This window comes from Pseudomonas sp. F-14 TE3482 (assembly GCF_053629455.1).
Map to the genome: position 1 here is coordinate 4,547,906 of NZ_JBRJII010000001.1, position 114,485 is coordinate 4,662,390.

The window sequence follows — 114,485 nt, forward strand, 5'->3', positions numbered from 1 at the left end:
TATCGCGGACAAGCCCGCTCCCACAGGTTCTGTGTCTAGCGGTGGGTTAGTTTCGCCAACGCCTCATCCGCCAACCGCCGGGTCAGCTCTGCCGAAGTCATTTCAACCCCCAACGTAAACGCCTGCCCAGCCCAAAGATTGCTGAAGTCCGCTTCCCCTTTGGCCCGCAACGGCATCAGCGCACCGCCCGCCAATGGGAAGGCCGGCGCTTTGTCACACATGGGCCCCAGTTCTCGCATCACCCGATTGAGAATCCCGCGCGCCGGGCGCCCGGTGAAAATGTTGGTCACCGCCGTCTCGCTTTCCTTGGCCGTGCGCAACGCCTTGTGGTGAGACGCGCTGACCTTGGCCTCCGGCGTGAACAAATAAGCCGTACCCACCTGGACCGCCGAAGCGCCCAGCAGAAAAGCCGCCGCCACGCCCCGTGCATCTCCAATCCCGCCCGCCGCAATTACCGGCACGCTTACCGCATCGACGATTTGTGGCACCAGGGCAAAGGTTCCTACCTGGCTGCTCAGGTCATCACTGAGGAACATCCCCCGGTGACCGCCTGCCTCGTAACCCATGGCGATGATCGCGTCGCAACCATGCTGTTCCAGCCAGATGGCCTCTTCGACGGTGGTCGCCGAAGAGAGAATTTTCGCCCCGGTAGCTTTTACCCGATCCAGCAGGGACTTTTCCGGCAGGCCGAAGTGAAAACTCACCACTTCAGGACGAAATTCTTCGATCACTTCGCAGGCCGCATGATCGAACGGTGCGCGATTGGACACTGGCGTCGGCGCGTCGAAGTCGACACCCAATTCCCGGTAATACGGTTCCAGCAGATTCTTCCAGTCCCGGGCGCGTTGCTCATCGGGTGGCGGAGGTTGATGGCAAAAGAAATTGACGTTGAGCGGGCGCCGGGTGTGTTGGCGAATCGTTTTCAGCTCCTCGCGCAATTGCTCGATGCTCAGCATTGCCGCGGGCATCGAGCCCAGGCCGCCAGCGTTGCTCACCGCAATCACCATGGCCGACGTCGTCGCGCCGGCCAAGGGGCCCTGGATGATCGGCAGTTCTATCCCGAGCAGGTCGAGAATGCGGGTGTCTGGCCATTGACTCATGTGCAGTGTTCTCCGACGTCGGTAGAAGCGAATTTGTATCAGTAATGACTGACGCAAGGCCAGTCGAGTTTGAGTATTGGCTTAAAGTCGGCTGCTGCGATGTGTTTTCATGTGTTATTCAACAGCATGACAACTGAGCGATTCCATCGGGAGGCAGTGATGTTCAAAGGCATTTTGATCGACAAGGACGACAACGGTTACCGGGCCACGCTGCAAGAGATCAGTGATGATCAATTGCCTGAAGGCGATGTGACCGTGCGCGTGGCGTACAGCACGCTGAACTTCAAGGATGGCCTGGCGATCACGGGCAGCAGCCCGGTGGTGCGAAAATTCCCGATGGTGCCGGGGATCGATCTGGCGGGCACTGTCGAAGTCAGCGGTCATCCGGACTACAAGGTCGGTGATCAAGTCCTGCTCAATGGCTGGGGGGTGGGTGAAGGGCACTGGGGCGGATTGGCGCAGAAAGCTCGCCTGAATGGCGACTGGCTGATCCCGTTGCCCAAAGCCTTCACCGCTGCACAAGCGATGGCCATCGGCACGGCCGGCTATACGGCGATGCTGAGCATCCTGGCGCTGGAGCATAACGGCGTGAACCCCGAGCAGGGCGAAGTGCTGGTAACGGGCGCCAACGGTGGCGTAGGCAGTTTCGCCATCGCGCTGCTGAGTAAGCTTGGCTATCGCGTGGTGGCATCCACCGGTCGTACCTCCGAGCACGACTATCTCAAGCAATTGGGTGCCAGCGAAATCATCGATCGCACCACATTGTCAGAGCCGGGCAAACCGTTGGCCAAGGAGCGTTGGGCGGCGGTGATCGACTCGGTCGGTAGCCACACGTTGGCCAACGCTTGCGCCAGCACTCGAGCCAACGGCATCGTCGCTGCTTGCGGACTGGCCCAGGGCATGGACTTCCCGGCCTCCGTTGCGCCGTTCATTTTGCGCGGTGTGACCCTGGCCGGCATCAACAGCGTGACCCAACCCAAAGCCAAGCGGATACTGGCCTGGAATCGCCTGGCCAAGGATCTGGATTTCGCCTTGTTGCCGCTGATCAGCCACGAAATCGGCTTGAGTGAAGCCATCGACGCGACCCAGCGCCTGCTTGCCGGCCAGTTGCGCGGTCGGGTGGTGGTCGACGTCAATCGTTGATCGTCTTCGCGCCAATCAAACAGACAAACTGTAGAAACAAGGAAATAGCGACAATGGATGTAAAGCTGCGTGAAGTGCTGCCCTTTAGCGTCTCTGGGTTGCAGGTGCGAACCCTCAATGCCGCAGAACAGCAGCCAGATACCGCGCGTATCGGCCCTATGTGGGAACAGTTTTTCGTTGAGGACGTTTTCGACAAGATCGCCCACAAACAGCCGGACTCGTTTATGTACGGCGTCTATTCCAACTACGAATCCGATGCTTCGGGCTATTTCGATGTAACCGCGGGTGCGGCGGTTACCGCGCCCTCCGAGGACTTTGCGCAGATTCAGGTTGAGGGCGGCGATTACCTGGTGTTCAGCGCCAAAGGGCCGATGCCCGACAGCGTCATCCAGACGTGGGGCCTGGTCTGGGCCTACTTCGAGGATAACCCGCAGGTTCGCCGCAAGTTCGCCACGGACTTTGAGGTCTACACCGGCCCGGAGACCGTGGCGGTCTATATCGGCATTCAGGACTCAGCCGCGTTTTCGCGTTCCAGCAACTGACGCTTGCGCTCCACGCCCCAGCGATAGCCCGACAGGTTGCCGTCGCTGCGCACCACGCGATGGCAAGGGATTGCCACCGCCAGGCTGTTCGCGCCACAGGCCTGGGCCACGGCACGCACGGCTTTCGGTGCGCCGATGCGCTGAGCGATATCGGCATAACTGGCGGTGCTGCCGGCGGGAATCTCCCGCAGGGCTTGCCACACCCGTTCCTGAAACGCTGTGCCGCGTACGTCCAGCGGCAAGTCCAGACCGAGCGCCGGGGCTTCGATAAAACCCACCACTTTGGCGATCAACTGCTCGAACTCATGATCGGCGCCAATCAGGTTGGCGCGCCGAAACTTGTCCTGCAGGTCACAGACCAATTGATGCGGGTCGTCCCCCAACAGAATCGCGCAGACGCCGCGCTCACTTTGCGCCACCAGAATCGCTCCCAGAGAACACTGGCCGACGGCAAAACGAATGTCGTTGTTCTGCCCGGCCGCACGGTAATCGCCGGGCTTCATGCCCAGCACTTGATCTGCAGCCTCATAGAAACGGCTGTTGGAGTTGAATCCGGCGTCATACAGCGCGTCGGTGACCGTGCCGCCGTCCGTCAGGCGCTCGCGAACTTTGCGTGAGCGATGGGCCGTGGCGTAGCCCTTGGGCGTCAGGCCGGTGATGGCCTTGAACACGCGATGGAAGTGGAAACTGCTCAGGCCGGCTGCGTCCGCCAGTTCATTCAGCGCCGGCAACGTCTCGGCGGATTCGATGTGACGGCATGCGGCGGCCACGGTCGTGGCGTGTTGTGCGGCGACATCACTTTGATCTTTCGCAGCCCGTTTGCTGGGACGATAACCTGCCGCCTGAGCTTGCTCGGCGGTGTCGAAGAATTCGACATTCTGCGGCTTTGGCAAGCGCGCCAGGCTGCTGGGGCGGCAGTAGATGCCGGTGGTTTTCACCGCATACACAAACTGCCCGTCGGCGCGGGGATCGCGTGCGACCACGGCAGCCCAGCGAGGATCGTTTTCGGTGGCGATATTTTTCGAATGAGTTGTCATGGCTTCATGTCCGTTGACCCGTTTCATGCAGATTAACCAGCCGGCAGAGACGCCACACTCCGGGTCTTGCGGTCGAATTCAACGGTTTCATCCCGCGGTACGGAAGGTGAAGTTGATCCGTTGTTCGCCCAACTGAGGGTGATAACCCTCCTTGATCGGCAATACGCCGTGATAACGCAAACGGTCGACGCCGCCCCAGACCACAATATCGCCGTGCAACAGCGGCACTCGCTGGCTCTTGGCGCTTCGTTCGAAGCCCCCGAACAGAAACGTCGCCGGCAACCCCAAGGACACCGACACAATGGGCGCCGCGTAGGAACCTTCGTCTTTGTCCTGATGCAACGACATTCTGGCACCGGGAATATAGCGGTTGATCAGGCAGGAATCCGGTACGAAATCCATAAAGCCTGCCTCTCGCGCCGCCGCTTGCGCCAGCTCGAAAAATACCTCAGGCATTTCAGGCCATGGCGCGCCGGTCTGCGGATCGTTACGGGTGTACTTGTAGCCGCTGCGGTCGGTCGTCCAGCCCCAGGTGCCGCAACTGCTCAGCGCCACTGACATGGTAAAGCCGCCGGGCGTGACCATCTGCCGAAAAGGGGCTGCTGCCAGAACCGCCTCCAGTGCCGGCAGCAACCGGTCGAGCCAGGGCAGGGTGAAGCCTCTAAGAACGAAGGATTGTTCGCCAATCTGCTCGCGCCTGGACGGCTGCTCGGGTTCTGTATCGGCAAACAGATCAAAAGTGATCGGGCTCATGGGGTCATAACGCATCGTGAAAGATGATTCCAAGGGTATGCCGTTTTCCACTGTGCAGGCGACTCACGCCGTGACGCATGGTTACTCGGTAATAGCCGCGAACACCTTTTACCGGACGCTGATTCACGGCAAAAATCAACGCGTCGCCTTTCTTCAGACCGATGACTTGCGGGCGCGACTGCATCCTCGGACGTTGTTCAGTCAGCACAAACTCACCGCCGGTAAAGTCTTCTCCCGGTTCTGACAGAAGAATCGCCACTTGCAGCGGAAAGACGTGTTCGCCGTACAGATCCTGATGCAAACAGTTGTAGTCCTGTGGCCCATATTGCAGCAACAAAGGTGTCGGGCGTTCCTGACCCGCAGCATGACAGCGCTGCAAAAATGCTTCGTGGGATTCGGGGAAACGGGTCGGCAGATCCATCGATTCGTACCAGCGATTGGCGATTGGAACCAGTCGAGGGTAGAGCGCGCTACGCAACCGGGCCACCGGATCCGGCAACGGGTACTTGAAGTACTTGTACTCGCCCCGGCCAAAACCGTGGCGAGCCATCACCACTTTGGAGCGAAAGGGCTCGGGCCGGTCGTACAGGGCGCTTATTTCATCGCAGGTCTGATGGCCTAAAAACGACCGGATTAGCGCGCAGCCATCCTGATCGAGTTGCTGCGCAAGCGTGATCCAGTCGAGGGCATCATTATGAATCGGGTCGGTAAACAAGGTTCTGACTCCTTGACCAGAAGGTCGAGGCGGCCAGTTTAGTGAGCGGGGCGGGAGTGGGCACTCCGGCGCTTGCGGTCGAATTCGAAAGGGGAGCAGACGTCCATGTTGTCGCTCCAGATCGCTTTACAGCGCTTTGCTCACGCTGATCTCGCTGATGACATCTTCAGTCTGGCCATGAATGACGTCGAGTGCAGCCTTGGCTTCTTCCTCCGTGCCATTTTCCAGCTGGGCGAATTCGAAGCGGCGCTCGCCGTTGAGTTTGTATTTGATGACGTACTTGGTCGTCTGGGCCACGGTCATACCTGCCTGTTTTGGTGTGGGCTCAGCTCAGTTTCGAGCTGGAGCGGCGGATGATCTTGATCGAGTGCGTCAGGGTCGGTTTGCGGGTCACGCTGATCGGCCGGCGATTGACCGTGTCGATGGTGATGTTCCAGAAACCGGTGCTTGGCGCTGTGATGCGGGCCGGGAAGGTGTCGAATGCGCCGCCGTGGTAAGTATGACGGCCGCCATTCTTGAAACTGCGGAAGTTGGCGTCGTTCATCAAGCGGATGTTGCACATTTGGGAGCACTGGATGACGACGATGTCGTCTTCGTTGAGGTGCTCGCGCTGGTGGATAAATTTCATGAGGCGCCTCCAGAAGGGCTTTTTCTACAAAATCAAAACGATAGCATGGGCGATTGGCGCAGTTTATCAGCCCGAACAGGTTATTATCCGGCTCTCGAGGTGCGCTTTGACAATTAAAAACAGTTATACGGAATTCTATGAGCGATAAACGCAGTGAGCCTCGGAGAAAACCAGCATTTGTGCTGTCGGAAGGTCTTTATCGGAGGTTCTGTATGAAGTGGGGAGTTCTGGTCGGGCCGTTGGCGTTGGCAGTGGGTGGATGTGCGAGTGTCTCGGACATCAATGAGACACTGCCCACCATGAGCGTGATATCAGGCAAGAATCCCCATGAGTACGCCCAATGCCTGGTCGAAAAGCTCGCCGATAGCCGTGGAGCCCTGCAAGTCGAACCGCACAAGGAAGGCGTGCGAGTTATCGTGCCGCAAAAGTTCTCGTCGGGGCCGGCCGCCGTATTTGAAATTGAAGACCGCTCTGGCGGCAGCAGCATCAAGCTGCATGAGCGCATCTCCAATGTGCCATTGCGCCCATGGGATGTACGCAATGCCGCCACCGCATGCATATCCGGCTGATAAACTACCCCCCAGTCAGCATCGATGCCGCCAAAGTCGCGCTTTGACGGCATTGTCATTTCTGGAGTTGAGCATGAAGCGAGAGCAGGTGCGGGAGCGCCATGCAGAGGGTCATATCTCTGCCACCCACGTGATTCAGAACCCGGCGAATCCGGGGGAGTGGATCGTGTTTTTCAAGAAAAGCGCCGGGCGCAGTTTTTTCCTGGTGGATGACAACGATGAAGTCGAATCCTTCAGTCGCCTCGACGATTTGATCGAGACCGTGCGCGGGCTCGGGATCAAATTCGCCGAAATTCATATGTAGGGCATTGGGAGCCCTACTTGCAGACCACCACCACGCTGCGGTTTTTGTAATTGCCGACGTCAACGCCCAAGGTCTTGTCGCTTTCCTGGGGCGAAGGTGTGCCGTCGGTACCGACGATCCGATAACCGGTGCCAGCGCAAGAGGCATCGGCTTTTTCGTAGCAGGTGGCCCAGTCGTTGGCTTCTCCGGAGCAGTCGATGCTCAGGCCTTGTTCGCCATTTTTCAGGTAAGTGGTTTCGGACGTGGCGCAGCCGCTCAGGGCCAGAACTGCAATCAGTGGCAAAAATTTATTCATGTCGTGGTGGTCGTCAGTGATGGTGGCTAAAAGCTGTGACAGCGGCTGCATCGAAAGGTTATAGCGAATGGCCACTTCTCTGCAGATAATCACAAAAAAGCCCTGCGCAAAGGCAGGGCTACGTCGTGTCAGGTTCAGCTCAAGGCTTGTCCTTGCCGCGCCGCTTGGGGCCTGCGGGTTGATCTTGCAACACCGATGCCACTTCAATCGCCAACGCTTCGGTAGGGAACGGCCCGGCAATATTTTCGCCGCCGACGCTGTCTACCCACCACTGGCCGTCTTTTGCCTGATTGATCAGGTACCCATTAACACTTTTTGCTGCCGACATCTATCTGCCTCGTTGGCTGGTTCAATCGCACAATGATAGCGCCAAATGCCCTCAACGGGTGCCTATGGTGTAGGGTAGGGCGGATTGTCTTTCGGATGATGGCCGCGCAGATCTGCCGATCTCTGCTATCTATAAGAGGTTGTGCAATGTATCTGCGGAACTATCCATCAGAATATTTCTCTATGATGGCATCGGTTAGCCAGTGCAGGGCATTGTAAGGTGCCCGCCGCCTGATTAGACTGCGCCGAAACTCGAACACACAGCCCTTTCAAGGACTTATATGATCAAGAAATGCTTGTTCCCAGCAGCCGGTTACGGTACTCGCTTCCTGCCAGCGACTAAAGCCATGCCCAAAGAAATGCTGCCGGTGGTAAACAAGCCACTGATCCAGTACGGCGTCGAAGAAGCACTGGACGCCGGGTTGACCGAAATCTCCATCGTCACCGGTCGCGGCAAGCGTGCTCTGGAAGACCACTTCGACATCAGCTACGAGCTGGAAAACCAGATCAAGGGCACCGACAAAGAGAAGTACCTGGTCGGTATCCGCAAGCTGCTCGACGAGTGCTCGTTCTCCTACACTCGCCAGACCGAAATGAAAGGCTTGGGCCACGCGATTCTGACGGGGCGTCCGCTGATCGGCGACGAACCGTTCGCCGTGGTACTGGCGGATGACTTGTGCGTAAACCTGGAAGGCGACGGCGTACTGACCCAGATGGTCAAGCTGTACAAGCAGTTCCGCTGCTCGATCGTGGCCATTCAGGAAGTCGACCCGCAAGAAACTCACAAGTACGGCGTGATTGCCGGTGAGATGATCCGCGACGACATCTACCGCGTTCACAGCATGGTTGAAAAACCAAAGCCTGAAGATGCACCGTCGAACCTGGCGATCATCGGCCGTTACATCCTGACTCCGGACATCTTCGACCTGATCGAACAAACCGAGCCAGGCAAGGGCGGCGAAATCCAGATCACCGACGCCCTGATGAAGCAGGCACAAAACGGCTGCGTCATGGCCTACAAGTTCAAAGGCAAGCGTTTCGACTGCGGTGGCGCCGAAGGCTACATCGACGCGACCAACTTCTGCTTCGAGAACTTCTACAAGACTGGCAAGGCTTACTGATAGCGCCTGAGCTGCTTGTATTGAAAAGCCACCTTCGGGTGGCTTTTTCATTTTCCGGCCCCACATAGTTTGCAACGCTTGCCCAAAGGCCGCTCGCAGGTATGCTGGTGGCCTGCCGAGGAGATAGAAATGGCCTACGATTTTGACCTGTATGTGATTGGCGCCGGTTCTGGCGGTGTGCGGGCTGCGCGGTTTGCGGCTGGTTTCGGCGCGAAAGTCGCCGTGGCCGAGAGCCGCTATCTGGGCGGTACGTGTGTGAACGTCGGCTGCGTGCCGAAGAAATTGCTGGTCTACGGTGCGCACTTCGCCGAAGACTTCGAGCAGTCGCAAGGTTTTGGCTGGACCCCGGGTGAGGCGAAGTTCGACTGGGCGACGCTGATCGCCAACAAGGATCGCGAGATCAATCGCCTGAACGGCATCTATCGCAATCTGCTGGTCAACAGCGGTGTGATCTTGCATGAAGGCCACGCAAAAATAGTCGATCCGCATACCGTCGAGTTCGATGGCAAACGCTACACCGCCAAAAACATCCTGATCGCTACCGGTGGCTGGCCGCAGATCCCGGAGATTCCGGGGCACGAGCACGCGATCAGTTCTAACCAGGCGTTCTTCCTTAAAGAGCTGCCCAAGCGCGTTCTGGTGGTCGGTGGTGGTTACATCGCGGTGGAGTTTGCCGGGATTTTCCACGGGCTGGGTGCCGAGACCACGCTGCTGTATCGCGGTGATCTGTTCCTGCGTGGCTTCGATGGTGCGGTGCGCAAGCATTTGCAGGAAGAGCTGTCCAAGCGCGGCATGGACCTGCAATTCAATGCCGACATCGAGCGCATCGACAAGCAAGCCGATGGCAGCCTGACAGCCACGCTCAAGGACGGTCGTAAGCTGGAGGCGGATTGCGTGTTCTACGCCACCGGTCGGCGTCCGATGCTCGACAATCTGGGGTTGGAAAACACTGGCGTCAAACTCGACAAGAAAGGTTTTGTCGAGGTCGATGAGCAGTATCAAACCGCAGAGCCATCTATCCTGGCTCTGGGCGATGTGATCGGGCGAGTACAGCTTACGCCGGTCGCGCTCGCGGAAGGCATGGCCGTGGCGCGGCGTTTGTTCAAGCCCGAGCAATATCGCCCGGTGGATTACAAGATGATCCCGACCGCCGTGTTCAGCTTGCCGAACATTGGCACTGTCGGCCTGACCGAAGAAGAGGCGCGGGAGGCCGGGCATGAGGTGGTGATCTTCGAAAGCCGTTTCCGGCCGATGAAGCTGACCCTGACTGAATGCCAGGAACGCACCTTGATGAAGCTGGTGGTGGACGCCAAGACCGACAAGGTCCTGGGCTGCCACATGGTCGGCCCGGAAGCCGGCGAGATCGTTCAGGGGTTGGCAATTGCCTTGAAGGCCGGCGCAACCAAACGTGACTTCGACGAAACCATCGGCGTGCATCCGACTGCCGCCGAAGAGTTCGTCACCATGCGTACGCCGGTCGCGAGTTAATCGTCCTTACGCGGCGCTGATGCGTCTGGCCCTGTCGCAACGACAGCGGCCAGACGCGCGCTTTCATCCAGGCTTGCCTGCAACTTGATCAGTTCAACTTCCAGCGCCTTGTTGATGTGCGACTGCTCGTCGATGTTCTGCTTGAGTGACTGGCTTTCCAGCATGGCAATGCGCAAGCGTTCCTGGAGGAGGGTGCGTTCGCTGTCGATACGGTTGACCTGGTCCAGCAGCTGATCCTGCCGGCTGTTGGTGTGCTTGAGTTGCTCTTGCGACAGGCTCAACTCTCGCAGCGTTCCGCGGTTTTCCGTCAGTAAGCGCTCGTTGTCGCGATGCAGTTGGGTGATTTCATCCTGGCGAACCAGTGCGCTTTGCTGCGCCTGACGCAACTCCATCTGAATCTGCTGAACCTGCCCTTCGTGGCGTCGCTGTTCCTGCTCGCGCTGGTCTTTGACGGCATTGCGGTAGTGTTCCAGCGCCTCACGAGCGTGCAGGTGCTTTTCTTCCAGCGAGCGGATCTGCTCATCCTTGTCTTGCAAGCGTAATTCGAAATCTGCCAGCGCCTGGTTCAATCCGGCGTTGCGGGTTTGTTCGCTTTGCAGCATGGAGCGGGTGTCATGCAGTTCTGCAGACTCCTGGGCCAGTGCCAGGCTTTGAATTTCGTATTGCTGGTGCAGTTCGGTATTGGCCTCGCGGGCCTCATGCAGTTGGGTTTCCAGCTCTTTTCGTTGTTGCTCGAACTGTGCGCGTGCCTGGTCGATGGGCTCTTGCGCCTGTTCTTTCAGGCGTTGCGCCAGGCGCGACACCAAGCTTGTCAGCTCATCGTCGATAGGCTCGGAAGGTGCTTGGGCGGGTTCGGTGCCGTCATCGAGTTCCTTCATATAGCGATGGATTGTGGTTTTTGAACCGGTATTGCCCATCTCGATCCGCACCGCGTCGATGCTTGGGTGTTCGCCCCGGGCCAGGATTGCTGAGCGCGCCGCTTGCACCAGTGCCTTGTTTACGCCGCCACGTGCCATGTGTTCTCCTACGATTTGATACTGTGGTACGTACCACTAATATACGCAATGTACCATGATTCGATTAAAGTTAGAATTTTATGATTTGTCATGCGGGATATACTGGTATTACCCCGTGTGATGAGCTGTAATCCGGGTTTTCGCCCGCCAGAACCGTACGTTTTCGAGAACTGAGCCCATGACTGAACTGGATCGCTACCTGCAAGCCGCCACGCGCGACAACACCCGTCGCAGCTATCGCGCGGCCATCGAGCACTTCGAAGTCAGTTGGGGCGGGTTCCTGCCAGCGACCAGTGACAGCGTGGCGCGCTATCTCGTGGCGCACGCAGGCGTGCTGTCGATCAATACCTTGAAGTTGCGCTTGTCCGCGCTGGCCCAGTGGCACAACAGTCAGGGGTTCGCCGATCCCACCAAGGCACCCGTGGTGCGCAAGGTGTTCAAGGGCATTCGGGCGCTGCACCCTGCGCAGGAGAAACAGGCCGAGCCGTTGCAGCTTCAGCATCTGGAGCAAGTGGTGGCCTGGCTGGAGCAGGAAGCACAAACCGCCAAGGCGCAGGGCGATCAACCGGGATTGCTGCGGGCCAGGCGCGACACGGCGCTGATTCTGCTGGGCTTTTGGCGCGGTTTCCGTAGCGATGAGTTGTGTCGCGTGCAGATTGAGCATGTGCAGGCCAGCGCCGGCTCAGGCATTACCCTCTATTTGCCTCGCAGCAAGAGCGACCGCGAGAACCTCGGCCAGACGTACCAGACGCCAGCCTTGCAGCGTTTGTGTCCGGTGCAGGCCTATATCCAATGGATCACTGACGCCGCGTTGGTCCGCGGGCCGGTATTTCGGGGTATCGACCGTTGGGGTCATTTGAGCGAGGAGGGCTTGCATGCCAATAGCGTGATCCCGTTGTTGCGCCAGGCCCTGGAGCGCGCCGGTATTGCGGCCGAGCACTACACCAGTCACTCCTTGCGTCGTGGGTTTGCCACTTGGGCTCATCAGAGCGGTTGGGATTTGAAGTCGTTGATGAGTTACGTGGGCTGGAAGGATATGAAGTCCGCCATGCGCTATGTTGAATCCAGCCCGTTTATCGGGATGACCCGCATCGCTGAAAAGCCATTGGCGCTGTAGATCACGTTTTCTTCTATTAATACTGTCGGCTAATAGCGAAAACCAATCAGCAACATCAGGTTTGCCAATGAGCCAATCGGCGATCGACTGGGTAGGATTCACCCCATCAACTTCTTAACCCCTGACGGAGAGTCAACGATGCCTATCATCAACAGCCAAGTTAAACCGTTCAAAGCTGACGCCTTTAAAAATGGCGACTTCGTAAAAGTGTCGGACGCTGACCTGAAAGGCAAGTGGTCTGTCGTGTTCTTCTACCCAGCTGACTTCACCTTCGTCTGCCCGACCGAACTGGAAGACCTGGCTGACAACTACGCCGAGTTCCAGAAGCTGGGCGTCGAAATCTACAGCGTTTCCACCGATACCCACTTTGCTCACGCTGCCTGGCACAACACTTCGCCAGCCATCGGCAAAATCCAGTACACCATGATCGGCGACCCGACTCACGTTATCTCCCGCAACTTCGACGTGCTGATCGAAGAAGCTGGTCTGGCTGACCGTGGCACCTTCGTGATCAACCCTGAAGGCCAGGTCAAAATCGTTGAACTGAACGACGGCGGTGTAGGCCGTGATGCTTCCGAGCTGCTGCGCAAAATCAAGGCTGCTCAGTACGTTGCCGCTCACCCTGGCCAGGTTTGCCCAGCCAAGTGGAAAGAAGGCGAGGCCACTCTGGCTCCGTCCCTGGACCTGGTCGGCAAGATCTAAGTCTGTGACGCGCTTCATCAGGGCGGAACTCCGCACCTCCTAAGTAAGCTGCACCGCCCTCAAAAACGCCCGGGCGAGATTCGCTCGGGCGTTTTTTTTCGACACGAATAAAGGAAATCGCCCGTATGTTGGACGCCACTCTTAAAGCCCAGTTGAAATCGTACCTGGAACGGGTCACCCAGCCGATCGAGATCGTTGCCTCCCTCGATGACGGTGCGAAATCCCAGGAAATGCTCGCACTCCTGAAAGACGTTGCCAGTCTTTCTACCCAGATTACGCTGCTCGACAGCGGTGACGATGCACGTAAGCCATCGTTCTCGATCAACCGCCCAGGGGCCGATATCAGCCTGCGTTTTGCCGGTATCCCGATGGGCCACGAATTCACGTCCTTGGTGCTGGCTCTGCTGCAAGTCGGCGGCCACCCCTCGAAGGCCAGTATCGAAGTGATCGAACAGATCCGCTCGCTCAAAGGCGAGTTCAACTTCGAGACTTACTTCTCGCTGTCCTGCCAGAACTGCCCGGACGTGGTCCAGGCGTTGAATCTGATGGCTGTGCTGAACCCGAACATCCGCCACGTCGCCATCGATGGCGCGCTGTTTCAGGCTGAAGTCGACGAGCGCCAGATCATGGCCGTCCCAAGCGTCTATCTGAACGGTGTGAACTTCGGCCAGGGCCGTATGGGCCTGGAAGAAATCCTCGCCAAGATCGACACCAGCGGCATCGAGCGCCAGGCCGAGAAAATCAGCGCCAAAGAAGCCTTTGATGTACTGGTCGTCGGCGGTGGCCCGGCCGGTGCTTCGGCGGCGATCTACGCTGCTCGTAAAGGCATTCGCACCGGTGTGGCGGCGGAACGTTTTGGTGGGCAGGTGCTCGACACTATGGCCATCGAGAACTTCATCTCGGTGCAGGAAACCGAAGGGCCGAAACTGGCCGTGGCGCTGGAAGAACACGTCAAGCAGTACGACGTGGATATCATGAACCTGCAACGCGCTGACAAGCTGGTGCCGGGCAAAAATGGCGCGCTGCACGAAATCCATTTCGCCAGTGGTGCGTCCTTGAAAGCCAAGACCGTGATTTTGGCGACCGGCGCCCGGTGGCGTGAAATGAACGTTCCCGGTGAGCAGCAATACCGCAACAAGGGCGTGGCGTACTGCCCGCACTGTGACGGTCCGCTGTTCAAAGGCAAGCGTGTGGCGGTGATTGGTGGCGGTAACTCCGGCGTCGAAGCGGCCATCGACCTGGCCGGTATCGTGTCCCACGTGACTCTGCTGGAGTTCGACGTACAACTGCGCGCCGATGCGGTATTGCAGCGCAAGTTGCACAGCCTGCCGAACGTTACTGTTATCACCAGTGCGCAAACCACTGAAGTGACTGGCGATGATCAAAAGGTCAACGGCCTGCGCTACAAGGATCGTCAGTCGGACGAGTTGCGCACTGTCGAGCTGGAAGGGATCTTCGTGCAGATCGGTCTGCTGCCTAACACTGATTGGCTCAAAGGCACCATCGAGCTGTCGCCGCGCGGCGAGATCATTGTCGATGCCCGTGGTGAAACGTCGATGCCCGGCGTGTTCGCGGCCGGTGACGTGACCACCGTGCCGTACAAGCAGATCGTGATTGCGGTGGGCGAGGGCGCCAAGGCTTCCCTGAGCGCATTCGATCACTTGATCCGCACCTCGGCGCCTGCATAAGCGCTGACGCTGAAAATACAAAACCCCATGAGTGATCATGGGGTTTTTTGTGTCTCATACATTCCCAATTGTGGGAGCGGGCTTGGTGATGGGGCTTACAGCGGTGCCGGCTGAATAATCTCGACCCAGTAACCATCCGGGTCCTTGATGAAGGCCAGGCTCTTCATGCGGCCGTCGTTCAGGCGTTTCTGGAAATCGCAGCCCAGCGCTTCGAAGCGCTCGCAGGCGGCACGAATGTCCGGTACCGAAATGCAGATATGGCCGAAGCCGCGTGGGTCGGTGTTGCCATTGTGGTAGGCGAAATCCGCGTCGTTTTCGGTGCCGTGGTTATGGGTCAGCTCGAGAATGCCGGGGATCGATTTCATCCACTCGGTGCGAGCCGCGGCATCGGCCGGGATCTGGTTCTTATCGACCAGCGCCAGGAAATACAGGCTGAATTCGGCTTCCGGAAAATCGCGTTTTTCCACCAGCGAGAAACCCAGGACGCGGGTGTAGAAATCCAGCGACTGGGTGATGTCCTTGACCCGCAGCATGGTGTGGTTGAAGACGAACTTCTGGGTGGCGGCGTCGGGTTGGGCGGTCACACCGGGAAATGTATTGAGTTCGTGCAGGCTCATGGGGCCCTCCGGAAAATCCAAGAATGGTCACAATGATACGCAAGGGCTCCGGCATCGCCAAACCAAAACCGCAGGCTTGCCTGACAGCCGGGTGAGGCTCAGACTTTACGGCTCAATTCGTGAGTGTTCATTGCAATGACCCGATTCTGTCAATCGATGTTCGTCCTGATGTGTCTGCTTTCAGGTGTTACCCCCGTTTATGCAGAGGCTCCGGTCGTGATTTGGCCAAGCGGATGGACTGTCGAATCTATTTCGCAAGATGAGGCTAAACCGCAGGTATCCCGGCAACGCGCGGTAAAAAACGATCAGGACGGTACGCCGGTGATGGTGATGGAGTTGACCATGACTCAGGTAGAAAGTGGTCATCAGGTGAACCTGGAAGGCGTGCTGCTGGAGATGCGCAAGTCGGTGCAAAAGGACTTTTTTCAGAGTGGGTATCAGAGCGTTTGCACTAAAATTCACCCGACTACCTTAAGCCGGCTATCGGCGCTGGAAACTACCTGCACGATTACGCAGAACGGTCGACATGTGCTGTCTCAAACATTGGTCGCTGCGGTTGACGCCGATAAGGCCTATGTTCTTTCTTATGCGGGGCAGGCAGAGGTTTATAAGGCAAGTCAGGACGACATAGCGGCGGCTCGAAACAGCTTGAAACTTTAGTTTTAAGGTTTGCGTATCAGTAGATTTCAGCGTGTTCGGCATTTTTTAGATAGCCAAAGGGATTAAGCATAAAGTTCATCGGGATGTAACGAGTTGATCGGCGACTTTCGTTGCATTTAGACGCTGTCCATGAAAAAGCCCTGCATTGCAGGGCTTTTTTATGATCGCGAGTGCTTAGCCTCGCAGCCAGGAATCAACGGTGGCAGCACCGTATTGTTCCTTCCAGGCTTTCAGGCCGCGATGATTGCCGCCCTTGGTTTCAATCAGTTCACCGGTGTGCGGGTTCTGATACACCTTGACCACGCGAGCGCGGCGGGTTTTAGGCGCTGCTGCCTGCTGCAGGCCGGATTTTGCCGGGTTTGGATCGAGGATGGCGATGATGTCGCGCAAGCTCTTGCCGTAGGTTTTCATCAGCCCCTGGAGCTTTTCTTCGAATTCGATTTCTTTCTTGAGCCCGGCATCGTTCTTCAGCGATTCCAACTGCTTGAGCTGTTCTTGAAGGGCCTTTTCAGCTGCACGGAATTCAGCGAGTCTGGACAATATCTTTACTCCAATAGTGTGTTTGGCTGATACCAACCGCAAACAAAGCTATAAGCCAAGAGCCTTGAAGCGACTCGGTGATAATGGCGTACCTGCCAGTTCTGCACAGGCATGAAAAATTGTAGTAGTTAATTGGCCAAGAGTAAATCCTGACTTTTTCTTCATGTAACAAGAGTAGTCTTTTGATTCAATTTGGTGCGCATCTTCATGGCTTCGCCCCTTAGAGCGGTTAGTTAACGATCACTTAATGCTCTAATGAATTCCGCGCCGGGTATCGGCCGACCAAACAGATAACCTTGCAGGAAGTTCACGCCTTGGGCCGTCAGATAGTCACTCTGTTCTACGGTTTCCACGCCTTCGGCGACAATACCCAGATCGAGTTTGGCCGACAGTTCGATGATGCTGTCCAGAATGTGTCTGGACAGGGCGTCGACGCCAATCATGGCGACAAAGCTCTGATCGATTTTCAGAAAGTCCACATTGAATTGACGCAAATAACCCAGGCTTGAGTGACCGGTGCCGAAGTCATCGATCGCGATCATCACGCCCAACTCGTGAAGCTGCTCGAACAATTGCAAGGTGATGGCTGTAGGCTCGATGAGTTCGCGTTCGGTCAGCTCCAGCACCAGGTTGATGCTGCCCGGGGCGAAAGCGCTGAGGAATTCGCGGCAGTCCTCGACCAGTTCCAGATCCCGGCAGTGACTGGCGGTGATGTTGATGCCAATGTGAAATGGCCCGTCGAACGAGGTCGACAGGGGAGCCAGCAATGCGCAGGTCTGTCGCATCAACGAGCGAGTCATCGGCACGATCAGCCCGGAATGTTCGGCAAACGGGATGAACAGATCAGGGCGTACCAGGCCTTCCTTGGGATGTTTCCAGCGCATCAATACTTCGGCGCCGGACCACTGCTTATTGTCGCCGTGCACCACGGGCTGAAAATATGGAATGAACTCTGCTGCCTCCAGCGCCCGCTGCATTTCACGGCTCGGCGACATCGAGCGTTTCTGCAGCACATGTCCGATCGAGCCGGACACCACACCGAAGAACATCAACAGACTGAACAGCGGCGGGTACTCACTGCGCATATAACGCCAGGTTTCTCCTTCGGGAAAACCTGCGGCTACGGTAAAGGCATAACGCGAGGACGCCAGCGTGTTTTGCGCCACCGGCAAGGCGGGCAGCGCATCGTCGTGGACCTTGCCGTCGGCCGACAACCAGTGAGGACCGACTTGCAACAACAATAATGTTTTGCGACCGATCAGGCGCAGCACATTACTCAGGTGATAACCGTCCAGCGTGGTCAATGCGCCCTGGTTTCCTTCGCTCAGCCGATACACCAGCAACGCGGTATCGGGCGTGACCGGGTTGCCGTTCATGAGCCATAGCTTGCCTTGGGTGTAATCGTCGGGATTGATCTTTTCCTGATATTCACCGAACAACGAACTGCAATAGAGGTTGGTGTTCCATACAAGATTGGTTGAGCGCACGAATGGTCGGCGGGTGACTTGTTCGCGTAAGGCCAGTTTGACGTCATTGCAATTCTGGCCGGCCAGCGGCAATAGCTCTTGCGCCGCTAGTGCGGTGTTGTCGAGCATCAGCTCGAATTGGCGAACGGCTTCTTCGCCAGTCAGTTCAGCACTTTGCTTGAGCGTACGTTCAGCCTGCAGATAGAGAATGGCGACTCCCAGCAACACCGGAAGCAATCCGCTCAAAACAGTCACAACGATCCGGGTACCACGTTTACGGCGGCTTTTGAAGTTCAGTGGCATTCGCAAATCCATCGCGATAAAAGAGGGGCTCTCAAAGACTGGCAGGGCGACACGCCTCCTGGAAGAGTTCAGCCATGATAGTTGGCCGACGGCGCTTATGCCGCTCAACGTTCATTCAGGCTTGAGGCCAATTTGATGAAGGCCAGCGTAGCAGGTGATGACTGACGCTGATCGAGCACTGCCAGCCCGATTTGACGGCCGACCGGTGGCGACAGCGGTTTTTTCACGTAGCGGTTGTCGTTGTCGTCAGGCAAAGAGCCTTCGGCGACAACGGTCAGGGCATCGCCTCGGCCTACGGTGTCCAGCGTGCTGAGCAACTGCGAGCAGCGATAGCGAATGTTCGGCGTCAACCGCGCCGCATTAAATAGGCGCGACACCAGTTCCGAAGAACCGGCTTCGGTCAGCACAAAAGGGTCGTGGCATAAATCGCTCAAGCTCAAACTGTCGCGACCGGCCAGCGCATGGTCGGCAGGCAGCAGCGCGACCATCTGGTCTTCGATCAGCCCAAAAGTGTCGAAACGCTCCAGCGGCAGCACCACGAAGCCGATATCGATACGCCGTTCTTCCAGCCACTGGATCACCTGGCGATCTGGCCCTTCGTCGATGTGAACCTCGATGCCCGGGTGTGCGGCGCGGTAATGCTGCAGGATTTTCGGCAGCAGTTTGATCGATGAAGTTGGGCCGAACGAGCCGATGCGCAGGGTGCCGCGTTTCATTCCACGGGCATCCGCCGCTTCCTGGCGCAACGTGTTGGCAAGCCCGAGCATCGCCCGAGCACGCAGTAACAGCTGCTGGCCGATGTCACTCAGCTCGACCTGGGACTGATGCCGACGCAGCAGTTCTACACCCAGCTCCTGTTCCAGCGACTTGAGCGCGTGGGACACCGCTGATTGGGAAATCTCCAAACGATGGGCCGCCGCCGTGAAGCCGCGCAGTTCGGCCACCAGGGAGAAAATCTCGAGTTGCGTAAGGGTCATGAGTATTTACTCATTTTACGATGATCTGGCATTAGTCGAATGATACGCCATGTGCCCGATATCTGATGGTGGAGACTTATGACTACGTGTGAACAGACCCTGGTGAATTCTTCCGATGTACCGGTTTATCTGAAACTGGCAGCGGTCACCATGATCTGGGGCGGGACGTTCGTCGCCGGGCGATTTCTGGCCGACAGCCTCAGTCCGCTATTGGCCGCGAGTCTGCGGTTCTTGCTGGCGAGCGTGGCGTTGCTGCTGTTTCTGTTGCTGGCGCGGGTGCCTTTGGTGCGCCCCAGCCCTCGGCAATGGCTGCAACTGACGCTGCTGGGTTTTTTCGGGATTTTCTTCTACAACCTGTGCTTCTTTTATGGGCTGCATTACATCAACGCGTCACGGGCATCGTTGATCGTGGCGTTGAATCCGGCCGTGATCGGCCTGGCATCGTGGCTGTTGTTCAAGGAGCGACTGAGCCGAGCGAAAGTGACCGGTATCGCTATCTGCATTGCCGGCGCCAGCCTGGTGATCATCAGCCGCAATCCGCAGTTACTGGCCGGTGGCACTGATGCCTGGATCGGCGATCTGTTGATCTTCGGCTGCGTGCTCGGCTGGGGCATTTATTCTCTGTTCTCCAAAGGCCTGAATCAAACGTTGGGGCCGGTGCAGACGGTGACGTACTCGATTTTGCTGGGCACGCTGATGCTCTGGGTGACCAGCGCCGTGCGTGGTGAGCTGAGTGTCGCGGCGCTGGCTGAACTCGGCACGCAACAATGGTTGAGCCTGCTGTACCTGGGCGTACTGGGTTCGGCATTGGCCTATATTGGTTATTACGACGGTATCCGCAAAATCGGTGCGACGCGTTCGGGTGTGTTCATCGCCTTGAACCCGCTGACTGCCGTTCTGTTTGGCGCATTGTTGCTGGGTGAGCAATTGACACTGGTGATGTGCCTGGGTGGCGGGCTGATCCTGGCGGGGATTTTTCTGTGCAACAAACCGCTTGCGCACGCTACAAAAAGGGGGATTTTATAAGAAGGCGGACAAACTGATTTACGCTGTGTAGAATCGGGTTACGCATATAAGAATAATCGTCTTCTGGCAGCAGAAGCCTCGCCCGCAAGAGCCTTGGGTCGACAATGAAGAGTTTTGGGTTTCAATTGATCTACGGTGACTTCCTCGCCCGCAGCGTGCGGGGCATCTCCTGCGCGCCACCCGCCGGTCTCAGCATTGCTAGCAACTAACGATCCGTTAATTGACAAGAAAATGATGAGGCGCCAACCATGGCAGATTTATACGAAAACCCAATGGGCCTGATGGGCTTTGAGTTCATCGAATTCGCATCGCCGACCCCTAACACCCTGGAGCCGATCTTCCAGATCATGGGCTTCACCAAGGTCGCGACCCACCGTTCCAAAGACGTGCACCTGTATCGCCAGGGCCAGATCAACCTGATCCTCAACAACGAACCCAACAGCGTGGCGTCGTACTTCGCGGCCGAGCATGGCCCGTCGGTGTGCGGCATGGCGTTCCGCGTCAAGGATTCGCAAAAGGCTTACAAGCGTGCCCTGGAACTCGGTGCCCAGCCGATCCATATCGAAACCGGTCCGATGGAGCTGCACCTGCCGGCGATCAAAGGCATTGGCGGCGCGCCGCTGTACCTGATTGACCGTTTCGGCGAAGGCAGTTCGATCTATGACATCGACTTCGTGTTCATCGAAGGCGTTGACCGCAACCCGGTCGGAGCCGGCCTGAAGATCATCGATCACCTGACCCACAACGTGTATCGCGGTCGCATGGCTTACTGGGCCAACTTCTACGAGAAGCTGTTCAACTTCCGTGAAATCCGCTATTTCGACATCAAAGGCGAATACACCGGCCTGACCTCCAAGGCCATGACCGCGCCGGACGGCATGATCCGTATCCCGCTGAACGAAGAGTCCTCCAAGGGCGCCGGGCAGATTGAAGAGTTCCTGATGCAGTTCAACGGGGAGGGCATCCAGCACGTGGCCTTCCTCAGTGATGACCTGATCAAGACCTGGGATCACTTGAAAAGCATCGGTATGCGCTTCATGACGCCGCCGCCGGACACCTACTACGAAATGCTCGAAGGCCGTTTGCCGAACCACGGCGAGCCGGTCAACGAATTGCAAGCGCGGGGCATTTTGCTGGACGGTTCGTCCGAGTCGGGCGACAAGCGTCTGCTGCTGCAGATCTTCTCGGAAACCCTGATGGGCCCGGTGTTCTTCGAATTCATCCAGCGTAAAGGCGACGATGGCTTCGGCGAGGGCAACTTCAAGGCACTGTTCGAATCCATCGAGCGTGACCAGGTTCGTCGGGGTGTGCTCTCTACCGATTAACCCGGTTCAGCTTTAAAACTGTGGGAGCGAGCCTGCTCGCGATGGGGACTTCAGATTCAACATGGATGTTGGCTGAAAGACCGCTATCGCGAGCAGGCTCGCTCCCACATTTTATTGTGCATGCAATGTTACGGGCGTCGATGACGCATCAGATGCTTGAACCCTTCAAACACCAACACCAACACCGCCAACCAGATCGGAATGTAGGTCAGCCATTCCCCCGCCTTGATGCTTTCCCCCAGCAGCAACGCAACGCCGAGCAACAGCACCGGCTCGACGTAACTCAACAACCCGAACAGGCTGAACGGCAGCAACCGACTGGCAATGATGTAGACCACCAGCGCCGAAGCACTGATCACCCCGAGTATCGGGATCAACAGCGACAGCCACGGATGTTGATCAAACACGCCGAAACCTTGCTCGCCGCCCTGCACGAACCAGAACGCCACCGGCAGCATCAACGCCATGTCCAGCCAGAGCCCGCCAAGGTTGTCTGTCGCCAGGCGTTTGCGCAGGATGAAATAGATCGGATAGCCGACCACCACCAGCAAGGTCGCCCAGGAAAAACCGCCGACCTGATACAACTCGTTGAGCACGCCAAGGCTGGCGAAGAACACGGCGATTTTCTGCAGATAGGAAAGACGCTCGCCATAGGCGATTCGCCCGGTCAGGACCATGGACAGCGGCAACAGGAAATACCCCAGCGACACGTCGAGGCTATAACCGTTGAGCGGTGCCCACATGAACAACCAGAGTTGCAGGCCCAGCAGCACTGCGGAGCCAACCAGCCCGACAATCAGCTTCGGCTTGCCAGCCAGCCGCCGAACAATCTCGACCACGCGCTTCCATTCACCGGACACCACCATGAACACCGTCATGCACGGCGCGGTCAGCAGCATCCGCCAACCGAAGATTTCTACGCCACTCAAGGGGGAGAGCAGCGAAGTGTAGTAATACATGACGGCAAACAGCATCGAGGCTGTAACCGATAGAGCGATACCTTTAGACAAACTGTCCTCGCGGGTTGAAGGTCAAACGGGGCGCGCAGGATACGTGGTTTTTGTGTTGAATATTGGCCGAGTGATCAATATTTACAACATCCTGGCGGATCCTCAGCCAAAGCATAGTCAGCAGACCGATCCTCAACCTGTGGGAGCTGGCTTGCCTGCGAAGAGGCCGGTACATCCAACAGCTCTGGTGACTGACCCACCGCTATCGCGGGCAAGCCCGCTCCCACAGTGACCGTGACCGCCAACAGATCTTGTGATCGACACAAAACCCTGTGGGAGCGGGCTTGCCCGCGATAAATCTCAAGCCGTATGCGGTTTACGCCCCGGTACAAAGTGGCTCACGTCATTGAACCCCGGCGTCGACGCGTGCCCCGGTGTCACTAGCGAATCAATAAACGCCTCGTCCTCAGCCGTGATCTTCACCGCCTGCGCCTTGGTGTACGCATCCCACTGTTCTTCAGTGCGAGGCCCGACGATGGCCGAAGTCACAGCGCCATTGTTCAGTACCCAGGCAATCGCGAACTCGACGATACCCACGCCACGGCCCTGCGTGTATTCCTGGATCTGTTGGGCAATGCGTAACGACTCCACCCGCCATTCGGTTTCCAGGATGCGTTTGTCCTGACGGCCCGCGCGGCTGTTGGCGTCCGGTGTCACGTCGGGCACGTACTTGCCGCTGAGCACACCGCGCGCCAGCGGGCTGTATGGCACCACACCGAGGCCATAGTTTTGCGCGGCAGTGATCTGCTCGGTTTCCGCCTGACGGTTGACGATGTTGTACAGCGGCTGGCTGATGACCGGCCTGTCGACACCGAGTTTGTCGGCGATGCGGATGACTTCGGCAATACGCCAGCCACGGTAATTTGACAGGCCCCAGTAGCGGATCTTGCCCTGGCGCATCAAATCGCCAATGGCGGACACCGTGACGTCCAGCGGCGTGTTGTGGTCTTCGCGGTGCAGGTAATAGATGTCCAGATAATCGGTGCCCAACCGCGTCAGGCTGGCGTCGATGCCATTGAACAGGTGCTTGCGGCTCAGGCCGCTGCGGTTCGGCATACCGTCCACCGGTCCGAAGCCGACCTTGGTGGCCAGTACCCATTCCTGCCGCCGACTGGCGATCGCTTCGCCGACGATCTCTTCGGAACGGCCGTTGGTGTACACGTCCGCAGTGTCGATGAAATTGATGCCCTGGTCCCAGGCCTTGTCGATGATTCGCAGGGAATCTTCGGTGCTGGTCTGCTCGCCGAACATCATGGTGCCCAATGTGAGGGTCGACACCTGTAAACCCGAATGACCCAGCGTGCGATAGCTCATGACGAAATCCTTTTACCGGTCAGAAAGCCCTAATCAAATACCAGAACCGTGACTGGGAGCAATCGGAATTATCAGGCCTGATTACCTGTGGCGAGGAGGCTTGCCCCCGTTGGGTCGCGAAGCGGCCCCGGCATTTCAAAGTTAAACCGCATGTAATGGGTTTACGACTGCTTCGCAGCCGAACGGGGTGATGCGGCACTCCGACAAGCCCCCTCGCCACAAAAAGCAAAAAGATCGCAGGCTGCGCCAGTTCCTACAGGGTGTACATCATTCCCGTGTAGGAGCTGGCGCAGCCTGCGATCTTTTGATCTTGCCCTTTTAAACCCGCAACGTCCGCGTCATGCGCAACGCCAGCAAACTCCCACAAACAATCACACCCGCCAGCAGATACAGCGCCGCATCAGTCGACCCGGTGCTGTCCTTGACCCAACCCACCAGATACGGACTAAGAAAACCCGCCATCTGCCCCATGGAGTTGATCAACGCCAACCCACCGGCAGCCGCGCCCGCGCTGAGCATTGCGGTCGGCACGGGCCAGAACATCGGCAGGCCGGTGAGGGCGCCCATGGTGGCGATGGTCAGCCCGAGAATGGCGATGGCCGGGTTAGCGGCGAAGTTCACCGCAATCAACAGACCCACCGCGCCCATCAGCATCGGCACCACCAAGTGCCAGCGGCGTTCTTTGCGCAAATCAGCGGAACGACCGACCATCAACATAAACACCGCCGCCAGCAGGTACGGAATCGCACTGAGCCAACCGATCACCAGGTTATCGCTGAAACCCAGATTCTTGATGATCGACGGCAACCAGAAGTTGATCGCGTAGACACCGCTCTGGATGCAGAAATAAATCAGGCCGAAGGCCCAGATCGCCGGGTTCTTGAACACCGCCAGCAGGGAATCAGTGGCGGTATTCGGTTTGCTGGCCAGGTCTTGCGCGTGATCGGCTTCAAGCACCGAACGCTCGTAGGGGGTCAGCCACTTGGCGTTGGCGTAACTGTCGCTGAGCAGGAAGTAGGCGAGGGCGCCGAGGATCACCGTCGGAATGCCTTGCAGCAGGAACATCCACTGCCAGCCGGCCAAACCAGCCTGGCCGGCGCCGAAGTGGTTGAGAATCCAGCCGGAAAACGGGCTGCCGAGCAGGCCGGACACCGGGATCGCCGACATGAACAGCGCCATGATGCGGCCACGACGGAACGTCGGGAACCATTGCGAGAGGTAAAGCACCACGCCCGGGAAGAACCCGGCTTCGGCGGCACCGGTAAACAGGCGCAGGGTGTAGAACTCGGTCGGGGTGGTGACGAACAACAGGCAAGTCGACAGCGTGCCCCAAGTGATCATCATCAGCGCGATCCAGCGTCGCGGGCCGAATTTGGTCAGGGCCAGGTTACTCGGTACGCCGCACAGTACGTAGCCGATGAAGAAGATCCCGGCGCCGAGGCCGTACACGGTTTCGCTGAATTTCAGTGCGTCGAGCATCTGCAGCTTGGCGAACCCGACGTTCACCCGATCGAGGTAATTGAACAGGTAGCAGATGAAGATGAAGGGGATCAAGCGCAGGGTAATGCGTTTGTAAACGGCGTTTTTGTCGTCAGCGGTGGCCAGGGTAGCTGCGGCGCTCTGTGACATGGCGGGCTCTCTCTTTATTATGATTTTTTGCGACGCAAGGGTAACGTTGATCGCCCAGTGAGTCTCGGCCACCCCTTGGGTGGTTGTCTTTGTGCCTGAGCACAGGGTTTATGACCAAGGCCTGTGCGGGTGAACAACCCGTTCCATCACGTTCTCAAGGAACCGCGCTATGTTCGAACTCGATCACGACCTGGCCCAGGACATCGTCGACCGGGCGATGGCCATCCTGCCGTACAACGTCAATGTCATGGACAGCCAGGGGCTGATACTCGGCAGCGGCGAACCGGAGCGCATCAACACTCGCCACGAAGGCGCGCAATTGGTATTGGCCAACGGGCGCGTGGTGGAGATCGACGCGCAAACAGCGATTCACCTCAAAGGCGTGCAACCGGGGATCAACCTGCCGCTGTTGCTCGATCAGCGTTTGATTGGGGTGCTGGGCATTACCGGCGAACCCGAGCAATTGCGCACCTACGCCGAGCTGGTGCGCATGACCGCCGAGATGCTGGTGGGCCAGCGCAATCAGCAGGCCGAACAGCAATGGCGACGCCAGCGTTGCGATGATCTGCTGGCGCTGCTGCTCAGCGAGGCGGGGGATTCGCCGCGGTTGCTGGACGAAGCGCAGCAACTGGGACTCAAACCGCAATTGACGCGGGTGCCTTATCTGTTCGAGTTGGGCCTGGAACACGGCCCGGGGCAAACCGTCGAAGCGCTCAGCGCCTGGCTGATGTCGCGTTATCCGGACAGTTGGTGCGTGAGCTCGGCCAAGTCTTCGTTGCTGTGGTGCCGACCGGCAACTCCAGCGATCGAGAACGAACGGCTGCTGGAAAAGCTCGATGGCCTCGGCTGGAATATTTTGCGCATTGCCGTGGGCGGGCAGGCCGATGGATTGTCGGGATTGCGCCGTTGCTATCGTCGGGTCGGTGATTTGCTGGCCTACGGGCGTGATGTGTTGCCGCATTCGCGCTTATTGACCCTGAACCGCTATCGGCTACCGGTGATGCTCTGGCGGCACCGCAATGACGATGCCCTGGATGAACTGCTGCGTCCGCTGCGCAAAGTCATCGCCAAGGATGGCAACGGCCAACTGCTGGCGACCCTGCGCAGTTGGTGCGAACACGACGGCCAGAGCCAGGCCTGCGCCGATGCCTTGGGCATCCATCGCAACAGTCTGCGTTACCGCATGGAGCGGATCGCCGAACTCAGCGGCGTCGACCCGCTAAAGCTGGACGGAATGCTCGCGCTTTACCTTGGCGTCCAGCTGCTCCCCCAGGCAGACGCCAACCCATGAATCACACAATTCCCTGTGGGAGCGGGCTTGCCCGCGAAGAGGCCATCACATCCAACATGCATGGTGACTGACACACCGCCATCGCGGGCAAGTCGGATCGCCGCACCGCCGCTCCCACAGTGATTTGTGGTGGTGCACAGATTTGTGAACGACGCTGCTCCCGCCGGGTTTTGTGGAAATGAACAATAATCCTCATGCCCGCTTGTGCAGCGGACCGGCGTTATTGTTCATGGCGGCTGGCAGCATGGACGCATTGAAACTGGAGAGTTCGCATGAAAATCGTCATCGCCCCCGATTCGTTCAAGGACAGCCTGAGTGCTCAAGGTGTGGCCGAGGCCATTGCGCTGGGGTTGGCGGAAGTCTGGCCGGATGCACACTTGATCAAGTGCCCGATGGCTGATGGCGGGGAAGGCACGGTCGAATCGATTCTGGCCGCATGCGACGGCGAACTGCACCGTATCCATGTTCGCGGGCCGCTGGGTGCCACGGTCGATGCCGCGTGGGGCTGGTTGCCACAGAGTCACACCGCGATCATCGAAATGGCCGAGGCCAGTGGCCTGCAACTGGTTGCGCCGAACCTGCGCGATGCCTGCACCAGCAGCACCTACGGCACCGGTGAATTGATCCGCGCCGCGCTGGATGCCGGCGCGCAACGGGTGATCCTGGCGATTGGCGGCAGCGCCACCAACGACGGCGGGGCCGGGGCGATGCAGGCCTTGGGTGTGAAACTGCTGGACGCTCAGGACCAAACCCTGGTGCCGGGTGGTCTGGCCCTGGCGCAATTGGCCCGCCTCGATCTGAGTGAGATCGATCCGCGTCTGGCCCAGGTGCGCTTCGACATCGCCGCCGACGTCAATAACCCGCTGTGCGGCCCTCACGGTGCCTCCGCGATTTTCGGCCCGCAGAAAGGTGCGTCACCCGCACAAGTCGAGCAACTGGACCAGGCCCTCGAGCACTTTGCTGAACTCTGCGCACAAGCTTTGGACAAAGACGTGCGCGACGAACCGGGCAGCGGCGCGGCGGGCGGCTTGGGGTTTGCCGCCAAAGCGTTTCTCGGTGCGCAATTTCAAGCCGGGGTGGAAGTGGTCGCTGAACTGGTCGGGCTGGCCGAGGCGGTCAAGGGCGCCGATCTGGTGATCACCGGTGAAGGTCGTTTCGATGCCCAGACGTTGCGCGGCAAAACCCCGTTTGGCGTGGCGCGCATCGCACACCAGCACGGCGTGCCGGTCATCGTCATCGCCGGCACCTTGGGGGAGGGGTATCAGGCGCTGTACGAGCATGGCATCGATGCGGCCTTTGCCTTGGCCAGCGGACCGATGACATTGGAGCAGGCCTGCGCTGAAGCACCGCGTTTGTTGCGTGATCGCGCCCGTGATATTGCGCGGGTGTGGCGGGTGGCGGCCCGCAAGGCCTGACTCAATCTTCAGCAGAAAGAAATCCTTGTGGGAGCGGGCTTGCCCGCGAAGCGGTGTGTCAGGCACCACCAATGTTGACTGTGCCGCCGCCTTCGCGGGCAAGCCCGCTCCCACAGGTTCTGCATTTAAGCTAACGAGTGTTTCACCGCTGAAACACTCCTGCCTCCCTCGAAAAATATTTCTCCAACCCCTGCAACAAACCTCAACCCCGGCCGATACAGCTAACAGGCGCACACAAACCTATTACAACAGTGGCGCCAAACTGAAAGGTGCGCGCGCCATCGCCCGCCCGAACAGTGATCCCCCGCAAGGATGCTCGCCGCCTCAATTACCGAGATCATCCTATGTCACTGCGTAATCTGAAAATCGCGCCTCGAGCTTTCCTGGGTTTCGCCTTCATAGCCTTGCTAGTGATCGCGCTGGGTGTTTTTGCGGTGAACCGCATGTCGATCATTCGCCAGGCCTCTGTCGATATGGAAATGACGCAGTTACCCAGCATCGGGTTTCTGGGTAACGTGACGGAAAACGTCCTGCGTCTGCGGATTCTCTCGTTCCGCGTGCTGGTCAACCGGGATCCGGCGGCGTTGCAGGAAGCCCAGACCCGCATCGGCGTGCTCGTCGACAAGGTGCGCAGCGCCCAAGCCAGTTATGCCGCCTTGCCGGCCAGCCCTGAAGAAGCCGCGCTGTACAAAACCTTCGCGACAACCCTCGACAACTACATGCAGGCCCAGAGCCAAATGCTGGACCTGTCGCGGCAGAACAAACTGGAGGAGATGCGCGCCCTGATCAATACCCGGATCAAGGAAGGCACCGATCAGATGGGCGAGCAACTGAACAAACTGGTGGCGCTCAACGCCGCCGATGCCAAAGCCGCGTCGGCCAAGGCGGGCGAGCATTACAGCGAAGCCTTTATCGGCATCGTGACGGTGGCGGTGACGGCTTCGTTGCTGACCGTGCTGCTGGCCTGGCTGTTGACCCGCAGCATCCTCACACCGCTGAACCGTGCGGTGCTCGCGGCCGAAACCATTGCTGGTGGCAACCTGAGCAAGGTCATCGAGGTCGACGGCAACGACGAACCGGCGCGTTTGCTCGGTGCCTTGGCCGCCATGCAGATCAACCTGCGCAAAACCATCGAACAGATCGCCGGCTCCGCGACGCAACTGGGCGCCGCCGCGGAAGAACTCAGCACCGTGACGCAAGAAGCGTCCCGGGGCCTGCAACAGCAAAACAACGAAATCGAACAGGCCGCCACCGCCGTCAACGAAATGACTGCCGCCGTGGGAGAAGTGGCGCGCAACGCGGTGTCGACCTCCGAAGCCTCGAACCAGTCGACCCAGGCGGCCCGCGAAGGTCGTGACCGAGTGGTGGAAACCGTCGACGCGATCCAGACCATGACCCACGACGTGCAAAACACCGCGTTGATGATCGAGGGCCTGGCGACTCAGGGCCGGGACATTGGCAAAGTGCTGGACGTGATTCGTGCCATCGCCGAGCAAACCAACCTGCTGGCCCTCAACGCCGCGATCGAAGCGGCCCGTGCCGGGGAAGCAGGGCGTGGCTTTGCCGTGGTGGCGGACGAGGTCCGGGCGTTGGCCCATCGCACCGCGCAGTCGACCCAGGAAATCGAGAAGATGGTCGCCGGTATCCAGAACGGCACCGGCGAAGCGGTCTCGTCGATGCAACAAAGCAATCAGCGCACCCAAAGCACACTGGAAATGGCTCGTGCGGCAGGTATCGCCCTGGAGCAGATCACCCAATCGATTCAACTGATCAACGAACGCAACCTGGTGATCGCCAGCGCCTCGGAAGAACAGGCTCAGGTGTCCCGTGAAGTCGACCGCAATCTGGTGAACATTCGCGACCTGGCTACCCAGTCTGCCGCCGGTGCCAACCAGACCAGCGCCGCCACCCACGAACTGTCGCGATTGGCGGTTGATTTGAATGCGATGGTGGCGCGTTTCGTGATTTGAGATAGGGTTGAAACTGGAACTCGCGCGTTAGGAGAAGTACATGCGCTATTCAGCCTTGACCCAACGAATCGATGGTGACGGAGCCGCAGCCTGGAAGATTCATGATCGAGCGCTGGAATTGCGCGAGCAGGGCGTCGACGTGTTGCTGCTTTCCATTGGCGACCCGGATTTCGACACGCCGCTGCCGATCATTCACGCCGCCATCGATAGCCTGTTGGCGGGTGACACCCATTACTCGGATGTCCGCGGCACCCGTACGCTGCGCAGTAGCATCGCCAGCCGTCATCAGCGGCGCAGCGGCCAATTGGTAGATGCTGACCATGTGATCGTACTACCTGGCGCGCAGTGCGCGGTGTATTCGGTTGCCCAATGCCTGCTCGACCCTGGCGACGAAGTGATCGTTGCCGAACCGATGTATGTGACCTACGAAGGCGTGTTCGGCGCCTGCGGGGCCAGCGTGGTGCCGGTGGCGGTGCGTCCGGAAAATGGCTTTCGGGTTGAACCGGCGGATGTCGCGGCGCTGATCACCCCGAAAACCCGCGTCATCCTGCTCAACAGCCCGAACAATCCCTCAGGCGCCAGTCTGTCGTTGAAGAGCTGGCAAGCGTTGGCAGCGTTGTGTGTGCGGCATGACCTTTGGCTGATCAGCGACGAGGTCTACAGCGACCTGTTGTTTGAGGGCGAGCACATCAGCCCGGCCAGTCTGCCGGGCATGGCCGAGCGCACCGCGACGATCAACAGTTTGTCCAAATCCCATGCCATGACCGGCTGGCGAGTGGGCTGGATGATCGGCCCGAAACCGTTGGCTGAACATTTGATGCATCTGTCGCTGTGCATGCTGTTCGGCCTTCCGGATTTCGTCCAGAACGCCGCGCAAGTAGCGCTCGATAAAGACTTGCCGGAAGTGGCACTGATGCGCGAGGAATATCGCCAGCGTCGCGATCTGGTGTGCGCAAGGCTCAGCGGTTGCCCGGGTATCCGGCCGATCAAACCGGATGGCGGAATGTTCGTGATGGTCGATGTGCGCCAGACCGGGCTCGGTGCGCAAGATTTTGCCGAGCGTTTGCTGGAAGGGTACGGCGTGTCGGTGCTGGCGGGCGAAGCCTTCGGGCCGAGCGCGGCGGGGCATATTCGCATTGGCCTGGTGGTAGATCAGGCGAGGCTGGCGGATGCATGCCAGCGGATTGCATCGTGTGCGGCGCAGTTGCTGCAGGTGCGACGGGCCTGAAGGATGTGTGTTGAGTTTGATGGCCTCTTCGCGGGCAAGCCTCGCTCCTACGGGTTTTTTTGACGTTCACAAAACCCTGTGGAGCGGGCTTGCCCGCGATGGCTGTTGTACTTTTCAGGATTGCCTCTACGGTATCGCATAGACCTTGAACAGCTTTTTGTCCGTGTCGGTAATGCCTTCCAGGTAGGTGCCGTATGCCTGCTCGATCTCGCCCGATCGATACATTTCACTCAGCGCGGTGTCGACCAGCAAACGGAAATCTTCATCGTCTCGATCCACCGCCATTGCAGTCGGCGAGTACTCAAAAACTCGATCCAGCAGGACCAGATTCCCTGCGGAATAGTGATTGGCGAGGAGATTCTTCAGCATCATGCGTTCGGCGAAGAAGGCATCAGCTTTGCCTTCGGCGACCAGTTTGAGGCCCGCTTCAGTGTTCTCGACCGTGACCAGGGTGGCTACCACCCCGAGTAATCGCATCTGCTGACGGATCCATGCCTCGGTGACGCCACCTGCGGTGGCGGCATAGGTTTGGTTGGCCAGCCCATGATTGATGGTCGCACGCCAGGTCGGTCCGGTATGGGCTACTTTGCCATTAAGTACATTGAGCAACGCCTCAGGCGCTTCCTGGCGCACCACTGCCGAGAGGCCGGCGGTGTAGATCGGAACCGAGAAGCTCACACGCTTGCGTCGCTCCAATGTGGGGGGCGTCGGCGTACAGAGGATGTCGATCTCGCCCGAGCTCACGGCACTCATCTCGTCGTTGACGGAGACGGGTCGGTAACGTACCTGCATCGCGGGCAAACCCAGTTCGGTCTTGATTTTGTCGGCGACCTTCAGACAAAGCTCGATCGCATAACCACTGGCTTTGTCACCTTCCTGGACGCTAAAAGGTGCGAAGTCCGGCAGGTAACCAAGGGTGAAGGTATTGCTCGCCTGCACGCGTTCAAGGGTATTGGCACCAGCCAGTACCGGCACCATTGTGAGCAGGCAGACGAACAGCAAGTTAGTGACTTTGGTCAGTTGTACGTTCATATCCTTGGCGCCCCGCATTCGGATGTCTGTGCTGTCTTGACGATTACAGCTAAGGATTGCCCGCCCTGGTCTGAGCGGTTGGAGACGCATCGACAAAACGCTTGGAGAGGAAGCCATAAAGCAGGTAGCCGAATGTAAGGACAATGAGTCCACCGAAAACGGCATCTTTGCCGCAGGCATAAAGGGCGTACAACGAATAGGCCACGGCGATCAGTAATAGCGTCGTGTTGCGGGTGTAGACCCCTGTACTGACTTTGGCTTTGTACATCATGACCAGCAGGCCGGTGGCGGCTGTCACGTATGGGATCAGGTTGGTCACTGCTGCCAGGCTGACGAGCTTTCCGAACTGGGCGCTGGCATTGGGCGAGATGGTCGACAGTGCCATCAAGGTCTGCAAGACGCCGCAGACGATCATGCCGACAATGGGCGCGTTCTGTGTGCTGACCTTGCTGAACAGTTTCGGAAACATCCCTTGGTCAGCGGTCATCTTGGCCGTTTGCGCCAGGGTGAACTGCCAGCCCAGCAGCGAACCGACACAAGCCATCACCGCCAGCGCCATGACAATGTTGCCGACCGTGGGGGTGAACATGTGTGCATAGACGAGCGCGAAGGGCGCCGAAGAGTTGGCCAGTTCGGCATTGGGGATGATGCCCTGGATGACCGTAGTCGACAGCACATAGACCACTGCCGCACCCAGCGTGCCGAACAGGCAGGCCAACGGTACGGTGCGCTTGGGATCTTCCACTGCATCGCAGGCCTGTGCCGCCGACTCCATGCCCAGGAAAGCCCACAGGGTAAGGGGAATAGCCTTACTGATAGCGTCGGAGATCGGCAGGTTGTTCGGATTCCAGGCGGCAATCAGCACATCGGGCTTGAACCAGAACCAACCGATGATGCTCAAGCCTGCCACCGGGATGATCACCCCCCACACGGTAATCGCGCCGATCTTGCCGGTGATACCGGGGCCACCGAAGTTGGCCACGGTGGTCAACCAGAGCAGGCCAACCGTACCGATAAACAGAGGAATGGCGCCACTGCCCAGCCAGGGCACGAACGATGTCATGTAACCCACCGCAGAGATGGCGACGGCCACGTTGGCGATGCCCAGCGAGAGAAAATACAGGTACGAACAGAGGAAGAAGCCTGATTTGGCATGCGCCTCTTCGGTGTAGGCAGACAACCCGCCTGAGCGCAGGCAGTAAATGCCGCACTGGGAAAAGCAGTAAGCGATGGCCATCGAACCGACGGCAGTGACGATCCATGACAGCAACGAAACGGCTCCGAGTTGGGCCATGCTCGTCGGCAACATGATGATGCCCGACCCCATCATGTTCACCGTCACCAGAGTGGTGAGCCCCATGAGGCTCATTTTCTTGTTTGAGTCGGCCATCGGAAACTCCTTGATCTGCTCAACACATTGACCATAGCCCTGATTGCCATGCTCAAGGTCGGGAAATAGCCCATCGAACAGATTTATAGCCAGTCAGTCTCATCGAAGATGGCTTTTGGGGTTCTGAACAGCAAAAAGAAATGGCCGACAGGGTATGACTCCATTGTAGGGGGGACTTTTCTTTAGCTGGCTCTGTCACATGTACATACAAAACAGATATGAGGTTTTACATGTCCAAGCTTGCAGAGTTCCGTGAACTGGAAAAACATCTGGCTAAACAGCTCCAGGTGCTCGAGGCACTGAAAGGTGATGCAGGCCTTCAAAAGGAAATTGATTTCGAAAAGAAGCTGCGTGATTTGCTAGCCAAATACGGCTATAGCCTGAAAGACGTGATCAATCTTCTTGAGCCACAAACTGGTCGTCGCGCATCAGTAACCGCGCCGAAATCCGGCACACGCAAGCCACGCCAGGTGAAGATCTACAAAAATCCAAACACTGGCGAAGTCGTCGAGACCAAGGGCGGCAACCAGAAGAGACTGAGGGAATGGAAATCCAAATTCGGCTCTGCCACTGTCGAGTCCTGGCTAACCAAGTGAGTTTGATTTGAGTACAAAAAAGGCCTGAGGAGGGCAATGCCAGTCAGTTAAGCGAGTAAACCGCTTTTCGTAGGAGCCAGCGGTGCGGCGATCCGACTTGCCGCACCGCTGGCTCCTACATGTCCGATCATTGCCCGAGAAGGGCCTTTCTGTAGCTGACACGGGCTAGTGCCTGAGGCTTGACCGTATTTTCACGGGCAAGCTCAATACACTTCAATGCCAAAATAGTTGTCGGGTCGATCAACGCCACCGTATGTTTTTTTATCTTGTAAGCTTCGCTATGTTCGAGCACCAGAGGCAGCTCTGTACAACCCAAGATGAGCACATCAGCGCCCAGTTCACATAAGTGCTCAGCAGCGGTTAGAAGCTGGTCTTTGCATATGCCGTCAGTGAAACCCGCTTTAACACCATGGTCTCCATAAATCGACTCCATGACCAACACTTGGTAATCCACGCCAGGGGTGATGACGTGAAGTCCTGCTCGCCGGGCAGCCTCGTGATAGACCTGACTTTTGATTGTGCCGGACGTCGCTAGCAGCCCTACGGTTTTGCCAGCACCGTATTGCTGGGCGATAGCCTCAACCGTCTCAGTCAACATATTCACTATGGGGACACGCAGGTGCGCCTGGATGCGTTCGACGAAGGCGTGAGCTGTATTGCACGGAATCGCAATGGCATTGGCTCCAGCGCTTTCAAGACGCTTGCATGTTGCATACATCGCCATTGTCGGGTCGGTGTCGTCATACAGCAGGTTGGCTGTGCGATCAGGAATCTGGGGGTTTTGTTCGACCACCATTTTAATGTGCTCTTGATCTCGGCCTGCCGGTGTATGCGCAACTACCTTACCCATGAAGTCGACTGTTGCCGCCGGCCCAACTCCGCCAACTATCCCTAATTTAAACGGCGGACGAGTCAACTGGCCGCTTTGCGACGTCGCGAAACCGGCATAAACCTCGTTGATGTCCAGAGCTGTGATGCCTCGCCGTTGCAGATCACCACAGATCAATGAGAGCTCAGTCATACCCGGCAATATGATTGTGGCTCCCTGATCCTGAAGCGAAAGGCACGCCTTATAAACACACTCTAGCGGCACCCCGTCTAGGTACCCGTCTTTGATGCCGTTAACGCCATACATCGCGTCCATCAACCCGGACTGCTCGTTATCATCTGGATACACGAGTTTGAAGTCATTGCCGAAATATCGCTCAAACAGCCCGGAGTGGCGAACATAGTCGGATGCGATGATTCCCAACGTACTGCCGCGTTCAGCGACGTGATCAATATGCTTGCGCAACGCAGCCACCATATCCAGGACGGGTATGCCTATTTCCTCCTGAATTTCCTCTCGAAAGGTGTGACTGGCAAAGCAAGGTAGTAAAACGGCATTTACTTCGCTTGCCTCGAATGTCTGACAAACCTGAAAAACGTAGAACTTCCTGGAGGTCATGTTCGCGCCCCGGTCCAGGGGCATCAGGACGTCTTTGAAAGGGTGTTGCTCAAACAGGAAGTGATAGCGACCTTGATCTTCCAAAATAGCTCTGGACTTCACCAATTTGTAGAAAAGATCGCCGCCGGCCAGTGAGCCAAGTCCGCCGACGATACCTAGTTTGCGAGCAAACGATGACCCGCTGGACGGCTTCGATTTACCTTTCATGTTCAGGTTCTCAGGCGGTGGCTGCAGTATGAATCGGGAGCGGAGATTTCGTGCCGGGCGCTTCTTCAACTTCTTCATGTGGTTCTGATTTGGCAACCACAGCCGTTGCGATGCTATTGCCAACCACGTTGGTGGCAGTCCTGGCCATATCAAGGAATTGGTCAATGCCAAGGATTAGCAAAATACCGGCTTCGGGAAGATTGAACATGGGTAACGTAGCCGCCACCACAACCACCGATGCTCGGGCTACACCGGCCATTCCCTTACTGGTAATCATCAGCGTCAGCAAGATGAGCAGTTGCTGTGTGAAGCTCAAGTCAACGTTGTAGGCCTGAGCAATGAACATGATGGCGAACGCTTGATACATCATCGAACCATCAAGATTGAATGAGTAACCCAGCGGTAGAACGAAGCTGGATACGCGCTTCGGCGCACCAAACTTCTCCAGTGCCTCCATGGTTTTCGGATACGCGGATTCGCTACTGGCAGTCGAGAATGCTAACAGGACAGGTTCGCGAATCAGCTTGCCCAAGGTAAATACTGAGCGACCCAGGAACAGGTAGCCGGCAGCGAACAGCACGCACCACAGCATCACAATACCCAAGTAGAACTCGGCAATCAGTTTTCCGTAATCGACTATCAAGCCAAGGCCCTGAGTGGTGATAGCCGATGCGATGGCCGCGAAAACCCCAATGGGCGCGAAGGCCATGACGAAGTCCGTGACCTTGAACATCACCTTGGCCAGCTCTTCGATGCTATCGACAATTGTCGTGTAACCAGCTCGTTTCACACCCGCCAAGGCAAACCCGAAGAACAACGAGAACACCACGATTTGCAGGATTTCGTTGTTGCTCATTGCTTCAGCAATGCTGCGGGGAAACACGTGACTGATGAATACCTTGAGGCTGAAATCCCCGGTGTTGACCACCGCAGGGCTTGCCGCATGCTGGACGACCTCCATGTTCAGTCCCGCACCGGGCTGGAACAGATTGACCAGGCCCATGCCGATTGCCAGCGAGATCACCGAAGCGGTTACGAACCAGACCATGGCTCTTAGGCCAATACGCCCAACGGAGCGGGAGTTTCCCATGCTGGCAATGCCGCCAACCAAAGTGGCGAACACGAGAGGCGCGATGATCATCTTGATCATGCGTAAAAAAATGTCGGTGAGCATCGAGAAGTAGGACGCGATCTCTTTGGCGCTTTGTTCGCTCCCTGCGAAATGGTGGCACGCCCAACCGACAAGCACGCCCAAGGCGATGCCAATTGCGATCCGACGCGGAAGTTTATTTTTCTTCACGGAGCTTTCCTCAAGTGGTTTTTTTGCTTTTTTTACTTGGCAGGAGACAAGTGTCATTGGGTCGAAGCTCTATGGCATCGCTTCAACGTTTTCGATTCTAGGGGCGGGATTGAAAGGTCGTGATGAGTAATCCCGATAGCCTCATGCGCTTTTGGAATAGTTTCGAAACTTCTGCTTCGTCCTGACTGAGGCGCAGTACACTGCGCATTCGGGGCGTGAGGTACCGGTATGCAAATCAAATGGTTGGATGATCTTTTAGCGATTTCCGAGTGGAAGAACTTTTCTCGGGCTGCGGAGGTTCGCTGCGTGACCCAGTCGGCTCTGTCGCGTCGCATACGGTCACTTGAGGAATGGGTAGGCGCGGAGTTGGTAGATCGCGGTACTTATCCCGTTCAGCTCACACCTGCGGGGCGAAGTTTTTGTGAAGAAGGCCGCGAGGCATTAGCAGGGTTATTGAGACTGCGCTCAGCCCTGCGTGAGGTTGAGCGAATGCCCGGGCGATCCATCCAGGTGACTGCTGGCCACAGCCTTTCAATGACATTTCTACCGAAATGGCTAACCCAGTTTCAGCAGCACAATGAGCAGTTCAACGCCCGAGTCGTTGCCGCGAACATTCATGATGCCGTCATAGCCTTGGAGGAGGGGAGTTGCGATCTGATGATCGTCTACCACCATCCCCTGGCACCCATTCTTCTAGACCCGGAAAAGTTCGGATGCCTGACGTTGGGGCATGACGCCTTTATTCCGTTGTGTGCCCCTGACAAGAAGGGGAAACCGCTGTATCGCTTGCCCGGCACCTCAGCTAAAGCTGTGCCTCACCTCGCTTATACGGCCACAACTTTTCTAGGTCGCGTTGCCGACATAGTCATCAAAAATGGTCCAAGTGTGAGTGTGCTGGAACGGTGCTATGAGGCAGACATGGCAATGCTTTTGATGCGAATGGCGATAGAGGGGTATGGCGTGGCATGGTTGCCACAAAGCGCTGTCATTGACGAGCTTCAGCGAGGTCAGTTGGTAAAAGCGGGTGGTGATGAATGGAGTACGCGACTGGAGATACGCTCCTATTGCTCCATCACCAACGAGAACCCTACGATGCGCAGTCTATGGAAAACCCTCGAAGGAGCTTCCCGCGATCTCCATGGCAAAACAGCTCATTGAAGGCAAAAACGGCCGCCACGCCCAGCACAGTGGCGCTCAACTCGAAGGTCGCTCGATAGCCGCTCAAGTCAAAGACCAGCCCGCCAACGGTTGCGCCAGACGCAATTGCCAGCTGGATGATCGCCACCATCAAGCCGCCTCCCGTGAGCGTCCGCCCAACTCACATTGTGTGACTCAGGCAGCTATCAATCACCTCTATGCCATTTGCCCTGATCCCTGCGGCTAAGTGCTCCATGGCCGATGAACTGATATGGTTGCGAACTGATTCCTGTGACAGAGCTTGCGGCCCATGAGGCTTCATCTGTAGCGCATTGATTTACAGGGAAAGGGATAACTGCAAGTGGAAGCGTCTGCTAGCCAAGGAGAGATTGCGCGATGGAGCAGTATTTTGTATGGAACGCCGACCCTGTACTGATGCGGTTCGGAGTGCTCGATATCCACTGGTACGGCGTCCTGTTCGCAGCCGCGTTTGGCTTCGGTATGGCGATCATGAGGTTTATCTTCAGACGAGAAGGTAAGCCTGAGGGTGACCTGGACGCTCTGCTGATCTATCTCGGCTTGGGTACAGTGCTCGGCGCCCGGCTTGGGCACGTGCTGTTTTACGATCCAGCGTTTTACTTCAGCAATCCTGCGGAAATCCTAGCCATCTGGAAAGGCGGGCTAGCAAGCCACGGCGGCGCTATTGGACTCGCCCTTAGCCTCTATCTATTCTGCCGACGTCGTTCCGACATAGGCTATCTCTGGCTGCTGGACAGGATTGCCATAGTAGCTCTTTTGGGCGGCTGTCTGATCAGAGTGGGCAATTTCTTCAATTCTGAGATCGCCGGTGTTCCGACGGATATTCCGTGGGCAATTGTATTCTCCCGAATTGATACGCTGCCTAGGCACCCCACGCAACTCTATGAAGCATGCGTCTATCTTGTAATGTTTTTGCTGATGTTCTTGCTGTACCAGAAACGCCGCACCACCCTGGAACCGGGGTTCCTGAGCGGGTTGTTTTTGTCAGCAGTCTTCTCGGCGAGATTCCTGCTTGAATTCACCAAGATGCACCAAGCCAGCTATGACTATTCCCTGCCACTAAACGTTGGCCAACTGTTGAGCATTCCGCCTGTTCTCGTCGGGCTGACGCTCATGGTTCTAGCCAAACGGAGTGGCAGAAAATTGCTATGTGAGCAAACGAGTTAGGCAATAGGCAGGCTGTGGGCAAGAAGGGTGAAACCTTGCCACCTGTGTGGCAGCAACTGATCGATTTCACTCGCCCGCTGCGTAGGCAGCCGCGTGAGGACGTCCTTCAAATAGGCATATGGATCATGCCCGTTGAGCCGCGCAGACTGGATTAAACTCATGATCGCAGCCGCCCGTTTCCCGCTGCGCAACGACCCTGTGAAGAGCCAATTTTTACGTCCAAGAGCCCAAGGGCGTATCAGGTTCTCGGCCCAATTGTTATCTATGGGTACAGCCCCGTCATCGAGGTAGCGCGACAGCGCTGCCCAGCGTTTCAGGCTGTAATCGAGTGCTCTGCTGATGGCTGAGCCTTCGGGCACGAGGTCACGCTGGGCGATCATCCAGGCATGGAGCATATTCATCACGGGTACGGCTTTTTCTTGTCGTATTCGGCGCCGTAAATCCGGTTCCAGGTCGCGGACTTCGCTCTCGATTTCGTACAATAACTGGATATAGCGCAAGGCTTGCTCGGCGAGCGTGCTTTTATTTGTAGCGTGCAGTTCGAAGAACTTACGTCGGGCATGGGCCATGCATCCGATCTCGGTCACGCCGAGTTCAAAGCTGGCCTTGTAGCCACCAAAATCATCGCAGACTAGCTTGCCCCTCCAGCCTTGCAGGAAGTTGCGAGCATGCTCACCGGCGCGGCTGTGGCTGAAGTCATAAACGACAGCCGCTGTCTCGCAGAACTGGCTGGTGGCGTAGGCCCAAACATAGGAACGGTGAGTTTTCTTTGTTCCCGGCATGAGCATCTGCACCGGTGTTTCATCGGCGTGGATCACCTGCTGTTCAAGCACTACGTCGCGCAGCGCGTCGACCAGCGGCTGCAACTGCACGCCAGTCACGCCCACCCATTGAGCCAGTGTTGAGCGTGGAATTGCCAAGCCCGCTCGACCGAAGATCGGCTCCTGACGGTAAAGAGGCAGATGGTCGGCAAACTTGGCGATCATGACGTGGGCCAGCAGCCCGGCGGTCGGGATGCCCTTGTCGATGACCTGCGCCGGAACCGGTGCCTGGATCCGGGTTTCGCAGTCATCGCAGACCCATTTGCCACGGACATCGCGTTCAACGGTGAACACGCCGGGCGTGTAGTCCAGCTTCTCGCTGACATCCTCGCCGATGCGCTTGGAGCCATGGCGAATACCTGGCCAGTGGAACTTTCCCTGGTTCAGGCGACGAGCAGCCAGCCAGACCCCGAAGCCGTCATGCACCAGAACTTTTATGCGAGTAGCGCGGCGGTTGGCGAACAGATAAGCACAGTGCGGCTGCGCCGCACCGAACACCGCGATCACTCTGGCTAACCCCGTTTCGGTACCCGCGCGCATATCCATCGGCTCCGTGGCGAGCCAGATGGAATCGATGCGGATCATCGGAGTAAGTCTCGAAGAAAGGTTGCGCAGGCAGCAGCATTTTCAGTTGGCCAGTCCACTTTGACGGTGCCACGCGGGTGCTGGATTTCAACACAGATATTCGTCGATGGTAGCTTGCGAATTTGCTCCGGTCAGCGGTATGGGGAGCGGAATAAATGCAGGTTGCAGCGTCGTGCTTTTCTGCGCTTGCAGCCGAATCCATTTGTGGACGAGGTTTGCGTTGAGACTATGACTGAGCGCGATGCTGGCAATCGAAGCGCCGGGTTGGGCACACTCTTGAATGACCTGGGCCTTGAAGGACTTGGAATAGGAACGGCGTGTTGGCTGCATGAAATACCCGCTTAAAAGGCTAGAACTGGTGCCCACTTAAATTTAAGTGCACACCATGTATTGGCTTTGCGGGGTTGGGTAGGTGACTTGGCCGGACGGTTACCGCCTCCCGCTTCAGCAGCGTCTGGCAACGTTCTCGCCAGCCATGTCCACCATCCCACGGGCGCAGCAGTCGCAACCAGTCCCCAGAGGCCAAGCAAAACAGTCGTGGTAGCCGCCGAGCTACCGAATGAAACAAGCGCCAGTGCAATCACCGCCATCAAGATCGGGATGACGATGAGGGTTCGATGCAGGCCATTTTTCAAGAACGCTTCAATCAGGAAGGTTCCTGCGAGGCCCGCAATACCCAGGACGAGCAACATCAACGACAGCATGGAAACACTGACGTGCGTGACCGTTTCAAGAAACGGGCGCAAATAGGTAAACAGCATGAACTGGCCCATGAAAAACACGCTGACCGCCACCATGCCTAACGCGACCGGCATGCGTTTCATCAACTTGAAGACGTTGCCAGTGCCTGAACCGCTTTGCGATTTCATCGGTGGAAGGCTTAACAACAGCCATACACAAGCGACTATCGCGACTGGGATGACGCACAAGAATGCACCGCGCCAGCCAATCAGGGCGCCGAGAAAACTGCCCAGTGGCGCTGCAATAACCGTCGCCAAAGCGTTGCCGCCGTTGACGATGGCCATTGCGCGAGTGATCTGGTCATCAGGCACCAGGCGCATGGCGGTTGCCGCCGACAATGACCAGAATCCACCTATCGCAACACCGATCAGCGCGCGGCCGGTCATGAACACCCAGTAGTTCGGGGCGAACACGACCACTGTTCCAGAAAGGATCATAAGCAGTGTCAGTGAAAGGAGCAGCGGTTTGCGGTCAACCCGCGCAGCCACCGATGCGATCAGAAGACTGGTGAACAAGGCAAACAGCCCCGAAACGGAAATTCCCTGGCCGGCTTGTCCCTCGGTGACGTGTAGATCTGCGGCAATCGGTGTCAGCAGGCTGACGGGCATGAACTCCGATGCCACCAGCACGAAGGCGGCGAGCGACATGGCGAATACGGCGCCCCATGATTTATGGGGCGCAGGGAGGAGGTGATCAGTCATTGGTTGAATCCTGTATTGCGCGAAGCGTCGTAGCCCCGAGGATGAGGCTACGAGAGAAGTGATGCCCGGTCAGGGCACCGATCAGGCTACTTCAGGTTGCTTTTGAAGAACGTGGTCAACTTGGCGAATGGAATGAGGTTGACCCGGTCGTAAAGATCCACGTGTCCGGCATCTGGAATAATGAGCAACTCTTTAGGCTCGGCGGCCCGCTTGTAGGCGTCCTCACTGAACTCGCGTGAGTGTGCCTGGGCGCCGGCAATGAACAGCAGCGGGCGAGGGGAGATAGTCTCGATGTCATTGAACGGATAGAAGTTCATGAACTTCACGTTGCTGGTCAACGTCGGCATGGTGGTTGTCTGCGGCGATGCGCCGGCCGGAGTGACTTCGCCTCGGTGGGTGCGATAAAAATCGTAGAACTCGTCACCCACGGCATTGCCGGTCAGTTTGAGCGGTGCGCCGCCGGTGTAGCGGATTTCGCCACCCTGGAATTCGGCATAGCGCTGCTCGGTGGCGTCGCGAATGATCTGCTGCCGTTGTTCCGCAGTCACTGCGTGTTTGAGACCGTTACGGTTGGCTGCACCCATGTCGTACATGCTGACGGTGGCAATGGCCTTCATACGCGGATCAATCTTGGCCGCACTGATAGCGAAGCTGCCACTGCCGCAGATGCCGAGGACGCCGATTCGCTCAGGATCGACAATTGGGTGAGTGCCGAGAAAGTCCACGGCGGCACTGAAGTCTTCTGCGTAAATATCGGGCGAGACGGCCTGGCGAGGCGTGCCCTCGCTCTCACCCCAGAAGGATAAATCCAGGGATAGGGTGACAAATCCTTGTTCGGCCATTTTGGTGGCGTACACGTTCGCACTCTGCTCTTTCACCGCCCCCATTGGATGGCCGACGATGATGGCGGCGTTCCTGGATTTGGAGGCGAGGTCTTTCGGGGTGAACAGGTTGCCCGTTACCTTCATACCGTATTGATTTTTGAAGGTGACCTTTTCAACGGTCACTTTCTTGCTTTTGTAGAAGTTGTCCGCGCCGTTTGACATATCGGCTCCCATTGAAGAAAAAGAGGTAACGAGAAGCCCCAGGGCAAGAAAAATTCCTTTCACCGGATAGTCCTTTCGATTGAGTTGTAGTTTGCTGGAGTGTTTTGACCCAGTGCTTAATCAGCCAACATGGCGTTGTCGATCACGAAGTAATACTTGACGTCATGGGAGATTCCTCAATGGGTTTGTCGGATGAACATTCTCCAGTTCTGCCCATACTCCCTGTAGTGCATTTCGCTGGATTACTTGCCTGATTCTATGAGGCTCTGTTTTTTTGCAGGACGGTCGTGAACTGGCGAGTTAGAGTTCAGCGAAGAGGTACTAGACGAACATGACGATCAAACACGGCACCGCACCGCAACAGACATCGCAGCAAGAAGCGCTTGCGCAGATCATCGGCGCGCAGATCCCGAAACCAGGTGATTACGGAACGCCCATTACGGGCCTCGGCTTCTTCAGGCGCGAACATCCATCGCCGCCCGTCGTGTGCATGGTCGAGCCAAGCATCATCCTCGTCGCCCGGGGTGAGAAACAGCTCTGGGTAGGCGGCGAAGGCTACCCGTATGACACGTCGCGATTTCTGATCACCTCATTGGACTTGCCTGCCAATTCGCAAGTGCTGGCGGCAAGCCCGGAACAGCCATGCCTGGGACTCACTTTGAAGCTCGATCTGCGCATGCTGGCTGAGCTGATAGCACAAAGTAACCTACCGCCAACCCGTGATCGATCAGTTGCGAAGGGGGTAGGAATTGGTTCAGTGACCCCTGCAATGCTGGCGTCATTCGAGCGCTTATTAGCACTGCTCGATGAGCCGGAGTCCATTCCTGTTCTGGCCCCCTTGATTCAACGCGAGATTCACTACCGTCTCTTGCAGAGTGATCAGGCGAACCGGCTACGACAAATAACTTCTGTCGATGGCCAAGGTTATCGGATCGCCAAAGCCATCGATTGGCTTAAGTTGAATTACACCTCAACGCTTCGCGTCGATGAACTTGCGGCCCGAGTGCAGATGAGCACTCCGACCTTTCACCACCACTTCCGTCAACTCACCACAATGAGCCCCTTGCAGTACCAGAAATGGCTGCGACTGAACGAGGCGAGGCGATTGATGCTCAATGAACACCAGGACGTATCCAGTGCGGCTTACAAGGTTGGATATGAAAGCCCGTCCCAGTTCAGCCGCGAATACAGCCGTCTGTTTGGCGTACCTCCCAAGCGGGATATTGCGGTGTTGCGAGGGCAGGGGTAGCTATAGAGTCAAGCTGACCAATTGCGTTTGCTTACGCTTTTTAAACGCTATCGAGATAAAACGACTAAACAACCATTTAGCATAGTTATAATCTATCAAATAGATTTGCATAATAGTTGCAGTGTTTTAAGGAGGGCAATCCACATGACCAACAGTGAGTTCAACATTCAAATTCCCGACGCTGAAGCAGTCATCGCCGCATTGGCTCTGGAGCCTCACATGGAAGGCGGTTTCTACCGAAGAACCTTTCAATCTGATCACCACGCCATGGTCGAGATCAATGGTGGTCAACGTCACTTGATGACTTCAATTTATTACTTGCTGACCAAGGATTCGCCTATAGGTCATTTTCACTTGAATCAATCGGACATCGTTCATTACTACCATTTGGGAAACCCGATTCAGTACAGCCTGATTTTTCCAGACGGCACGTTGAATACTGTGGTGATGGGCAGCGACGTTATCGCCGGGCAATGTCTGCAGCTGCATGTACCTGGTGGCGTCTGGAAAGCTTCGCTGCTGATGAATGGTTTAGCGGAATACGGTTTGATCAGTGAAGCGGTTTCACCAGGGTTTGATTTTGCAGATATGGAGATGGGTAATCGACAGAAGCTCAGAGAGCAGTTTCCCGAGCATTCAGAGCTGATTGGAAAGCTGACCCAAGGATGAGGGGCTTGGGTGAATTGAGGGCTTCAAAATCTGCGTGCAACCGGGCTAATCTTGAAACATAATGTTACGTGTAATGTATATTATGTTAAATGACGTGTCAGGACGGAACTTCTATCAAAGGTTCTTTCAAGCTGTCAGTGTTGAAAATTAAATGGACGGCTTACCTATGAACTCAACCCCTCTGGTCTGCCTGTTCCATTCGCTCCGCAGTTCTATCGCAATCGATTTCGAAATTTAATTGGCCATTCTTGAGCCTGAAATTCTTTCGATAAATAAATGGTATTACTCACGTTGCTTCAGTTGAGCATTCACTAAGATTCGAACGAAAACATGCTTCGCTTGGACATCCTGTTTGATGTTGCTATGGTGGTATATGTACGATCAGCCGAGTGCAAAGGAATGGAGATTAACTATTTCGCTTTCTTCGGAAATCACTGGGATCCTCTTGATCTGGCGCCATCTATTGATTCCGCAGAGAGCATACTTATCACCCGCATGCTTGAACAGCTAGATCTGATTCTGGATGCACCAGAATGTTACGTCCTGGCGCGAGGTTTTCTGCGAGATGGTGTGCCTTTGAGCATGAGTCAACCAGCCGCTTTGGTGATTGAAAAGTACTTTATATGGTGTTTTTTCACTGCGAAAGTTTCTCCCTTGAGGGCCAGGATTGAGGATGCTTGGGGCTTTCTTGATTATTTTAAAAAACCACCAAAGTCCCTAATGCGTAGTGTGGGTACATGTAAAAGGTTTATCCGAATAAATAATTGTGCTGCGCTGAATCCTAAGTGGCGACCTTATAAAGATCATTTGTCTGAATCACGCGATTACACGAGACAAGTGCTCAATCGATTCTTTGCACATATAGCGTCTCGGGTTGGGTATACGATATATATAAGTGAAAAAACAACAAACGAGACGCACCTTCAAGCGCTGAGTGGCGAAGCACTACGTAACCTGGCAAACAAATATTTCACCGCGTTTAGTGAGCAGAATTTTGATAAGGTAATCGGACTTCCAGTGCGCCGAACTTCTTACGAAAAAAAACTATTTCTATTGGCTACCTGCTTCTTGCTGGATATTTCCTACGAAGATTTATCCTCGGAGAGCAGTTTTTTCAGCATGGCCTGTTTCAGTCGAGATCATCAAAATATTTGGAGAATTCGCATCCAAGGAAAAGGTAAGTTGATCGTTCGAATTTTACCTGAAGCATATGTTGAAGTTTTGTATCGTTACCGTACCTTCCTTGGGTTGTGCCAAATACCCATTCAAGAAGAACTCTTGCCTATTTTTAAGTCTCCTCACGCTCTCTTACATGTATTACGTTCTCTACCAATGTTCGACTTCATGACCATGACGCCCCGAATGCTATTGAAAAAGATTGTGCGGTCATCGCCGCACTATGCGATCGATAATTTGAACATGCATACGCCATGCCCTCATGATTCTTCGATTACCCAAAAAGAGGGTCAGGTTCTACGCAAAATCAGGCGGGTTAAAAATATAGCACCCCAAATTTATAATAAAATTATTACCGAAGGTGAGCAGCCTCGGTGTTCAATACCCCCTCCTCCATTATTTTTTTGTGCTGACGGAAACAACCGGAAAATTGCACCAGTTGACACGTTTGAGGTTGGAACTACCCTCAGTAAATGCGTGAAGTTATCCCATGCTGATATAGACACGCTGGTACACTTTGGCGCTTACGCCAATAGCGATTCGGGAATGCGCAGTCGTCTAAAAGTTAGAGCTTATGAGAAGTTGGCATTGTGGTGTATTTTTGTAAGAGGTATATCGATAGCAAGCCTCACTGAATGTGATGCAAAACAATTTTACGTATTTTGTGTAAATCCTCCTTCGAATTGGTGTTGTGTGGCAAATGTCCAAAGAAAGTCTTCGACTACGCACATTATCAGTAAGCACTGGCGCCCCTTCAAGCTTTTGCCTGAAGATATAGTGGCTAAGAGCTATCGCGCTGGAAAAATTATGGAGTGGTGTGATGCCGTGCAACAAGAGCTGCTGAGCTATGGCTTGATCAGCGCTAATGCTTTCAGATCTCTTTCACGTGAGTTGTGGAGCTTGAAGTTTCACTAATTTTCGTTTCTTTCTGTAATGACTGATTTGCACGGTAGCTCTTGGGAGCATCCAAACCGATCGTTGATACATTGTCCCGGCAGCATCCAGCTTCATAATCGGAGTGAGTGTATCGAACAGCTCGCCCCTTTCTATGAGAATTTGGGATAGGCGCTGATGAGCGAGTTTCCAACCTGATGTGCGTTCATCATGGCTACGTGGATTCCCTGTAATCTGATACATGCTTCATCTCCTAGGTCGTTTTAAAGGCTTGGCGTGCCCGGCAATTTGCTTATCCTCTACCCCTGAGGCGACATCTCCACCCTCCTCTGGGCCCGGTTCATTGATCCTAGCCTGCCGCAGTTGCTCATTCTCTTTCTGTACAGCCGCCAACAGCACCGCGGTTTCTTGCTCACGCAGCTCGGCTATTGCTACGGTCTGGTGGAGTGCCTTGACCTCTTCGCGCAAAACCGAAATCTGTTCTTTGAGATGCTCTGTCACTCCTGCGGTCTTGGCGCCTTCCTGGCGCAACGCCTCAAGCTGAGTATTGAGGGACTGAACTAGGGACTCCTGGGTATGCAGGGCTTTGCTGTGCTGCCTGGTTTCAGCCAGCAGGCGTTCGTTATCGCGATTGAGCCGCGTCGACTCATCCTGTTTTACGGCGACGGTCTCCCGCAGCTTGCGCTGCTCAACCTGCAGCTCATGCAGTTGAGACTCGTGCTTACGTTGATCCTGATCTCGCTGTTCCTTCGCCGCTTCCCGATAGTGCTCAAGCGCCCCACGGGCTTGAACGTGCTTCTCCTCCAGCGATTGGATGTGCTTGTCCTTTTCAGCAACCAAAGACTCAAGGTTGGTACAGCGGTTATTAAGGCCTGCGTTGCGGGTCAGCTCCGCCTGAAGCGAGGACTGGGTGGTCACAAGTTCAGCGCTTTGCGTTTCTATCGCGGCCTGTTGGGTGGCCGAATTACTTTGAGCGGTAGCCAGTTCCGATCTGAGCTCGATGAGCTGCTTTTCCAGCGCCGCCCGCTGCACGTTAAAAGCCGCAGTCGCTTGGGAGATTACTTCCTGGCCCTCCTCCATAAGCTGATCCAGCAGCGTTTGCACCATGCCGTTGAGCATGTCGCCCATACGTTTCCGTGATGCCACGGGCTCTGGACTGGAGGGCTCAAGCTCTTTCAGATACCGAGAAATCGTTGTCTTGGAGCCCGTATTTCCGAGTTCTACGCGCACTGCATCGATGCTGGGATTGGCTCCCCTAGCCAGTAGTGCCTGACGTGCTTCTTGCACAACAGCTTTATTGATTCCGCCTCGGGCCATGGGGGTCTCCTACAATTGCGTAATGTGTTACATGTCATGTATCTACATAACATTTTACAAGAATTTTATGCCGTATGAACTTGGTATGCTAGAAGACCATAATAGTGCTTTATGGCTTCTTGACTCTTTATTGCGCCCAGAAAACCTCCATGTGGCGCAGGAAGACAGAAACGCTTCGATTTTGAAGGCAAATAACGATGGAAAAGGCAGATCGGTACCTCAGCGCCGGCACCCGGGAGAACACGCAAAAGAGTTACCGGGCGGCGATCGAACACTTCGAAGTGAATTGGGGCGGATACCTGCCCACAACCGGCGTGGGTGTCGTGCGCTACCTGGCGGAATACGCCGACAAGCTTTCCATCAACACACTGAAGCAGCGCCTAGCAGCCCTTGCGCAATGGCACATCACTCAGGGTTTCCCTGATCCGACCAAGACGCCTGACGTCCGCCAGATGATTAAAGGCATCAGGGTCGTGCACCCAGCACAGGTTAAACAGGCCGCCCCACTACTGCTGAAGCACCTGGAGCAAGCGGTCACATGGCTTGAAGGGGAAGCTGCAGCTGCGATTGAACGGGGAGATTACAAATCTCTGGTGCGTCATCGTCGCTCGGTGGCGATGATTTTGATTGGGTTCTGGCGGGGCTTTAGAGGCGACGAGTTGGCCAGGCTGACGGTAGAGGACACCCAAGCCGTAAGCGGTGAAGGTGTTACCTTTTTCCTGCCTTACACCAAGGGTGACCGCCAGCATGAAGGAACTACTTTCCATACGCCGGCGCTCACTATGCTTTGTCCCGTGGAGGCCTACATCAACTGGATAACAGTTGCCGGGATCGCGAAAGGCCCTGTGTTCCAGCGGATTGATCGTTGGGGGAATCTCTCAGGCAAGGCCATGCAGTCGCATAGCTTGATCCCCGTGCTGCGCCGCATTTTCAAAGAGGCAGGATTGCCAGCGCAGCTGTACAGCAGCCACTCGATGCGGCGGGGTTTTGCGACCTGGGCGTCAGCTAATGGATGGGACATCAAGGGATTGATGAGTTATGTAGGCTGGAAAGACATGAAGTCCGCGTTGCGCTATGTGGATGCCAGCGTGTCCTTCGGCGGAATTGCTATGCGCGCTGTCCAGCAAGCGCCCGCCCTGGAGAATAAAGGGATTTCCGGTGATCACCCACACACCGATTGACGCCTACCTGGCAGGCTTCAAAAACTCTGCTAGAAAGCCGTGAAAATGTTCATTCAGAATAGGGCGAAGGAGCTCCAGCGCTTAGCGATCCGCCTTCACAGCTCGCAAAAAGTCATGCAGCGATGGGCATATTGACCTTCCTGCGGCGGTATATAGGGCACTACTCTACGTACATCGCCTAATCATTAACCAGAACCTCGTAAGTGAATGTCACATGTCCTGGAACATATTCTTTAGTATTGACTTCGCACTGTACCCCCTCTATTGCGATGATACACAGAACGCCGTGCGCATTTAACAGTACGACTTTCTGCCCTATTAGTGGCTCAACTGTACGACCTGGTGTCAGGAAAGACGCTATAGCGAGCGGATCAAAATTCGGATCAGCAATCAGACCGATCGCTTTCAGACCACCGTCTGTATAGACGTAGATGCTGTCGTGGGAACGGCCACTAAATGCCACTTTAAATTCGAACTCGCCGTGGCCAATTGTAAAGTAAGCATGATCTCTGTAGCGGAAGGTTATACGCTCACTAAGGGCGGGGTTCGTGTAAAGTGCAGGGTCGCGCCGAGCATCAATGCGCTCAACTCGCGCGGCACGTTTACGAATTAATGATAGTGGAACGGCATGAGCCTTACTGGCCGGCAGTCCCTCAACCCATCGCCAGATTTCCTCGAGCTGGAGCGACCCGGGAAACTCATTCTTGTCCGGGCAGGAATTAAAGTCGAAACCCTTTGGATCATGATCTTTAAGCCAGTTAGGCAGGAGACGCTTGGGATTCCGTAAAAAGACCACTGACAACCAAGCGGGAGGTTTGCTCGTGAAAACCTCACTCATCCATTTGGTCTCGATACCAACTCCGGACTCTGGCATATTATCAGCCCTGTCGACGTAGTTTTCGTCGACAATCAAAAGAACATGAGTAGCTTCCGTAACCTGACGCATGAAGCCGTGCAAGCTTGATCCATAATCAACATCCTCGTCGAGTTTTACATCATAACCAATTAAATGTAGTTGGCTAGCGAGTAAGCGAACCCAGTCACGATGGGATGGTGATGTCCAAGCGTAAGAGATAAACAAATCGGCGCTCATGCATTCACTTCCAGTTAACGCAGCATGGCTGCGACAGTCCAAAATATATACACAATGATATGTGCGTCACCACTGGGCATTCCACGCCAACCAATGACTTCTAAAGCCCATTAATTGGTATCCTCTCAAAGCCTGCCATCCTCATGGGCCTCGTACACTATTGGGTTTGTTAATTCTTCAGAGCGTCGATGAGCATTCAGGCAGTCTGACGCGTAACTAACCAGATTCATTGCGTCGTTTTTTTCTATTGCATCACTTGGGCGCAGAATAGCGCCATCCTTGACGTCCACGTATGTGGACAGGTTCTTCTTGCTGTAGGAATCGGGAACAGATCGGTTCGCAGCAACCAGCCATGGAATACCGTTATCACCAGCCACCTCGCTTGTTCGACCAAAAGCGTAGAAGTGGCCGTTTTGTGATGCAATCTTTTTCACGTGACTGGTGAACCGTTTTTTGACATCCTTCCAGTCGACCACTTCATTCTTCTCGAGCTGCCCCATTGCGCCTATAAGCATTGGAATTTTGCCAAGCTCCTCAATGCAAAAGTGAGCGAGCAGGTATGCACGACTGTACATCCCATTTTGAAGCAGAAGTTCTGCCTCTCGATATAACGCAGCCGCATTATCAAATATCTCTAAACGTAGTGAGTTAAGCTGCTGGACTGATAGAGTATGCATACTGTCTAAACTTATTGTGGAAAAGCCTTATCCTTGCAGAGGGCCCACCCAAATGTCGAGTGACTTCTCTTTTGCCGGCAGAGAGAGCCCTATGGCAGCCCACCGCGCCAACGACACCTACTTCGCTGGCTTTCACTACACGCCATTACGCCCTCCCAGCCAGCTCACGCCATCCTCTTAAGTCGTACTGCTCGTTGCTGTCCAGCGTCAACCCTAACAGCTTTAATCTAAGCATGGGAGAGTGGCTGCCATTGCTCAAGGGTTACGGCTAAACCTGTGTAGACCGCTGGGGCACAAACTCTGATCACTGAGCTTCGCCAGCAAGAAGTCGTACATCAGCCTTATCCGCGGAGCTGCCCCCCCCCCCGGGGGCGCGTCCGAAAAAACGAGGTCAAGTGGCTGCCGAGTATATTCCGGCAATACTTCTACAAGCGTGCCTTTAGATAAGTTGGGCTCCGCGAGGTACATGGGGTGGGAAAACAACATCCCCAGCAGCGCCACTTCGGACTTAGCCCGGGAGCCATCACAGGTGAAGCATGGTTGGTCGGGCACGAAGCTCTCTTCGTTGGAAAAAACCACGGCCAGCCGCGCCCGGTTATAGGATCTTGTAGCAAGGACAAAGGCATCGCTTTGAGCTCAACAAGGCTTAATTGCGCACCTTCACTGGCGATCCCGACTGACGTGGCGACGACCTCCAATAGAACACTGGAGAACACTGGGCACAGTCCTGGCAATGAAACGGCGATCTCGAACAGTCCCCACCCTGATTCCGACATTGATCTTCGATATCACAGAGTCTGTGAGATAATCATTCAGCGAGAGATCGATGCTCTGCTTCTGATACTGCCGGCGCAGCTCGGTCAGAAAGCGAGCCAGGTAGAGCTTGCCGATCGCATGGGGTGCCATCAGCCCTACCCGCCCTAGGACTTATTCATCCCTACCGTGATATGCCCTCACAAAGAGCAGGTCGATATTATCCACGGCGGTTCTCGCGTCTTGGGCAAGCGCTCTACCGAAATCGGAGGTTCGCATCTGCCCTTGTGCTCCGATGGAACAGCGGCTCTCTCATCTTGATTTTCCGTCACGAAGAGGCGCTCGCTGGCAATGCCCAGCAACCCAAATGATCTACGTTAGCCTTGGCTATCAAAGCGGTAGTCTTTGCCAGTCAATACAGGACTCGCATCATTCCAGCTGCGCCCTGAACAACGATCGACTCAATGATATATATCTGTTATCAAATGGATATTCCGCAGCGTAGAGGTCAAAGGATGGAAGTCGTACTGCTCGTTCACATCACTCTCAATCGAATCGGCTCCGCAAGCTCGGGGGGTGGCTTCGGCAGTGGTCATCACCTTCAGCGGAAATTTTCGGTAGAGATCGCCGACAGAGACCGCACTACACTGCGCAACCTCGTCATCGAAATCGCTGAGAGCCATGGAGAGGCACCTGGCGCCCTCGACGACCTTTCCCTAGAGCACGAGCATTTTCGCGGGGAGGAATTCATTTTTAACATTCATGGCCGAAATACCTTTTACGGCACCCCATACGCCCACTGCCAGCTGCAACCCGCACTCAAAGCTAACGGGCAGTACTACCAGCTCCAAGCAATTGATGGGCAAGAATTCGTTCCATACCTCCCGACCTCAAAATAGCAGTCAAAAGCTATGACGCTGGGCGCAGATCTGAGAGCTGTAGCGCTGCCCCTAGACCTAGCTTCTGACACCCAATGGCGTAAACGGCAGCTTTCGGTTTTCCGCAAGCTGCAAGCTCGCCTTCCGCTCAATGCAGCTCATCCTATACGCCTGCCCATATAATGACCGACGTGGCAATTTTTTCTCGGTTTGCCTTGAGCTACCTACCTATTTCGAATTTTCAATCTCAAGCACCAGGCACTGCTGCTCGAGCATTTCCTTCCTAGAAAAAGCAAATTGGTCATCGCTAACGAGGTCGAGATCACCGAAGAGGAGAGCAGCCGGCCGGAATGTGTGCAAATGTCCTCTACCCGGATCAGCGATAAACACCGTATTCATTGACGGTAGTTTCCCTCAACACTGCAGCGTCTCTCACCTAGGCGATTCAGACCCACCTGCGCATACAGCTCATTTTTTGGATGGCGAGGAGGTTTTGAGGTTGCAATTCCCAAGCAGGAAAACGGCTTTGCCTTCAGGCCCTTTGCAGAATGGTAGGTCAGGAAATAACTGGCTAGAGTGCTTTTCCAGCTTGGCTCTTTCTCGAAGCTCTCCAGCGCGTTGCGCGCCTCTTCCTTCAAGAGTTCGAGCGTGTCAGGGCGAGAATCGAATCGCCTGTATTATAGTGCCGCTCAACATCCGTTGCGATTTGCTTCCAATCCATACGATCGGAGAACCCCAAGCGTCAGTACCCGAAGATTGTGTGGCTTACGTTCGCTGAAGATGGCGAACATTGTGTTAAACGTCATGACTAGCGAAGTCATGTTGAAGAGCATACGCGTGAAGTCGCTCCAGTAGATCGCAAGAGCATGGAAGAAATCGCGATCTAAATTGTTGATCTAGCGTTGTAGAGGCTCAAGTAGTTTCGCCCAAAACAACTCTGCTGCCCCTTCGTGACTCAGCTTCTCATCGCGAGTATTCCGGGAGAATCCCATCATCGACTTGAAGAAGATCGACTGGTCATCTGTACTAACGGAGAGCATTTCGTTGAATCCATTTGAGGATACTTGAGCCGAGTAAGTAATACCGTTGCGGCCGATACCATCACCCATCCCAATCGCACACTCCGAAGCGACCTTCCCGTCACGATAAATGGAGGCCGAGAAGCGCGTATCATTCAGTCGTCTCAACGTTGCTTGAATTCCAGGGTTACGCGCCTGGAGTTCAGCTAAGGAGTTTTCGAAAAAACGTTGGATGTACGTGAAGCCATCATGAGCAAACTGATCGATGTCGAAGTCTGTAAACGTTTGTCTAAGCCTCAGGTTGCTCGACCGCCCCGACTCAAACATCGTCGACATCATTGTGTTTGCTACTCCATGGGTAGGAGATGCCCGATGTGGTTGGGCCCCCGTTTCGCGTATCTGAGAGGCAGGGAACATTTCCTTGATCAGCACTCGAACTTGACGCACCACATCTGTGAAAGCCTCATCAAGATTTGTCCAACTCGTGATAGGTTTTCCATCCTGAGGCACCGCTAGCAGCTTGCCCATCGAGCTATGTGTCCAATCACACGCGCGTAAAATGACTGGCACAACCCGGCACTCCTCACGAGCATGACGAGCGAGCGCTCGCTGCATCTCTACCGAGTAGCAGTAGTGAGAACTCAGGAAGCTGGCACTCACCAGCAGCAATACGATATCCGCAGCATCAATTTGCGCATCGATAGCGTTGTCCACCATCTCTCCGGCTACCAAGCGCCGGTCATGCCACGAATCCACCAGCCCCTCGTGTTTCAAGGAGGCGAGGTGCTTTTCCAGTTGATTGCGCAGTGCCTCATCATCATGGCTGTATGAAAAAAAAACTTTTGCCATTAAAAAGCTCCATATGAAGTAGTTATTCCGACGTTATCACGAGTCGAGCCGACGTCGGTAGCGCTCCAGCTTAGCAATTGAACTCGACGAATCGGTCAGACCCCAGTTCTCTGGAAGCTCGTCGGAGTGGTGTTTCAGTAGGATGTCTGTGAAGCGCTCAATAGAACCGAAGAGCTCGCGATGGAGCATGAATGGTTGCTTGCGAAGCTCATCCTAATCGACGTACTCGGTAGCGAATCGCTCCGGAGGGTTGATGTCAATTTGAAACGTGCCGCATTGCTAGTTTCGGGCAATCGCGTATCGGAGCACCAACTGGAGCTTGGGCCCATAGGAGTACCTTCGCCGGGATTGACCTGGTGATCGTGGCCCATTTCCTCGCGAACATAGTGGTTCCCAGATCGCATCACTACAAATTCGGTTGGGTAACCGGCGTGACATGAACTCCGCACGCTCGTCCGCCAACTCCCGGTTCAAGCACTAAATCTACACAACCTTTTGCAAGGATGCTGTAGCGCCGCATAAGTAGCGGCCTTATGATATCGACGCCCTCGCAGCACAGGCCACTCGGTGCTGCATTACCTGCGCGGAGACGGAATCATGCGCCATTGCTTCTACAGCTTTCACTACCAAGCCGATAACTGGCGAGCTGCGAAAATTCGCTCGATTGGAGCGATTCATGGCTCGCGCGAAGCCTACGACAACGGCTGGGAAGCTGTGAAAAATGGAAGCGAACAGGCAATCAAAAATTGGATTGCTGCCGAAATGAACGGCTGCTCTTGCGCGATTGTGCTCATCGGCGAACAGACCGCGGGCCGCAAATGGATTGACTACGAAATCGAGCAAGCCTGGAACAAAGGCATGGGACTGGTTGGGATCTACATTCACGGCGTAACTGATCGCAACAACCAGACCTCCAGAGCCGGCATCAACCCGTTCGCCAAGTTCAATGTGCGTGGTGTCGCGCTTTCCAACATCGTGCGCGCTTACGATCCAGCGGGTTATGACAGCGCGACGCGGTACGCCAACATCTCCCAGAATCTTGGCGGGTGGGTAGAGGAAGCGATAGCGATCAGAAAGCGCTACTAATCACCCTCCCCTCCCCTCACCGCTCTGTCAATGAGAACACCATGCACGACGCTTCTTACTATTTGGCTATTTTCGGTTCGCCTCCCGACGGCTTCGTTGAAGAATTCTACGAAGCCTTGAAGGCAAAGCTTTCGGTACTGTCACTCAACCTCGGTGTTGAGGTCGATTGGTATACAGGCATGCCTGACGAATACCGCGTCGCTAATGGAAAATGCACCGCAGCTTTGTGCTTTCCTCTTCCTGATGGCCAGGACAGACACATCACGAAATTGATGAAGGTTGGCGTCCCTGTCATCCCTGTCGCGTCGAAACTTGGGCATCTAGCTGCGGAATTTCCTCCGTCAGTATCGATCCTTAACGGACTAGGCCTGGACTCCTCAGACATCCAGACCATCGTCAATTGCTTGCTGGAATGCGCTTCACTGTTACCTCGGCAACGACGCGTTTTCCTGAGCTACAGGCGAACGGAATCTACCACCGCAGCGTTGCAACTCTATGCGGCGCTTTCAGAACGGTTGTTCGACGTTTTCCTCGACACCCATGAGATCTTGCCAGGGGAACACTTTCAGGAGGTGCTTTGGCAAAAACTATGTGACAGCGATGTCATGATCTACCTGGACACCCCTAGCTATTTTGATAGTCGATGGACTACTGCAGAATTCGCTCGCGCTATATTTCGGGGGATCCCTATCCTCAGAGCCGGTTGGCCAGATGTAGGCCTGGATGACCGTGGCCAGTTCACTCGGGATTTACGCCTGAGCAAAGACGATTTCCTGTCTGACGGCGTGTCACTCACCAATGAATGCCTGGCCCGAATCTGCCGATCTGCTGAGGATTTGCGCGCGGAAGGCGTCGCAACGCGTTACCACGTACTGATGGATGCCTTCGGCACATCGCTAAAACGTGCGCAGGCGACAATCGAAGGATGTTCACTACGCCGTAGCATCACCGTAAAGCCGAAATTTGGCGATCCCATTTACGTCTATCCTGCCCTCGGGGTACCTACGACCTATACTTTGCATGACGCCACGCTTGACAACCATCCCGCGCCTGTCGCTGTAGTATATGATGACGCCGGCATTGAAGAGAGAAGGTGGATTTCACATATGGCATGGATCAGTGACTATCTCGAGAAAGACGTCCGATTGATTAAGCCCTATGACTCTGGTTGGAAGTTCGTGGACTGGCGCAAATGAAAAAATCAATATTCCTATCCGCCAGCGTGCCAACCTATGGCAGAGAATTTTTTGATTCCTGCCATCCCTACCAAATACAAATAGCGGTGAGGTCACTCTTGCTCCTCGCGCTGGGACGACAACGCTTAGTCTTTGGCGGTCACCCTTCAATCACACCAATGGTATATGCCGCGGGCAAGAGCTTCGGTCTCAATACCATCGAATGCGCGACCATTTACCAATCTGCATATTTTGAAGACAAATTTCCCCTCGAGAACCAGGGATTTGCCGACATCCGGGTGGTGTCCAAAGAAGAAACGCTGAAAGACAGTATTTTATCCATGCGCCGCCGGATGCTCGAAGATAACGAGTTCGAGGTCGGCATATTCATAGGCGGCATGAAGGGCATCATCGACGAATATGAAATGTTCAGGGAAAAAGCCCCTGAAGCCAAGGTGATCGCTGTACGAGCTGGCGGCGGAGCTGCGGCCACCCTCCCCGCCACGCAGTCAGACCCAGTCATCCAGGCACTTGAAGAGTCTGGGGACTACTTCTCGCTTTTCAACAGTATTCTAGGCATCGACCCGAATAGCGAACGGATTTTCGGAAATTAAGGAAGTTTTAAATGGATCGCGGCTTCAACCTCAGCATCAACACCGGCCCCTACCCCGTCGATTTTTCGAAAGTCCATGCCTACAAAGCTGCCAACCAGAAACGCGTCGACGATCTGGCTCAGCTAATGATCGATGAAGACACATTCGATGCATCGCTCATTCTGGATTCACTCTTTCCAGCTGTGAACGCAGACATCTTTCTGTCTCACTCGTCCAAAGATGCAAACGAAGCGATCCAAATCGCGCTGGAGCTCCAGGAAAAGTGCAACCTGAATGTATTTATCGACTCTTGTATCTGGGGTTCGATTTACGACTTGCTGAGGGCCATCGACAACAGGTACTGCCGTCGTGAAGGTCAAATCAATTACGATTACGATGAGCGCAATCGCACCACGGCCCACGTGCATATGATCCTGACCACCGCGCTGCAGCGCATGATTGATCAGACCGACACGATCATTTTCATGAACACAGACCAATCGATTTCGCTTAAGCACTCAGTGAATGAAGAACAAAAGACCTTGTCTCCATGGATACATATGGAGCTAAATTTCAGTACACTAGTAAGACGTCGCTCCCGCTACAAAATGTTGGTCAAAAATGAACGTGCGCTCGACGAAGTTGTTTCGAACGAGAATTTTAATGTGGCTCATGACGCTCCCACCAACCACCTAACCCCTATTGCCGAGAGCGATTTCAGAAAGTGGATGCTGCAGGCGTCCAGTCTTAAAGGCTCAAAAGCAATCGATCATTTATACCGCAATTTTTAACGGATACATCCATGGACGCAAAGCTCAAACACCTGGAATTTGTTCAAGGTGTAGTCAATCGCCTGTCCACCAACTCGTTCCTACTCAAGGGCTGGTCAATCATCCTGATTTCAGCGCTGTTCGCGCTGTCGGCGAAGGATGCTGATCAAGGCTTTGCGCTTCTGGCCTACATCCCCGGAATCGCATTCTGGGGCCTCGATGGCTACTTCCTGGCGCTCGAGCGTTGCTACCGTAAGCTCTACAACAAAGTCCGAGCGACTGAAAAAGACAAAATCGATTTCATCATGGTCATCGATAAAGACCAAGGGTTCAAAAACTGGCTCAAGGCCACGTTCTCCAAAACGCTAATCGTCTTCCATGGGGCAGTTTTGGTGGCCATCACTGCAGTGGTAGTGGTTTACCTAATGAAGTCTCACGCACCTGCGTAATTGAAATGGCAGACTCGTGATGTAGAGCGAGCTCTGACCTCCCCAAAGACCCAACATCCTATCAACAGATGGCAGCGGGAAGACCAGGCAGCCTCCAGCACTGATGATCCCGAGTCACATCTAGCCGTATCGTGCAAAACGCGCGCCTTTAGGAATTGATGGCACTCACCTCGCTCGATCAACTTCAGTAGATGATCGCAATAAAGAAGATTTCGACAATGGCTGCCGAGACGACGCCGACAGGCAGATCTTGTGGGGCAATGACCGTCCTTATCACGGAGCCATGGAGCTCTTCATTTCAGCAGGCGAAAAAAAGCCCGCGATGGGGGGAGCGGGCTGGATAAATCATTAGGAGCAAAATCACCCGTACGCTCCTAGTTGTGAAAAATTTGTCAGTGGTCAAAGGTAGATCTTGCCGATTCCTGGGATCGGGTAGCCTGGCAGACCTCCTCGTAGAGCTGCGATCTCCCGGAAAGGATCTCGATGCTGCCTGTGCGGGCCACTCAAGCTGTCCTTGTCGATTGTGGGGTATAGCCCCAGATACTCCTGCCCTTCGAATTTCTGATCTGCCTTATCCAAAACTGGAAGGATGGCGACCTTGCCCGGTTTATGACCATCAAAATAGCCCAGCTCCCACGGCATCCATTTGGAGTTGGATGCGTTGTCAGTAGCGAGGTAAAGGAGCGAATCTGATTGGTTCATCCGAGCACGCAGGCGCTCTGCCGTGTGTTTATTCACCTGGCTTCGATCCAGCTCAGGATCATTCACCCAATCCACATAGACCTTATTCCCCATATCCTCCAGAAGCACTTTCACTCCAAGCACGAGCTCTGCATCATTGATCGAGTGAGAGAGGAACACATCGAACCTCGTCGCGCGCTTGCTGGACTCCAGCGACTCAGCGATCGTCTCATCCAGACTGCGGTTCTTCATCGCTCGCTTTGCTGCGGAGCGCGCTTCAGCTTTAGTGAAAAATGCCATTTCTTGATCCGTTTTGGTGGTGTCGTAGAGGCCCTTGCTAGAGCTTTGCACGTTTCCAAGCTAAAGCACCACAAGCACTTAGTGAGTGGCCAGTGACTGCTCTTGCGGCTGCGATTTCTTTTAGAGGCATCAATTAGGCGATGCAAGGCACGCCGCCGGCCACGAAACCATTCATTTGCGTGTCGCGTCAACCGCACCAATGTCGAACGACATGCAACCTGCTATGCCCATCAGTCGCACACAAATCGCCACACATTGAGTAGTGGCAATCTAAAATCAGCTGATTGATCATCGGCTTAGCTTTTGCCAGGGGCTTAGGTTCATCCTATGACTTACCCAGCGCAAATTTTCACCCATTTATGGAAATGCGCCGGAAGAGCGATGCCAATCGCCTGGCCGAGAAAACCTAATGACTCGGCACTGTGATGCGAATCCACCTTAAAACCCAGTCGGCTGGAAATCAGGAAAGGTAATCCGAGATGCCTGCAATCAAGAAAGTGATGCTCCAAAATTTCAAACGGTTCGAGTCGCTCACACTCGAGTTTGATGACGGGGTCAACGTGCTGATCGGTGACAACGAGACGGGCAAAAGTAGCGTGCTTCTTGCCTTGGATCTCGCGCTCAGCGCAAGCCGCAGCCGCGTGGAGACCATTGGTTACGAATCGCTTTTGGCGCAGTCCGCAGTGCGAGTGTTCCAACAAGGGCCAAGAAGGCTCGAACAGCTTCCTGTGCTGGTCGTAGATGTGTTTTTGGCAGAAGGTGACGACCCTGGCTTGTACGGCACCCAGAACCTCGCTGGAGCGATGACCGACGGCATTCGGATGGAAATCGCGCCACTGATCGAAGAGTTCGGCCCCACCATCATCGAGTTGCTTCAGGAAGATCGGGACAACTTCCCCTACGAATACTATGCGGTCAAATTCTCGACCTTCTCGGGGGGGCAGCATGTTAGCTACCGGCGCCCAGTGAAGCACCTGATGCTGGACAGCTCGCGCATCGACAGCGAATACGCAGCGCGGGAGTACACGCGCACTGTGTTCAGCTTCAATGCTGATACGCCTGAGCGTTACGGGCTGGAAAACCGCTACCGCCGCGGCAAAGAGGCATTCCGTGATACCGAGCTTGCGGCACTCAATGCCGGACTCGGGAACTACCAGTTCGCGGTCAGAACTAGCATCCGCTCCAACCTCGAAACAGACCTGATCATCACGAAAGACGGGATCCCCATCGAGAACCGAGGCAAAGGGGAGCAATGCTTCATCAAGACCGAGTTCGCATTGCAAAAACATGAGGCAAAAGGCGAGCTACACGCCCTGCTTCTGGAAGAACCTGAGAACCATCTCAGCCATACCAAGATGAAAAAGCTGGTCGAGCAGCTTGCCCAGACTGCCGGCACGCAACTGTTCATTGCCACACACAGTAGCCACATTTGCTCCAGGCTCGATCTTCGTCATGCGCTGATGCTTGGTACTGAACAGAGGGCAGGTCGTTTAAAAGCCCTCTCCGACGGTACAGCCAATTTCTTCATGAAAGCGCCGGACAACAACGTTCTGGAGTTTGCCCTCTCGGATAAGGTCATCCTAGTGGAAGGCGATGCCGAATTCATCCTCATCGAGCAAATGTACAAGCAGCACACCGATGGGTGCACACCGCAATCGGACGGTGTGCATATCATTTCCATCGGCGGCACGAGCTTCAAACGCTACCTGGAGCTTGGAAAACTCTTGGGCATCAAGGTAGCGGCAATCCGTGACAACGATGGCAACCATCAGCAGCACTGCGTCGAAAACTATGAAGACTGCCTGTACGAAAAGGCTCAGATTTTCGCTGACAAGGACGACACCCGATCAACCTTTGAGATCGGCCTCTACAAGGATAACCAAGCGGCTTGCGAGGCTCTGTTTGCTAAGGGCCGCAAGAAGCTGACAGTCCAGGAGTACATGCTCAAGAACAAGGCGGACGCGGCCTTCGAGCTGCTCATGAAAAAAGCACCAGAGCTTGTTGCTCCTCAATACATCCAGGATGCGATCGCATGGATAAGAGAGTGATTTTTGCAGTTGCAGGCTCGGGCAAAACCACGCATCTGATCAACAGCCTCAGTCTCGAGAAACGTGCGCTGATCATCACCTATACGGAGAACAACCACAGCCATCTGCGCATGAGCATCATCAGGAAATTCGGAACCATCCCGTCGAATATTACGTTGATGACCTACTTCGCATTTCTACACGGGTTCTGCTTCCGACCCCTTGGCCAAATGCAAAAGGGAACGCGTGGCCTGAGCTTCCGACGACCGCCACAACGCAATTTTCCACTCAAGGACATTAGACGCTACCGGGACTCCAAGGGCAGGCTTTACCACAACAGACTGGCCAAGCTGATCGAAATAGAGGGAATGCTCCCTGACGTCAGGGCACGCATCGAGCGCTTCTACGATGCAGTCTATGTGGACGAAGTGCAGGACTTCGCCGGCCATGATTTCAATCTGCTCCTGGAGATCTCAACTGCCAACGCCGACATGCTGTTCGTGGGTGATTTCTATCAGCATACGTTCGATACGAGTCGCGATGGCTCGGTCAATCGATCACTGCATGACGACCTCGACCGCTACGAGAAGAAATTCGAAGCTGCTGGGCTGACGGTTGATAAGAAGACCCTCTGCAAAAGCTGGCGATGCGGGGCGACCGTATGTGAACTCATCCGTGTTCACCTGCAGATCAATATCGGCGCTCATGAAGAGCGTGTCAGCGAGATCGTCATTGTCGACACCCAGAAGCTTGCTGATCAGTTGCATGGTGACCATAACGTCGTGAAGCTGTTCTACGAGCAGCACTACAAATACGGGTGCTACTCACAGAACTGGGGGGCCAGCAAAGGGCAAGACCACTACCAGGACGTCTGCGTCGTTTTGGGTGCCAAGGCCTGGAAGCAATACCAGGAAGGGACGCTGCACGAGTCTGTGGCCCAGACCAGGAACAAACTTTACGTGGCATTCTCTCGGGCTCGGGGAAATGTGTACGTGGCAGCAGATCGCTTCTTCAAATCTCACAAGCAATAGATCGCCCCTGCATGCGGCGCGGCGTGACTCTATGGATGACATATGCGGCTAAGCGAATTGCCAGGATACGAAAACGAGACGTTGGCACTGTTCCCCTTCCGCTGGTACGAAACGGGCCGGTGGATCATCCGGGCGCTGAAGTTTGTCCAACCAGGCGGCGTCGCCTGGATGAACCACTACATCGAAGACAACGGCCACGCTAAAGCCAAGACCTTCATGAGCCATGAGGAGGCACGCGCACTCACCTCCGAGTTCAATGGAGAGATTGCGGCCAGGGTAGATGCCTTGCAGCTCGATGAGATCCTTCGCGCATCCTTAACCCTGAAAGCCGAAAAGGAAATCACCGTACAGGAACGCCTGGCAGACGAGGAATGCATGATGCTTGGCGAAGCATTGCGCAGAAACGCCTCCGCTGAGCGCCCACTACGGTCAGATCTAATTCTGCCCCCTGACCTGGAAGGCATGCGCGACAAACTCTTTGAGCAGCTGGTGGTCGCACCCTACCTGCAGATTGTCTATTTCCCCGGCTACAAAATCGCATTGGCCCGCAATGGCGAACACGATTGGTCGCGGCGTTTGAACCCAACGAAGAAATGCGCCGTTTATTGCCAGCGTGAGGTGATTGCGCGCGGCTTTGGGTTATCAGGCACGGCACATTGGGGAAAAACCAAGATTGAGATCCGAGCTCAGCTGTTGCCGCGGGCCAACACACTTCTCCAGGTGGCGAGCATTCAGAAAATGCTTATGGAAGCCAGAGCTCGAGGCCAACGTGTGGTGGTCATGTCAGGCTTCGTATTTTGGTATGAGGAGACAGGTACGCCGGGCTGGACTGTTAAAACCACAGGCGGCGACTCCGCAAGCGAACGTGGTGAAACACTCTGGTACGAGGGAACGATCATCTCCAAAAACCATGGCCGCATCGTGATTCTGCCGTACATCAAGGAGAATGGGCAGAAGGTGCAAGGTCACACCAAGAACTCAAGTCACGAGAAAAAAGCACTACCAAGGCATCCGGATGAGTACGTGGAGCTGCCATTCGAAATACTTCGCGGCGACCTGATGATCGGATTGTTCGGAGAGCTCCCCTACGAGTGAAGCTTCGTGTCCGAGCAACGCACTTGAGGACAAGTCACGGCACCTACAGGATGGAGAAAACAGACCACCACCCCGGTTGAAGGCGATCGTTTAGCGGCCCAAGCAAGCGCAGGTCATTCTGATCTGCTCGCACGCGAAAACGATGCCCTACGCCTAAGCGCGAACCGGAAGACGGAGGCGCTCCTAGCCTTAAGCTTGATGATTATCCGGATCTGTAAATGTGCCACTGAGAATCTACAGACGGGAACGGCTGCCAGCTCATAGCAACGGAGACCACACGTGAGAAAGCGACCTATGAAAATCATCATCGAAGTATGAGATGGTGACGGTGCGATTCGAATACCCGATGAGGCGTTGCAGAAGCTGGAGCTTGATGTTGGCGACTCGCTATATTTAATAGAAGAATTTGTCGGCAATACGCGCTGCCTTGTCATCTCAAAAACGCCTCAAATCGCGGATCGAATAGACGAACTCACTGAGACCTGGAATAGCGGACAATAATGATGATTGACGCGAATCGTCTCTGGCAACGCGAACGCAAACGTCGCTACGCATTGTGGGATTTAGAAAGGCTGCAGCCTGGATCTGACCAAGCGATTCAGTACCTGGCGGTTCTTGATGCAATTGAGCAAGAAGATCGAGATGACCCCATTGGCGATGGAGCCGCTATGACGGTTGATGAGCTACGAGAATCTGTTCCCGAAACCGAAATCGTGGTAGTCAGCGGATCCCACTTTGTAGTCGTGCTTGACGAGCACATACCAGAGCCGTGGAAGACGCGTTTCCAAGAAGCGAGTACTGGATCTACCCGTCTACGCCAGGGTAGCTATGCGGGAGATTGGCGCCGTTTTTTACGACTTTGGGAGCGGGAGATGCAGCATCTCGCAGCACATAGAGAGATGCGCTAAGCCCAGGCTTGACGAATCTCACACGAGTACCGCCCTCTCCAGTCGACCGATAAGGTCGATGACGGCCTCCGTTTCCACCCTCGTCCTCATCATATCCAGAGGACGCTTCGAACCAAGCCCACGAACCGGCGTACTCATCCATTCCGTTGCAGCGGCGACATCGTCTTCGAACAGGGTCAAGGCGTTCTCAAAGACAGCAATCAATGCGACCAAGCGATCGCTTTCTAAGGAGTTGAATCGTGCTGCTTTCGCCCTTCGTGCCATCGTTGAGGGAGATACACAAATAGCCTTGGAAATATCCCCTCGCTGCATCTGCAGAACGCTGGCTATCCGCTCGAGGATTTCAAAAGGTAGTCCTTCGTGAACCAGGTCATGAAGCCTGGTACCGCGTGACGGCAGCCCGAGGGTCATCCAAATGCTCTGTGGGATCTTGGGCTCGGGTTGGTATTCCTTGATCGATGACAGCACTTTCACCTCCATCTGAAAAACCTACCACCAAGCCGGGCCAAGTGGCCCGAACCAGCGACATCTCCATTGCCTGCTGCGCAGGATCTGTCAGCCCCAGGAAGACGTGATCGGTAGATAGTGAGTTCATCCTAGCCTGTGAGCTTTCGTGACTTCCCCCGAAACGCTATACACCTCTTCGCTCGTTTCGAAATCTACACTTGTTGCATGACAAGCGCTTCAAGCATGGATAGTGTCAGCGCCATGAATGTCCCAAACCCGGCCCTTCCCGATTCGATTCCTCCGTCAATACTGGCGAGCGCAGACTTGCTTGTAACGAAGACAGCTTATCTAGCCGGCATGGTCGCGCCTGAAACTGCATCGGGGTTGAGCAGACTGTTGATCGACTCTGACGTCCATTTTTCTAGGATCATCGACGGGTACCATACAGAGCCAGAAGTTCTGAAGAGTGCACCTGACTCAGCGAACCAGCAGTTCACATTGATGAGGGTACCTGAGCTTCGTCGACGTATCGTTGCGGCGCTAGCCCACCACTTACACCTTCTCCAAACTCAAGCGTTTCCCGATGGTAAAGGGGCTGTAGCTAGGGTGATCATGCACCGGCATTTGGATCAGCTCGGGCTGCATCCCCACCTATGGTCGCTTGCACGCGGCTTGGCCCGAAGGCATGCGGAATATCACGCTTTGGCTCCGACTAATAGCACACGAGTGAGCGAGCCTACTGGTGGAGTCCAACCGTCAGTTAAATCCACTCTCAGCTTCGTTGAATTCATGCTTGAGGTTTGCCTTGGAGAAGTGGATTACATGACTGCTGCGCTGAATCGCCGCCAGCTTCGAGAGGCTGTTATGCATGTCTTCAAAACGAATACTCGTCTAACAGAGACAGGGATCAGAGAAGGAACTGCCCCAGCGTTCTTTGCACTGCTGATCCAGGGAACTCTACCTCGAAACGAATTCGAGACTTTCACTGGTCTTCAACCCCAAGCAGCGAGTGATCAGCTCAGCAGGTTGATTAATGTTGGCATTGCGGTGAGCTCGGCATCCAATCTCCAAACAGTGCAGGTAGGCCTACCGCGCTGGTTTGCAAAGAATATTTTTCCTGATTTCTCTTTAGCGAAAAGCGAATTCAAGCCGGGCTAGAAGCCCGGAGAGTCGATAGTTTTTGGGCAGTAGATGCGGTGGATGTCTTGAATATCGCGGCCATTGTCTCTTGGTTTTCTGCTGATTAATCTCCTGCTGTCGGGCTATTACGGAGACGCAGGTTTGAAAATTCCGTGGTTTGTCTCTTGGCCTTCAGCGACAGCCACTCGGCACACACATCAGCAGGTACTGGCTGGAATATCGTGACATTTGTCTCTCGGCTTTAACGGATTGGCCTCCTGCCGAGCAGTGTTTGCGGTCGATGGCTTGAATATCTCGTGATTTGTCTCTTGGTTTTCAGCGGCAGCATCTCCAATCACACTCGGCGCTGGCTGGCCGGAATATCGCGGCTTTTGTCTCTTGGTCTGCACCCATCTGAATTTATCCGGCCATCGACCTGCGACTTACGCAAGTGGTTTCCAAGACATCCAACGGCTCACCTCCTGTGGCCTCCATCAAACTGTTAGCTAGCCAAACTGCGTCAAGCATGCTGAACGAAAAGTACGTGAATTCGAAAACAAGCTCTACTCCACCATCAACAGTATAAACGCCTACTTGTTCAGTCGTATCATTCGCATCTGTTGAAAGCTCAACAGCATAGACTTTACTTTCTGATTTATGACAGGGAAACTGCCCATCGGCGCTGTAAATCCACTTTCCAGATACTTTTTTTCGATATTTTCTCTCAAGCATACTGTCCCGCGCGGCAGGCGTTGGTACAAATCCGGCCAGATTTCCCACCGTAATCAGGACAGCATCGTAAAGACAGCGCGCGACCTCTTTAGCTACGGCGTTAGCAAGCCTAATCGATACGATATCTAAATTGATATCAACACTGTTAACTTCCAGAAAACTTGATACTTGGCATGGATATCGGTCGTTGTATTCACGATCTCGCCAGCATGTAAGATCGCGAGTCGCAAGGAATACTTCTGACTGCCCGTCATGTTTGCTCACAAAACACCACCATTATCTATGCTCTTAAAATCTAATCGGACAGGTTAAGGGCAGACTTTAACGTAGAAGAGAAATATTTTTTGTAAAACCAAATTTTGATAAAAACAGCGGCAGTTAAGCGGTGCTCTCGCCACTGCCGGAGCCCGGCCCAAGCGACCGAAAAAGTGACATTTTCATCTACAGTACAAACTTGTCACGCGTATCCAAACACTGCCTGCGCGTCGTGGGGTGACTATGATGCGAGACCGCTAGAGCGCGATGCTGGATTTGCTGCGTGCCCTTCCCTTCTTTCAGGCCTGTCGCACGACAACGTATGGAAATGGCATAGAGGTCTTTACGACAATCAGCCGAAGGGACTTAGGCAAACGGTGGAGACGATGGGCTTGGTTTGGCAGGGTACCTATCACCGAGGGATAGACGATGCCAGAAATGTTGCGTCTATCATTAAGGAGATACTCAGCTGATTAGGTGAGCCGGGCCCATTGGCCCGAAGGAGCGAATTCCCCATTTACGTGAAACCGATGCCTCACATCCAGAATGCATTGAACAAAACCTCTCCTCTGATCGCACCACTCTGCGCTTGCCTTATGCTCGAAATCAATTCTCTGCTTCCTCAGCTTGGAAGACCTCAATGAGCTTCTGGTTGTAATCATCCAAGTAGCTCTGCAAACCATCCCGGTCAATCAGCCGTACGCCTGCTGTACCAGCCAATTCCTTCGCGGATTTCGTGTAGTACGAGTTCGTAACTACCATGGCCTCGTCACACCCGTAAAAGGCTTTAGCGGAAATGGCTTGCTGGACAGCCGCGTTGCCTACAGAGCCAGAGTAGTTCTTAGCCTGGATGACCATATTTTTGCCAAAACGAGTAACGAAGAGGTCGGCGCCTTGATCAGCCGTCTTCTTGGTCTCCTGAACGTCGTATCCGATCGTCTGAAAGATCTCGACCAAGAAAGCTTCGAATTGAAACCCGTCCATGGCATCCACCAAGTACATGGTGATGAACTGGTTCGGATTGAAATGCTCCAGCTGTGATCCCAGCCGCTCGACGAGAATGTCAAAATAAATCTCCTCACATAGGCTCAAGCCATTCCGAAAAGTCTGCAGCGGCAGGAGTGGTACGCCGGATGTGGTGGCTGCTTGGGGATTGAATTGGACATTGGGAAAGGGGACATCATTTTCCCAAAGGTAGTAATAGAACAGGGCCAGGTCAGACCTGAACGTCGTTCCTGCCTCTTCAATCCAAAAACGTAGAGTGTCGGCAAGATCGGTTCGAATGTGGCGGGTCAGCTCTCTGGAGAAGCCCAGATAAGCAGAGTTGTAGGCGGTGGTCTGCAGCAGCTTGTCCAAGAGAGATGGAAGCCCTTCAAGCTCGTCAAAGCCTTTGCGAATCAAGACTTCCCTGAACAGCTCCCTCTCGCTGTACACACCATCCAAACGTGGCCCAGGTACGCCCGCGTCATCGCTGCTACCTGCGCTTTCACGAGTCGTGTGAATGAAGTTCGTGAAGTATGGCTGCTTCAGCTCCGCGTATTTTCTCAATACGTTGTTCAGAAGATCATTGAGCTGAGCCTGCTCCTTCTTCTTACCGAGGAAGTCTTTGATCAAGCCTTTGGATCTGTATTGGAAATCGGGGTAGAACGAAGGATCCAGCGGAGTTAAGTGACGCAAAGTGAGCTCAGATGACGGCGACACCTGGGAGCCCATGCACCACGGGGCAGGCTGTCTCAAAAGTGGTTCTGTTGCATCCATTGCATTGATAAATCACTTCGTCCTTCCCTTCCCTACCGAAGCCATAACGCGGATTCCCGCCAATCTTGCAAGCGACCATAGCGCAATGCCATCCGCTCGTCCATGAACCTAATGCTTCGGAATTATGGGTATGAACTGCCTTCCCCTAACGTTGCTTTAGCACCTATAACTACAGAACATACCTCTCCCTACGTGCACCAAAAAGCAGCTCAGCTATTGACGTCTTCAAGGCGATGCAAAATCGCCTCATGTTTAGCTGCTGGCACTAGGTCGGGACAAAGTCTTGTTCCCATGTTTCGGCGCCATAAGCATGGATCGAGATGAGACTAGCAAACTCCTCGATCCCCCATACGGCCGCTTAGTGTCAGGTTTCGGTGGCTCGAAAGCCGCAAGATGGACAGCATCGAAATAAATCAGATTACCTTTCTAGTATTGGAAAATATGAGGAGCCCCACACACCAGGGCGACGTATCTTAATGATCCAAAAGTCACCGCACAACTCATTCGCCTTCAGGTCAACTCTTCCACCCAAAGCCACAAAGCACACTAAAACACGGACGTCAAGAGGAAACACTTTCCTCTATTCGGCTGAAACATGACTGCCGTATATTTTGCGAACCAAAAGAGGACACATACGATGGCAAGAAAGATTCGACCTGAAGAGTTAAAAGCACTTCGAAAATCTAAAGGTATTTCTGCAAAAAAAGCTGCCATGGCGGTGGAGAGAAGCGTCAAGTCTTGGCAGGGATATGAGAGCACAGAGTCCAAGGTGCAGATCCCTGACTCCATATTCTCTCAATTTCTGCGCACATTTAATATCACTTGGCCACACGCAAAGGTGGTTAGTATCACTGCTTATAAAGGAGGTATTGGAAAGTCCCCAATAACCGTAGCGATTGCAACATCGTTTGCGCAAACTGGTTTAAAGATTGCAGTAATTGCAAATGATGAAGTATTCAGGGGCTATACTGAAAAAGACCGACTAGACATTAAACACTCAAAGCGCCTCGCTTCCAAAGTAGACTTTTACGACCAGCATGACATTATTATGTACCCCTCGGAATTATCAAGACTAGAGGTAGAAAACGAACAACGTAAAAATCTTCCAGCATTTGTATCATGCATCGAACATGAAGAAATAATCCTTCGCAAAAAGGCGGCAAAATTATCCTTTGACGACATAAAAAACAATTACGACCTAATACTGTTAGACCTTAATAGAGACCTGTACGAAACTTTGGCAAAATCAGACAAGATAATATTACTCGTAGATTCCACCTGTCAATACTCACCCAGCAGCACGCACAACTACTACAAGCACATGAACAAAATAAACAAAGAAAAACTGGATTCAATGCACGTACTCTTTACCAATTTCTCGACCATTCCGAGTACACGAGGGCAGATAGATATAACACGAGCACACAAAAACAAGATATTTGAAAATTGCATGTTTAGCGCACATCTAACGCTGAAAAACTATAAGAAGATTCGCGATTTAAAAATACCCACTATGCGCTCGCGCTTTTCGGCGGACTATGAGTACCACATTGAGATGCACGATAGCGATTCTAGTGCAACTGCATTTTGCTATTTTGACACCATCATGGATATTGCGCCCGATTCAATAGCATCTTTCGAGGTGTTGGAGGTAAGAGACGAGTTGGCAGAAATTTTATGGGGGAGAAACTGAAAATCAGTTTCCCCTATACCCATCAATTTACACAACAATGGAACCAAGAAAAATATGGTGATTATGCGTAAAATATGGAGAACTATTATAGGTGCGTTAAATTTGCTACGCACCTTAATCGCAATCTTAGAGTATTACGAAAGGCATGATAAATGACTACTGTCGATTACCCTATATAACTATCACCCCAGAGAAAGCTCTGAGTCGTCGATTACTATATGGCACCTGTAGCAACCGGAACTACGCTGTTACCGGTGCCAGCTCTACCAGACTCAAAGGTCTGAAAAAGATTTAACGCCGAATCACGCATCCACGCGAACCTATTCCAATTTACGACCCTAAGAAATTTCACCCAAACAACTTCAGTTTCCGCCGCTGAGTGGCTGTAAGATGGAACTCAAGTTAGCGCTCGCTCACAAATCGCCTGATAAGATTTCGGATTGGTTATGCTCATAGGCTCCTATTTTTTGAAGGGCCGCCTTACTAGATAGGACACAAAGCAATGTAGATACACACCCTTCGTGGGATTGGACATCTCAACCGAGCCTCAGTCTAAGCCATCCGGGCTTCCCTCTGTACCCAAAGGCGGCAGTTTAACTATGGTGGTAGGTGCGTGACATCCCGACTTCCATAACAGAAGTTTAACGTCCAAGATGTTTAGCAACTGGCACTTAACGTAATACAGCTCCCCCCTATAAGAAATATTTCCGAACCGCCGGTCGCAGGTCGATACAGGAACCACCTCTAGGCTGAAAGCTATCGGCGCCGCAATCGGTCATTCTCATCCAATACGAACTGACGCGACCAGATGGCTGCCCAGAATTGCATCGTTAGAATCCATGGTCTGGTCATCACCCAAACTACCGCTCTGCGCCAAAAAGACCGAAACGGTGCCTTCGAATACCTTCTGCTGGGTAACGGCATGTAAACAGATCCGTCTCGAGTAGCAAAACCCCATTTCCAATAAATCTCAATTTCTCGCTTCGCGTAAGTGATCGAATTGCAGTTCCAGAACGCGCCCCACCGGCGATTCCACGTGTCACTTAACAACCAGTTGTGACTAAGATGCGAGGTGAGTGAATCGAACTCCGATACCTGACCGTCTTGCAGTACTACCGAGCATTTACGAAATTGGTAGCTCTCCACGGAAAACCGGATATCCCCCTTGAGGTGCGATAGGAAATCTTGCGAAGGGACACGCGTGAGGTTGAAAACGACCGGCGAGCGATTGAGGTGATGTACGGTTATCGCGTCTTGATATCGAAGACCTGCGCCCTCGGCCTCAAAAACGCAATCGAATCTAACTACCGTAGCATCGACTGCACGGAATGCGACTTTGGAAACCCGAGGTTCAGCGTCGGTCGGCTTTGTTAGATAGAGAGAATACTCGACGTGTTTTCCTAGCTTTTCCCATCGAGCGCCGAAACCGTTACGTTTCGTCCACCTTTGATGGGCCTCGGAATAGGTCTTATAGAGCAGTGCCCTAGTGACGCGACGCAAGCACCATGCTCCCGCTTTGAAAATTACACCCCATGGCGTCGGAATCGTCATGTTCGCCCCTCGCAAGTTTGAAGATGTTTACCTATCCCGCGACATGAGTGGGCGAGCTGGGTAAACCCTGATGGTTTCAGAAATGCAGGATCATCAAAAGTAAAGATGCCCTCAATGCATACGCTCCTGGCTCTGAATTTTTGAGCACCCACTTGGCAAGACAAGCATTGTCACAACTGCCAATATCTCATCACCTATCAAAACCCAGGAAGCTCTATGCGAAAAATACGGTATCGCCCTCATCCACTGGTAGCCTACCCGACCCAACCAGTTTTTCTGGCGTTGGTCGTCAGCATTCCCTTTCTAATAATAGGAGGTCTATGGCGCGATGGGTTGCTCAGCACGACCACCGTGGCCGCCGCCTTCGATGGGACGGCTTTACTCTGCCTGGTTATGCCGGTGACATCAGCTTGGAGGGCTGCTGCAATGGAGCGAGAGTACAGTGGTTATCGACAAGTAATCGCCGATGAGCTTTCTGCCCCCAATTTAGATGACAAGCGCCGCCAACAGCTTCTGGTCGAGCGTTCAAAGCTGGACGACCAATTTCACTTCGTCCACGACAGGCAGGGGACGCTTCAGAAGGTGAAATTTATAGGCGCGGGGATGCGCTTAGCCTCCAGATATCTGCGTAAAGCCAGTAAGTACATCAATCTTTTCCGGCTGTTCTAAAAGCTAGCCGACATCGACAAAATCTGGCGGTGAACCAAGCTCGTTTTGTTGGCCCGCCGGCTTACCTTTTGTTCGTCACATGAGTTTCCGACCAAAGAACTGACGTCTCGTAAAAAGCTTCACAAACGATTGAGTCGCCTCTCTTAAACCAATGCTGCGCCTCCGGCAAAACGTTACGAGGGAAGGGAAACTGAGCGAATGGGTTGTGAAAAACTTCGAGCTCAGCCGACCAAGGCTCGTAACGTTGGGGCCAAAGCTCCGGGTACTCTCGACTACTGACGTCAAGACAGAATGGAATACCCTCTAACACGCCGGGTTTCCGGTCGAAGATCATGCCGACGCGGCTGCGCGTGTAATCGTAGTTTATGCCACTCATAGTCTGCATAACTCGCCCGAAATTGGCGATGGTACATCCATTGCTAAAGACGATTGCGGAGAGGCCGTCATTTTCACCGGAGCGAAATAGGCCCGCGGGGGTGCCTTCATTAAGGGGGCCAAGGAAGCAATGGCCCGTTTCTACGGCATAGATTCTACTTCTATCATGGTCACCTTTCAGCAGTAGCCACTTCTTGATAAAAACCGCATCGGTGCGTTTTTTCCATTTGGAAAGACAACCGCGCACGCATCCAATATCACCTCGCAATGCGACTTCGCCGTCACAAATTCGGCGCAGTCGGTTGCTGCCCGAAAATGCTACCGGTGATTCCAGTTTCTGTGTTTAGACGTTACTGGCCACTCCAAATGGCGGCAGATATATTTGAGGCGACTTTCACCAGCCTGGGGCATCCAGTGTGCTGCTCAAGTGCGATGTAAGCGTCTGGTTAAGTCGACTGCAATTGGGTGGTCAGATGGAATGCAACTACCCAACTGCGCCCTTACAGAGTGGGATTTACCTTCCAGCTATCTGACGCCATTATGCTAGGGGCAAGGGCTCCCCCGTGTGGGCCATCGGATGGGTTACGGATAGCGAGAGCTTTCATGGCTGAGCAATTTCACTACCCGGCAGACCTCCTGGAACTCTTGATCGAGACCATCCCTCGGCAGGTCAGATCGAAGAAGTCCGTCATATTGTTCTTCCAAGGGGCAGGGGTCGAGCCGGAGGACTTGGCAAGCGTCACCGCGACATTACGTACCGCGCCTGACTCCATTTCCAAGTTCGAGATCGCACGCGTAGTTCTAACGCGCCTGAATGCACGTGGTGACATCGGGCTGGGCCCACGTCGCGGAGTCATCCGCCGACTCGTCGAGTTCGAAGACTTCGAATCCTGTTGGGATAATGAGCGCCTGAAAGCAAAGGGGCTTGTGGCAAGCGTCCGTGAAGCCGTGAACAAGAAGGATGCCTTTACTCGGATACAGCAAGAGCGAGAGGCTGAGCGTGACCAGGAGCAAGCGGCTCACCGTGAAGCGCAGCAGAAGACCGCAAATAAGTGTAGTGAGATCGAGGACGTCAAAAACCGTCTATTCGCCCTCTTCGGCATGGACGAGCAGCCGCATGAGCGCGGTCGACTTCTGGAAAGCGTGCTCAACGATCTCTTCAGGGCCTACGACATCCATGTCCGGGAAAACTTCGTACGCACCACCCCAGAAGGCTCTGTCGCACTAGAACAGATCGATGGCGTCATCGAACTGGAGGGTACGATCCATCTGATCGAGATGAAGTGGCTCAAAGATCCCGTGGGCGTGGCCGATTTTGGATCGCACCTGGTGAGAGTCATGAGCCGAGCAAACGTATCGGGAATTTTCATTTCCAATAGCAGATTCACTCAATCCGCAGTGGCCGAATGCGCCGAGTTCCTGAACCTGAGGACAAACTTTCTGTGCACCCTGGAAGAGGTAGTGAACCTACTCCAGCGCCAAGGCGACCTGGTTAAATTCTTGAAAGCAAAATCCCATGCGGCAATCGTGGACAAGAAGCCCTTTCTGGAAATCCTCATCTGACCGGTGCATAACCCTGCCGAGGGTTGCCTGGTGTATGCACGGTTTCCTGGATCTTCCCTCACGGAGGCCGGCTTTGGCCACTATGGTGCTACCATCAGGTCAAACTCGAGCCTACAATGTCGCCTTGCAACCTAGACGGACATGGTGAGGAGTTATGGCACGCAGGTGGTTGAAACAGGAACGACGGTCGAAAGAAGAGCTTTTCGATGCCCTGGTGCGAAACGCCTTAGGCTTCGTCAATACCTCCATCGATCACCTACAGCAAAAACCCAAGAATGCCATTGTCGATCTGTACACGGCGATCGAGCTGTTCCTGAAAGCCCGACTGATGAAAGAGCATTGGACGCTCATGCTCGCGAAGCCCGAAACCGGCGACCTACAAAGCCTTGCTGTGGGAGATTTTCTATCGGTCTACCTGGATGACGCGCTTAAACGAATCCAATCGATTCTTGGCGAGAAAATCGACCAGGGTGCTTCCGACAACTTCAAGGCCCTTGGCGAGCACCGCAACCAGATCGTCCATTTTGCCCACTCAGGCATGGATAATCCGAGTAAGACGCAAGCCGGTGTGATTGTGGAAGCGTGGGCATCCTGGCACTACCTCCATGCACTATTGACCGGCCCCTGGGCGGCGGTATTCCAACCCTACTCAGTGGAACTCCAGGTGCTCAACCAACGCATGATGCGTCAGGGCGACTTCATCAAAGCCCGATTCGAGATCCTCAAACCTCAGATCGAAATCCAGGAAAAGAAAGGCAACAAGATCGTTCCCTGCGGTCATTGCCATATGCCTGCCGCAATTGTCGGCGAAACCCATTCATGGGGTACCGACTACACCTGCATGGTTTGCGGGGTTGATGACACTGCGGTAGAAGAGTGCAACGCAGAATTACCCTGCCCCAGCTGCAATGCTCCGTTTAAATTCTTTCAAAAGGGTCTGCATGCCTGTCCAGCCTGCGGCCATCAAATCACCACCGAGATCCTGATCGACCTCTGCACCAAACAATTTCCCGAGGGAGACGACTGGTGCGAGGAAGGCCACGTACACATCGCATCCTGCCACAAGTGTCAGCACCCTCAACCCTCGGTATTTTTCATCGAGGGCATGTGGAGCTGCGTATCGTGCTTCGACCGTGGCTGGGGAGCCGTCGCGTGTGAGAGATGCGATGAATTTGTCACAGGTGACATGGAAAGAATCAAATACTTTGCCTGCCACAAATGTGAACCCGACGTGAGGAAGCAGCTCTTGGGTTTGGCCGAGTCCGCCGAGAGCCCCACTGCTGAAGGCAGCTGAGGAGCCACTGGTCGTGCACAATCGATGGAGAGCCTTGATTTAGTTTTTCAGCTCTTGTGCACCCGATGCCAGCGTAACCAGCTCACCTGACCAACATAGAATTGCCTGCCAAGTGCAGCGTGCAGCCGTGCAGAAAGGGGTTGGCAATACCCCCAGAACAGACGCTCAATCCATGGTGGTATAATGCCACTCCCAGCGGCCTAGAATAGGCCCAGCGGCCTCAGCTCTCGTATCAGCACCACTATCGATTCGGTCAATAGGGAAGTGTCTAGCATTGAGACAGTTAGAGATTGAGAATGAACTAAGGGATGTCGTCAGCAGAATCATTAACCAGGTTGACCTATCAACCAAACAAGGCAGGCTTGACATCAACCTGTCGCTGGAAGATGCGCTGATTCCGATCCTGAAAGCGGCCTACAACCTACCCAACCTGATCAACCTCAATAGGCGGCAGAAAAACTTCCCCGGCATCGATCTGGGTGATGACCATGACCGTGTCGCCTTCCAGGTTACCGCCACCACTTCCCTGGAAAAGGTCAAAAAGACCTTGACCCACTTCGTCGACAAGCAGTTCTACAACACGTTTGATGAACTGTATGTTTTGATGCTGACCAATAAGCAGGCTTCCTACAGCCAGTACGCGATTGACGCCATCACAAACGGAGCATTCGAGTTTTCGACGAAGAACCACATCATTGATCTTGGCGACATCCTGGCCAAGGTGTCCGGGCTTCGAATCCCCGCTCAGGAGCGGGTGCTGAATGACTTCAAGATCATCTTGGGGGACATCAAGGCATACCTGGACTTCAATGCTGAGGAAGGCCTTCAATCTCACACACTGACTTCCAACCTCATTACAGTAACACCGCCTGAAACAATATACGTCGCCGAACTGTTGCTGAATGAGGCCTCAATCCTTGAGCAAGCCCGCGAACACCTGAACTTCCGAAAAAATAGCTGCTCCAGGCAAAGCCTTGTGAAGATGGCTCTACTGCTCAATGGATCTGGCACGGATGACTGGGTGGTTTTCGAGAATCGAATCTTCACCTTCGAGGACATCAACAACTCCAGCATCCGAAATATTGTTGATGTAGGCACCATTGAAGCACTTGAGTCCCGAGACCTCTCCGAGTCTGAGATCGACGACAACATAAATATTTTCAAGCTACTTTTGAATAATCATGTACGTGAGATCGTCAAGCCTCACAACATTGTGTACGACCGCCGAGACAAGTTCTATTTCTTCAAGCCCCACAACCCAGACGACGAAGGCCGCAAAGAAGACTGGATAGGAAAAAAGAAATCAACCCGTCGAGTGTACGAGAAGGTGATGTCCAAGCGAGAACCCACGCGGCTCGCCCACCATGTTCATTTATCATTCGAACTGAGCTTTACCAGCATTGCGCAGCAGTGGTACGCACTCGTTGTGCCAAGCTGGCTTTATACCTATGACGGAAATCGCAAGTCTCGCTTCCATGAAGATTTGCTATCAAAACAAAAAAGACTTGAGTTCAACCAAAGCGTACGAAACATTGTTCGATTCCTGGCCTACTACTTACGCTCAACCAATAACCCCACTACTAACGCTTCGCCTAATAATTCTGCCTCGACTCCTGCCCTGGACAGATCAGCGAATGAAATAGAATTCTTCGGCGAGTTATTAGAGATCACTTGCGAAGAAAAACTGGTAGACGGCGAACAAGTCGGCGCTGAATTTGATGAGGAGTTAGCCCTTGAAGATTAAAATCCTCAAAGAGCCAATGCTGGAGTTCGGAAACGGCGCGCACATATGCCCTAGGACTGGCATCGAAACCCTGGGGGTTTATGACAAACGCGATGAGCTGCGGCGTAGCGAGTTACGCATTGGCATCGTCGGGCGCGGTGAAGGTGTTGATCTCCTGGACGAATGGCTGGACAAATGCAAACGCGGAATCGTCGGAAAAGAAGAAACCAAGTTTCCTAATCTGTTCAGGGGGTTTGGTGGCGTGGATGAATACCATGGGTTCTACACCAAAATCCTGTCCTCTCCCCAGTACACACGTACCCTGCAGAAATCAGAAATCAACAACATATCGAAGATCACGGCCCGTGAAGACCGTGTCGTGAAGTGCGTTGAGCTCTACTACGAGCAGATCCGATTTCTGTCCGAGAACCGCTCCATCGACGTGATCGTCTGTGTTGTCCCAAATGACATCTTCGACTCTCTGACCAAGGCGACTGGGGACAAAGACACCGAGTCGCTCGAAGCCTACCTGGAACACAACTTCCGCCGACTTCTGAAAGCGCGCTGCATGCACCTGGGCATTCCCCTGCAGCTCGTTCGCGAGAAGACCATCCTGTCCGTCAAACCCTCGATCGATCAGCAAGATCTCGCCACCAAGGCCTGGAATTTCTGCACCGCCCTCTACTACAAGGGCAACCGCACTGTGCCGTGGCGGTTGGTCGAGGACAAGTTCAAGCCCAAGACCTGCTACATCGGGATTGGGTTCTACAAGAGCCGGGATGGCGAAACCGTCTCGACCAGCCTGGCTCAAGTGTTCGACGAGTTCGGCCATGGGGTCATTCTGCGCGGTGCACCAGTGTCCCTGGACAAGCGGGACAGGCGCCCTTACATGGACGAATCTCAGGCCTACGAGCTGCTCGACAGCGCATTGGCGGAGTATGAAAAAGCGCTGATGCAGAAGCCCGCTCGCGTCGTGATCCACAAGTCCAGCCGGTTCAGGCCTACCGAAGTATCAGGGTTTTCCAGGGTGCTGGATGCCAAGGGGATCAGGACAAAAGACCTGGTGTCGATCACATCCACCGATATCCGGCTGTTCAGCGACAAGAACTACCCGCCAACCCGGGGGACACTGTTGAGCCTGTCGGAAACTCAGGGCGTGCTCTACACGAAGGGGATTGTCGACTTCTACAAGACGTACCCAGGCATGTACATCCCAAGCCCGCTGCGCGTGGAAGCGTTCGAAAGCGACTCATCCCTGGAAGACCTGTGCAAGGAGATCCTTGGCCTGACCAAGATGAACTGGAACAACACCCAGCTTGATGGACGCCTGCCCATCACTTTGGAGTGCGCCAACAAGGTCGGGGACATCATGAAATACGTGGCCACCTCGGAGAAGCCACAGGTCAGCTATAGCTTTTACATGTGATGTATTTAGGCCCTTCAGCTCTGGGGCATTAGGCATGCCCGACAGGACGGGAATCAGCGACCTTGAACTTCGGGCAACGGCACTCTCAACTGCAATCCTTGGATGAGCGAAGGTGGCTCATCGGCACTTGGGGGCCTGGCAGGCGGAGCGCGCAGGCGTGAGGATCGAAGCCCGCAGGGCCAAGACAGGCCATTCATGGCCAGGCTTGGCTTGCGAGAGCCGCCCCGGAGCGGGCACGCCCTACAAGCCCTTCATAGCGTCTTCCATCGGCACTCCCGCCCCAGCCGGCGATGGTCAATCGCCCAGAGACCGCAACAGCGGCGCCAGTGTCTGGGTATATTCAGCTCTTGGGGGCTCTCTGCCATTGAGGATTCACAACCAGCAGCTCTGAATCGAGTACTGTACGTGAGATCAATGACAGCGTCTCAAGCGAAGGCCGGGCCCGGATCACCCTGCTCAACTGCTCAGTATCGATTTCCTTCGGTCGAGACCAGTTGTCTTTGAACCGGCGCGACTTGGCAACCTTCACTGCCTCAACAATCTCATCCCCCAGCCTGATCACCCCTTCTGCACCCAAAGGCTCCGGCGCAGGACTTATCAAGCGTCTTGTGAGGAAGCGGCTCAACTTATCGAACTTGACCTGGGCAGGCTTATCGGAGCAGCGATAAGCCGTGCCCACCCTTCTGAACACCACGTAATGGTCTTTATCATCAGGCAGTGGCCCAATATCTGATGGCCGGAAAGCCACCGAGTTATCCAGGATTTCGTCGTTCAAATAGTGCGTATTGAGCTCCGCAGACTGAAAAAACATGGGAGCCACGTAGGCCACGAGATGTCCTTTGCTTTCAAGATCCAGGAGCAGGTTGTGCTGATCAGATCGCTGAAGTGAATGCAGGTGCCAGCGGTAGTAAGGCCCCCCCATGAGATCGTGTTCCTTCGCGTTACTCCGCCCCATGTAGTGGCTCAACTTGAACTGCAAAAAGAGCGGAGTACCTCCAACAATCTTGACGTCATACCCTCCCCCTGCCTGACCTTCAGCATACAGCGTAGGAAATTGAGGAGCCGCAGCGATCGATGACCCCAGCAGTTTCACAACCTCGCTAGTTACTGCATAGCCATAGGAAAATTCGGAGATGCTTGGCGTCATGATGATCCTTATCGAAAGCCTGGAAAAAATTCCATTAGCACTAAAGTGAACGCGCGGTAACGCCATCGTTGTATCGACGTGGATACCAAGCAGCCAACCCACCTTCGTTAGCTTCGTCTATCCGCCTGTAGATATCGACGTACTCATTCCCGTACGTTACACCGCGCTCTCGGGTAGGGATGACAAATATACTTTCATATCGCTTTACACCATCGGCGTAGCCAATTTCCCATGGACACCATCTTGATGCCAACGAGTTTGGCGTTGCCAGAAACAAAAACAGGTCGGCTTCCACAATCCTGTTTTTGATCTTCCTGGCCGTGTCACCATTTGTCGTCGCTGGCATCTCGCTGTCCATCCAATCGACATAGAGATGCAGCCCCTGCTCCCTGAAGACCTGAAGCAACCCCAGAACCGCTGTTCGATCCTGATGGCTATGGCATAGAAACGCGGTCTTGTAACCCAGCGCACGGGCGCTCTGGGAGTTTGTAGCTGTAGAGTAATGGCGGCTACGTGAGGCCGCAGATCGAAGGGTACCGAGGTCAACGGGCATTGCTGGCTATCCTGTTAAAACGCCATGGCAGGTCAAAATTCTGGAAACCCGGGATTCTGATTTGGCCTGCCTGCGCTAGGTCTTTGCTGTGGCGTTGGCGGGCTTGGGTGTTGTGTTGTGCTGGCCGCTCGGTTGCGGGTTGATCAACTGTCACAGGATGCTTGCCGCAGCCGTAATCGAAATGATCACTGCGCCATGAAAAACCAGCAACGTTTTCGAGAAACAGGCCTGGAAAAAATCCCGATTACCATTGGACACCACAAGCGTCATCGCAAAATCGACCTCATTCGGAGTCAATCGGCGCACCTGGTCATAAAGGCCTCGGTAGTTGCGCTCCAAGGCCAGGAAGTAACTATCCAAGCCCCACAGCGCAATCGCAGGAACAGGGGGAGTAAATCGCAAACTCTTTGTTATCTTGAGCCGCAGCAAGCGCGAACAACCCTGAGATCAGCAAGACCGACCAACCCTTGAGCAAGAAAGAGTTGGTAGACAGGCGATTGATGACGGCTTGCACGAACTCGAGGTGTTTTAGCTTTCTATCCACTTAGTAGACTCTGCTCTGGCCGCGATAAAGGCTTTTTGCTGCCATTGCAAAGCCTTGAGGGTTTCCGGAGTTGCTGTAATTTCTAACCCAGGCCGAAAAATCTCGGTACGTGAGAGATTTCAGGTGCTCCGTATGAGCCTTGTGGTAGACCGGCAAAGAGTCAGTTGAATAGGACTCCAAAGCCGCATCAAGAACATTCTTGTCCTGTTCAATCTGCCAAATCATGTGACTAAACATTAACTCCATATGAATCCAGGCGGAGTGAGTCTTTTTTTCATCCTGAACAGAATGTTTGGTCGAAATCGAGTTTTCAGTATTCAGGAACAATAGCATCGAAGAGCGCATGATCATTTTCTGCAAAGCACTGGCCAAAATCATATTGACATGGGCAGCAGAACGATTGAGTCGCTTATAGTCGTAGGTTCTCTGCCCCAAAGGAATAGAGTATTTGTTATCAATTGCTCTGAGCAACTCGTAAGCCGAACCCCAGAACATCGAATCTACAAATGCAACAATACCTTTCTTTTCAAGGTTATGAGCCAACTGAATGGCCGCATTTTGGTCATTGAACGAATGAGAGATAAACACATCGCAATGCATGGCCGGAAATAGATGCTTAGCGATCAGTTCTGCATCAATACTTTTACCATCATCCAGGAAATAATTTTGTAGAGTAACGACCTTCTTGCCAAGCTCATTTTTGTACTTAGTCAAAACCAGAGGATCAATTGCCAGATCACTTGACCCAAGCTCCATGTCGAAACCGTAATGCATTTCATATCTCCCTATTTAAATTAATACCACTCTTGAGCCTCGGAGCAGGTACATCTTTCAGCAACTCTTTACCAATCTTCAGGCTTTTGCCAAACAGCCCATCATAATCAAGCAGCTCATCATCCTCTAGAATCGAACCGCTGATGGTTGCTGCCGCACCGCCAGGACTTTTCAATGCCAATACTTTTGCGGACGGGAAGGTATTCCTAAACAGCCTATGCTCATGCTTGATGCCCTCCTTCCCACCAATGAACACCGCAGCATCATAAGCATATGCTGCGAACATTTGCTTCCTTAACACAGCCAGGCTTTTTTCAACTGTCTCCAGTGCTGGTGTGAGAATAAAGTTGTAAAACTGAAAGCTCTCAGCAGGAAAGCTTTTTTCAAAATACTGGCTTTGAAAGAGAGTAACCGCTTTCTTGTTCTCAACACCCAGCTCTTCACAAACTGCCAGGATCAATGGCGTGATAGATGGATGTCCGCCAAAGACCAGATGCTTACGACCCACAACGCTGAACAAAAAGGAGCGCAATGCGGATTGAATCAACACAGGGTTGCACTCCTTGTAGTACTCGCTATCAGTACTGGGGACGCTGGCGGAAAGAAAAATGCTGCTCATATTCACGGTCTCTGGCTGCTTGAGTGGCTATACATCATGATGACGCCATGTCATCGATCCGGGTCAAGACTCTGAACAATCTACACACGAGATTGATGCCACACGCTCAGCTCCCAAGCAGCTTCATCAGTTGTGACCAGTCGAACATGATTCTCGACATACTTTCCGATCCACTCCATGTGGGCTCGCCATTTCCTTTCCTTAATACCGACCTGGTTATAAACAACAGCTACAGGAGGCTCGTGCAAATCCAGGGTAGCTTCGTACAACCCATGACTCGTGGGGACACCGAGTTCTGGATAAACCGCAATGGTTTTTCCACCAATTGAAACGATCAAGCTTCTGCTAACCGAGTGACCTGCGATCTTCCCACCGTATTCAGCCAACGAACTCTTCAACTTACTGACCACCTTGGCGTACCGATTCGCAACGCTCTGGGTGCGAAGTAGTTCGACCCTGTGGACGATTTCTTCGATGTCTTTCTCTGAAATCTTTCGATTGAGCTTGGAGTTGACGGCATCGGTCTTGGTTGGATCGGGACTGGTGCTGGGGATGGCACCAACGTAAGAGTTGGCGCCACCAGCAGGAGCGAAGGAAGATTCGGAAATCACAAACTCACCGCTGATGAGCTGACTTGTCTTGGACTCCACATCCGGCCAGGCCACCCTCAACACTGACAAACCTCGAAGGGTCGCCCGTGCGAATTCAGCGCCCGTCCACCGGCTGTCAAAATATCCAGGGGTGTCCAGATAAACCATCACGTCTGAATCACACAGCTTTTGCCAAAGCACCTCTTGGAAGTGCTCACCTGAATGGATCCCATGAGTATCAAGGAATACGTCGTACTGACGGGCTGCAAGGGCAGCATAGAGCTGCAAAGCCACCTCAGTGGACTCAATGCGACGATAGCTAAGGAACACTCGCCGCTGCCTCGGAATGAGAGCCGCGCTCTCCAGAAGAGCCGTTGCAATCGCTTCAGCACCGTCGCCCACGTCAAGCCCATTGAGAGCTCCCAACGCTCCAGGAAACTCTGAAGCAAAGGTGCGTTTGCTGTGAGCGATAGGTATCAGGGGAACGCGACGCTGGATCAGCCTCTCAACCGACGCCTCTTCATGGCTGGCGACACTAAAGCAGAGAGCCGCACAGCAACGCTCGATCGCGGGGTTGAAGTCAAGGACGCTTCCTTCGATCAGGCTCACATCCTGGCCGACCTCAAGCCCGAGGTCTTCCACACAGCGAAAAATCCTGGCACGAAGCGCCATCCGAAGATTTTGCGGAATATCCCCCAGAAGCGCCAAGGAATAGAGGGGTGAGTGATCGTCCATTAAGCCTACCCGAAACCGTACTTATAAATTTGATGGCAATAGGCTATCAAAAATACTTTGGATTGGCTCGCCTATCTAATCATCAGCATCGCTATCAACATTACAAACAGCACCCTGAGAGAGTGGTTCTAGTCCGGTTTTGGGCGACTAAGGGACTCTCTGGAGCGGCTCCAGCGAGCAGAATAGGATGATCAGCCGCTTGGCTGAAGCTGGGCTGTCTATCGATACTGAAAGTGCTCTAGTAGCTCCGCCCTCCCCCTAACCGGACGTCGGTTACAGCCTCCGCTAGCTATACACCTCAAGCGGTTTTATGGTGAATGCCGCCTTCGTTCTCTTCGCCATGACAACGGCGCCGTCACCTTCGTGAGGCGAACAAACCAGGCAGAGAATTTCCTACTGAACAAAACCGACGCCCGGATTCTTACCCGCCATGGCGACCGCCTTCGGTGATGGAACGACCTCATTGATTCGGGCCTTCAGGCGCTAAGGTGCGACCCCTCCACATTTACTTCATACCTCAGCCTAGCTATGGGCAATCGACGACGCGAGCGCAGAACACTTTGAACACAACCCCTCTTCTCCCCGCCGGCGAGGTTAGCCAAGTGCTGACGGATGTCGTACTAGGCAAACGCATCATGATGCGCAGCACCATTCAGTCATGGAACGAGATCTACCACGGCCTCATGCCCGTTGAGATTGATGGCTGGGTACTCACCCTCTTCAATGACTGTGACACCCTGGACTACTGCGGGGGATTGCAGAACGCCAGATTGTCGCGTCGGGACTGTTGAAGACTGGCAACGCTACGGCACTGACCCAGTCGAACTATTAAGTGGCTGGGAACGAGAACAACTTGAGCGTCTGCTGAATGCGCTCTGCCCCATCATTTAGCGTCGTTGGTCGATCCCGATATCATGCAGGGCGTAGATCACGAATGTAGATAACGCTATGCCAAGATTGTCATTCGCCGTCAGAGTTTTGTTCGCATGCTGCCTTTTAATCGCAACCGCTAATCACATCCGTGCAGACGTTTCGCATGGATTGCTCTGGGACTACGGATACGGGCCTAGCACTTACTTGGCCAGCCGTATTTTCTGGGGGGCGCTTACGTTTTTTGACCCGTTTGCAGCACTGCTACTTTTCATCAAGCCAAGAGCCGGAATCGTGCTTACGGTAGCGATTATTTTGGTCGACGTAATCCATAACACTTTTTACGTCGCATTGAAGCAACAGTGGCTGGAGCCGTTCTACCTGTCCCAGGTAGCATTCCTTATCATTGTATTCCTACTGTCACCCATCGCTTGGAATGGCCCTACTCGAGACATAGCGCTCACCAATCCAGTCCGAGTGTGATTCGCTCCACACACCTGCCGACGCAGCGGGCGAGTAAGACTACCGAGCTGCCGCCGCACAAATGGGCGCTCGCTTAGCCACTCAAGGTGTGTTGGAAGGACGCTTTGATCGTTCATCAGGGGGGGCGCCGAACGGCCGAACCTGCCGTTCGACAACTGCGCGCAAATCGTTGAAAATCGTGACCCACGCTAGGAGCGAACGAAGAGAGATGCACTGTTTGCCACCCATGTGGGTGATAAACTATCGAATCGACGGAGCGAGGACAAATGATCGGGGTATTTGATTCTGGTAGCGGTGGACTGACGGTCTTCAGAGCGCTTCGGGAGGCCTTTCCTAATCAGCGTTTCGTCTACTACGGCGACCACGGCAACGCGCCTTATGGCAATCGAGATGCCGACACGATCTATGAGTTCACTGTATCTTCGTTGGAGCGACTCTTTGAGTTGGGGTGCTCGCTGATCGTCGTCGCCTGTAACACGGCAGCTGCAACCGGCCTCCGTCGTCTTCAGCAAACATGGCTTCCAACTCGTTACCCGGACAAACGAGTGATCGGCGTTATCGTCCCAATGGTGGAAGCGATGACTGGTGTTCCTTGGTCAGCCGAATCCGATAGTGGCTTGCAAAACCACGGAAAGAAGACCGTGGCCGTCTTTGCAACTCGCTATACCGTTGAAAGTCGAGTATTTGTCGAGGAAACAGCGAAGCGAGCGCCGAATGTTAATCTCGTGCAGCAAGCTTGCCCTAGTCTCGTTAGACTCATTGAGGCAAATGCCCCGGTGCAGGATCTCAGGCGCGCCGTCCGACGTTACGTGACACTGTTAATGCGGCGATTGGGCGAGGAACGCTTAGACGGGGTATTGCTCGGCTGCACCCATTATCCGTTGATCGAAGATCTGTTTGCGGAGGCCATCCCAAACGATGTCGAGATTTTCTCTCAGCCAAAAGTGACGGCAAACAGTCTTGCTGGTTACCTAGCACGTCATCCCGAATTCGCATGTGGTCACGAGCCAGGCGCCACATTCTGTACATCGACCAATCCGGAACATATAACAAAGCTCGCGTGGCGATTTTTGGGTGACACCAGCATGCAGTTTAATGCATTGTCTTGAATCCGGCCGTGGGCACTCGACGCTAGAACTGGCTTTTAGCGGGCTCGCTACGCAGCGGAAAACGAGCGGCTGCGATCATGAGCTTGATCCAGTCGGCACGCCTCAATGGGTATGATCCGTATGCCTACTTGAAGGACGTACTCGATATTTTTTACGCAAGCGCTGCCTGGAAACAGGGCCCGCGAGCAAACATTATCAGTCGGATTGAAATCAGTACAACGACAGTTATCGATGGCTGGCGTCTCACGCTTTTCAATGACGGCGGCACCTTGGATTACTGCGGGGATTGCAGAGCGCCAGATGGTCGCGTCGGGACTATTGAAGACTGGCAACGCTATGGCACGGATCCAGTCGAACTATTAAGTGGCTGGGAACGAGAGCAGCTTGAGCGTCTGCTAAACACGCTCTGACTATGTGTGTCATCAATAGCCGAGCGACAAGATCCCATCAAATTCTCCTGCTGCTACGCTCTCCTTTTTCCATGGAGGAATCGCGATGCCAAATTCAGATCTGCTCCCTTCCCTGCTATTCAAGATCAACGAAAACCAGCAGGCCCTTGAGGCTGCCATCATGGAACTGACGCTCTGGGTCGAACAACATGGATCGGGTGAGGTTGGAGGCAACGTGCGCGGTGCGCTGGAAACAATTACCAAGAATGAGGAGTTCATCAAGATGACACTCGCGGTGCTAATGGCACCGGAGTGATCCCTCCCGGTGAATAGCTGGACGTTACGCCCCCGGGCATCTCTTGCAAGATTTGACTTGAGATTGGAGAGAGGAAATCTACGCTGGTATCGGAACGCCAAGCGCCGGGTAACTATATGTACAAGATCGTAAACTTCACTCCCAGCGAGCTGTTCGACAAGGCTTGGGAAACACCCGTCCTGAAGCTGGCCCAAGAAATCGGCATATCAGACGTCGCGCTGTCCAAGGCCTGTCGGAAAGCTGGCATAGCCCTACCCTCTCGAGGGCATTGGGCAAAACCAGTTTCAAAACGCCCAGGCAAACCTAAGCCTCCCGTCGGCGGACAGCCCGTCAGCTTCAGAGTATTGGATCGAAGCACACTCCCAGCGCAAAGCGCTGCGCCTATAAAACCGAAAGCAATCCGTTCAACCATCGAAGTACCTCACACCCTCCTTGCGCCTCACCCACTGGTGATCAAGTGGTTGAAATGCGTTAAAGCGGCCAAGACTCATGAAGGCCATCTCGTGACCACAGGCAAACATGTGCTCGACGCGAGAATCTCTTCCGAACTCATTGATCGCTGCGCACTGATTTTCGACACCCTAATCAAAGAGAGCGAGGTACTCGGCTACACATGGAGGGTCACATCGGACGACAAAACGTTGGTCGAGGTCGACGGCGAGCCCCTGGCAATCAAACTTGCTGAGCGCTTGAGTAAGCAAATTATCCCGCCTCCGCCACCAACGCCACGACGGCGTACTGCTCGATGGGAACCTGATTTCTCGTTGCTGCGCGCACCTCAGTTTGAATGGTCTTCCACCGGAGAATTAAGCCTACAGATTGACGCACGCACCGAATACGGAAAGCGGAAGAACTGGACGGACACCAAGACCGGAAAAATCGAGGAAAAACTGACGAGCATTTTCGACGGTTTCGAGGCTATAGCTGAGTCGATGAAAGTTCTGCGCTTGAAAAATGAAGAGGCTCGTCGTGAGCGAATGGCTGAAGAAGCGGTACGACTTGAGCGCGCCAAGCGTCAAGAGACTCATAGGCGTCTATGTCACAAACTCGTGGAGAATACAAAGCGCTGGGAGCAGGCTCAGCGATTGAGAGCATTCATCCAGGCAACCTGCAATGCCAGTGCTACTACCTCAGAGCACAGCCAGCAACAAACTGCACTATGGGCGGCTTGGGCTACATCGCAAGCGAACCTACTCGACCCTCGTCACCCAAACACTTCATCCGTCACTTCGCTCACCGTCGATATCGAAAGCTGGTTCAACGGCTATGGAATGACACGTGCAGAAAAGGACTGGTGGTCAGAATGAAAGAACGCGCTGGAATGAACCGAATATCCGAGGTTTTCACTACCTAAGCCTCCGTCATGCACATTGACTTTCGAATCTACCCAACGCCCATTTCTCCACTCTCTAGCATTGGCCAGGTGGTGCCTACCAGCCGCTACTGTGGCCTTAGCTGTTTCTGAGCAATCTTGGCCCAGTACCTGATCGATGGTTTTACTGGAAGCGTGGTGTCATGCGCGAGCCTCTCAATGAATGAGAGCACGAGGTCGAAGGTATCCATCTCCCTGGATCACGCGGCGACTTCCTCAGGATTTCTAAAAAATGGGATTCCTGTGATATTTGTAGGCGCGATCTGTCCACTCGCTGTCCATAGGATGTGGGCCGCATGAGCTGAAGCATATCGCTCCTTATCCTTTGGTTTCGTGTCTCTGGATCCACGCTCAAACCCAAGCACGGACTCATCGAACAAGCCTTGGAGGGCGTCGGAGACCATCCTCATCTGGTTAAGCGATACAGAGTCGTTGATCTCGTCGAAGGAGGTTCAGCTAGCAAGCATGGTGTGTTCAAAGTCAGGACGGAGGCAGACGCTGTTTGCTCGACATTGAATGCTGAACACCCGAGGCAGTTGGCAGTGCATGATGCTGCACTGTATGGCACTTACTGAGCTGGTGCAGTTGATTTAGCTATAGGGAGCGTTGCCAAGTGGGAGATCTGATTGGTGAGTTGGATGGTCAGCTCCTTGATGGCTTAGCGTTTTGTGCCAAAGCCTATGCATTGTTCGAGGTGCTGAGAGCAGAACCAGGTGGCATTGAGCGCCTAAGACTGAGGTCAGGCAAGGATGAGAAACGTCTTCTAGACGAGATTTTACCAATCTGCCGATACGTCCAGACCTACTACAGGCCGGGACGCTACATTTCCGTTCGTTGGGTCAACGGAAGACAGTCCTACGATGCTGAATTAACCCAGTCCGGAGACTACGTCACTCACGGGTACTACGAGCAGAAAGCCTTTCTCGAAATCACTAGCGCGATGCATCAAAATGAGCACTGGACATGGAAGCTTTTGAACCAAGGAAAAACAGTGTTTGCACCCGAAGGAGTCGATGCAAAAAGGGGTACACCTCTTACGTCGGAACCAGTGGTTTTCACCAACCGCGAGCATGTACTTGGATTCGCTCCTTTTGTCGTTTCTTCTATCAGAAAAAAAATGGACATTCCGTACCCAGACAATACGTCGCTGGTCGTTCAGTGCCATCTGAATAACTTGTACATGCCAAGTGATTGGCAATTGCTCGTTTCTGAAGTCGAGCGTGCAGTAGTCGCAACACCATTTTGCGAGGTACTTCTGATCGATAGTCTTACGCAGCGCGCGACTCCATTGGCATTGCAGGCACTTTGATTCAAGTCTTCCTATCTTCAGTATTTCCCCTGCTACGCTGTCCTTTTCCACGGAGGAATCGCGATGCCAAACTCTGACCTGCTCCCTTCCCTGCTATTCAACATCAACGAAAACCAGCAAGCCCTTGAAGCCGCCATCATGGAACTGACGCTCTGGGTCGAGCAGCATGGATCGGGTGATGTAGCCGAGAACGTACGGGTGCACTGCAGGCCATCAGTAGGAATGAAGAGTTCATCAATATGACACTCGCGATGCACATGACACCGGAGTGACCATTCCGATCCTGATAGGTTAGCCGGGCCTCATTGGCCCGAAGCAGCGACCGCTCCATCGACGTCACTTCACACCACATCTGAGCTATGGGCTAACGATGACTTGGACGTAGAGCGATTCAAACACAACCTCCCTTCTCTCCGCTTGCGACATACACCCAGTACTTAAGAGCAACGCACTCGGCACGCGCATCCATCGCCTTAGAAAGCAACGTTAGGGATCGAGTTCGCTACTCAACTGAGCACAATGTTTGACTGCCAAGGCATAACATCTCAGGCTAATGAGCGCTGTTCTGCCACAGAAAGTACCTGACAGCTCCGTGATCAATATGAAGACTGCTTGGCACTCCAACAACAATTTAACGTGGAGCAGCAACGCTTGGAATTAAGACAACTGCGCTATTTCGTAAAAATCCTCGAACACGGCAGCTTGGGACGCGCAGCTCTTGAACTGGACGTCGGCGTATCAGCCCTTAGCCAACAGATCGCGAAACTTGAAAGTGAACTGTCAACCCGCCTCCTTAATCGCACCACTACTGGCGTCACACCGACCAGCTCCGGTATGGCGTTCCTGCACCATGCTCAGCTGTGTTTGCGGCAAGCCGAAAATGCGATCCTGGCCGCTCACCGTGGGCGAATGAGTGGGTATGTCACAGTCGGAATGGCACCCACGACTGCCACTGTTCTCGCCCTGCCGTTGATCAACGCAATGCGAGAGCGCTATCCAGATATTCAATTGCACCTGGTCGAGATGCTATCCGGGCATTTGGCCACGCAACTCAATGCTCGCCAGATCGACCTGGCCATTCTGTTTCAGCTCGAAGGTGGTAAGCGCTGGAGCGTGACACCGCTGCTCGACGAGAAACTATTTGTCATCAGCTCACCGCACCTGCCCCACGCACCACAAGGAACCAGCGTGCAACTAGCGGATTTGGGTCAACTTCCACTGGTGATGCCGAGTGCGCAACACGGTTTGCGTTCTACCCTGATGGTTGCGTTTGAACGTTCGGGATTGGCTCCCAACATCATCATGGAAGTGGATGGTCTTGCCGTATTGATGAACACCGTACGCGCAGGTCATGCTGCCACCATCCAGCCCGGTGCGGCAGCGGCGCTCAAAGGCGAGTCGGGACTTTCAGTGGTGGAAATTTCCGATGCTCACGTAGGTCGACGGAACCTGCTGGCGACACTGCCTGATGATGAGCTGTCTCCCGCTGCTCTGGCGGCGCGACTGGTCATCACCGATGTCGCTCGACAGTTGGTCGTTGAACAACAATGGCCAGGAGCGTCGTGGATTGAAGACGTCGCGTCATGATCCCGGCGCACCCTCTTCCGAGTTTCCAATACAGGGGTACCCGCGCCAAAGCCTTTACGAAAACTAAACACCCCGACTCATTTCGCGCCTTTCGACAATAAGCTGACAGCTCTACCTTCTCCCCACTCGCGAGGAGCACTTCGTTCATGCCTCCTTGCGATTGAGGAGTGATGATGATCGATGTATTAGTGATTGGCGGTGGCAATGCCGCCTTATGTGCAGCGTTGATGGCTCGAGAAGCCGGCGCTAGCGTCATGTTGCTGGAAGGTGCACCAAAAATCTGGCGCGGCGGCAACTCGCAACACACCCGAAACCTGCGCTGCATGCACGACGCACCGCAAGATGTGTTGGTCGATGCCTATCCCGAAGAAGAATATTGGCAGGATCTGCTGAAAGTCACCGGTGGGATTACCAACGAAAAGCTTGCACGTATTGTCATCCGCGCCTCGTCGAACTGCCGTGACTGGATGCGCTCCCATGGTGTGCATTTTCAGCCGTCGTTGTCTGGTGCCCTACATGTTGCGCGCACCAATGCGTTTTTCATGGGCGGCGGCAAAGCGTTGATTAACGCGTACTTCCGCAGCGCCGAGCAGCTGGGCGTCAAGATCCGCTACAACGCTCAAGTCACTGACATTGAGTTGAAGGGCGGAGAGTTCGTCGCGGCGTACATCGGTGAACGTGAGGTCGATGGTCTGCGTTTTCCCGCCGAGCGTATTCAGGCCAAAGCCTGTGTTCTGGCTGCTGGCGGATTCGAATCCAATAGGGAATGGCTCCGTGAAGCCTGGGGGCAAAACGAGCGCGGAGAATGGCCATCAGACAATTTTCTGATTCGCGGGACGCGCTTCAATACCGGAGTATTGCTTCGGTGCATGCAAAGCCAGGGCGCCGATTTTATCGGCGACCCAACCCAAGCGCACATGGTGGCCATCGACGCCCGTGCGCCACTATATGACGGAGGTATCTGCACCCGAATCGATTGCGTATCGCTGGGCGTGGTGGTCAATCGCGACGGCAAACGCTTCTATGACGAAGGCGAGGACTTTTGGCCCAAGCGCTATGCGATCTGGGGCCGTCTGGTGGCGGGTCAACCCGGTCAACAGGCCTACTCGATTATCGACCAACAAGCCCTCGGCCGTTTCATGCCTCCGGTGTTTCCGGGCACCAAAGCCAACTCCCTGCAAGACCTGGCTCACCAGCTGAAGCTTCCCGTTGCGCAATTCGTCAAAACCATCGAGCAATACAACGCCGCCTGCCGCGTCGGCACGTTCGACCACACCGCACTGGACGATTGCCACACCGAAGGTTTGACCCCCGCCAAAACCCATTGGGCTCGCCCATTGGTAAAGCCCCCCTTCTGCGCCTACCCACTCAAGCCAGGCGTGACCTTTACCTATTTAGGCCTCGCTACCGACGAAACCGCTGCCGTTCACTTCAACGGCGTGGCCAGCCCTAACATGTTTGTCGCAGGAGAAATGATGGCGGGCAACGTATTGGGCAAGGGCTATACCGCCGGCATCGGCATGGCCATCGGTACCGCATTTGGTCGCATCGCCGGCGTGCAAGCTGCGGCGGCGGCCGGCTTCATGACCTCGTCATCTACTTCATACACGGAACCCAAACATGCAGCTGTTTGATCCCAACGCACCGGGTAATTTGATTCCCGTGCTCAACCTTGATGAAAGCGAAGTTCAGCGACAAATGACCGTGTGCAATGCCTGCCGTTATTGCGAGGGTTTTTGCGCGGTATTCCCAGCCATGACCAGGCGTCTGGAGTTTTCTCAGGCGGATATCCACTACCTGGCGAACCTTTGCCATAACTGCGGTGCGTGCCTGCATGCCTGCCAGTACGCTGCCCCTCACGAATTCGAAATCAATGTGCCCAAGGCCATGGCCAAAGTGCGCCTCGATACTTACGCCGAGTACGCCTGGCCACAGGTGATGGGCAAGTTGTATCGACGCAACGGACTGACGCTGGCGCTGGCATCTGGTGCGGGACTGGCAATGTTCCTCTGCCTCACATTGATGGTGATGGGCAATCTGTTTACGGCCATGCCCGGGGGGAATTTCTACGGGATCTTCCCGCACAACACCCTGGCACTGATGTTCGGTGCGGTTTTCGGTTTCGCGGTACTTGCGTTGACGGTTGGTGTGCGGCGTTTCTGGCGCAACGTATCACCGGCGGATCCGCCCCGGCAGGAAAAGACGGCCGCTACGCTGGAGGCCACGGCCAACGTCGCACGACTCAAATACCTGGACGGGGGCCATGGCGAGGGCTGCAATAACGCCGATGATCAGTTCACCCTGTGGCGGCGGCGCTTCCACCACTTCACTTTCTACGGCTTCCTGCTGTGCTTCGCCGCCACCGGTGTGGCCACGCTTTACCATTTCCTGCTGGACTGGTCGGCGCCCTACCCCGTCCTGAGCTTGCCGGTGATGCTGGGCATCGCAGGTGGTGTCGGCCTGCTGATAGGCCCCGCAGGCCTGTTGTGGTTGAACCTGCGTCGCAACCCTGAGCACGGCGACGAAAATCAGAAACCCATGGATCGTGGCTTTATCGCGCTGCTGTTTTTAGTCAGCGCCAGCGGCCTGGCACTCCTGGCGTTTCGCGAAAGCGCTGCCTTGGGCTTGATGCTGGCGATCCATCTCGGCCTGGTCATGGCGTTCTTCCTGACCATGCCCTACAGCAAATTCGCCCATGGCATTTTCCGCAGCGCCGCGCTGCTCAAGTACTCCATCGAAAAACGCCAACCCAACCCGATTAACGCCGGAAGCGACTGATCGCTGAGCCACTCATTCCAAAAACAATATTGATCACCACGGTAGCCATGATGAAAACAACAACACAAGACACCCGATCCAAGGGGTCGAAACTGGGCGCCATCCTGCGGGTCACTAGCGGCAATTTTCTCGAACAGTTCGACTTCTTTCTGTTCGGGTTCTATGCAACTTACATCTCGCAGACCTTCTTTCCTGCCACCAGCGAGTTCGCCTCGTTAATGATGACCTTCGCCGTATTCGGCTCGGGCTTTCTGATGCGGCCGCTGGGCGCTATCGTGCTGGGCGCCTACATCGACAAGGTGGGCCGGCGAAAGGGGCTGATCGTGACGCTGTCGATCATGGCCGCGGGCACGGTCTTGATCGCCTTGGTTCCAGGCTACGCCAGCATAGGCATCGCAGCGCCGATATTGGTGTTGCTCGGGCGACTGTTGCAAGGATTCTCCGCGGGTGCGGAAATGGGTGGTGTTTCCGTGTACCTGGCTGAAATCGCCAGGCCCGGACGCAGGGGTTTCTATACCAGTTGGCAATCGGCCAGCCAACAAGTGGCGATCATTCTTGCGGCTTCGCTGGGCTATACAATTAACGCGTCCATGGAGGCTGCCGACGTTGCAGCCTGGGGCTGGCGTATCCCATTCTTCATTGGTTGCCTGATTATCCCGTTCATCTTCATCATTCGCCGCTCGCTACAGGAAACCGATGCATTCAAAGCGCGCACCCATCACCCAAGTGCCAGTGAAGTCTTTCGCTCGATGCGGGACAACTGGCGAACGGTACTGGCTGGGGGGCTGTTAGCGTCGATGACCACCACCACGTTCTATCTCATTACCGTCTACACCCCGACTTTCGGCCGGTCTGTACTGAACCTGAGCACCAGCGACAGCCTGGTGGTCACGCTCTTCGTCGGCTTGAGCAACTTCATCTGGCTGCCCATCGGCGGTACGATCTCTGATCGCATTGGACGCCGCCCCTTGTTGCTGGCGGTCACCTTGCTGTGCATCTTCACTGCCTATCCCGCCATGCATTGGCTGGCCGCGGCGGCAAGCTTCGAACGACTGCTCGCCGTGCTGTTGTACTTCTCTTTCTTCTTTGGCATTTACAACGGCGCGATGGTGGCGGCATTGACTGAGGTGATGCCTCAGAACGTACGAGTCGTAGGGTTTTCACTGGCATTCAGTTTGGCGACTGCTGTGTTTGGTGGCTTTACCCCCGCCGTATCAACCATCCTGGTGCAGGCAACAGGTGACAAGGCGTCGCCCGCCTACTGGCTGATGTTTGCTGCGTTGTGCGGATTCACAGCGACGACGATCTTGTACCGCAGGCAAAAGGCAGTGCCAGTCAGCGCTTGATCAAAGAGAGGTTTTGGCGGAATTCGGCTTGTGCTGAATTCCGCCCTGGCCTGCATTGGATCGTCTTTCGTCTCAATGCAGGCCAACAACGCACCTATCCTGTTTAACGCCCTGCCCTCCACAACGTCCTGATAAGCCCCATGCTGGACGGCATCAAATTTTGAATTGCCCCAGCAAGCTTTGCAGACGATTACCGATCAGATACAACTCATCGACTGTCTTGACCCCGCGCTGAGTCTGGTTGGCAACGGAATCAATGGCGCGCGCGATCTGATGCACCCCGCGGTTGATCTCTTCAGCCACCGAGGTCTGCTCCTCCGCAGCACTCGCGATTTGCGCGTTCATCGCATTGATAGTGGCGATCAGTTCAACAGTGTTGCCCAGAAACTCACCCGCCTGATCGGCCTGAGCCGCTTGCGTGGATTGGTGCATGGCAGTGACTACGCCACCCGTAGTGCTCTTGAGACGCTCAACCATCGCCTGGATTTCCTGGGTACTGCGCTGAGTCCGACTGGCCAATGCTCGCACCTCATCAGCAACCACCGCAAAGCCGCGCCCGGCAGCACCGGCACGTGCCGCTTCAATGGCCGCATTGAGAGCTAGAAGATTGGTCTGTTCAGCAATCGAGCGAATCACACATGGCTCACCGATCCATTCAACTGCTCGCTCATGGCAACGATCTGGGTGACGAGGCTGTGGATCTTATCGATAAACGCATTGAACGAACCGGCTAGTTGCCCCAGTTCATCTCGACTGACTAGCGGCAGACGCCGCGTCAGATCACCCTCACCCGCAGCGATTTCATCAAGATGGGTGCGGATCAGGGTCAGGCGGCAGTGCCTGCACAGGTGATCGACAAGCCAAGGAAATGAGCGATGAAGATCGCAGGCGATTACGTCAGGAAATCGCGGAGCCCATCGCTGGGAAGTTGCACGAATGGATGCTGACTCAACGCGAGCTTGTGCCTGAAGGGACGGCTACGGCCAAGACTTTGGACTGCAGCTTGAAACGCTGGGTGGCGCTGACGCGCTACCTAGATAATGGTGTTGTGCCCATCGACAGCAACCCGGTGGAAGACACGATCAGGCCGTGGGCACTTGGGCGTTCCAATTGGCTGTTCGCCGGATCGCTGCGAAGCGGCAAACGGGTTACGGCAATAATGAGCTTGATTCAGTCGCACGCATGAACGGGCATGATCCGTTCACGTACCTCAAGGAGGTACTGACGCGGTTGCCGACACAGAAGGCCAGCGCGATTGACCAACTACTACCGCATCGATGGGCACCGGGCTCTTAATAAACTGAGAATTACATTAGTCAGACGCTTCTGAATCTTATGGTGTCGATGTGGGTATTTGCCATGAGGGTTGTTTGCCGTCCTGGCTGTCGAAAATGCGCCGGGCCTTGCGGAAATCCTCAACGTTTTCGACAACCCAAGTCCAGATAGGGGACATGCGGATCAACAGCTCCATCCCCAGCGGGGTCAGCTCGTACTCAACGCGTGGGGGAATTTCACCATATTCCCGCCGAGCTACCAGGCCATCCCGCTCCATAGAGCGGAGCGTTTTCGTCAGCATCCGCTGAGTCACACCAGTCATCTGCCTTTTTATTTCGGCATGGCGCATCGTGCCGTACACCCCTAGGGCATGCAGGATACCTAACGACCAGCGGCTACCTGCGTGAGCAAGCACTTCCCGCCTGACTCCATCATCGTCTTCTCTAAGCGTTCGGCAGATTGCCTCTGCCTGGCTTAGAGTCTCCTGATCGGTCATTTCTTTCTCTGGTATCACACGTGTGCCTTCTTACGAGCGCTGCCGAATCGTGCAAGCATTTACTCATCTTACAGGCAACAGGTCTCAGGAGAAATCATGACCGAAGTGACCCAGCGTTCCCCCCAATCCATTCTCGTTCTAGGCGCCGGTGAACTTGGCCTTCCGGTTCTGCGCAATCTTGCGCGAGTAGCAAAGCGCGCGCCCGGTTCCACAATCAGCGTGCTGCTCAGGGATTCGACCATCAACACTGAGGTGCCCGAGAAAAAGGTCGAAATCGATGAGCTTCGGGGGCTCGGGATCCAAATGGTAGCCGCAGACCTCGTGAATGACTCAATCGATCAGTTGGCTGAAGTATTCGCACGTTTCGATACCATAATCGGCTGTGCAGGCATGGTTGCAGGCCGGGAAACCCCGATGAAACTGGCTACCGCTGCTCTGAAATCCGGTGTGAAGCGCTACTTCCCGTGGCAGTTTGGTGTCGACTTCGAGGTAATCGGTCGGGGCAGTCCTCAGGATCTGTTCGACGCTCAGCTTGATGTTCGCGAATTGCTTCGAGCACAAGATAAAACTGAATGGGTAATCATCTCGACGGGTATGTTTACCAGTTTCCTGTTCGAGCCTGTATTCGAAGTGGTTGACTTCGAAAACGATACAGTGAACGCGCTGGGCAGTCTTGAGACCAGCGTGACGCTTACGACTCCAGACGACATTGGTGCGTTGACAGCGGAAATCGTTTTCTTCGAACCTCGCTTCCGCAATCAGATTGTGTACCTATCGGGAGACACTGTGACTTACGGAGAGGTTGCGAGCCTCCTCGAACGCGTACTGGGCCGCCCGTTCAAACGTAACGTGTGGACTGTTCCGTACTTGCTCCAAGAATTGGAGAAAGACCCAACGCATCACATCAAGAAGTACCGCGCTGTGTTCGCCCAGGGCAGAGGCGTGGCCTGGCCTAAAGCAGGTACTTTCAACGCGCAGCAGTCGATTCAAGTCACGACCGCTGAGGAGTGGGCCCGTGCAAATCTGGCAACCTCATCAGCACAAGGGCAGTAGCTGAACGAACGTTCTCGCGCTGGGAGTTGACCTGCTAAAAAGCTCCTCAGTCTGATAATGGGCGCTGATGACCGAAGCTAAGGCGCGGAGTACGGGTCTGGTAATCCAAGACGCCGAATCTTTATTCCGCACCATCTGCCGAGGTCTGAGGCGTCCCACTTTACTATCTCTTGAGTTTTCTAAGCGCGGATTCCGAACCACGGTGACTTAACCAAGCGCTTACTAAAGCCTTGCAAATGAGCGTGGTTTTGAGGAGCACAGGGGGGAGAATGGTGTGGTCAGGTGTGTCTACCGGACGCTTACCCATCAAGCCGGGCCTTGCCCGAATGAGCGATTACAATAATCAACGTCAGGTGCTACCGCCGAATGGGGCACGTGACGAAATTTAAACGAGCACTCCCCTCTCCAGTCGACCGATAAGATCGAGGACAGCGTTCGTTTCCACCCTCGTGCACAACATGTCGATAGGGCGCCTCGAACCAAGTCCACGAACCGGCGAGCACATCCATTTCGTCGCAGCGGACACGTCGTCTTCGAACAAGGACAGAGCTTGCTCAAAGACAGCAATCAATCCAACCAAGCGGTCGCTTTCTACGGTGTTCAAGCGGCCTGTTTTTGCCCTACGTGCTCGTGGGCGGGTGACCTGTTGTGAGTTAGCAGGAACAGTCAAATCGCCACTCTTTTGGAGCGTCATAGACGCCATCACCAACAGCGGAATCGCACGAGGTAAACGTATCGGAAGCGGAGTGAAGAACCCTAGTAATCAGCGATCAACGCGGCTGGCTTCGCCTTTTGCCGGCCACTCACTATCAGTAGCTTGACGTGTGGCTTCTGCCTCAAACTGTTCTTGCGCAAGTCGCCAATAAAACTCTTCAGATCCTTCCCGACGACCATCTTTTTCCCACAACTCATAAGCTCTTTCTCGGACTTTCGAATCGTCAATCATTGTCATTCCTCTCTGAGTCGCTATTTGATCCTGGTTCTTAAACTAGCTGATCCCAAAGGTATGTGCTCATGGCTCATCCTCAGCTTTGGCTAGCAGAGCGTCATCCGCGAGAGGTTCAAGCAGCGCCTCGGCAATCTCGCCAAGCTTGCCCAACCGGTGATCACAATTGCCCAGCAGTTCTGCTGTAGCAGTCTTGTCGGCATGTCCTCGCTCGGCGGTGATGATCAGCCAGCCCAGCGCTGAGGTATGCACCTCGTTATCGGCAAGACGATTGTTCACGTACTCATCCACTGCCAGGGCAAATTCCTCAGCAGTCACGCCTTGTTGAGGACGCATGCGTTGTTGGAACGACACGCTGTTGCCGCGCAGAAGTTCTTCCGCTGCGTTGTAGAGCCAGTCCGCCCTAGCGGCGTCCTGCGGGCTTTCGCTCACTAGAGGGGGATGATGACGCTCATGTTTTAACGGGGAAAAATGTGTTGTGTTCATGATCGTCTCCAGAGCGAGCACGAAGGTGATGGCGCGTGGCTTTACTGCCGAGGAATTAAACACCTTTTATCCATATTGACCGCAGTCGTTGCGGCAGAGTCCATCGGCGATGCGCCCTTACGTCAGTCGAATCGGGCTGCCAAATCACGATGCATAAAGACTATCCAAGCACCTTTTACTGATTGTCCTCTCCTTCGAACTTCACAGATTCCATGGAGATCTACCGAAGCACACACCTAATGGTCTTTTGTGATGAACGACATTCGCAAAACCCAAGCACTGGCAACGTGGGAAAAACTATTTAGCCATCCTGAGGCCCGGATGGACGCAGAGGAGCAGTACGAGGCACTGCTGCATCTCGCGGATGAATTTGAAGATCAGGGTTTTATCAGTCCACAAGAACGAGGAAGGCTCATCGAGAAGGCAACGGCCCTCTACGCACGATCTATCGAGGGTATAGGCGAAGGCACCTAGCGCTCGCCTAAATGAACTCCCCTGCCCCGACAAAAGGCTCTTCAAATGCGGCCAGGACTGATGAGGCGCCGGACTGAACGGTGCAAACGGAATTTGCTACTCCATCCTGGATCTCGGGAGTACAAGAAAGCAGCTTGGGTTAAGGATGATGGGTCGTCACTTGACGCCTAATCAGATCACAGATGCCTACCAAGCTGCTGTTATGAGATCTATGCTACATGCCTTTCTGTCTGCTTGAGACTGATCGCGAGTCGCCTTGCACACCCCACACCCCAGGCTAAAGCACGAGTCATTGACTCACCCGGTCTGGAATCAAATACCTCTTCATGCAAAGCCCTACCGCTCGCCGCATACACTCCGATGAACATTTGGGTGCTTCCCGAGGGCGACAGCCTTACTTGGACATCAATGAACGTGCCATCGTCTAACGTCTCATCGTGTGTCCGATGGTGAAGTGCTAGATCAGCCCATTGCCAAAACACATCCCCACGAATTCGCATTCCGCATCCTCCTACGACTTTAGTCTTAGTTATCGGAAAATTCACCTTAGCGCAGCGAGGCAGTGACGCAACGGGGTGCGTCAAGATTGAATGATAAATCGGACAATTGGCCATGATTCCTGTACACGGCCAGAAATTCTGTACAGGTTATTCGCTCTTCTTTTCTAAGGTCGAGGCCATGAGAGATGTATGCCAGAAACTTCTGGGATTAGGATCGATGGGCAGCGTCAGTACCTCCATCAGAAAAATCTAAAGCTTAGCCTGGCCCTGCTGGCCCGAAGCATCGACTATAGGAAAAATGGCTCAACACGGCACCTGCTGTTTTACCGTCGTCCCTGCGATGAGAAGCACGGTGCACCGTCATAAATTGTCTCAGCTTAAGCCCGCCCCGTTCTTGAAATCGTCTTGTTTTGCCGGTACTTCTAACTCACCAATGTCATGCACGGAAAGCGACCATGCACGCAAGATTCAGAGTGATTGAAACCACGACGCTGGACGATGGCAGCAAGCGATACAGGGTTGTTGATCTTGTCGAGGGAGGGTCAGCCAGCAAGCATGGCGTGTTCAAAGTCAGGATGGAAGCAGAGGCTGTTTGTTCGCGCCTGAATACCGAGCATCCACGTCAGAGTGGTGTAGGTCGTGCGTCCCTGAGCCATTGATCCACTCGTGTCGGATTGCCAAGCGCCGAGGGCTTTGTATGACTACTGAATGCTCATAGCGCAATCACCGAGATTGAGCTATGAATGGATGCGTCGCTTCAGCCAGGTGGAAAGGCGCAGCTGTCACCAATGATTTTGTCCATCAGAAAGAAATATTGCTGACGCTAGTTGCAATGATTCAGCTCGCAAACGGGGCATTGCTAGGCACCGCCCCTGATGGAAAGTTTATAAACTTGGCCCAGCTTTCGTAGGCATCGTGCTGCCTCTTGCTCGCAGCGTCCCAGTCGGGGCCGGAAACACATCTGGCTGACACCAGCATCATCATTCCCATGGTGGCGGCATCCAATTCCATTAAGAGTTTATGTGACTCGATTCTGAAGTCATCTATAGATGCCATGATCTTTGCCTTGGGCGGATCTCACCGCCATTGAAGAACTGATGCTCCTCAGACGGTTGAGTGGGTTGCACAGGGATAGTTCACATTGGCTTGATCGCCGCGACTCCTGAACGTCTTTTCTGTTAGCTAGAACTGGAAAGAGCCGTCGTCAGGTGTACAGCAATCGCTTTTTGACTAGCCGACACAGCCTATGGCTATGGCAGCAGTCGCCAAAAGCAGGCGTCCGTGGCACCGTGTACCCGTTCGAGAAGGTACGTGCCACCGGCGACATCGAGCAGCAGATCCGCGCCTTTGCCTTCGGTCAGCCTCAGCACTTCATCTGCCCAGTTCGGAGTCGTTCTGTAGTTGACGCCCGCGACCGCTCGCGGATCGAATAGACGAGCTCACTGAAGCCTGGGATAGCGCACGGCTTGGTAACGCCCAGGAGAAATGAGACAGCCGCAATGCGTTGTCTTGACCCACTCACAGAAGGCTGCGTGCAGTCGATTATGGAGCGAGAGCTGCCTCGATCCAAACCCAATGTCTATATCCTCGACAAAAAAGGCCCTGTAGAGGGCCTTTTTGTACGCAAACCAAAATCATTTGGTGAGCCAGGACTCGGCGTTAACCCGGCAAAATGTCGATTACTACGACACTTGATGAAGAAAACGCTCTACATCTGATTTGAGCTTGCTATTCAGTCATTTCATCGTCGGCATAGAGAACTCTACACCCTCGCGGATGCCCGAAGATGGCCAGCGCTGAGTGACCGTTTTACGCTTGCTATAGAAACGAACGGCATCCGGGCCGTAGGCATGCAGGTCGCCAAAGAGCGAGCGCTTCCAGCCACCAAAGCTGTGATACGCGACAGGTACTGGGAGCGGTACGTTGATGCCGACCATGCCGACCTTAATGTTGTCCGAAAAGTAGCGGGCTGCTTCACCATCGCGAGTGAAGATGCAGGTGCCGTTACCGTACTCATGGGCATCGATCAGTTGCATCGCCTCTTGCATGCTCTGCGCGCGCACGATCAACAGCACCGGCCCGAAGATCTCTTCCTCGTAGCAGCGCATGCCGGGTTTGACTTGATCGATCAATGTCCCCCCAACAAAAAAACCGTTCTCGCAAGCTGGAACCTGAATGTTTCGACCATCCACTACGACCTCTGCGCCCTCCTCCTCTGCACTGTCGATGTATCCGATCACTTTTTGCTGATGTTGGCGAGTGATCAGAGGGCCGAAGTCGTTGCTCTTGTCTTGATAGGCGCCGACCTTGAGACTGGTCATTGCTTCGCGCATTTTGCTGATCAAGGCATCGGCTGTTGCATCACCTACTGTGACCGCTACAGACAGAGCCATGCATCGTTCCCCTGATGATCCAAATGCAGCCCCCACCAACTGGTTGACCGCATTATCGATGTCCGCATCTGGCATGACGATGGCGTGGTTTTTTGCTCCACCCAATGCTTGGCAACGTTTGCCATTTGCCGCAGCCGTCCGGTAGATGTACTCAGCGATTGGTGTCGAGCCTACAAAACTTACCGCCTGAACACGATGGTCGTGGAGCAAGGTATCAACGGCCTCCTTGTCACCATTAACCACGCTCATGACGCCATTCGGCAAACCAGCTTCCTGCAGCAGTTGGGCGATGAACAGGGTCGAACTTGGATCGCGCTCGGAGGGCTTCAGGATGAAGCAGTTACCGCAGGCAATCGCCATAGGAAACATCCACAGCGGCACCATCGCAGGGAAGTTGAATGGCGTGATTCCAGCAACTACACCCAGCGGTTGGAACTCACTCCAAGAATCGATATTGGGGCCAACATTTTTGCTGTGTTCCCCCTTGAGCAACTCGGGCACACCACACGCATATTCAACATTTTCGATGCCCCGCTGAAGCTCGCCCATTGCATCGTGGACAATTTTCCCGTGCTCTTCACCAATCATTTGGCAGATACGTTCGGCATTCTGCTCAAGCAGTTCTTTGAAGCGAAACATCACCCGCGCGCGCTTGATAGGTGGTGTGTTGCGCCACTCAGGAAAAGCCGCTTCAGCGGCAGCAATGGCTTTTTCGACCGTTAGTTTCGAGGCCAGCGCAACCTGTTTGGTGACTTCGCCCGTCGCAGGATTGAACACGTCCTGAGTGCGCTCAGTGTCAGTGACAATCTGGCCGTTGATCAGATGACCTACAGTAATCATGTGAGTGTTCCTTATTTTATGTACGCGGCAGTTACCGCTGAAGTGATGAAGAGGTGTGGTTATCGTTTTGGCTACCAGAGGTTTCGGTAGAGCTCGATCATCTCGTCGACCGAAGGCACCCGAGGATTGTTGCCCGGTGAACCGGATGCGAGGGCTTGCTCAGCCATAATTGGCATCAGTTCGAAGAAGCGTGCGCGACTGATGCCAAAGCCTTCAGGTGTAGGAACTTGCAGCTCGTCATTGAGGGCTTGCAGTTCGACGAGCAACTTAGCGTTGGCGCTATCATCGCTGTCCTCAACGGTCGCAACACCAATGGCCCGTGCACAATCGGCGTAACGTTTTGGGGCGCCTGGGATGGAGAAAGCTGTTACGCCTGGCAGCAGCATCGCGTTGGAAAGTCCGTGTGGCACATGGAAAAAAGCTCCAATCGGGCGGCTCATACCATGCACCAGGGCAACCGAGGCTGCCGAAAACGCAACGCCGGCCAAAGTAGATCCCAGCATCAGCGCCTCGCGCGCTGCAATGTCCTGGCCTGCGTGATAGGCCCGGCGCAAGTTCGGGCCAATCAGGCGCATCGCGGCCAGCGCCTGACTGTCACTGTAGAGGTTGGCTTTGAGGCTGACATAGGCCTCAATGGCGTGGGTTAGTGCATCGATACCGGTATCCGCCGTGACACGAGCTGGCAGGGAGAGCGTCAGGGTGTAGTCGACCAATGCCGCCACAGGCATAAACCCGATGCCTACGCAGAGCATTTTTTCGTCGTTCTGTTCATCAGTAATGATGGTGAAACGGGTAACTTCCGAACCGGTACCAGCTGTGGTCGGTACTGCAATGATCGGCAAGCCTTGCTCGCTCACCTGCCGTGGAAATTTATAGTCACGCATCTCGCCACCGAACTTGGCGAGAATGCCAATGGCTTTGGCACTGTCGATTGGACTGCCACCACCCAATGCAATGATGCTGTCATAGTCGCCCGATCTAGCATGTTCAACACCGGCACGAATCGAATCGACCGTGGGCTCAGGAACAGTGTCGGCGAAAACGTCGGCGCTCAAACCTTTGCTTGCAAGTACATCCTGGATACGACCTGCGTAACCGAGTTGCACCATCATTTTGTCAGTGATGATCAATGGTCGATGGCAACCCAGGCTAGCGAGCACATCTGGAATGGCCTCGCTGGCCTTGGCGCCCACCTGCAGGATGCGCGGCAGAACTATTTGATTCGACATGTTGCCTCCGAAAGTTTTCCTGTGGGGGCGTCGACTCCAGGAGAGTGCCGCCCCCTATTTTTCTTGTGATGGAAGTCGCCGAGGTAGATGGGCATTTGTGAAACTTCATACCCTTAACCTCTGACGGGAATGTCAGCTGGGTAAATACTCTTGGCTCCAGCTGTCGCTGATAACGCTGCGGGTCATGAGAGCGTCAACTTCACTTTCGCTGTAACCGAGTTCACTCAAGACAGATCTGGTTGAAGCGCCAAATTTTTCTGCTGGTGAAAGGCTGCGGATCGCCGCATTACGCGGGCGTATGGCAAAGGGATCGAGCTGAGTTACGCAGCGCCCACTCGGATGATCGGCATAGACACTGAACGAGTAGCTCCCGTTATCCGTGCCCGGGTAGTTGTCAGCAGGTCGGCTGTAGCGAGTGCGGAGATTGTCGATGTTATCCGGGATAGCAGCGGCGACTCTGGCTTCCTGCAAACGGCGTTGCCAGGTTTCTCCCGCCACCTTGGCCAGAGCTGCACTGAGGAAAGCCGCGTGGTCACCTGCCGCAGACAGGCCGTTCAAGCCTGGAACTGCATCCAGTCTGCCCAGATCCGCTGAATCTGCATCGAGGTATAGCCAACCGTCAGCCGTTCGATAGAAACGCGACAGATCGCTATAACCCAACACCTCACGACCCGCCGGCTCATCAAAAGGTGCGCGCCCCGAGTAGTCGTAACAGAAAGGAACTTGAACCAGGTTGCCCAAGGCAGCCAGTGACGTCCGAGCTCGGCTGACCTTGCCTGTTCTGGACTTTTGATACAACGCTGTGGCCACGCCAAGCGCAGCAGCGAATCCGCACATCACATCAATGGTGCCAACATGAGCATGTTCTTCCGGGGTCTGCATACCGCCACCAAACCGCAGCATGATGCCGGTCGTGGCCTGGATGAGATCGTCGTAACCCAAGTAGTCAGTTCTAGGGCCACGGCGAGGGCCACCGAAGCAGTCCAACTGGCAGAAAATCACCTCAGGATTCACGGCCTTCAGGCTGGCTTCATCTAACCCTAAAGGCGCCAGTTGGCGATCAGGCGCATTCATGACAATGACATCCACTGACTTCACCAACCTGTCGAATACCTCACGCCCCTCCTCTTGATTGAGGTCGACCAACACGCTTTGCTTACCGCGCGCCGAAGACATACCGAATACCACGGTGTTCCATGGATCGTAATTTGGCTTGGTGGGGTCAAGCTTGATGACATCCGCACCGAATCGCCCGAGGAATGAGGTCGAGTGCGGGCCGGCAATCACGTTGGTCAGGTCGAGGATACGAACACCGTCCAGCCATCCTTTTGAACATGGCTGATTTACGGCTGGCAACTCCTCGCGAGTGCCTTCACTCAAGGTGGCCAATGCCTCCTCGATACTGACTTCTCGTCGTGAGAGCGGAGACAACATCAACTCTGCACTGTCTTCCAGCCAAGCTATAGCGCCTGGCTGTTTCATCAGCCCATATTGATGATCAGTGACGTCAACCACTAGACCTGCAGTGTTTGCATGCTCATCGTGCAACCACTCTTGAGTTGAACGATGAGGAGCGCCAGGAAACTGCCCTTCACCGAAGATTTTTTCCCATTGCGCAGCCGTCTTGGTCAGGAAGACTTCCTTCATGCGCGCCGAGATAACCTTGGCCCAATGAGCTGGTAGTGGATAAACACCGAGTGAGGCATCACCTTCCCATTGTGCAAATGGCAGGTAGGGATCTTCAACTTTGGGAAGGCCTGCAGCGAGCATTTCCTCGTACAAACCCATTGCCTGTAGGCAGCGTTTGGCATGCGAGCGATGGGAAGGGCAAACTGCGTAGAATTTGCGTCCGTCAGCACATTCATAGGTACGGTAGAAGGGGTCGAGGTACTCCTGCAAATCCTCATAACTGAGGTTCATCGGCAGGTTCTCGGCTCGCCGACGCTCAATCTCTTTTTCACGCAAGGTTTTGTAGCGCGCTGGATAGCCGTCGATCTTGATTGAGTTGTAAGAAAGTCCCTCCATGACCGCCGAAGCGAGCGGCACTTCGATCTCATCACCCATGCCAGTGCGTTGTCTGGATTGCAATGCCAGCACCACAGCCGAGACGGCGAGCATAGTGCCGTAAGCGGATGCGAGTGGCAGTGGAGAAAAGCTCGGGTTAATGCCCATCAATACCCGATTTTGCCCCATATCAGTGAAAACCCCTGAGGCTGAAGCGATAATTGCCTCAGTGGCACGCCATTGGCTTCGGAGTTCATCATTGGTTGCAAAACCTGGAATGGACAAGGTGATCAGTTGCGGGTGTTCACGACGCAACTCGGAAAAATCCAGCCCCAGTTTTTTCATCACGCCAGGACGGAAGTTCTCAATCACGATGTCGGCTTTTGCGATCATCTGCCTGGCGTGGTGCAAACCCTCAGGGGACTTCAAGTCCAAGCGTAAGCACTGCTTGTTTCGGTTGAGGACGGCATTCGCCGGGCTATCCCAGAGCGGGCCAGCGGGTGGATCAATATGAATGACCGTGGCCCCGAGATCACCCAGTATCATCGCGACAGCGGGGCCGGCAATGTATTGGCCAAAATCGATAACGTTCACACCGCAAAGGGGTAGCTGACTGAGGTTTGTCATGTTTCACCCATTATTTTTATTGTCCTGCTTCTTCAAGCTTTCACGCAGGGTTTAGGTTTTCAGAAGCCGTCTGCAGAGGCTCAAAGCGTTTCAGGCTTGGCCCATTGAGTGGCGATCTGGGAGTTACTTTCGAGAAAAGTTGGGGACTGCGAAAGCAATAAAAAAAAACCCTATGGGTTCATTTTTTTTATGCGATAGGAGTAGGATTTATGGATTACCGCTACAAGACGTACGCTGGCTCGCCCCACAGCCAGGCACTTTTCCTCAGAGAATTTTGAGCCATGAAGAAGCGACTACCTCCGCTCAACTGGTTGCGCGCGTTCGAGTCAGCCGCTCGTCACCTAAGCTTTACGGAGGCGGCTGTAGAACTGAGTCTCACTCAGGCAGCCGTCAGCCAGCAGATCAAAGCACTGGAATCGCAGCTCGGCGCAGCTCTGTTTAAGCGTCTACCTAGAGGTTTGGAACTGACGGAGCCTGGCTTAGCCTTTCTACCCGTCGTCCATGAATCGGTGGAGCGTCTTGCAGCGGCGACCGATGAGATATTCGGTCAAGGGCACCGGAAGGTGCTCACAGTGCGCAGCAGTCTGGTTTTCTTTACTCATTGGCTGTCGGGTCGTCTGCCGCGATTTCGCGAGCAGCATCCAGATGTCAATTTGCGTATCACCAGCAACATCTGGATGGGCGAAACCGATCTCGAATCTGATCTGGAAATTCGATATGGCAGCGGTAAATGGACTGGCCTGAAGAGTGAACGGCTGACCTGGGATTTGCTTTTCCCTGTGTGCGCCCCTGATTTGCCCACAACGCAAAAGCCCTTGAAAACCCCAAGAGACCTTCGTCACCACGAACTTCTGCATGTCTTGGGTTATGAGGAGGGATGGGGCTATTGGTTGAAAAAGGCCAAGGCCGACGACGTTGACTCATCTCAAGGACTGCAGTTCGACACGCTTATTTCCGCACTGAAAATGGCGGAGCTGGGTCAAGGAGTTGCCTTGGCGCGATCATCGCTCGTCGAGCAGTATCTTGAATCAGGACAACTCATCGCCCCTTTGACCGCAAAATTTAAAACCTCAGAAGCGTTTTACTTAGTGTATTCCCCGCACAAAATCGTCAATCCCCAAGCGGCAGCTTTCGCAAGTTGGCTGATGGAAGAAGCGTCCGCCGCGCGTAGCGAAGAATGAGGAAGTGATTTTTGAATCCGTGAATGCCTGAAGCCCTTCACTTTAGACACCAATAGATAATTTTTGTGTTGCACCCATAAAAAAAATCGCCCCATTGGGTTTTTTTTTATTGCTTTTACCTTCCGATTTTTTTGCCGAGAGTAAAGCCCTGATCGTCTCTTCGGTTGCTCACGCACTCCGTGCGAAGAGCTTGTGACGGTTTCCCACAAAAATAAAAACGAGGGGTCTCACGCATGAAAAGCGCAACGTTTCTTTTGCTAACCGGCATAGTGTCCTGCAGTGCTTACGCAGAAAACACTCTCACGGTTGTGTCCTACGGCGGCAACCTAACAAACGCCCAGATCCAAGCCGCACACAAACCCTTCACTGCCGCCACTGGTACCCGGGTGATTTCGGAGGACTATTCCGGGGGCATCGCGCAAATCAAGACTCAGGTAGACAGCAAAAAGGTCACTTGGGACGTAGTCGATGCTGAAATACCGAACGTCATTCGTGCCTGTAACAACGGCCTGCTTGAACGAATTGACCCAGCCACCCTGGCACCTGCACCGGATGGAACACCTGCTGCAAAAGATTTTCTGCCAGGAGCCCTGACGGAATGCGGCGTGGCGAGTTACGTTTGGTCGACAGTCATGGCCTACAACACCAAAGCCTTCAAGGGCGAACAGCCCCATACCCTGAAAGACTTTTTCGACACCAAGCGCTTCCCAGGCAAGCGAGCACTGCGTAAAGCACCTCAAGTCAATCTTGAATGGGCGCTGATGGCCGACGGCGTACCCCGTGAAGAGGTGTACGAAATGCTGGGGACTGAAGATGGACTGGATCGAGCTTTTGCCAAGCTCGACACAATCAAAAAGGACACCATCTGGTGGGAAGCCGGGGCACAAGCGCCGCAACTGCTAGCCGATGGCGAGGTCAGCATGATCTCAGCCTATAGCGGGCGTATCGTTATTGCTCAGCAGAAAGAGCAGCAGCCGTTCAAAATCGTGTGGGATGGTCAGATGTATGACATGGAGGCTTGGGTAGTCCCTGCCGGCAATCCGAAAAAAGATCAGGCGATGGATTTTTTGAAGTTTGCCACTCAAAGCTCGGTACTGGCTGACCAAAGTAACTATATCGCCTATGGCCCTACACGACTCTCCGCGCAAGCATTGGTAGACCCAAAGGTCAAACCCAACTTGCCTACTAGCCCTGAAAACTTTGCCAGCGCACTCCAGGTGGACTCCCAGTGGTGGGGAGACCATGCAGACGAATTGAATGAGCGCTTCAACGCTTGGCTGTCCAAGTAACCAAAAACTCAACCACAACCTTGCCGCAGCACACCTGACACACCCCTTTGGCGGGCCCGGGCGACTTTTCGTGCCCGGCTCCTCTACAGCACCAATAACAAGAGATATCTCCCATGCGTACTGAATCATTCGTTAGCTTTCGAAATGTGCAGAAGAGTTATGACGGCGAACATCTGGTCGTCAAAAACTTCAACCTCGAAATCGAACAGGGTGAGTTCGTCACCATGCTTGGCCCTTCGGGTTCCGGCAAGACGACATGTTTGATGATGTTGGCGGGGTTCGAGACTGTGACTCATGGGCAAATTTGCATTGATGAAAAACCGGTAAATGATATAGCTCCGCAAAAGCGCGGTATCGGCATGGTGTTTCAGAACTATGCCCTTTTCCCTCACATGACCATTGAAGAAAACCTCGCCTTCCCACTGAGAGTGCGCAAATTGTCCCGGCAAGACATCGAAGACCGGGTGCGTAAATCACTTGACCTGGTGGCCTTGGGACAATTCGCGAAGCGAATGCCGGCTCAGCTGTCTGGCGGTCAGAAACAGCGTGTTGCACTGGCCCGCGCATTAATCTTCGAGCCACGTTTGGTGCTGATGGATGAACCGCTTGGAGCGCTGGACAAACAGCTTCGTGAACAGATGCAATATGAAATCAAGCGTCTGTCAAAACAGCTCGGCATCACAGTTGTGTACGTTACTCACGATCAGACTGAAGCCCTTACGATGTCGGATCGCATCGCAGTCTTTAACGATGGAATTGTCCAGCAACTGGCCAATCCGTCCGACCTTTATGAAAAACCGCAGACCGCATTTGTCGCGAGTTTTATCGGCGAGAACAACCGGCTGATGGGGCAGATTATCGAGCGCCAGGAACGCTACTGCCAGGTGCGTGTTGGTGAGCACCTCGTCAAGGCGCTGGCCGTCAATATCCACCCTGTAAGCTCGACCACCACACTGTCGATTCGTCCTGAGCGCGTGCAGATTGGCGCACGTCCAGGTGAGTACGACAACCATATGCCGGCCCGCATTGAGGAGATCATTTACCACGGTGATCATTTGCGAGCGCGCTTGAAACTGGCAGGCAACGACGAGTTCATCGTCAAGATGGTCAACACCGCAGGACACGCTGCTCCCCAAGCCGGTACTTGCATCGATGTGGGTTGGTCAGCCGACGACTGTCGGGCGCTGGACGCCTGAAGCCCTACAACGACTTTACTGTTTTGCCGGAGCACCCAGATGAACAACTCATATACCGTCAGCCCCATATTAGAGACCGTCAGCGAGACCCTACCTCAAGGAAATCTGAAGTCCAGCCTTGACCGGGCAGAACGTCTAAACAAGACCAAATCACTGCTATTGGTCGTCCCATTGCTGGCATTCATTACGGTATTTTTCTTGCTGCCTATTGGTGCGATGTTGCTGCGCAGCATCCAGAACCCGACCCTTTCCACGGCGATGCCACAGACCGCTGCCGCATTAGCCAACTGGGAGGGCACAGCCTTGCCAGACGAGCAGTTGTTCGCCACCGTGGGTCATGAAATCCTCGCCCTGCAAGAGGCCCGACAATTGGACAGTGTCGGCTCCGATCTCAATAGGGTGATGGGTGACGCCAAGAGCCTGATGGCCCGCACTGCACGTGGCCTGGCCAGCAAGGTCGTCGTGCCAGGTGCGTTTAACACCACAATGACCGGCATCGACAAGCGCTGGGGGCAGATCGGCACCTGGATGCAGTTGAAGAAAATGGCGCCAGCCTACTCCGCAACTAACTATCTCGCGGCCTTGGACTTGCGTTATGACGACCAAGGTAAGGTCGTTCAACAACCTGAGAGCCGACGCATCTACGTCAGCATTCTGATCAAGACCTTGATGGTTGCACTGGGTATCACGGCGTTGTGCATGATCCTGGGTTACCCGCTGGCCTACATGCTCGCCACCCTTCCAGCAAAAACCAGCAACCTGTTGATGGTCATGGTGCTGTTGCCGTTTTGGACATCACTTCTGGTACGCACCAGCGCCTGGATGGTGATCTTGCAATCCAACGGTGTGCTGAACAGCACGTTGAACAGCATGGGATTGATCAACCAGCCACTCGAACTGATGTACAACATGTTCGGAACGGTCATTGCTATGACCCACATCCTTCTGCCGTTCATGGTGCTGCCGATGTTCAGCGTCATGAAAAGCATCGACACAACCTATACCCGTGCAGCGCACTCCATGGGCGCCAGTTCGTTCCGCACTTTTGTGCAGATCTATTTTCCCTTGTCTCTGCCTGGATTGAGCGCTGGAGGCATCCTGGTGTTCATTCTGGCGACGGGGTACTACATCACTCCGGCGTTGGTGGGTGGGCGTACCGGACAAGTCATCAGCAATTTCATTGCCTACCACATGCAGACCTCCCTGAACTGGGGACTGGCCGCCGCCATTGCGTCCATCCTCCTGATGATTGTCCTGGTGCTGTACTGGATTTATGACCGGGTCGTGGGCATCAACAATATGAAACTGGGGTAATCGAAATGAGTCTTCCAAGCTATACCAGCCCGATGGGCAGAGTCTGGTTCTTCAGCGTTCGAAGCTTTGCAGTATTGGTGCTGTTGTTTCTGATTTTGCCAATATTGGTAGTGGTGCCTTTGTCATTTAACGTCGAGCCCTACTTCAGCTTTACCAGCGGCATGCTCAGCCTTGATCCAGCGGCCTTTTCAATGCGTTGGTACCACATGCTTCTCGAGGATCCACTGTGGGTGCTGTCGTTCAAGAACAGTCTGCTGATCGCCTTCTGCGCAACGGTAATTTCAACGGCACTCGGGACGTTGGCAGCACTCGGCTTGTGCCGCGCTAATCTGCCGTGCAAGGGACTGCTGATGGGCACCCTGATTTCGCCGATGATCGTACCGGTGATCATCTCTTCTGCCGGCATGTACTTTTTCTACAGCGAACTGGGCATCGGGCAAAACCACCTTGGCATCATTCTGGGCCATGCGGTACTCGGTACGCCATTCGTCATCATCACAGTGACGGCGACATTAGTTGGTTTCGACCATTCGTTGACCAGAGCAGCGGCAAGCCTTGGAGCGTCTTCGACCTATACATTTTTCCGTGTGACCTTCCCAATTATTCGTCCAGGGATCATGTCCGGTGCGCTCTTTGCGATGGTGACCTCATTCGATGAAGC

At 54.5% G+C, this 114,485-nt stretch carries 104 protein-coding genes and 9 pseudogenes (1 of these 113 cut by a window edge); 62 read left to right on the forward strand and 51 right to left on the reverse strand.

Features of this window, described 5'->3' with window-relative positions; translation table 11 throughout:
• Positions 1–35 precede the first annotated feature (35 nt).
• A complete protein-coding gene (locus AB7M26_RS20430; protein WP_123494764.1) occupies positions 36–1,100 on the reverse strand; it encodes an NAD(P)H-dependent flavin oxidoreductase in 1,065 nt (354 codons plus the stop codon).
• Positions 1,101–1,259: 159 nt separating this feature from the next.
• Between AB7M26_RS20430 and acuI the strand changes: the two genes are divergently transcribed.
• Positions 1,260–2,243: an acrylyl-CoA reductase (NADPH) gene (acuI, locus tag AB7M26_RS20435; RefSeq protein WP_123494762.1), complete on the forward strand. Its 984-nt coding sequence runs from the start codon at positions 1,260–1,262 to the stop codon at positions 2,241–2,243.
• A 53-nt stretch (positions 2,244–2,296) separates the two neighbouring features.
• Positions 2,297–2,785 carry a GyrI-like domain-containing protein gene (locus AB7M26_RS20440; protein WP_123494761.1) on the forward strand — a complete coding sequence of 163 codons (489 nt, stop codon included), beginning with the start codon at positions 2,297–2,299 and terminating at the stop codon, positions 2,783–2,785.
• On the opposite strand, the gene ada is transcribed toward AB7M26_RS20440, so the two are convergent.
• The 5 genes from ada to AB7M26_RS20465 form a co-directional block, all read right to left on the reverse strand.
• Positions 2,749–3,822 carry a bifunctional DNA-binding transcriptional regulator/O6-methylguanine-DNA methyltransferase Ada gene (gene ada, locus AB7M26_RS20445; RefSeq protein ID WP_123495389.1) on the reverse strand — a complete coding sequence of 358 codons (1,074 nt, stop codon included), beginning with the start codon at positions 3,820–3,822 and terminating at the stop codon, positions 2,749–2,751. The genes AB7M26_RS20440 and ada overlap by 37 nt on opposite strands.
• 87 nt (positions 3,823–3,909) lie before the next feature.
• A complete protein-coding gene (gene alkB, locus AB7M26_RS20450) occupies positions 3,910–4,590 on the reverse strand; it encodes a DNA oxidative demethylase AlkB (RefSeq protein ID WP_123494760.1) in 681 nt (226 codons plus the stop codon).
• Positions 4,580–5,290, reverse strand: coding sequence for a 2OG-Fe(II) oxygenase (locus AB7M26_RS20455; protein WP_123494759.1), 711 nt, complete (start codon positions 5,288–5,290; stop codon positions 4,580–4,582). Before AB7M26_RS20455 ends, alkB begins: the two co-directional genes overlap by 11 nt.
• Before the next feature lie 126 nt (positions 5,291–5,416).
• On the reverse strand, positions 5,417–5,587 hold the full coding sequence (locus AB7M26_RS20460; protein WP_162232616.1) for a hypothetical protein: 171 nt from the start codon (positions 5,585–5,587) through the stop codon (positions 5,417–5,419).
• Between the two features lie 28 nt (positions 5,588–5,615).
• Complete coding sequence (locus AB7M26_RS20465) at positions 5,616–5,918, reverse strand: DUF1883 domain-containing protein (protein WP_007900033.1); 303 nt, start codon at positions 5,916–5,918, stop codon at positions 5,616–5,618.
• A gap of 212 nt (positions 5,919–6,130) precedes the next feature.
• Here AB7M26_RS20465 and AB7M26_RS20470 point away from each other — a divergent pair, with 212 nt between their 5' ends.
• Both AB7M26_RS20470 and AB7M26_RS20475 read left to right on the forward strand, forming a co-directional pair.
• Positions 6,131–6,487 carry a hypothetical protein gene (locus tag AB7M26_RS20470; RefSeq protein WP_123494758.1) on the forward strand — a complete coding sequence of 119 codons (357 nt, stop codon included), beginning with the start codon at positions 6,131–6,133 and terminating at the stop codon, positions 6,485–6,487.
• 73 nt (positions 6,488–6,560) lie between these two features.
• The gene (locus tag AB7M26_RS20475) at positions 6,561–6,791 is read left to right on the forward strand and encodes a hypothetical protein (RefSeq protein ID WP_007935641.1); all 231 of its coding nucleotides are present in this window, start codon (positions 6,561–6,563) and stop codon (positions 6,789–6,791) included.
• 13 nt (positions 6,792–6,804) lie between these two features.
• Here the strand turns inward: AB7M26_RS20475 and AB7M26_RS20480 are convergent, their stop codons facing one another.
• Both AB7M26_RS20480 and AB7M26_RS20485 read right to left on the reverse strand, forming a co-directional pair.
• Positions 6,805–7,086 (reverse strand): hypothetical protein, encoded by a 282-nt coding sequence (locus AB7M26_RS20480; protein ID WP_123495387.1) that lies wholly within the window; start codon positions 7,084–7,086, stop codon positions 6,805–6,807.
• Positions 7,087–7,225: 139 nt separating this feature from the next.
• Complete coding sequence (locus AB7M26_RS20485) at positions 7,226–7,414, reverse strand: hypothetical protein (protein ID WP_007900038.1); 189 nt, start codon at positions 7,412–7,414, stop codon at positions 7,226–7,228.
• Positions 7,415–7,694: 280 nt separating this feature from the next.
• Between AB7M26_RS20485 and galU the strand changes: the two genes are divergently transcribed.
• Entirely contained in the window at positions 7,695–8,534 is an 840-nt protein-coding gene (gene galU / locus AB7M26_RS20490; RefSeq protein ID WP_007900040.1) for a UTP--glucose-1-phosphate uridylyltransferase GalU, read from the forward strand.
• 129 nt (positions 8,535–8,663) lie between these two features.
• On the forward strand, positions 8,664–10,022 hold the full coding sequence (gorA, locus tag AB7M26_RS20495; RefSeq protein ID WP_123494757.1) for a glutathione-disulfide reductase: 1,359 nt from the start codon (positions 8,664–8,666) through the stop codon (positions 10,020–10,022).
• On the opposite strand, the gene AB7M26_RS20500 is transcribed toward gorA, so the two are convergent.
• The gene (locus AB7M26_RS20500) at positions 10,019–11,038 is read right to left on the reverse strand and encodes a DNA-binding protein (protein WP_123494756.1); all 1,020 of its coding nucleotides are present in this window, start codon (positions 11,036–11,038) and stop codon (positions 10,019–10,021) included. The genes gorA and AB7M26_RS20500 overlap by 4 nt on opposite strands.
• Positions 11,039–11,216: 178 nt before the next feature.
• Between AB7M26_RS20500 and AB7M26_RS20505 the strand changes: the two genes are divergently transcribed.
• The 3 genes from AB7M26_RS20505 to ahpF all read left to right on the forward strand — a co-directional run bounded on the left by AB7M26_RS20505 (position 11,217) and on the right by ahpF (position 14,545).
• Positions 11,217–12,155 (forward strand): site-specific integrase, encoded by a 939-nt coding sequence (locus AB7M26_RS20505; RefSeq protein ID WP_123494755.1) that lies wholly within the window; start codon positions 11,217–11,219, stop codon positions 12,153–12,155.
• Positions 12,156–12,293: 138 nt separating this feature from the next.
• Positions 12,294–12,857, forward strand: coding sequence for an alkyl hydroperoxide reductase subunit C (gene ahpC / locus AB7M26_RS20510; RefSeq protein WP_063343749.1), 564 nt, complete (start codon positions 12,294–12,296; stop codon positions 12,855–12,857).
• A 125-nt stretch (positions 12,858–12,982) separates the two neighbouring features.
• On the forward strand, positions 12,983–14,545 hold the full coding sequence (ahpF, locus tag AB7M26_RS20515) for an alkyl hydroperoxide reductase subunit F (RefSeq protein WP_123494753.1): 1,563 nt from the start codon (positions 12,983–12,985) through the stop codon (positions 14,543–14,545).
• Positions 14,546–14,640: 95 nt separating this feature from the next.
• Here ahpF and gloA read toward each other — a convergent pair whose 3' ends face one another.
• The gene (gene gloA / locus AB7M26_RS20520) at positions 14,641–15,162 is read right to left on the reverse strand and encodes a lactoylglutathione lyase (protein WP_123494752.1); all 522 of its coding nucleotides are present in this window, start codon (positions 15,160–15,162) and stop codon (positions 14,641–14,643) included.
• A 156-nt stretch (positions 15,163–15,318) separates the two neighbouring features.
• Between gloA and AB7M26_RS20525 the strand changes: the two genes are divergently transcribed.
• On the forward strand, positions 15,319–15,822 hold the full coding sequence (locus tag AB7M26_RS20525; protein ID WP_429385916.1) for a DUF4946 domain-containing protein: 504 nt from the start codon (positions 15,319–15,321) through the stop codon (positions 15,820–15,822).
• A gap of 174 nt (positions 15,823–15,996) precedes the next feature.
• Here AB7M26_RS20525 and AB7M26_RS20530 read toward each other — a convergent pair whose 3' ends face one another.
• The 3 genes from AB7M26_RS20530 to AB7M26_RS20540 form a co-directional block, all read right to left on the reverse strand.
• Positions 15,997–16,362, reverse strand: coding sequence for a histone-like nucleoid-structuring protein, MvaT/MvaU family (locus tag AB7M26_RS20530; RefSeq protein WP_008075430.1), 366 nt, complete (start codon positions 16,360–16,362; stop codon positions 15,997–15,999).
• A gap of 233 nt (positions 16,363–16,595) precedes the next feature.
• Complete coding sequence (locus tag AB7M26_RS20535; protein ID WP_123494750.1) at positions 16,596–18,131, reverse strand: EAL domain-containing protein; 1,536 nt, start codon at positions 18,129–18,131, stop codon at positions 16,596–16,598.
• A 104-nt stretch (positions 18,132–18,235) separates the two neighbouring features.
• Complete coding sequence (locus tag AB7M26_RS20540) at positions 18,236–19,108, reverse strand: LysR family transcriptional regulator (RefSeq protein WP_123494749.1); 873 nt, start codon at positions 19,106–19,108, stop codon at positions 18,236–18,238.
• Between the two features lie 78 nt (positions 19,109–19,186).
• Between AB7M26_RS20540 and AB7M26_RS20545 the strand changes: the two genes are divergently transcribed.
• Positions 19,187–20,134 carry a DMT family transporter gene (locus AB7M26_RS20545; protein ID WP_123494748.1) on the forward strand — a complete coding sequence of 316 codons (948 nt, stop codon included), beginning with the start codon at positions 19,187–19,189 and terminating at the stop codon, positions 20,132–20,134.
• A 248-nt stretch (positions 20,135–20,382) separates the two neighbouring features.
• The gene (gene hppD / locus AB7M26_RS20550; protein WP_063343742.1) at positions 20,383–21,459 is read left to right on the forward strand and encodes a 4-hydroxyphenylpyruvate dioxygenase; all 1,077 of its coding nucleotides are present in this window, start codon (positions 20,383–20,385) and stop codon (positions 21,457–21,459) included.
• A gap of 128 nt (positions 21,460–21,587) precedes the next feature.
• Here the strand turns inward: hppD and rarD are convergent, their stop codons facing one another.
• From rarD to AB7M26_RS20565, 3 genes are all read right to left on the reverse strand, one after another.
• On the reverse strand, positions 21,588–22,469 hold the full coding sequence (gene rarD, locus AB7M26_RS20555; protein WP_123494746.1) for an EamA family transporter RarD: 882 nt from the start codon (positions 22,467–22,469) through the stop codon (positions 21,588–21,590).
• A 300-nt stretch (positions 22,470–22,769) separates the two neighbouring features.
• Complete coding sequence (locus AB7M26_RS20560) at positions 22,770–23,783, reverse strand: aldo/keto reductase (RefSeq protein ID WP_429385921.1); 1,014 nt, start codon at positions 23,781–23,783, stop codon at positions 22,770–22,772.
• A 318-nt stretch (positions 23,784–24,101) separates the two neighbouring features.
• Positions 24,102–25,412 (reverse strand): MFS transporter, encoded by a 1,311-nt coding sequence (locus AB7M26_RS20565; protein WP_123494744.1) that lies wholly within the window; start codon positions 25,410–25,412, stop codon positions 24,102–24,104.
• A gap of 169 nt (positions 25,413–25,581) precedes the next feature.
• On the opposite strand from AB7M26_RS20565, the gene AB7M26_RS20570 reads away from it, so the two are divergent.
• The 4 genes from AB7M26_RS20570 (at position 25,582) to AB7M26_RS20585 (ending at position 31,316) form a co-directional block, all read left to right on the forward strand.
• Positions 25,582–26,703, forward strand: coding sequence for a sugar diacid recognition domain-containing protein (locus AB7M26_RS20570; protein ID WP_123494743.1), 1,122 nt, complete (start codon positions 25,582–25,584; stop codon positions 26,701–26,703).
• A 272-nt stretch (positions 26,704–26,975) separates the two neighbouring features.
• Positions 26,976–28,118 (forward strand): glycerate kinase, encoded by a 1,143-nt coding sequence (locus tag AB7M26_RS20575; protein WP_123494742.1) that lies wholly within the window; start codon positions 26,976–26,978, stop codon positions 28,116–28,118.
• Between the two features lie 344 nt (positions 28,119–28,462).
• Complete coding sequence (locus AB7M26_RS20580) at positions 28,463–30,088, forward strand: methyl-accepting chemotaxis protein (RefSeq protein ID WP_429385924.1); 1,626 nt, start codon at positions 28,463–28,465, stop codon at positions 30,086–30,088.
• 40 nt (positions 30,089–30,128) lie between these two features.
• The gene (locus AB7M26_RS20585) at positions 30,129–31,316 is read left to right on the forward strand and encodes a pyridoxal phosphate-dependent aminotransferase (RefSeq protein WP_123494740.1); all 1,188 of its coding nucleotides are present in this window, start codon (positions 30,129–30,131) and stop codon (positions 31,314–31,316) included.
• A gap of 126 nt (positions 31,317–31,442) precedes the next feature.
• Here the strand turns inward: AB7M26_RS20585 and AB7M26_RS20590 are convergent, their stop codons facing one another.
• Together AB7M26_RS20590 and potE are read right to left on the reverse strand one after the other, a co-directional pair.
• On the reverse strand, positions 31,443–32,348 hold the full coding sequence (locus AB7M26_RS20590) for an amino acid ABC transporter substrate-binding protein (RefSeq protein ID WP_123494738.1): 906 nt from the start codon (positions 32,346–32,348) through the stop codon (positions 31,443–31,445).
• Between the two features lie 49 nt (positions 32,349–32,397).
• Positions 32,398–33,738 carry a putrescine-ornithine antiporter gene (gene potE / locus AB7M26_RS20595; protein ID WP_123494737.1) on the reverse strand — a complete coding sequence of 447 codons (1,341 nt, stop codon included), beginning with the start codon at positions 33,736–33,738 and terminating at the stop codon, positions 32,398–32,400.
• Between the two features lie 230 nt (positions 33,739–33,968).
• Here potE and AB7M26_RS20600 point away from each other — a divergent pair, with 230 nt between their 5' ends.
• On the forward strand, positions 33,969–34,334 hold the full coding sequence (locus AB7M26_RS20600; RefSeq protein ID WP_123494736.1) for a histone-like nucleoid-structuring protein, MvaT/MvaU family: 366 nt from the start codon (positions 33,969–33,971) through the stop codon (positions 34,332–34,334).
• 127 nt (positions 34,335–34,461) lie between these two features.
• On the opposite strand, the gene AB7M26_RS20605 is transcribed toward AB7M26_RS20600, so the two are convergent.
• Positions 34,462–35,988, reverse strand: coding sequence for a cysteate racemase (locus AB7M26_RS20605; RefSeq protein WP_123494735.1), 1,527 nt, complete (start codon positions 35,986–35,988; stop codon positions 34,462–34,464).
• A 10-nt stretch (positions 35,989–35,998) separates the two neighbouring features.
• Positions 35,999–37,288 (reverse strand): dicarboxylate/amino acid:cation symporter, encoded by a 1,290-nt coding sequence (locus AB7M26_RS20610; RefSeq protein ID WP_123494734.1) that lies wholly within the window; start codon positions 37,286–37,288, stop codon positions 35,999–36,001.
• Positions 37,289–37,516: 228 nt separating this feature from the next.
• Between AB7M26_RS20610 and AB7M26_RS20615 the strand changes: the two genes are divergently transcribed.
• Positions 37,517–38,446, forward strand: a complete 930-nt coding sequence (locus AB7M26_RS20615) for a LysR substrate-binding domain-containing protein (protein WP_123494733.1) — start codon at positions 37,517–37,519, stop codon at positions 38,444–38,446.
• Here the strand turns inward: AB7M26_RS20615 and AB7M26_RS20620 are convergent.
• A pseudogene (locus AB7M26_RS20620) lies at positions 38,376–38,588 on the reverse strand (hypothetical protein); the annotation flags it as partial. The gene AB7M26_RS20615 and the pseudogene AB7M26_RS20620 overlap by 71 nt on opposite strands.
• A 233-nt stretch (positions 38,589–38,821) precedes the next feature.
• Between AB7M26_RS20620 and lgt the strand changes: the two are divergent.
• Positions 38,822–39,631, forward strand: coding sequence for a prolipoprotein diacylglyceryl transferase (gene lgt, locus AB7M26_RS20625; protein WP_123494732.1), 810 nt, complete (start codon positions 38,822–38,824; stop codon positions 39,629–39,631).
• Here lgt and tnpC read toward each other — a convergent pair.
• From tnpC to AB7M26_RS20650, 5 genes and pseudogenes are all read right to left on the reverse strand, one after another.
• Positions 39,628–40,794, reverse strand: a pseudogene (gene tnpC, locus AB7M26_RS20630) (IS66 family transposase); the annotation flags it as partial. The gene lgt and the pseudogene tnpC sit on opposite strands and share 4 nt — an antisense overlap.
• Before the next feature lie 3 nt (positions 40,795–40,797).
• Positions 40,798–41,037 (reverse strand): annotated as a pseudogene (gene tnpB, locus AB7M26_RS20635) (IS66 family insertion sequence element accessory protein TnpB); the annotation flags it as partial.
• Between the two features lie 87 nt (positions 41,038–41,124).
• On the reverse strand, positions 41,125–41,367 hold the full coding sequence (locus AB7M26_RS20640) for a transposase (protein WP_123494731.1): 243 nt from the start codon (positions 41,365–41,367) through the stop codon (positions 41,125–41,127).
• An 11-nt stretch (positions 41,368–41,378) separates the two neighbouring features.
• Complete coding sequence (locus tag AB7M26_RS20645; protein WP_259698661.1) at positions 41,379–42,479, reverse strand: MFS transporter; 1,101 nt, start codon at positions 42,477–42,479, stop codon at positions 41,379–41,381.
• Positions 42,480–42,565: 86 nt separating this feature from the next.
• On the reverse strand, positions 42,566–43,537 hold the full coding sequence (locus AB7M26_RS20650) for an alpha/beta hydrolase (protein WP_429378179.1): 972 nt from the start codon (positions 43,535–43,537) through the stop codon (positions 42,566–42,568).
• Positions 43,538–43,856: 319 nt separating this feature from the next.
• Here AB7M26_RS20650 and AB7M26_RS20655 point away from each other — a divergent pair, with 319 nt between their 5' ends.
• From AB7M26_RS20655 to AB7M26_RS20665, 3 genes are all read left to right on the forward strand, one after another.
• On the forward strand, positions 43,857–44,774 hold the full coding sequence (locus AB7M26_RS20655) for an AraC family transcriptional regulator (RefSeq protein ID WP_123494728.1): 918 nt from the start codon (positions 43,857–43,859) through the stop codon (positions 44,772–44,774).
• 144 nt (positions 44,775–44,918) lie between these two features.
• Positions 44,919–45,443: a cupin domain-containing protein gene (locus AB7M26_RS20660; RefSeq protein ID WP_123494727.1), complete on the forward strand. Its 525-nt coding sequence runs from the start codon at positions 44,919–44,921 to the stop codon at positions 45,441–45,443.
• Between the two features lie 330 nt (positions 45,444–45,773).
• Complete coding sequence (locus tag AB7M26_RS20665; protein WP_429385928.1) at positions 45,774–47,534, forward strand: hypothetical protein; 1,761 nt, start codon at positions 45,774–45,776, stop codon at positions 47,532–47,534.
• A 225-nt stretch (positions 47,535–47,759) separates the two neighbouring features.
• On the opposite strand, the gene AB7M26_RS20670 is transcribed toward AB7M26_RS20665, so the two are convergent.
• Positions 47,760–48,830 carry a DNA-binding protein gene (locus tag AB7M26_RS20670; protein WP_429385930.1) on the reverse strand — a complete coding sequence of 357 codons (1,071 nt, stop codon included), beginning with the start codon at positions 48,828–48,830 and terminating at the stop codon, positions 47,760–47,762.
• Positions 48,831–49,027: 197 nt separating this feature from the next.
• Here AB7M26_RS20670 and AB7M26_RS20675 point away from each other — a divergent pair, with 197 nt between their 5' ends.
• Complete coding sequence (locus AB7M26_RS20675; RefSeq protein WP_429385931.1) at positions 49,028–50,011, forward strand: tyrosine-type recombinase/integrase; 984 nt, start codon at positions 49,028–49,030, stop codon at positions 50,009–50,011.
• A gap of 178 nt (positions 50,012–50,189) precedes the next feature.
• On the opposite strand, the gene AB7M26_RS20680 is transcribed toward AB7M26_RS20675, so the two are convergent.
• The gene (locus tag AB7M26_RS20680) at positions 50,190–51,104 is read right to left on the reverse strand and encodes a toll/interleukin-1 receptor domain-containing protein (RefSeq protein WP_429385933.1); all 915 of its coding nucleotides are present in this window, start codon (positions 51,102–51,104) and stop codon (positions 50,190–50,192) included.
• 125 nt (positions 51,105–51,229) lie between these two features.
• Positions 51,230–51,781, reverse strand: coding sequence for an AbiV family abortive infection protein (locus tag AB7M26_RS20685; protein ID WP_429385935.1), 552 nt, complete (start codon positions 51,779–51,781; stop codon positions 51,230–51,232).
• 1,268 nt (positions 51,782–53,049) lie between these two features.
• On the opposite strand from AB7M26_RS20685, the gene AB7M26_RS20690 reads away from it, so the two are divergent.
• The gene (locus AB7M26_RS20690; protein WP_429385937.1) at positions 53,050–53,433 is read left to right on the forward strand and encodes a hypothetical protein; all 384 of its coding nucleotides are present in this window, start codon (positions 53,050–53,052) and stop codon (positions 53,431–53,433) included.
• Positions 53,434–54,308: 875 nt separating this feature from the next.
• On the opposite strand, the gene AB7M26_RS20695 is transcribed toward AB7M26_RS20690, so the two are convergent.
• The gene (locus tag AB7M26_RS20695) at positions 54,309–55,280 is read right to left on the reverse strand and encodes a toll/interleukin-1 receptor domain-containing protein (RefSeq protein ID WP_429385939.1); all 972 of its coding nucleotides are present in this window, start codon (positions 55,278–55,280) and stop codon (positions 54,309–54,311) included.
• Positions 55,281–55,847: 567 nt separating this feature from the next.
• On the opposite strand from AB7M26_RS20695, the gene AB7M26_RS20700 reads away from it, so the two are divergent.
• The 5 genes from AB7M26_RS20700 to AB7M26_RS20720 are packed head-to-tail and all read left to right on the forward strand — an operon-like array spanning position 55,848 to position 59,353.
• Positions 55,848–56,366: a TIR domain-containing protein gene (locus tag AB7M26_RS20700; RefSeq protein ID WP_429385941.1), complete on the forward strand. Its 519-nt coding sequence runs from the start codon at positions 55,848–55,850 to the stop codon at positions 56,364–56,366.
• 41 nt (positions 56,367–56,407) lie between these two features.
• Positions 56,408–57,562, forward strand: a complete 1,155-nt coding sequence (locus AB7M26_RS20705) for a toll/interleukin-1 receptor domain-containing protein (RefSeq protein WP_429385943.1) — start codon at positions 56,408–56,410, stop codon at positions 57,560–57,562.
• Positions 57,559–58,155, forward strand: a complete 597-nt coding sequence (locus tag AB7M26_RS20710) for an SLOG domain-containing protein (RefSeq protein WP_429385945.1) — start codon at positions 57,559–57,561, stop codon at positions 58,153–58,155. Before AB7M26_RS20705 ends, AB7M26_RS20710 begins: the two co-directional genes overlap by 4 nt.
• Positions 58,156–58,166: 11 nt before the next feature.
• Entirely contained in the window at positions 58,167–58,925 is a 759-nt protein-coding gene (locus tag AB7M26_RS20715) for a hypothetical protein (RefSeq protein ID WP_429385946.1), read from the forward strand.
• Positions 58,926–58,936: 11 nt separating this feature from the next.
• A complete protein-coding gene (locus tag AB7M26_RS20720; RefSeq protein ID WP_429385948.1) occupies positions 58,937–59,353 on the forward strand; it encodes a hypothetical protein in 417 nt (138 codons plus the stop codon).
• A gap of 399 nt (positions 59,354–59,752) precedes the next feature.
• Here the strand turns inward: AB7M26_RS20720 and AB7M26_RS20725 are convergent, their stop codons facing one another.
• Positions 59,753–60,334 carry a toll/interleukin-1 receptor domain-containing protein gene (locus tag AB7M26_RS20725; RefSeq protein ID WP_429385950.1) on the reverse strand — a complete coding sequence of 194 codons (582 nt, stop codon included), beginning with the start codon at positions 60,332–60,334 and terminating at the stop codon, positions 59,753–59,755.
• A gap of 479 nt (positions 60,335–60,813) precedes the next feature.
• On the opposite strand from AB7M26_RS20725, the gene AB7M26_RS20730 reads away from it, so the two are divergent.
• From AB7M26_RS20730 to AB7M26_RS20750, 5 genes are all read left to right on the forward strand, one after another.
• Positions 60,814–62,382: an ATP-dependent nuclease gene (locus tag AB7M26_RS20730; RefSeq protein WP_429385952.1), complete on the forward strand. Its 1,569-nt coding sequence runs from the start codon at positions 60,814–60,816 to the stop codon at positions 62,380–62,382.
• The gene (locus AB7M26_RS20735; RefSeq protein WP_429385954.1) at positions 62,367–63,392 is read left to right on the forward strand and encodes a DEAD/DEAH box helicase; all 1,026 of its coding nucleotides are present in this window, start codon (positions 62,367–62,369) and stop codon (positions 63,390–63,392) included. The genes AB7M26_RS20730 and AB7M26_RS20735 overlap by 16 nt, the downstream gene beginning before the upstream one ends.
• Positions 63,393–63,434: 42 nt before the next feature.
• Positions 63,435–64,487: a hypothetical protein gene (locus tag AB7M26_RS20740; protein ID WP_429385956.1), complete on the forward strand. Its 1,053-nt coding sequence runs from the start codon at positions 63,435–63,437 to the stop codon at positions 64,485–64,487.
• Between the two features lie 333 nt (positions 64,488–64,820).
• Positions 64,821–64,988, forward strand: a complete 168-nt coding sequence (locus AB7M26_RS20745) for an AbrB/MazE/SpoVT family DNA-binding domain-containing protein (RefSeq protein WP_429388905.1) — start codon at positions 64,821–64,823, stop codon at positions 64,986–64,988.
• On the forward strand, positions 64,988–65,395 hold the full coding sequence (locus AB7M26_RS20750; protein WP_429385958.1) for a hypothetical protein: 408 nt from the start codon (positions 64,988–64,990) through the stop codon (positions 65,393–65,395). The genes AB7M26_RS20745 and AB7M26_RS20750 overlap by 1 nt, the downstream gene beginning before the upstream one ends.
• An 18-nt stretch (positions 65,396–65,413) precedes the next feature.
• Here the strand turns inward: AB7M26_RS20750 and parS are convergent, their stop codons facing one another.
• Positions 65,414–65,875, reverse strand: a complete 462-nt coding sequence (gene parS / locus AB7M26_RS20755; RefSeq protein ID WP_429385960.1) for a type II RES/Xre toxin-antitoxin system antitoxin — start codon at positions 65,873–65,875, stop codon at positions 65,414–65,416.
• Positions 65,876–66,085: 210 nt separating this feature from the next.
• Between parS and AB7M26_RS20760 the strand changes: the two genes are divergently transcribed.
• A complete protein-coding gene (locus tag AB7M26_RS20760) occupies positions 66,086–67,000 on the forward strand; it encodes a Fic family protein (protein ID WP_429385961.1) in 915 nt (304 codons plus the stop codon).
• Positions 67,001–67,381: 381 nt separating this feature from the next.
• On the opposite strand, the gene AB7M26_RS20765 is transcribed toward AB7M26_RS20760, so the two are convergent.
• Together AB7M26_RS20765 and AB7M26_RS20770 are read right to left on the reverse strand one after the other, a co-directional pair.
• Positions 67,382–67,957, reverse strand: coding sequence for a hypothetical protein (locus tag AB7M26_RS20765; protein WP_429385964.1), 576 nt, complete (start codon positions 67,955–67,957; stop codon positions 67,382–67,384).
• 597 nt (positions 67,958–68,554) lie between these two features.
• Positions 68,555–69,722, reverse strand: a pseudogene (locus AB7M26_RS20770) (restriction endonuclease).
• Between the two features lie 621 nt (positions 69,723–70,343).
• Between AB7M26_RS20770 and AB7M26_RS20775 the strand changes: the two are divergent.
• The 6 genes from AB7M26_RS20775 (at position 70,344) to AB7M26_RS20800 (ending at position 80,000) form a co-directional block, all read left to right on the forward strand.
• Positions 70,344–71,399, forward strand: a complete 1,056-nt coding sequence (locus tag AB7M26_RS20775; protein ID WP_429385966.1) for an AAA family ATPase — start codon at positions 70,344–70,346, stop codon at positions 71,397–71,399.
• 1,884 nt (positions 71,400–73,283) lie between these two features.
• Positions 73,284–73,619, forward strand: a complete 336-nt coding sequence (locus AB7M26_RS20780; protein ID WP_429385968.1) for a hypothetical protein — start codon at positions 73,284–73,286, stop codon at positions 73,617–73,619.
• Between the two features lie 978 nt (positions 73,620–74,597).
• Complete coding sequence (locus AB7M26_RS20785) at positions 74,598–75,557, forward strand: restriction endonuclease (RefSeq protein ID WP_429385970.1); 960 nt, start codon at positions 74,598–74,600, stop codon at positions 75,555–75,557.
• 154 nt (positions 75,558–75,711) lie between these two features.
• Complete coding sequence (locus tag AB7M26_RS20790; RefSeq protein ID WP_429385972.1) at positions 75,712–76,851, forward strand: hypothetical protein; 1,140 nt, start codon at positions 75,712–75,714, stop codon at positions 76,849–76,851.
• Between the two features lie 274 nt (positions 76,852–77,125).
• Positions 77,126–78,595: an SMEK domain-containing protein gene (locus AB7M26_RS20795; protein ID WP_429385973.1), complete on the forward strand. Its 1,470-nt coding sequence runs from the start codon at positions 77,126–77,128 to the stop codon at positions 78,593–78,595.
• Positions 78,585–80,000, forward strand: coding sequence for an argonaute/piwi family protein (locus AB7M26_RS20800; RefSeq protein WP_429385975.1), 1,416 nt, complete (start codon positions 78,585–78,587; stop codon positions 79,998–80,000). Before AB7M26_RS20795 ends, AB7M26_RS20800 begins: the two co-directional genes overlap by 11 nt.
• A gap of 340 nt (positions 80,001–80,340) precedes the next feature.
• Here AB7M26_RS20800 and AB7M26_RS20805 read toward each other — a convergent pair whose 3' ends face one another.
• The 6 genes from AB7M26_RS20805 to AB7M26_RS20830 form a co-directional block, all read right to left on the reverse strand.
• Positions 80,341–81,147, reverse strand: coding sequence for a hypothetical protein (locus tag AB7M26_RS20805; protein ID WP_429385977.1), 807 nt, complete (start codon positions 81,145–81,147; stop codon positions 80,341–80,343).
• A 40-nt stretch (positions 81,148–81,187) separates the two neighbouring features.
• The gene (locus AB7M26_RS20810; protein WP_429385979.1) at positions 81,188–81,700 is read right to left on the reverse strand and encodes a toll/interleukin-1 receptor domain-containing protein; all 513 of its coding nucleotides are present in this window, start codon (positions 81,698–81,700) and stop codon (positions 81,188–81,190) included.
• A 150-nt stretch (positions 81,701–81,850) separates the two neighbouring features.
• Entirely contained in the window at positions 81,851–82,129 is a 279-nt protein-coding gene (locus tag AB7M26_RS20815) for a hypothetical protein (RefSeq protein WP_429385980.1), read from the reverse strand.
• 115 nt (positions 82,130–82,244) lie between these two features.
• Positions 82,245–83,018, reverse strand: coding sequence for a hypothetical protein (locus AB7M26_RS20820; RefSeq protein ID WP_429385982.1), 774 nt, complete (start codon positions 83,016–83,018; stop codon positions 82,245–82,247).
• A 1-nt stretch (position 83,019) separates the two neighbouring features.
• Complete coding sequence (locus tag AB7M26_RS20825; protein ID WP_429385984.1) at positions 83,020–83,637, reverse strand: SLOG domain-containing protein; 618 nt, start codon at positions 83,635–83,637, stop codon at positions 83,020–83,022.
• A gap of 80 nt (positions 83,638–83,717) precedes the next feature.
• On the reverse strand, positions 83,718–84,962 hold the full coding sequence (locus AB7M26_RS20830; protein ID WP_429385985.1) for a TIR domain-containing protein: 1,245 nt from the start codon (positions 84,960–84,962) through the stop codon (positions 83,718–83,720).
• A 638-nt stretch (positions 84,963–85,600) separates the two neighbouring features.
• Between AB7M26_RS20830 and AB7M26_RS20835 the strand changes: the two genes are divergently transcribed.
• The 13 genes and pseudogenes from AB7M26_RS20835 to tcuC all read left to right on the forward strand — a co-directional run bounded on the left by AB7M26_RS20835 (position 85,601) and on the right by tcuC (position 96,521).
• Positions 85,601–85,753, forward strand: a complete 153-nt coding sequence (locus tag AB7M26_RS20835; RefSeq protein ID WP_429388908.1) for a DUF7693 family protein — start codon at positions 85,601–85,603, stop codon at positions 85,751–85,753.
• Positions 85,686–85,853 (forward strand): DUF7693 family protein, encoded by a 168-nt coding sequence (locus tag AB7M26_RS20840; RefSeq protein WP_429385987.1) that lies wholly within the window; start codon positions 85,686–85,688, stop codon positions 85,851–85,853. The genes AB7M26_RS20835 and AB7M26_RS20840 overlap by 68 nt, the downstream gene beginning before the upstream one ends.
• 728 nt (positions 85,854–86,581) lie before the next feature.
• On the forward strand, positions 86,582–87,424 hold the full coding sequence (gene murI / locus AB7M26_RS20845) for a glutamate racemase (RefSeq protein ID WP_429385989.1): 843 nt from the start codon (positions 86,582–86,584) through the stop codon (positions 87,422–87,424).
• Positions 87,425–87,567, forward strand: a pseudogene (locus AB7M26_RS20850) (transposase domain-containing protein); the annotation flags it as partial.
• A complete protein-coding gene (locus AB7M26_RS20855; RefSeq protein ID WP_429388911.1) occupies positions 87,553–87,834 on the forward strand; it encodes a DUF7693 family protein in 282 nt (93 codons plus the stop codon). The pseudogene AB7M26_RS20850 and the gene AB7M26_RS20855, both read left to right, overlap by 15 nt.
• An 85-nt stretch (positions 87,835–87,919) precedes the next feature.
• The gene (locus tag AB7M26_RS20860) at positions 87,920–88,129 is read left to right on the forward strand and encodes a hypothetical protein (protein WP_429385991.1); all 210 of its coding nucleotides are present in this window, start codon (positions 87,920–87,922) and stop codon (positions 88,127–88,129) included.
• 116 nt (positions 88,130–88,245) lie between these two features.
• The gene (locus AB7M26_RS20865; RefSeq protein ID WP_429385993.1) at positions 88,246–89,436 is read left to right on the forward strand and encodes a hypothetical protein; all 1,191 of its coding nucleotides are present in this window, start codon (positions 88,246–88,248) and stop codon (positions 89,434–89,436) included.
• A gap of 678 nt (positions 89,437–90,114) precedes the next feature.
• Positions 90,115–90,810: a hypothetical protein gene (locus tag AB7M26_RS20870; RefSeq protein WP_429385995.1), complete on the forward strand. Its 696-nt coding sequence runs from the start codon at positions 90,115–90,117 to the stop codon at positions 90,808–90,810.
• Positions 90,811–90,873: 63 nt separating this feature from the next.
• Positions 90,874–91,082 (forward strand): annotated as a pseudogene (locus AB7M26_RS20875) (hypothetical protein).
• 379 nt (positions 91,083–91,461) lie between these two features.
• On the forward strand, positions 91,462–92,397 hold the full coding sequence (locus tag AB7M26_RS20880; RefSeq protein WP_429388914.1) for a LysR family transcriptional regulator: 936 nt from the start codon (positions 91,462–91,464) through the stop codon (positions 92,395–92,397).
• Positions 92,398–92,570: 173 nt separating this feature from the next.
• Positions 92,571–94,031 carry an FAD-dependent tricarballylate dehydrogenase TcuA gene (tcuA, locus tag AB7M26_RS20885; RefSeq protein WP_429385997.1) on the forward strand — a complete coding sequence of 487 codons (1,461 nt, stop codon included), beginning with the start codon at positions 92,571–92,573 and terminating at the stop codon, positions 94,029–94,031.
• Complete coding sequence (gene tcuB, locus AB7M26_RS20890) at positions 94,018–95,175, forward strand: tricarballylate utilization 4Fe-4S protein TcuB (protein WP_429385999.1); 1,158 nt, start codon at positions 94,018–94,020, stop codon at positions 95,173–95,175. The genes tcuA and tcuB overlap by 14 nt, the downstream gene beginning before the upstream one ends.
• Before the next feature lie 47 nt (positions 95,176–95,222).
• Positions 95,223–96,521, forward strand: a complete 1,299-nt coding sequence (gene tcuC / locus AB7M26_RS20895) for an MFS transporter (protein ID WP_192351900.1) — start codon at positions 95,223–95,225, stop codon at positions 96,519–96,521.
• A 153-nt stretch (positions 96,522–96,674) separates the two neighbouring features.
• Here the strand turns inward: tcuC and AB7M26_RS20900 are convergent.
• Both AB7M26_RS20900 and AB7M26_RS20905 read right to left on the reverse strand, forming a co-directional pair.
• Positions 96,675–97,157, reverse strand: a pseudogene (locus tag AB7M26_RS20900) (methyl-accepting chemotaxis protein); the annotation flags it as partial.
• Positions 97,154–97,459 carry a HAMP domain-containing protein gene (locus AB7M26_RS20905; RefSeq protein WP_429388917.1) on the reverse strand — a complete coding sequence of 102 codons (306 nt, stop codon included), beginning with the start codon at positions 97,457–97,459 and terminating at the stop codon, positions 97,154–97,156. The pseudogene AB7M26_RS20900 and the gene AB7M26_RS20905, both read right to left, overlap by 4 nt.
• On the opposite strand from AB7M26_RS20905, the pseudogene AB7M26_RS20910 reads away from it, so the two are divergent.
• Positions 97,372–97,817: pseudogene (locus tag AB7M26_RS20910) on the forward strand (IS66 family transposase); the annotation flags it as partial. The gene AB7M26_RS20905 and the pseudogene AB7M26_RS20910 overlap by 88 nt on opposite strands.
• Positions 97,818–97,854: 37 nt before the next feature.
• Here AB7M26_RS20910 and AB7M26_RS20915 read toward each other — a convergent pair.
• A complete protein-coding gene (locus tag AB7M26_RS20915; RefSeq protein ID WP_429386000.1) occupies positions 97,855–98,292 on the reverse strand; it encodes a winged helix-turn-helix transcriptional regulator in 438 nt (145 codons plus the stop codon).
• Positions 98,293–98,388: 96 nt separating this feature from the next.
• Here AB7M26_RS20915 and AB7M26_RS20920 point away from each other — a divergent pair, with 96 nt between their 5' ends.
• Positions 98,389–99,345 (forward strand): aromatic alcohol reductase, encoded by a 957-nt coding sequence (locus AB7M26_RS20920; protein ID WP_429386002.1) that lies wholly within the window; start codon positions 98,389–98,391, stop codon positions 99,343–99,345.
• Positions 99,346–99,730: 385 nt separating this feature from the next.
• Here AB7M26_RS20920 and AB7M26_RS20925 read toward each other — a convergent pair whose 3' ends face one another.
• The 3 genes from AB7M26_RS20925 to AB7M26_RS20935 form a co-directional block, all read right to left on the reverse strand.
• Positions 99,731–100,048 (reverse strand): antitoxin Xre/MbcA/ParS toxin-binding domain-containing protein, encoded by a 318-nt coding sequence (locus AB7M26_RS20925; RefSeq protein ID WP_429386004.1) that lies wholly within the window; start codon positions 100,046–100,048, stop codon positions 99,731–99,733.
• A gap of 60 nt (positions 100,049–100,108) precedes the next feature.
• Entirely contained in the window at positions 100,109–100,291 is a 183-nt protein-coding gene (locus AB7M26_RS20930; protein ID WP_429386005.1) for a DUF2934 domain-containing protein, read from the reverse strand.
• A 66-nt stretch (positions 100,292–100,357) separates the two neighbouring features.
• Complete coding sequence (locus AB7M26_RS20935) at positions 100,358–100,777, reverse strand: hypothetical protein (protein ID WP_429388920.1); 420 nt, start codon at positions 100,775–100,777, stop codon at positions 100,358–100,360.
• Between the two features lie 252 nt (positions 100,778–101,029).
• On the opposite strand from AB7M26_RS20935, the gene AB7M26_RS20940 reads away from it, so the two are divergent.
• Positions 101,030–101,251, forward strand: coding sequence for a hypothetical protein (locus AB7M26_RS20940; protein ID WP_429386007.1), 222 nt, complete (start codon positions 101,030–101,032; stop codon positions 101,249–101,251).
• 209 nt (positions 101,252–101,460) lie between these two features.
• Here the strand turns inward: AB7M26_RS20940 and AB7M26_RS20945 are convergent, their stop codons facing one another.
• The 5 genes and pseudogenes from AB7M26_RS20945 to AB7M26_RS20965 form a co-directional block, all read right to left on the reverse strand.
• The gene (locus AB7M26_RS20945) at positions 101,461–101,751 is read right to left on the reverse strand and encodes a hypothetical protein (RefSeq protein ID WP_429386009.1); all 291 of its coding nucleotides are present in this window, start codon (positions 101,749–101,751) and stop codon (positions 101,461–101,463) included.
• A 1,313-nt stretch (positions 101,752–103,064) separates the two neighbouring features.
• Positions 103,065–103,169 (reverse strand): annotated as a pseudogene (locus AB7M26_RS20950) (NAD(P)-dependent alcohol dehydrogenase); the annotation flags it as partial.
• Positions 103,170–103,487: 318 nt separating this feature from the next.
• Positions 103,488–104,984, reverse strand: coding sequence for a CoA-acylating methylmalonate-semialdehyde dehydrogenase (locus tag AB7M26_RS20955; RefSeq protein WP_095631334.1), 1,497 nt, complete (start codon positions 104,982–104,984; stop codon positions 103,488–103,490).
• Between the two features lie 71 nt (positions 104,985–105,055).
• A complete protein-coding gene (locus AB7M26_RS20960) occupies positions 105,056–106,213 on the reverse strand; it encodes an iron-containing alcohol dehydrogenase (protein WP_041983780.1) in 1,158 nt (385 codons plus the stop codon).
• A 132-nt stretch (positions 106,214–106,345) separates the two neighbouring features.
• Positions 106,346–108,844, reverse strand: a complete 2,499-nt coding sequence (locus tag AB7M26_RS20965) for a CoA transferase (RefSeq protein ID WP_429386012.1) — start codon at positions 108,842–108,844, stop codon at positions 106,346–106,348.
• A gap of 281 nt (positions 108,845–109,125) precedes the next feature.
• Between AB7M26_RS20965 and gcvA the strand changes: the two genes are divergently transcribed.
• The 5 genes from gcvA to AB7M26_RS20990 all read left to right on the forward strand — a co-directional run.
• Complete coding sequence (gene gcvA, locus AB7M26_RS20970) at positions 109,126–110,025, forward strand: transcriptional regulator GcvA (RefSeq protein WP_429386014.1); 900 nt, start codon at positions 109,126–109,128, stop codon at positions 110,023–110,025.
• A 233-nt stretch (positions 110,026–110,258) separates the two neighbouring features.
• Complete coding sequence (locus tag AB7M26_RS20975; protein ID WP_179053932.1) at positions 110,259–111,314, forward strand: ABC transporter substrate-binding protein; 1,056 nt, start codon at positions 110,259–110,261, stop codon at positions 111,312–111,314.
• A gap of 113 nt (positions 111,315–111,427) precedes the next feature.
• A complete protein-coding gene (locus AB7M26_RS20980) occupies positions 111,428–112,510 on the forward strand; it encodes an ABC transporter ATP-binding protein (protein WP_041983772.1) in 1,083 nt (360 codons plus the stop codon).
• Positions 112,511–112,549: 39 nt separating this feature from the next.
• The gene (locus AB7M26_RS20985; RefSeq protein WP_429386017.1) at positions 112,550–113,824 is read left to right on the forward strand and encodes an ABC transporter permease; all 1,275 of its coding nucleotides are present in this window, start codon (positions 112,550–112,552) and stop codon (positions 113,822–113,824) included.
• Positions 113,825–113,829: 5 nt separating this feature from the next.
• A protein-coding gene (locus tag AB7M26_RS20990) for an ABC transporter permease (RefSeq protein ID WP_429386019.1) crosses the window boundary here: on the forward strand, positions 113,830–114,485 show its 5' portion. 193 nt of this gene lie beyond the right edge of the window; only the first 656 of its 849 coding nucleotides appear in the window; it begins with the start codon at positions 113,830–113,832; its stop codon lies beyond the right edge, outside the window.

Bases quoted from the DNA above. Each gene is read 5' to 3' on its own strand.
- AB7M26_RS20430 (WP_123494764.1), bottom strand. From the start codon at position 1,100: ATGAGTCAATGGCCAGACACCCGCATTCTCGACCTGCTCGGGATAGAA.
- acuI (WP_123494762.1), top strand. From the start codon at position 1,260: ATGTTCAAAGGCATTTTGATCGACAAGGACGACAACGGTTACCGGGCC.
- AB7M26_RS20440 (WP_123494761.1), top strand. From the start codon at position 2,297: ATGGATGTAAAGCTGCGTGAAGTGCTGCCCTTTAGCGTCTCTGGGTTG.
- ada (WP_123495389.1), bottom strand. From the start codon at position 3,822: ATGACAACTCATTCGAAAAATATCGCCACCGAAAACGATCCTCGCTGG.
- alkB (WP_123494760.1), bottom strand. From the start codon at position 4,590: ATGCGTTATGACCCCATGAGCCCGATCACTTTTGATCTGTTTGCCGAT.
- AB7M26_RS20465 (WP_007900033.1), bottom strand. From the start codon at position 5,918: ATGAAATTTATCCACCAGCGCGAGCACCTCAACGAAGACGACATCGTC.
- AB7M26_RS20470 (WP_123494758.1), top strand. From the start codon at position 6,131: ATGAAGTGGGGAGTTCTGGTCGGGCCGTTGGCGTTGGCAGTGGGTGGA.
- AB7M26_RS20475 (WP_007935641.1), top strand. From the start codon at position 6,561: ATGAAGCGAGAGCAGGTGCGGGAGCGCCATGCAGAGGGTCATATCTCT.
- AB7M26_RS20480 (WP_123495387.1), bottom strand. From the start codon at position 7,086: ATGAATAAATTTTTGCCACTGATTGCAGTTCTGGCCCTGAGCGGCTGC.
- AB7M26_RS20485 (WP_007900038.1), bottom strand. From the start codon at position 7,414: ATGTCGGCAGCAAAAAGTGTTAATGGGTACCTGATCAATCAGGCAAAA.
- galU (WP_007900040.1), top strand. From the start codon at position 7,695: ATGATCAAGAAATGCTTGTTCCCAGCAGCCGGTTACGGTACTCGCTTC.
- gorA (WP_123494757.1), top strand. From the start codon at position 8,664: ATGGCCTACGATTTTGACCTGTATGTGATTGGCGCCGGTTCTGGCGGT.
- AB7M26_RS20500 (WP_123494756.1), bottom strand. From the start codon at position 11,038: ATGGCACGTGGCGGCGTAAACAAGGCACTGGTGCAAGCGGCGCGCTCA.
- AB7M26_RS20505 (WP_123494755.1), top strand. From the start codon at position 11,217: ATGACTGAACTGGATCGCTACCTGCAAGCCGCCACGCGCGACAACACC.
- ahpC (WP_063343749.1), top strand. From the start codon at position 12,294: ATGCCTATCATCAACAGCCAAGTTAAACCGTTCAAAGCTGACGCCTTT.
- ahpF (WP_123494753.1), top strand. From the start codon at position 12,983: ATGTTGGACGCCACTCTTAAAGCCCAGTTGAAATCGTACCTGGAACGG.
- gloA (WP_123494752.1), bottom strand. From the start codon at position 15,162: ATGAGCCTGCACGAACTCAATACATTTCCCGGTGTGACCGCCCAACCC.
- AB7M26_RS20525 (WP_429385916.1), top strand. From the start codon at position 15,319: ATGTTCGTCCTGATGTGTCTGCTTTCAGGTGTTACCCCCGTTTATGCA.
- AB7M26_RS20535 (WP_123494750.1), bottom strand. From the start codon at position 18,131: ATGCCACTGAACTTCAAAAGCCGCCGTAAACGTGGTACCCGGATCGTT.
- AB7M26_RS20540 (WP_123494749.1), bottom strand. From the start codon at position 19,108: ATGACCCTTACGCAACTCGAGATTTTCTCCCTGGTGGCCGAACTGCGC.
- AB7M26_RS20545 (WP_123494748.1), top strand. From the start codon at position 19,187: ATGACTACGTGTGAACAGACCCTGGTGAATTCTTCCGATGTACCGGTT.
- hppD (WP_063343742.1), top strand. From the start codon at position 20,383: ATGGCAGATTTATACGAAAACCCAATGGGCCTGATGGGCTTTGAGTTC.
- AB7M26_RS20560 (WP_429385921.1), bottom strand. From the start codon at position 23,783: ATGAGCTATCGCACGCTGGGTCATTCGGGTTTACAGGTGTCGACCCTC.
- AB7M26_RS20565 (WP_123494744.1), bottom strand. From the start codon at position 25,412: ATGTCACAGAGCGCCGCAGCTACCCTGGCCACCGCTGACGACAAAAAC.
- AB7M26_RS20570 (WP_123494743.1), top strand. From the start codon at position 25,582: ATGTTCGAACTCGATCACGACCTGGCCCAGGACATCGTCGACCGGGCG.
- AB7M26_RS20575 (WP_123494742.1), top strand. From the start codon at position 26,976: ATGAAAATCGTCATCGCCCCCGATTCGTTCAAGGACAGCCTGAGTGCT.
- AB7M26_RS20580 (WP_429385924.1), top strand. From the start codon at position 28,463: ATGTCACTGCGTAATCTGAAAATCGCGCCTCGAGCTTTCCTGGGTTTC.
- AB7M26_RS20585 (WP_123494740.1), top strand. From the start codon at position 30,129: ATGCGCTATTCAGCCTTGACCCAACGAATCGATGGTGACGGAGCCGCA.
- AB7M26_RS20590 (WP_123494738.1), bottom strand. From the start codon at position 32,348: ATGAACGTACAACTGACCAAAGTCACTAACTTGCTGTTCGTCTGCCTG.
- potE (WP_123494737.1), bottom strand. From the start codon at position 33,738: ATGGCCGACTCAAACAAGAAAATGAGCCTCATGGGGCTCACCACTCTG.
- AB7M26_RS20600 (WP_123494736.1), top strand. From the start codon at position 33,969: ATGTCCAAGCTTGCAGAGTTCCGTGAACTGGAAAAACATCTGGCTAAA.
- AB7M26_RS20605 (WP_123494735.1), bottom strand. From the start codon at position 35,988: ATGAAAGGTAAATCGAAGCCGTCCAGCGGGTCATCGTTTGCTCGCAAA.
- AB7M26_RS20615 (WP_123494733.1), top strand. From the start codon at position 37,517: ATGCAAATCAAATGGTTGGATGATCTTTTAGCGATTTCCGAGTGGAAG.
- lgt (WP_123494732.1), top strand. From the start codon at position 38,822: ATGGAGCAGTATTTTGTATGGAACGCCGACCCTGTACTGATGCGGTTC.
- AB7M26_RS20640 (WP_123494731.1), bottom strand. From the start codon at position 41,367: ATGCAGCCAACACGCCGTTCCTATTCCAAGTCCTTCAAGGCCCAGGTC.
- AB7M26_RS20645 (WP_259698661.1), bottom strand. From the start codon at position 42,479: ATGACTGATCACCTCCTCCCTGCGCCCCATAAATCATGGGGCGCCGTA.
- AB7M26_RS20650 (WP_429378179.1), bottom strand. From the start codon at position 43,537: ATGGGAGCCGATATGTCAAACGGCGCGGACAACTTCTACAAAAGCAAG.
- AB7M26_RS20655 (WP_123494728.1), top strand. From the start codon at position 43,857: ATGACGATCAAACACGGCACCGCACCGCAACAGACATCGCAGCAAGAA.
- AB7M26_RS20660 (WP_123494727.1), top strand. From the start codon at position 44,919: ATGACCAACAGTGAGTTCAACATTCAAATTCCCGACGCTGAAGCAGTC.
- AB7M26_RS20665 (WP_429385928.1), top strand. From the start codon at position 45,774: ATGCTTCGCTTGGACATCCTGTTTGATGTTGCTATGGTGGTATATGTA.
- AB7M26_RS20670 (WP_429385930.1), bottom strand. From the start codon at position 48,830: ATGGCCCGAGGCGGAATCAATAAAGCTGTTGTGCAAGAAGCACGTCAG.
- AB7M26_RS20675 (WP_429385931.1), top strand. From the start codon at position 49,028: ATGGAAAAGGCAGATCGGTACCTCAGCGCCGGCACCCGGGAGAACACG.
- AB7M26_RS20680 (WP_429385933.1), bottom strand. From the start codon at position 51,104: ATGAGCGCCGATTTGTTTATCTCTTACGCTTGGACATCACCATCCCAT.
- AB7M26_RS20685 (WP_429385935.1), bottom strand. From the start codon at position 51,781: ATGCATACTCTATCAGTCCAGCAGCTTAACTCACTACGTTTAGAGATA.
- AB7M26_RS20690 (WP_429385937.1), top strand. From the start codon at position 53,050: ATGGAAGTCGTACTGCTCGTTCACATCACTCTCAATCGAATCGGCTCC.
- AB7M26_RS20695 (WP_429385939.1), bottom strand. From the start codon at position 55,280: ATGGCAAAAGTTTTTTTTTCATACAGCCATGATGATGAGGCACTGCGC.
- AB7M26_RS20705 (WP_429385943.1), top strand. From the start codon at position 56,408: ATGCACGACGCTTCTTACTATTTGGCTATTTTCGGTTCGCCTCCCGAC.
- AB7M26_RS20710 (WP_429385945.1), top strand. From the start codon at position 57,559: ATGAAAAAATCAATATTCCTATCCGCCAGCGTGCCAACCTATGGCAGA.
- AB7M26_RS20715 (WP_429385946.1), top strand. From the start codon at position 58,167: ATGGATCGCGGCTTCAACCTCAGCATCAACACCGGCCCCTACCCCGTC.
- AB7M26_RS20720 (WP_429385948.1), top strand. From the start codon at position 58,937: ATGGACGCAAAGCTCAAACACCTGGAATTTGTTCAAGGTGTAGTCAAT.
- AB7M26_RS20725 (WP_429385950.1), bottom strand. From the start codon at position 60,334: ATGGCATTTTTCACTAAAGCTGAAGCGCGCTCCGCAGCAAAGCGAGCG.
- AB7M26_RS20730 (WP_429385952.1), top strand. From the start codon at position 60,814: ATGCCTGCAATCAAGAAAGTGATGCTCCAAAATTTCAAACGGTTCGAG.
- AB7M26_RS20735 (WP_429385954.1), top strand. From the start codon at position 62,367: ATGGATAAGAGAGTGATTTTTGCAGTTGCAGGCTCGGGCAAAACCACG.
- AB7M26_RS20740 (WP_429385956.1), top strand. From the start codon at position 63,435: ATGCGGCTAAGCGAATTGCCAGGATACGAAAACGAGACGTTGGCACTG.
- AB7M26_RS20750 (WP_429385958.1), top strand. From the start codon at position 64,988: ATGATGATTGACGCGAATCGTCTCTGGCAACGCGAACGCAAACGTCGC.
- parS (WP_429385960.1), bottom strand. From the start codon at position 65,875: ATGGAGGTGAAAGTGCTGTCATCGATCAAGGAATACCAACCCGAGCCC.
- AB7M26_RS20760 (WP_429385961.1), top strand. From the start codon at position 66,086: ATGGATAGTGTCAGCGCCATGAATGTCCCAAACCCGGCCCTTCCCGAT.
- AB7M26_RS20775 (WP_429385966.1), top strand. From the start codon at position 70,344: ATGGCAAGAAAGATTCGACCTGAAGAGTTAAAAGCACTTCGAAAATCT.
- AB7M26_RS20785 (WP_429385970.1), top strand. From the start codon at position 74,598: ATGGCTGAGCAATTTCACTACCCGGCAGACCTCCTGGAACTCTTGATC.
- AB7M26_RS20790 (WP_429385972.1), top strand. From the start codon at position 75,712: ATGGCACGCAGGTGGTTGAAACAGGAACGACGGTCGAAAGAAGAGCTT.
- AB7M26_RS20805 (WP_429385977.1), bottom strand. From the start codon at position 81,147: ATGACGCCAAGCATCTCCGAATTTTCCTATGGCTATGCAGTAACTAGC.
- AB7M26_RS20810 (WP_429385979.1), bottom strand. From the start codon at position 81,700: ATGCCCGTTGACCTCGGTACCCTTCGATCTGCGGCCTCACGTAGCCGC.
- AB7M26_RS20820 (WP_429385982.1), bottom strand. From the start codon at position 83,018: ATGCATTACGGTTTCGACATGGAGCTTGGGTCAAGTGATCTGGCAATT.
- AB7M26_RS20825 (WP_429385984.1), bottom strand. From the start codon at position 83,637: ATGAGCAGCATTTTTCTTTCCGCCAGCGTCCCCAGTACTGATAGCGAG.
- AB7M26_RS20830 (WP_429385985.1), bottom strand. From the start codon at position 84,962: ATGGACGATCACTCACCCCTCTATTCCTTGGCGCTTCTGGGGGATATT.
- AB7M26_RS20835 (WP_429388908.1), top strand. From the start codon at position 85,601: ATGCGCAGCACCATTCAGTCATGGAACGAGATCTACCACGGCCTCATG.
- AB7M26_RS20840 (WP_429385987.1), top strand. From the start codon at position 85,686: ATGACTGTGACACCCTGGACTACTGCGGGGGATTGCAGAACGCCAGAT.
- murI (WP_429385989.1), top strand. From the start codon at position 86,582: ATGATCGGGGTATTTGATTCTGGTAGCGGTGGACTGACGGTCTTCAGA.
- AB7M26_RS20860 (WP_429385991.1), top strand. From the start codon at position 87,920: ATGCCAAATTCAGATCTGCTCCCTTCCCTGCTATTCAAGATCAACGAA.
- AB7M26_RS20865 (WP_429385993.1), top strand. From the start codon at position 88,246: ATGTACAAGATCGTAAACTTCACTCCCAGCGAGCTGTTCGACAAGGCT.
- tcuA (WP_429385997.1), top strand. From the start codon at position 92,571: ATGATCGATGTATTAGTGATTGGCGGTGGCAATGCCGCCTTATGTGCA.
- tcuB (WP_429385999.1), top strand. From the start codon at position 94,018: ATGCAGCTGTTTGATCCCAACGCACCGGGTAATTTGATTCCCGTGCTC.
- tcuC (WP_192351900.1), top strand. From the start codon at position 95,223: ATGATGAAAACAACAACACAAGACACCCGATCCAAGGGGTCGAAACTG.
- AB7M26_RS20915 (WP_429386000.1), bottom strand. From the start codon at position 98,292: ATGACCGATCAGGAGACTCTAAGCCAGGCAGAGGCAATCTGCCGAACG.
- AB7M26_RS20920 (WP_429386002.1), top strand. From the start codon at position 98,389: ATGACCGAAGTGACCCAGCGTTCCCCCCAATCCATTCTCGTTCTAGGC.
- AB7M26_RS20925 (WP_429386004.1), bottom strand. From the start codon at position 100,048: ATGGCGTCTATGACGCTCCAAAAGAGTGGCGATTTGACTGTTCCTGCT.
- AB7M26_RS20930 (WP_429386005.1), bottom strand. From the start codon at position 100,291: ATGATTGACGATTCGAAAGTCCGAGAAAGAGCTTATGAGTTGTGGGAA.
- AB7M26_RS20935 (WP_429388920.1), bottom strand. From the start codon at position 100,777: ATGAACACAACACATTTTTCCCCGTTAAAACATGAGCGTCATCATCCC.
- AB7M26_RS20940 (WP_429386007.1), top strand. From the start codon at position 101,030: ATGAACGACATTCGCAAAACCCAAGCACTGGCAACGTGGGAAAAACTA.
- AB7M26_RS20945 (WP_429386009.1), bottom strand. From the start codon at position 101,751: ATGCGAATTCGTGGGGATGTGTTTTGGCAATGGGCTGATCTAGCACTT.
- AB7M26_RS20955 (WP_095631334.1), bottom strand. From the start codon at position 104,984: ATGATTACTGTAGGTCATCTGATCAACGGCCAGATTGTCACTGACACT.
- AB7M26_RS20960 (WP_041983780.1), bottom strand. From the start codon at position 106,213: ATGTCGAATCAAATAGTTCTGCCGCGCATCCTGCAGGTGGGCGCCAAG.
- AB7M26_RS20965 (WP_429386012.1), bottom strand. From the start codon at position 108,844: ATGACAAACCTCAGTCAGCTACCCCTTTGCGGTGTGAACGTTATCGAT.
- gcvA (WP_429386014.1), top strand. From the start codon at position 109,126: ATGAAGAAGCGACTACCTCCGCTCAACTGGTTGCGCGCGTTCGAGTCA.
- AB7M26_RS20975 (WP_179053932.1), top strand. From the start codon at position 110,259: ATGAAAAGCGCAACGTTTCTTTTGCTAACCGGCATAGTGTCCTGCAGT.
- AB7M26_RS20980 (WP_041983772.1), top strand. From the start codon at position 111,428: ATGCGTACTGAATCATTCGTTAGCTTTCGAAATGTGCAGAAGAGTTAT.
- AB7M26_RS20985 (WP_429386017.1), top strand. From the start codon at position 112,550: ATGAACAACTCATATACCGTCAGCCCCATATTAGAGACCGTCAGCGAG.